The organism is Nisaea denitrificans DSM 18348, from assembly GCF_000426505.1.
GTDB lineage: Bacteria > Pseudomonadota > Alphaproteobacteria > Thalassobaculales > Thalassobaculaceae > Nisaea > Nisaea denitrificans.
The window spans coordinates 631,817-746,288 of sequence record NZ_AUFM01000011.1 but is presented as its reverse complement, the minus strand read 5'-3'; the positions used below and the strand labels follow the sequence as shown (position 1 = coordinate 746,288).

At 59.1% G+C, this 114,472-nt stretch carries 112 protein-coding genes and 6 tRNA genes (2 of these 118 cut by a window edge); 26 read left to right on the top strand and 92 right to left on the bottom strand.

What is annotated here, in order from left to right; genetic code table 11:
- A protein-coding gene (locus K328_RS0104370; RefSeq protein ID WP_028464925.1) for a TIGR04372 family glycosyltransferase crosses the window boundary here: on the bottom strand, positions 1–894 show its 5' portion. The gene continues 366 nt to the left of window position 1, outside the view; the window shows 894 of its 1,260 coding nt (coding positions 1–894); it begins with the start codon at positions 892–894; the stop codon falls past the left edge of the window.
- Positions 895–1,033: 139 nt separating this feature from the next.
- On the opposite strand from K328_RS0104370, the gene K328_RS0104365 reads away from it, so the two are divergent.
- The gene (locus K328_RS0104365; RefSeq protein ID WP_028464924.1) at positions 1,034–1,648 is read left to right on the top strand and encodes a flavin reductase family protein; all 615 of its coding nucleotides are present in this window, start codon (positions 1,034–1,036) and stop codon (positions 1,646–1,648) included.
- A 12-nt stretch (positions 1,649–1,660) separates the two neighbouring features.
- Here K328_RS0104365 and K328_RS22545 read toward each other — a convergent pair whose 3' ends face one another.
- The 7 genes from K328_RS22545 to K328_RS0104330 form a co-directional block, all read right to left on the bottom strand.
- Positions 1,661–2,245: an SCO family protein gene (locus K328_RS22545; RefSeq protein ID WP_051284459.1), complete on the bottom strand. Its 585-nt coding sequence runs from the start codon at positions 2,243–2,245 to the stop codon at positions 1,661–1,663.
- A 3-nt stretch (positions 2,246–2,248) separates the two neighbouring features.
- Positions 2,249–2,779, bottom strand: coding sequence for a hypothetical protein (locus tag K328_RS22540; RefSeq protein ID WP_051284457.1), 531 nt, complete (start codon positions 2,777–2,779; stop codon positions 2,249–2,251).
- A gap of 2 nt (positions 2,780–2,781) precedes the next feature.
- Complete coding sequence (locus K328_RS0104350) at positions 2,782–3,216, bottom strand: hypothetical protein (protein ID WP_051284455.1); 435 nt, start codon at positions 3,214–3,216, stop codon at positions 2,782–2,784.
- A gap of 110 nt (positions 3,217–3,326) precedes the next feature.
- The gene (locus tag K328_RS0104345; protein WP_028464922.1) at positions 3,327–4,274 is read right to left on the bottom strand and encodes an N-carbamoyl-D-amino-acid hydrolase; all 948 of its coding nucleotides are present in this window, start codon (positions 4,272–4,274) and stop codon (positions 3,327–3,329) included.
- A 50-nt stretch (positions 4,275–4,324) separates the two neighbouring features.
- Entirely contained in the window at positions 4,325–5,770 is a 1,446-nt protein-coding gene (hydA, locus tag K328_RS22535) for a dihydropyrimidinase (protein ID WP_036553136.1), read from the bottom strand.
- A gap of 11 nt (positions 5,771–5,781) precedes the next feature.
- On the bottom strand, positions 5,782–7,233 hold the full coding sequence (locus tag K328_RS0104335; protein ID WP_028464921.1) for an amidohydrolase family protein: 1,452 nt from the start codon (positions 7,231–7,233) through the stop codon (positions 5,782–5,784).
- 44 nt (positions 7,234–7,277) lie between these two features.
- On the bottom strand, positions 7,278–8,906 hold the full coding sequence (locus tag K328_RS0104330) for an amidohydrolase (protein ID WP_028464920.1): 1,629 nt from the start codon (positions 8,904–8,906) through the stop codon (positions 7,278–7,280).
- A gap of 242 nt (positions 8,907–9,148) precedes the next feature.
- On the opposite strand from K328_RS0104330, the gene K328_RS0104325 reads away from it, so the two are divergent.
- The 3 genes from K328_RS0104325 (at position 9,149) to K328_RS0104315 (ending at position 12,349) form a co-directional block, all read left to right on the top strand.
- On the top strand, positions 9,149–10,378 hold the full coding sequence (locus K328_RS0104325) for an SPOR domain-containing protein (protein WP_028464919.1): 1,230 nt from the start codon (positions 9,149–9,151) through the stop codon (positions 10,376–10,378).
- Positions 10,379–10,486: 108 nt separating this feature from the next.
- The gene (locus tag K328_RS0104320; protein WP_169721167.1) at positions 10,487–11,404 is read left to right on the top strand and encodes a DMT family transporter; all 918 of its coding nucleotides are present in this window, start codon (positions 10,487–10,489) and stop codon (positions 11,402–11,404) included.
- Positions 11,405–11,434: 30 nt separating this feature from the next.
- Entirely contained in the window at positions 11,435–12,349 is a 915-nt protein-coding gene (locus tag K328_RS0104315; RefSeq protein ID WP_028464917.1) for a DMT family transporter, read from the top strand.
- Here K328_RS0104315 and K328_RS0104310 read toward each other — a convergent pair.
- Entirely contained in the window at positions 12,312–13,538 is a 1,227-nt protein-coding gene (locus K328_RS0104310; protein ID WP_028464916.1) for an MFS transporter, read from the bottom strand. The two genes, K328_RS0104315 and K328_RS0104310, sit on opposite strands and share 38 nt — an antisense overlap.
- A gap of 90 nt (positions 13,539–13,628) precedes the next feature.
- Positions 13,629–13,940 (bottom strand): hypothetical protein, encoded by a 312-nt coding sequence (locus K328_RS0104305; RefSeq protein ID WP_028464915.1) that lies wholly within the window; start codon positions 13,938–13,940, stop codon positions 13,629–13,631.
- A 583-nt stretch (positions 13,941–14,523) separates the two neighbouring features.
- Between K328_RS0104305 and K328_RS0104295 the strand changes: the two genes are divergently transcribed.
- The 4 genes from K328_RS0104295 (at position 14,524) to K328_RS0104280 (ending at position 19,086) form a co-directional block, all read left to right on the top strand.
- Complete coding sequence (locus K328_RS0104295) at positions 14,524–15,129, top strand: YfbR-like 5'-deoxynucleotidase (RefSeq protein ID WP_245577398.1); 606 nt, start codon at positions 14,524–14,526, stop codon at positions 15,127–15,129.
- 54 nt (positions 15,130–15,183) lie between these two features.
- The gene (locus K328_RS0104290) at positions 15,184–16,446 is read left to right on the top strand and encodes a hypothetical protein (protein ID WP_156901167.1); all 1,263 of its coding nucleotides are present in this window, start codon (positions 15,184–15,186) and stop codon (positions 16,444–16,446) included.
- A gap of 123 nt (positions 16,447–16,569) precedes the next feature.
- The gene (locus tag K328_RS0104285; RefSeq protein WP_028464911.1) at positions 16,570–17,688 is read left to right on the top strand and encodes a hypothetical protein; all 1,119 of its coding nucleotides are present in this window, start codon (positions 16,570–16,572) and stop codon (positions 17,686–17,688) included.
- Positions 17,689–17,694: 6 nt separating this feature from the next.
- Entirely contained in the window at positions 17,695–19,086 is a 1,392-nt protein-coding gene (locus K328_RS0104280; protein WP_028464910.1) for a hypothetical protein, read from the top strand.
- Between the two features lie 13 nt (positions 19,087–19,099).
- Here K328_RS0104280 and K328_RS0104275 read toward each other — a convergent pair whose 3' ends face one another.
- On the bottom strand, positions 19,100–20,332 hold the full coding sequence (locus tag K328_RS0104275) for an MFS transporter (protein WP_028464909.1): 1,233 nt from the start codon (positions 20,330–20,332) through the stop codon (positions 19,100–19,102).
- 206 nt (positions 20,333–20,538) lie between these two features.
- On the opposite strand from K328_RS0104275, the gene K328_RS0104270 reads away from it, so the two are divergent.
- Positions 20,539–21,480 (top strand): branched-chain amino acid transaminase, encoded by a 942-nt coding sequence (locus K328_RS0104270; RefSeq protein WP_028464908.1) that lies wholly within the window; start codon positions 20,539–20,541, stop codon positions 21,478–21,480.
- 86 nt (positions 21,481–21,566) lie between these two features.
- Positions 21,567–21,651 (top strand) — tRNA-Leu (locus K328_RS0104265).
- Between the two features lie 52 nt (positions 21,652–21,703).
- On the opposite strand, the gene K328_RS0104260 is transcribed toward K328_RS0104265, so the two are convergent.
- Positions 21,704–22,240 carry a hypothetical protein gene (locus K328_RS0104260; RefSeq protein ID WP_156901166.1) on the bottom strand — a complete coding sequence of 179 codons (537 nt, stop codon included), beginning with the start codon at positions 22,238–22,240 and terminating at the stop codon, positions 21,704–21,706.
- Between the two features lie 245 nt (positions 22,241–22,485).
- Between K328_RS0104260 and mazG the strand changes: the two genes are divergently transcribed.
- Positions 22,486–23,322, top strand: a complete 837-nt coding sequence (gene mazG, locus K328_RS0104255; protein ID WP_036553423.1) for a nucleoside triphosphate pyrophosphohydrolase — start codon at positions 22,486–22,488, stop codon at positions 23,320–23,322.
- Positions 23,323–23,514: 192 nt separating this feature from the next.
- Positions 23,515–24,480: an N-acetyl-gamma-glutamyl-phosphate reductase gene (gene argC, locus K328_RS0104250; RefSeq protein ID WP_028464905.1), complete on the top strand. Its 966-nt coding sequence runs from the start codon at positions 23,515–23,517 to the stop codon at positions 24,478–24,480.
- A gap of 13 nt (positions 24,481–24,493) precedes the next feature.
- On the opposite strand, the gene K328_RS0104245 is transcribed toward argC, so the two are convergent.
- From K328_RS0104245 to K328_RS0104195, 11 genes are all read right to left on the bottom strand, one after another.
- Positions 24,494–25,318, bottom strand: coding sequence for an inositol monophosphatase family protein (locus K328_RS0104245; RefSeq protein ID WP_028464904.1), 825 nt, complete (start codon positions 25,316–25,318; stop codon positions 24,494–24,496).
- 106 nt (positions 25,319–25,424) lie between these two features.
- Positions 25,425–26,723, bottom strand: coding sequence for a GTPase HflX (gene hflX, locus K328_RS0104240; RefSeq protein WP_028464903.1), 1,299 nt, complete (start codon positions 26,721–26,723; stop codon positions 25,425–25,427).
- A gap of 21 nt (positions 26,724–26,744) precedes the next feature.
- A complete protein-coding gene (gene hfq, locus K328_RS0104235) occupies positions 26,745–26,999 on the bottom strand; it encodes an RNA chaperone Hfq (protein WP_028464902.1) in 255 nt (84 codons plus the stop codon).
- A gap of 115 nt (positions 27,000–27,114) precedes the next feature.
- Complete coding sequence (locus K328_RS0104230) at positions 27,115–27,759, bottom strand: HAD family hydrolase (RefSeq protein ID WP_036553134.1); 645 nt, start codon at positions 27,757–27,759, stop codon at positions 27,115–27,117.
- Between the two features lie 18 nt (positions 27,760–27,777).
- Positions 27,778–29,154, bottom strand: coding sequence for a Trk system potassium transporter TrkA (trkA, locus tag K328_RS0104225; protein ID WP_028464900.1), 1,377 nt, complete (start codon positions 29,152–29,154; stop codon positions 27,778–27,780).
- A gap of 27 nt (positions 29,155–29,181) precedes the next feature.
- Positions 29,182–30,576 carry a nitrogen assimilation response regulator NtrX gene (gene ntrX / locus K328_RS0104220; protein ID WP_028464899.1) on the bottom strand — a complete coding sequence of 465 codons (1,395 nt, stop codon included), beginning with the start codon at positions 30,574–30,576 and terminating at the stop codon, positions 29,182–29,184.
- A complete protein-coding gene (locus K328_RS22530) occupies positions 30,566–32,890 on the bottom strand; it encodes a sensor histidine kinase NtrY-like (protein ID WP_084608087.1) in 2,325 nt (774 codons plus the stop codon). Before K328_RS22530 ends, ntrX begins: the two co-directional genes overlap by 11 nt.
- A 99-nt stretch (positions 32,891–32,989) precedes the next feature.
- The gene (gene ntrC, locus K328_RS0104210) at positions 32,990–34,432 is read right to left on the bottom strand and encodes a nitrogen regulation protein NR(I) (RefSeq protein WP_028464898.1); all 1,443 of its coding nucleotides are present in this window, start codon (positions 34,430–34,432) and stop codon (positions 32,990–32,992) included.
- Positions 34,433–34,434: 2 nt separating this feature from the next.
- Positions 34,435–35,565 (bottom strand): two-component system sensor histidine kinase NtrB, encoded by a 1,131-nt coding sequence (locus K328_RS22525; protein ID WP_036553133.1) that lies wholly within the window; start codon positions 35,563–35,565, stop codon positions 34,435–34,437.
- Positions 35,562–36,557, bottom strand: coding sequence for a tRNA dihydrouridine synthase DusB (dusB, locus tag K328_RS0104200; protein ID WP_028464897.1), 996 nt, complete (start codon positions 36,555–36,557; stop codon positions 35,562–35,564). Before dusB ends, K328_RS22525 begins: the two co-directional genes overlap by 4 nt.
- Positions 36,558–36,664: 107 nt before the next feature.
- Positions 36,665–37,459, bottom strand: coding sequence for a cytochrome C assembly family protein (locus tag K328_RS0104195; protein WP_051284451.1), 795 nt, complete (start codon positions 37,457–37,459; stop codon positions 36,665–36,667).
- Between the two features lie 62 nt (positions 37,460–37,521).
- Here K328_RS0104195 and K328_RS0104190 point away from each other — a divergent pair, with 62 nt between their 5' ends.
- From K328_RS0104190 to K328_RS0104180, 3 genes are read left to right on the top strand one after another with little or no spacing between them, the layout of a single operon-like run.
- Positions 37,522–38,694 carry a bifunctional 2-C-methyl-D-erythritol 4-phosphate cytidylyltransferase/2-C-methyl-D-erythritol 2,4-cyclodiphosphate synthase gene (locus tag K328_RS0104190; protein WP_028464895.1) on the top strand — a complete coding sequence of 391 codons (1,173 nt, stop codon included), beginning with the start codon at positions 37,522–37,524 and terminating at the stop codon, positions 38,692–38,694.
- Complete coding sequence (locus K328_RS22520; protein ID WP_036553132.1) at positions 38,691–39,167, top strand: phosphatidylglycerophosphatase A family protein; 477 nt, start codon at positions 38,691–38,693, stop codon at positions 39,165–39,167. Before K328_RS0104190 ends, K328_RS22520 begins: the two co-directional genes overlap by 4 nt.
- Before the next feature lie 13 nt (positions 39,168–39,180).
- Positions 39,181–39,681 carry a CinA family protein gene (locus tag K328_RS0104180; RefSeq protein WP_028464894.1) on the top strand — a complete coding sequence of 167 codons (501 nt, stop codon included), beginning with the start codon at positions 39,181–39,183 and terminating at the stop codon, positions 39,679–39,681.
- Here K328_RS0104180 and K328_RS22515 read toward each other — a convergent pair.
- Positions 39,678–40,838 (bottom strand): trans-sulfuration enzyme family protein, encoded by a 1,161-nt coding sequence (locus tag K328_RS22515; protein WP_036553130.1) that lies wholly within the window; start codon positions 40,836–40,838, stop codon positions 39,678–39,680. The two genes, K328_RS0104180 and K328_RS22515, sit on opposite strands and share 4 nt — an antisense overlap.
- 94 nt (positions 40,839–40,932) lie before the next feature.
- Here K328_RS22515 and K328_RS0104170 point away from each other — a divergent pair, with 94 nt between their 5' ends.
- A complete protein-coding gene (locus tag K328_RS0104170; RefSeq protein ID WP_084608086.1) occupies positions 40,933–41,862 on the top strand; it encodes a LysR substrate-binding domain-containing protein in 930 nt (309 codons plus the stop codon).
- Between the two features lie 107 nt (positions 41,863–41,969).
- Here the strand turns inward: K328_RS0104170 and K328_RS0104165 are convergent, their stop codons facing one another.
- From K328_RS0104165 to eno, 9 genes are all read right to left on the bottom strand, one after another.
- Positions 41,970–42,407, bottom strand: a complete 438-nt coding sequence (locus K328_RS0104165) for a type II toxin-antitoxin system RatA family toxin (RefSeq protein WP_028464892.1) — start codon at positions 42,405–42,407, stop codon at positions 41,970–41,972.
- 18 nt (positions 42,408–42,425) lie between these two features.
- Positions 42,426–43,454: a lipoyl synthase gene (gene lipA, locus K328_RS22510; RefSeq protein WP_051284447.1), complete on the bottom strand. Its 1,029-nt coding sequence runs from the start codon at positions 43,452–43,454 to the stop codon at positions 42,426–42,428.
- Positions 43,451–43,714, bottom strand: coding sequence for a hypothetical protein (locus tag K328_RS0104155; RefSeq protein WP_028464891.1), 264 nt, complete (start codon positions 43,712–43,714; stop codon positions 43,451–43,453). The genes lipA and K328_RS0104155 overlap by 4 nt, the downstream gene beginning before the upstream one ends.
- A gap of 47 nt (positions 43,715–43,761) precedes the next feature.
- The gene (gene lpdA, locus K328_RS0104150) at positions 43,762–45,159 is read right to left on the bottom strand and encodes a dihydrolipoyl dehydrogenase (protein ID WP_028464890.1); all 1,398 of its coding nucleotides are present in this window, start codon (positions 45,157–45,159) and stop codon (positions 43,762–43,764) included.
- A 99-nt stretch (positions 45,160–45,258) separates the two neighbouring features.
- Complete coding sequence (locus K328_RS0104145) at positions 45,259–46,572, bottom strand: pyruvate dehydrogenase complex dihydrolipoamide acetyltransferase (protein WP_028464889.1); 1,314 nt, start codon at positions 46,570–46,572, stop codon at positions 45,259–45,261.
- Between the two features lie 12 nt (positions 46,573–46,584).
- Positions 46,585–47,967, bottom strand: a complete 1,383-nt coding sequence (locus tag K328_RS0104140; protein WP_028464888.1) for a pyruvate dehydrogenase complex E1 component subunit beta — start codon at positions 47,965–47,967, stop codon at positions 46,585–46,587.
- Positions 47,968–48,022: 55 nt separating this feature from the next.
- Entirely contained in the window at positions 48,023–49,066 is a 1,044-nt protein-coding gene (gene pdhA / locus K328_RS0104135; protein WP_028464887.1) for a pyruvate dehydrogenase (acetyl-transferring) E1 component subunit alpha, read from the bottom strand.
- Between the two features lie 146 nt (positions 49,067–49,212).
- Entirely contained in the window at positions 49,213–49,629 is a 417-nt protein-coding gene (locus K328_RS22505) for an FtsB family cell division protein (RefSeq protein WP_051284445.1), read from the bottom strand.
- A 166-nt stretch (positions 49,630–49,795) separates the two neighbouring features.
- Positions 49,796–51,079 (bottom strand): phosphopyruvate hydratase, encoded by a 1,284-nt coding sequence (eno, locus tag K328_RS0104125; RefSeq protein ID WP_028464886.1) that lies wholly within the window; start codon positions 51,077–51,079, stop codon positions 49,796–49,798.
- Positions 51,080–51,245: 166 nt separating this feature from the next.
- On the opposite strand from eno, the gene K328_RS0104120 reads away from it, so the two are divergent.
- Positions 51,246–51,719 (top strand): cupin domain-containing protein, encoded by a 474-nt coding sequence (locus K328_RS0104120; RefSeq protein WP_028464885.1) that lies wholly within the window; start codon positions 51,246–51,248, stop codon positions 51,717–51,719.
- Between the two features lie 98 nt (positions 51,720–51,817).
- On the opposite strand, the gene K328_RS0104115 is transcribed toward K328_RS0104120, so the two are convergent.
- The 6 genes from K328_RS0104115 to tpiA form a co-directional block, all read right to left on the bottom strand.
- On the bottom strand, positions 51,818–52,366 hold the full coding sequence (locus tag K328_RS0104115; RefSeq protein WP_028464884.1) for a GNAT family N-acetyltransferase: 549 nt from the start codon (positions 52,364–52,366) through the stop codon (positions 51,818–51,820).
- Between the two features lie 121 nt (positions 52,367–52,487).
- Positions 52,488–53,891 (bottom strand): tetratricopeptide repeat protein, encoded by a 1,404-nt coding sequence (locus tag K328_RS0104110; protein WP_028464883.1) that lies wholly within the window; start codon positions 53,889–53,891, stop codon positions 52,488–52,490.
- 16 nt (positions 53,892–53,907) lie between these two features.
- Positions 53,908–54,750: a 3-deoxy-8-phosphooctulonate synthase gene (kdsA, locus tag K328_RS0104105; protein ID WP_036553128.1), complete on the bottom strand. Its 843-nt coding sequence runs from the start codon at positions 54,748–54,750 to the stop codon at positions 53,908–53,910.
- 34 nt (positions 54,751–54,784) lie between these two features.
- Positions 54,785–56,419, bottom strand: a complete 1,635-nt coding sequence (locus tag K328_RS0104100) for a CTP synthase (protein ID WP_028464881.1) — start codon at positions 56,417–56,419, stop codon at positions 54,785–54,787.
- A gap of 102 nt (positions 56,420–56,521) precedes the next feature.
- Positions 56,522–56,836 (bottom strand): preprotein translocase subunit SecG, encoded by a 315-nt coding sequence (gene secG / locus K328_RS0104095; RefSeq protein WP_028464880.1) that lies wholly within the window; start codon positions 56,834–56,836, stop codon positions 56,522–56,524.
- Between the two features lie 121 nt (positions 56,837–56,957).
- Positions 56,958–57,704, bottom strand: a complete 747-nt coding sequence (gene tpiA / locus K328_RS0104090) for a triose-phosphate isomerase (protein WP_028464879.1) — start codon at positions 57,702–57,704, stop codon at positions 56,958–56,960.
- Positions 57,705–57,879: 175 nt separating this feature from the next.
- Here tpiA and K328_RS0104085 point away from each other — a divergent pair, with 175 nt between their 5' ends.
- Both K328_RS0104085 and trpE read left to right on the top strand, forming a co-directional pair.
- A complete protein-coding gene (locus K328_RS0104085; RefSeq protein WP_028464878.1) occupies positions 57,880–59,799 on the top strand; it encodes a SurA N-terminal domain-containing protein in 1,920 nt (639 codons plus the stop codon).
- Positions 59,799–61,307 (top strand): anthranilate synthase component I, encoded by a 1,509-nt coding sequence (gene trpE / locus K328_RS0104080; RefSeq protein ID WP_028464877.1) that lies wholly within the window; start codon positions 59,799–59,801, stop codon positions 61,305–61,307. Before K328_RS0104085 ends, trpE begins: the two co-directional genes overlap by 1 nt.
- Positions 61,308–61,405: 98 nt before the next feature.
- On the opposite strand, the gene K328_RS0104075 is transcribed toward trpE, so the two are convergent.
- On the bottom strand, positions 61,406–62,611 hold the full coding sequence (locus tag K328_RS0104075) for an MFS transporter (protein ID WP_028464876.1): 1,206 nt from the start codon (positions 62,609–62,611) through the stop codon (positions 61,406–61,408).
- A 146-nt stretch (positions 62,612–62,757) separates the two neighbouring features.
- Between K328_RS0104075 and K328_RS0104070 the strand changes: the two genes are divergently transcribed.
- Positions 62,758–63,048 carry a hypothetical protein gene (locus tag K328_RS0104070; protein ID WP_028464875.1) on the top strand — a complete coding sequence of 97 codons (291 nt, stop codon included), beginning with the start codon at positions 62,758–62,760 and terminating at the stop codon, positions 63,046–63,048.
- Between the two features lie 66 nt (positions 63,049–63,114).
- Positions 63,115–63,603 (top strand): hypothetical protein, encoded by a 489-nt coding sequence (locus K328_RS0104065; RefSeq protein ID WP_028464874.1) that lies wholly within the window; start codon positions 63,115–63,117, stop codon positions 63,601–63,603.
- A 44-nt stretch (positions 63,604–63,647) separates the two neighbouring features.
- On the opposite strand, the gene K328_RS0104060 is transcribed toward K328_RS0104065, so the two are convergent.
- The 7 genes from K328_RS0104060 to K328_RS0104025 all read right to left on the bottom strand — a co-directional run bounded on the left by K328_RS0104060 (position 63,648) and on the right by K328_RS0104025 (position 68,262).
- A tRNA-Pro gene (locus K328_RS0104060) sits at positions 63,648–63,724 on the bottom strand.
- An 86-nt stretch (positions 63,725–63,810) separates the two neighbouring features.
- The gene (locus K328_RS22500; protein ID WP_051284443.1) at positions 63,811–64,326 is read right to left on the bottom strand and encodes a MerR family transcriptional regulator; all 516 of its coding nucleotides are present in this window, start codon (positions 64,324–64,326) and stop codon (positions 63,811–63,813) included.
- A 20-nt stretch (positions 64,327–64,346) separates the two neighbouring features.
- Positions 64,347–64,658 (bottom strand): integration host factor subunit alpha, encoded by a 312-nt coding sequence (locus tag K328_RS0104050; RefSeq protein ID WP_036553124.1) that lies wholly within the window; start codon positions 64,656–64,658, stop codon positions 64,347–64,349.
- Positions 64,659–64,901: 243 nt separating this feature from the next.
- Positions 64,902–65,888 (bottom strand): beta-ketoacyl-ACP synthase III, encoded by a 987-nt coding sequence (locus K328_RS0104040; RefSeq protein ID WP_028464872.1) that lies wholly within the window; start codon positions 65,886–65,888, stop codon positions 64,902–64,904.
- Positions 65,885–66,949, bottom strand: a complete 1,065-nt coding sequence (plsX, locus tag K328_RS0104035; protein WP_028464871.1) for a phosphate acyltransferase PlsX — start codon at positions 66,947–66,949, stop codon at positions 65,885–65,887. The genes K328_RS0104040 and plsX overlap by 4 nt, the downstream gene beginning before the upstream one ends.
- Positions 66,950–67,091: 142 nt before the next feature.
- On the bottom strand, positions 67,092–67,649 hold the full coding sequence (locus K328_RS0104030) for a YceD family protein (RefSeq protein ID WP_028464870.1): 558 nt from the start codon (positions 67,647–67,649) through the stop codon (positions 67,092–67,094).
- A gap of 73 nt (positions 67,650–67,722) precedes the next feature.
- Complete coding sequence (locus K328_RS0104025) at positions 67,723–68,262, bottom strand: ubiquinol-cytochrome C chaperone family protein (RefSeq protein ID WP_028464869.1); 540 nt, start codon at positions 68,260–68,262, stop codon at positions 67,723–67,725.
- Positions 68,263–68,472: 210 nt separating this feature from the next.
- On the opposite strand from K328_RS0104025, the gene K328_RS0104020 reads away from it, so the two are divergent.
- Entirely contained in the window at positions 68,473–68,925 is a 453-nt protein-coding gene (locus K328_RS0104020) for an outer membrane protein assembly factor BamE (protein ID WP_028464868.1), read from the top strand.
- Between the two features lie 60 nt (positions 68,926–68,985).
- On the opposite strand, the gene K328_RS0104015 is transcribed toward K328_RS0104020, so the two are convergent.
- The 12 genes from K328_RS0104015 to rpiB all read right to left on the bottom strand — a co-directional run bounded on the left by K328_RS0104015 (position 68,986) and on the right by rpiB (position 80,312).
- On the bottom strand, positions 68,986–71,082 hold the full coding sequence (locus tag K328_RS0104015; RefSeq protein ID WP_028464867.1) for a sodium-translocating pyrophosphatase: 2,097 nt from the start codon (positions 71,080–71,082) through the stop codon (positions 68,986–68,988).
- 219 nt (positions 71,083–71,301) lie between these two features.
- Entirely contained in the window at positions 71,302–72,501 is a 1,200-nt protein-coding gene (locus K328_RS0104010; RefSeq protein ID WP_028464866.1) for an MFS transporter, read from the bottom strand.
- 93 nt (positions 72,502–72,594) lie between these two features.
- Positions 72,595–73,068, bottom strand: a complete 474-nt coding sequence (locus K328_RS0104005; RefSeq protein ID WP_028464865.1) for a flagellar basal body-associated FliL family protein — start codon at positions 73,066–73,068, stop codon at positions 72,595–72,597.
- 20 nt (positions 73,069–73,088) lie between these two features.
- On the bottom strand, positions 73,089–74,075 hold the full coding sequence (gene thiL / locus K328_RS0104000) for a thiamine-phosphate kinase (RefSeq protein ID WP_028464864.1): 987 nt from the start codon (positions 74,073–74,075) through the stop codon (positions 73,089–73,091).
- 1 nt (position 74,076) lies between these two features.
- Positions 74,077–74,580: a transcription antitermination factor NusB gene (gene nusB / locus K328_RS0103995; RefSeq protein WP_028464863.1), complete on the bottom strand. Its 504-nt coding sequence runs from the start codon at positions 74,578–74,580 to the stop codon at positions 74,077–74,079.
- Between the two features lie 8 nt (positions 74,581–74,588).
- Positions 74,589–75,026, bottom strand: coding sequence for a 6,7-dimethyl-8-ribityllumazine synthase (locus K328_RS0103990; RefSeq protein ID WP_028464862.1), 438 nt, complete (start codon positions 75,024–75,026; stop codon positions 74,589–74,591).
- A complete protein-coding gene (gene ribB / locus K328_RS0103985) occupies positions 75,023–76,192 on the bottom strand; it encodes a 3,4-dihydroxy-2-butanone-4-phosphate synthase (protein WP_051284440.1) in 1,170 nt (389 codons plus the stop codon). Before ribB ends, K328_RS0103990 begins: the two co-directional genes overlap by 4 nt.
- Positions 76,185–76,787, bottom strand: a complete 603-nt coding sequence (locus tag K328_RS0103980; RefSeq protein WP_028464860.1) for a riboflavin synthase — start codon at positions 76,785–76,787, stop codon at positions 76,185–76,187. Before K328_RS0103980 ends, ribB begins: the two co-directional genes overlap by 8 nt.
- A gap of 9 nt (positions 76,788–76,796) precedes the next feature.
- The gene (gene ribD, locus K328_RS0103975) at positions 76,797–77,897 is read right to left on the bottom strand and encodes a bifunctional diaminohydroxyphosphoribosylaminopyrimidine deaminase/5-amino-6-(5-phosphoribosylamino)uracil reductase RibD (RefSeq protein ID WP_028464859.1); all 1,101 of its coding nucleotides are present in this window, start codon (positions 77,895–77,897) and stop codon (positions 76,797–76,799) included.
- A gap of 83 nt (positions 77,898–77,980) precedes the next feature.
- A complete protein-coding gene (gene nrdR, locus K328_RS0103970; protein ID WP_028464858.1) occupies positions 77,981–78,442 on the bottom strand; it encodes a transcriptional regulator NrdR in 462 nt (153 codons plus the stop codon).
- Between the two features lie 56 nt (positions 78,443–78,498).
- The gene (gene glyA / locus K328_RS0103965; RefSeq protein ID WP_028464857.1) at positions 78,499–79,791 is read right to left on the bottom strand and encodes a serine hydroxymethyltransferase; all 1,293 of its coding nucleotides are present in this window, start codon (positions 79,789–79,791) and stop codon (positions 78,499–78,501) included.
- A 71-nt stretch (positions 79,792–79,862) separates the two neighbouring features.
- Positions 79,863–80,312: a ribose 5-phosphate isomerase B gene (gene rpiB, locus K328_RS0103960; protein WP_028464856.1), complete on the bottom strand. Its 450-nt coding sequence runs from the start codon at positions 80,310–80,312 to the stop codon at positions 79,863–79,865.
- Between the two features lie 314 nt (positions 80,313–80,626).
- Between rpiB and K328_RS0103955 the strand changes: the two genes are divergently transcribed.
- The gene (locus tag K328_RS0103955) at positions 80,627–81,079 is read left to right on the top strand and encodes a Ros/MucR family transcriptional regulator (protein ID WP_028464855.1); all 453 of its coding nucleotides are present in this window, start codon (positions 80,627–80,629) and stop codon (positions 81,077–81,079) included.
- A 74-nt stretch (positions 81,080–81,153) separates the two neighbouring features.
- Here K328_RS0103955 and K328_RS0103950 read toward each other — a convergent pair whose 3' ends face one another.
- Positions 81,154–81,384: a DUF6898 family protein gene (locus K328_RS0103950; protein ID WP_028464854.1), complete on the bottom strand. Its 231-nt coding sequence runs from the start codon at positions 81,382–81,384 to the stop codon at positions 81,154–81,156.
- A gap of 132 nt (positions 81,385–81,516) precedes the next feature.
- Between K328_RS0103950 and K328_RS0103945 the strand changes: the two genes are divergently transcribed.
- Complete coding sequence (locus K328_RS0103945; protein ID WP_028464853.1) at positions 81,517–82,740, top strand: acyl-CoA dehydrogenase; 1,224 nt, start codon at positions 81,517–81,519, stop codon at positions 82,738–82,740.
- 53 nt (positions 82,741–82,793) lie between these two features.
- Here K328_RS0103945 and K328_RS25590 read toward each other — a convergent pair whose 3' ends face one another.
- The 21 genes from K328_RS25590 to K328_RS0103840 form a co-directional block, all read right to left on the bottom strand.
- Complete coding sequence (locus K328_RS25590; protein ID WP_051284438.1) at positions 82,794–83,240, bottom strand: hypothetical protein; 447 nt, start codon at positions 83,238–83,240, stop codon at positions 82,794–82,796.
- 320 nt (positions 83,241–83,560) lie between these two features.
- The gene (locus tag K328_RS0103935) at positions 83,561–83,812 is read right to left on the bottom strand and encodes a DUF1467 family protein (RefSeq protein WP_028464852.1); all 252 of its coding nucleotides are present in this window, start codon (positions 83,810–83,812) and stop codon (positions 83,561–83,563) included.
- A gap of 15 nt (positions 83,813–83,827) precedes the next feature.
- Positions 83,828–84,232, bottom strand: coding sequence for a methylmalonyl-CoA epimerase (gene mce / locus K328_RS0103930; RefSeq protein WP_028464851.1), 405 nt, complete (start codon positions 84,230–84,232; stop codon positions 83,828–83,830).
- A 23-nt stretch (positions 84,233–84,255) separates the two neighbouring features.
- Positions 84,256–85,923, bottom strand: a complete 1,668-nt coding sequence (locus K328_RS0103925; protein ID WP_028464850.1) for a ribonuclease J — start codon at positions 85,921–85,923, stop codon at positions 84,256–84,258.
- Positions 85,920–86,723 carry a type III pantothenate kinase gene (locus K328_RS0103920; protein ID WP_028464849.1) on the bottom strand — a complete coding sequence of 268 codons (804 nt, stop codon included), beginning with the start codon at positions 86,721–86,723 and terminating at the stop codon, positions 85,920–85,922. Before K328_RS0103920 ends, K328_RS0103925 begins: the two co-directional genes overlap by 4 nt.
- A complete protein-coding gene (locus tag K328_RS0103915) occupies positions 86,723–87,475 on the bottom strand; it encodes a biotin--[acetyl-CoA-carboxylase] ligase (protein WP_028464848.1) in 753 nt (250 codons plus the stop codon). Before K328_RS0103915 ends, K328_RS0103920 begins: the two co-directional genes overlap by 1 nt.
- Before the next feature lie 56 nt (positions 87,476–87,531).
- A complete protein-coding gene (nuoN, locus tag K328_RS0103910) occupies positions 87,532–88,992 on the bottom strand; it encodes an NADH-quinone oxidoreductase subunit NuoN (RefSeq protein WP_028464847.1) in 1,461 nt (486 codons plus the stop codon).
- A 16-nt stretch (positions 88,993–89,008) separates the two neighbouring features.
- Positions 89,009–90,520, bottom strand: coding sequence for an NADH-quinone oxidoreductase subunit M (locus K328_RS0103905; RefSeq protein ID WP_028464846.1), 1,512 nt, complete (start codon positions 90,518–90,520; stop codon positions 89,009–89,011).
- 4 nt (positions 90,521–90,524) lie between these two features.
- On the bottom strand, positions 90,525–92,456 hold the full coding sequence (gene nuoL / locus K328_RS0103900; protein ID WP_028464845.1) for an NADH-quinone oxidoreductase subunit L: 1,932 nt from the start codon (positions 92,454–92,456) through the stop codon (positions 90,525–90,527).
- A 6-nt stretch (positions 92,457–92,462) separates the two neighbouring features.
- Positions 92,463–92,771 carry an NADH-quinone oxidoreductase subunit NuoK gene (nuoK, locus tag K328_RS0103895; RefSeq protein WP_028464844.1) on the bottom strand — a complete coding sequence of 103 codons (309 nt, stop codon included), beginning with the start codon at positions 92,769–92,771 and terminating at the stop codon, positions 92,463–92,465.
- A 5-nt stretch (positions 92,772–92,776) separates the two neighbouring features.
- Positions 92,777–93,382 carry an NADH-quinone oxidoreductase subunit J gene (locus K328_RS0103890; RefSeq protein ID WP_028464843.1) on the bottom strand — a complete coding sequence of 202 codons (606 nt, stop codon included), beginning with the start codon at positions 93,380–93,382 and terminating at the stop codon, positions 92,777–92,779.
- 97 nt (positions 93,383–93,479) lie between these two features.
- Entirely contained in the window at positions 93,480–93,968 is a 489-nt protein-coding gene (nuoI, locus tag K328_RS22490) for an NADH-quinone oxidoreductase subunit NuoI (protein WP_036553121.1), read from the bottom strand.
- Positions 93,969–94,027: 59 nt separating this feature from the next.
- Entirely contained in the window at positions 94,028–95,050 is a 1,023-nt protein-coding gene (gene nuoH, locus K328_RS0103880; protein WP_028464842.1) for an NADH-quinone oxidoreductase subunit NuoH, read from the bottom strand.
- Positions 95,051–95,064: 14 nt separating this feature from the next.
- Entirely contained in the window at positions 95,065–97,161 is a 2,097-nt protein-coding gene (gene nuoG, locus K328_RS0103875) for an NADH-quinone oxidoreductase subunit NuoG (protein ID WP_028464841.1), read from the bottom strand.
- Between the two features lie 36 nt (positions 97,162–97,197).
- On the bottom strand, positions 97,198–98,493 hold the full coding sequence (gene nuoF / locus K328_RS0103870) for an NADH-quinone oxidoreductase subunit NuoF (RefSeq protein WP_028464840.1): 1,296 nt from the start codon (positions 98,491–98,493) through the stop codon (positions 97,198–97,200).
- Positions 98,493–99,170: an NADH-quinone oxidoreductase subunit NuoE gene (gene nuoE / locus K328_RS22485; protein WP_051284436.1), complete on the bottom strand. Its 678-nt coding sequence runs from the start codon at positions 99,168–99,170 to the stop codon at positions 98,493–98,495. Before nuoE ends, nuoF begins: the two co-directional genes overlap by 1 nt.
- On the bottom strand, positions 99,167–100,345 hold the full coding sequence (locus K328_RS0103860; protein WP_028464839.1) for an NADH-quinone oxidoreductase subunit D: 1,179 nt from the start codon (positions 100,343–100,345) through the stop codon (positions 99,167–99,169). The genes nuoE and K328_RS0103860 overlap by 4 nt, the downstream gene beginning before the upstream one ends.
- On the bottom strand, positions 100,345–100,977 hold the full coding sequence (locus K328_RS0103855; RefSeq protein ID WP_028464838.1) for an NADH-quinone oxidoreductase subunit C: 633 nt from the start codon (positions 100,975–100,977) through the stop codon (positions 100,345–100,347). Before K328_RS0103855 ends, K328_RS0103860 begins: the two co-directional genes overlap by 1 nt.
- Before the next feature lie 40 nt (positions 100,978–101,017).
- Positions 101,018–101,575, bottom strand: a complete 558-nt coding sequence (locus tag K328_RS0103850) for a NuoB/complex I 20 kDa subunit family protein (RefSeq protein ID WP_028464837.1) — start codon at positions 101,573–101,575, stop codon at positions 101,018–101,020.
- The gene (locus K328_RS0103845; protein ID WP_028464836.1) at positions 101,566–101,931 is read right to left on the bottom strand and encodes an NADH-quinone oxidoreductase subunit A; all 366 of its coding nucleotides are present in this window, start codon (positions 101,929–101,931) and stop codon (positions 101,566–101,568) included. The genes K328_RS0103850 and K328_RS0103845 overlap by 10 nt, the downstream gene beginning before the upstream one ends.
- Positions 101,932–102,153: 222 nt before the next feature.
- Positions 102,154–102,230, bottom strand: a tRNA-Asp gene (locus K328_RS0103840).
- A 240-nt stretch (positions 102,231–102,470) separates the two neighbouring features.
- Here K328_RS0103840 and K328_RS0103835 point away from each other — a divergent pair.
- Positions 102,471–102,878: a hypothetical protein gene (locus K328_RS0103835; RefSeq protein WP_028464835.1), complete on the top strand. Its 408-nt coding sequence runs from the start codon at positions 102,471–102,473 to the stop codon at positions 102,876–102,878.
- Between the two features lie 30 nt (positions 102,879–102,908).
- Here K328_RS0103835 and K328_RS0103830 read toward each other — a convergent pair.
- The 9 genes from K328_RS0103830 to K328_RS22480 form a co-directional block, all read right to left on the bottom strand.
- Positions 102,909–102,984 (bottom strand) — tRNA-Val (locus tag K328_RS0103830).
- 85 nt (positions 102,985–103,069) lie between these two features.
- On the bottom strand, positions 103,070–103,342 hold the full coding sequence (locus K328_RS0103825) for an HU family DNA-binding protein (protein WP_028464834.1): 273 nt from the start codon (positions 103,340–103,342) through the stop codon (positions 103,070–103,072).
- 267 nt (positions 103,343–103,609) lie between these two features.
- Positions 103,610–106,009 carry an endopeptidase La gene (gene lon / locus K328_RS0103820; protein ID WP_036553119.1) on the bottom strand — a complete coding sequence of 800 codons (2,400 nt, stop codon included), beginning with the start codon at positions 106,007–106,009 and terminating at the stop codon, positions 103,610–103,612.
- Positions 106,010–106,119: 110 nt separating this feature from the next.
- Positions 106,120–107,397 (bottom strand): ATP-dependent Clp protease ATP-binding subunit ClpX, encoded by a 1,278-nt coding sequence (clpX, locus tag K328_RS0103815; RefSeq protein WP_028464832.1) that lies wholly within the window; start codon positions 107,395–107,397, stop codon positions 106,120–106,122.
- 174 nt (positions 107,398–107,571) lie between these two features.
- Positions 107,572–108,213 carry an ATP-dependent Clp endopeptidase proteolytic subunit ClpP gene (clpP, locus tag K328_RS0103810; protein WP_028464831.1) on the bottom strand — a complete coding sequence of 214 codons (642 nt, stop codon included), beginning with the start codon at positions 108,211–108,213 and terminating at the stop codon, positions 107,572–107,574.
- 71 nt (positions 108,214–108,284) lie between these two features.
- A complete protein-coding gene (tig, locus tag K328_RS0103805; protein WP_028464830.1) occupies positions 108,285–109,772 on the bottom strand; it encodes a trigger factor in 1,488 nt (495 codons plus the stop codon).
- 63 nt (positions 109,773–109,835) lie between these two features.
- A tRNA-Leu gene (locus tag K328_RS0103800) sits at positions 109,836–109,920 on the bottom strand.
- 87 nt (positions 109,921–110,007) lie between these two features.
- The gene (locus K328_RS0103795; RefSeq protein ID WP_036553117.1) at positions 110,008–111,426 is read right to left on the bottom strand and encodes a malonyl-CoA decarboxylase; all 1,419 of its coding nucleotides are present in this window, start codon (positions 111,424–111,426) and stop codon (positions 110,008–110,010) included.
- 31 nt (positions 111,427–111,457) lie between these two features.
- Positions 111,458–112,966: a bifunctional ADP-dependent NAD(P)H-hydrate dehydratase/NAD(P)H-hydrate epimerase gene (locus K328_RS22480; protein WP_036553116.1), complete on the bottom strand. Its 1,509-nt coding sequence runs from the start codon at positions 112,964–112,966 to the stop codon at positions 111,458–111,460.
- A 114-nt stretch (positions 112,967–113,080) separates the two neighbouring features.
- Here K328_RS22480 and K328_RS22475 point away from each other — a divergent pair, with 114 nt between their 5' ends.
- Positions 113,081–113,464, top strand: coding sequence for a DUF423 domain-containing protein (locus tag K328_RS22475; protein ID WP_051284435.1), 384 nt, complete (start codon positions 113,081–113,083; stop codon positions 113,462–113,464).
- Between the two features lie 11 nt (positions 113,465–113,475).
- Here the strand turns inward: K328_RS22475 and K328_RS0103780 are convergent.
- Both K328_RS0103780 and K328_RS0103775 read right to left on the bottom strand, forming a co-directional pair.
- Positions 113,476–113,552, bottom strand: a tRNA-His gene (locus K328_RS0103780).
- Between the two features lie 93 nt (positions 113,553–113,645).
- On the bottom strand, positions 113,646–114,472 hold the 3' portion of the coding sequence (locus K328_RS0103775) for an aminotransferase (protein ID WP_028464828.1). Its footprint extends 337 nt past the window's final position; the window shows 827 of its 1,164 coding nt (coding positions 338–1,164); its start codon lies beyond the right edge, outside the window; it ends in the stop codon at positions 113,646–113,648.

Sequence of the window (114,472 nt, the reverse complement as noted above, 5' to 3'; positions counted from 1 at the left end):
GAACAGCAGCAGATCGTCCTTCATCGGCAGCCGCAAAAGCTCATAGACCAAGTTCACGGTCGCGGCGGGCCGGCCGAAGGCCCGGACAAGCGCTTCCGGCCCGGACGCCTGGTTGAAGGCAAAAGCACAGTGGGCAGACAGGAACACGTCCAACGCCTGGCTGTAGTCAGGATGACGCGGCAGATCGACAACCTGCTCCGGATACCCTTCCAGCGGGACGCCGCCACGATCCCCCAACCGGAAAACCCAATAACCCGCCTCGACAAACCGCTGGATTGCTTCCCTATAGGTGTGAATATCGGCACAACGGAAAACGTGGTGCGCCTTTTCCGGCAGATAGCTCATGTCGCGGGCATGTAGGGTAACGAAACGCGAGCCAGCCGGCATGCCGACATTCTCCAGAAACGCCTCCCCGGTCGCGCGAATGCTATCCGGCAGCTCGAAGTAACGGACATCGCCACCGGTCGTCACATGACGTCCGAAATCGCGGATGACTCGCTGTGGCGAGGCAAGGCAAAGATGAAAGAGCTTCAGATCGTGCACACCGCCATCGAGGAAGCCGAGCATCGGTAGGATCGGATCGGATGTCGGTACATGCACGAATTCTGGCCCTGGGCATTGCAGGATGAAGGGATTATAGCCAGCCCCCTCGCCTTGCCCCGTAATCAGAATGATGCGGTCGTAGTGCGGGCCGAAGAGGGTCTTCAGGAAGAACGGCTCCATTGCCGTATGACCGATCCGGTCGACCTGCGCCAGGATGTAAACCAGCGTCCGCTTGCCTTCTTCCAGATGCGGAATGACCGTATGAAACAACCGCTCCATGGTCTCCTTCTTGCCGAACTCGGCACGAAGGTTTTCCAGCAGGGCTTTGTCATCTTCCGGCGATGAGGTCATCGGTGCTCCTCTCCAGACCTTGCGGTAGCATGATCCGCGACCCTAGGGAATGGCACCCGTGCGACCGCCCGGCGTTGCACGGCCGGGGGCTTTGTGGCATTCCGCTGGAACGAAAAAGTTAAGAACAGGGAACATGTACATGTTTTTCGAGCCCGGCGATCACAAGAACCACGGTTTCACCTTCGACCCGTTCAAGGCGACCATCTCGCCGCGGCCAATCGGCTGGATCTCGACCATTGACGAAAACGGCGTCACGAACCTTGCTCCCTACAGCTTCTTCAATGCTGTGTCCTGGGCCCCGCCCTGCGTGATCTTCTCCAGCGGCTCCCGGCCGGACGGATCGCCGAAGGACAGCGCGCTGAACGCAGCAAAAACCGGCGAGTTCGTCTGCAATATCGTCGGCAAGGCGCAGGCACAGCAGATGAACCAGACCGCCATTCATTTTCCGCATGGCACCGACGAGATGCAGCATGCCGGCCTCGAAGGAATACCGTCGCAGTTCATCAAGCCGCTCCGGGTCAAGGACGCGCCGGTGCATCTCGAGTGCAAGTACCTGAAAACAATCGAGCTACCGTCCGTCAGCGACACCGTGGTCAATCGAATGATACTCGGCGAAGTTGTCGGTATTCATATCGACGAAAAATATGTCGCCGATGGCCGCATCGACGTGACCAAGTACCAGCCGGTCGGCCGCCTCGGTTACATGGATTATTGTGCCGTCGGTGAAGTCTTCGAGATGAACCGCCCGGATTAAGACGGACCGAACTTAGTTCGAAAGATACTTCCTCAGCACTTCCGCCATCCGCTCAGACGTGGTGCCGCGCGGAAACATGCTGAGGAAGCGCCCGTCCGTGCCCATCAGATAGGTCAGCGTTGAATGGTCAACGAGATAGTCGTCGCCGGACATACCGTCGAGCTGGAATTTCCGGCGGTGCACCCTGTAAGCCTTCGCCGCCGCCACCACTTGCGCTTCCGTCCCGGTCAGCCCGATCAGGTTGGGGTGAAAAGCATCGGTGAACTCTCGGAGCGCCTCCGGTGTGTCTCGGCGCGGGTCGACCGAGATCAGCAGTGGCTGTATCCGGCCTGTGCCCTCCCCCAATGAATCCAGTGCTGCTGCCATGATCGTCAGGTCGGTCGGGCAAATGTCCGGGCAATAACTGTAGCCGAAATAGACCAGCATGAACTTGCCCGCATAGACATCCGGCGTAACCTGCTGTCCTTGCTCGTCGGTAAGATGGAACGCGCCACCGAACAAGGTCGGCAAGCGCAAGGATCCAGCCCCCGCCGGCAGGCTTGAAAGCAAAGCAGCGAGGAACAGAAAACCGGCCGAGAAAAACCGAACGAAGATCATCGGTTATTGCACGGGCGGCGGGGGGACGATATCGGGGCGGCCGACCTTACCGAAGGTACCGATCACATCATTGGCCATGCCGTCGCGGCGGAACCAGCGTTTCGCATCCTCAGTCTTGTTACGCTGCTTCCAGTCCTCGGCGAAGGCCGTAGCCCGGATCCACTCCGTGGCGCCCGGCTTGCGCAGGCGTTGCAGCATGTAAATCACCATGGCGGGATGAGAGATGATCAGACCGTCGACCTCAACCCGCTGCCCGCAATAAGGCAACAGATCCAGTGTGGCGCCAGCGAACAGGGTGTTGCTTTTCACCGCCAGTAACAGCGTGCCGTCGTCCCGCACCAATCCGAGCTGCCGCTTGCCGCCGCCGCAGGCTTTGGGGCAATCGCCACGCAGCTCACAGAGCAGATCGACCACTTTTGCCTCGAACTGCGCGACCATCTCGCCATCGATGCCCCATTTCTGAGCCGCGAAGGATGGAGAAGCGGCCGACAGGCAAAGCACCACGGCAACAGCAAGAGAGCGAAACCGCCCCATTCTCACATTCCCCATGGCTGGATACCGAACTTCTCGTGCGTCAGATCGACAATGCCCTTGTCGTCGGCCACCTGGGTCACAAGCAGATATTTCACCCCGTCCCGCTCAATCATATCGCCATCGACGGTGACCCGATGACTCTGGATCCGGATCATCGCCGGGTTGGAGACATTCTGGCTGTCATCCTCGACCCGCAATACGACATAGAGCGTGCCGTCATCAGCCCGGACACTGACAGGAATGCCACCGACCGCACACCAGACCGCGCATTGGAAATGCGCAGAGCCACGGGCATACATGATCTCGGTAACATAGCACCAGGTATCAATCAGCTCGCCCTCGACCCGGATCCGCTTCACGGCATCGGCGCGCGCTTCCGGCAAGAGTGTGCAGACCAGAACCAGGACCACAAGGAAGGGGCGGACGAACCGCGGCATGATAACTCCGGAGCTTGTTTCTCCCCCGCAACGGCGGGCGGACTTTCCATCTATAGCGTTCTCACTATAGCGCCAAATCCGCCTCACCTGCGCTGACGAGGTCGTGAGACCTATTCGGCAGCCTCGGAAAGCTCCGGCGGCAGCTCTACGCCTGTCTGCGCGGTGATGTTGCCGTAATGCTCGATACGCCGGTGTTTGGCGTAATTGAACACCGTTTCCTTGCCCATTTTGGCCAGGTCCAGATCCGCCGAATAGGTGATCAGCTCATCGTCGACGGAGGAGACCTGGCTAACGATCTCGCCCGAGGGCTGGATGATGCAGGACCCGCCGATCAGCATGCAGCCATCTTCCATCCCGGCTTTCGCCACGCCGACCACGAAGGCGGAGTTCATATAGGCATTGGCCTGCATGGTCAGATGATTGTGGAACATGCGGAGATGGTTCGGCTCGAAGGCGGAGGTATTCACGTCCGGCGTGTTGTAGCCGAGCACGATCAGCTCGGCGCCCTTCAGGCTCATCACTCGGTAGGTCTCCGGCCAGCGCCGGTCGTTGCAGATCGCCATGCCGATGATGCCGCCATGCTGGCGCCAGACTCCGAAACCCAGGTCGCCCGGCTCGAAATACCGCTTCTCCAGATGCTGCCACGGCCGGTTGGGGTCGTATTCCGAATGCCCCGGCAGATGCACCTTGCGGTACTTGCCGGTGATCTTGCCGGTCTCGTCCACCAGAATCGCGGTGTTGTAGCGGTGCCCGTCCGGCGTCAGCTCCGCATAGCCGAGATAAAACCCGATCCCCCGCTCCGCGGCCGCCTCGAACAACGGCCGCGTCTCCGCACTCGGCATTTCCCGCTCGTAATGATGATCCATCCGCGAGATGTCTTCCTCGAAATAGCGCGGGAAGAACGTAGTCAGGGCAAGCTCCGGAAAGACGACAAAATTACAGCCACGGTCCCCCGCCTGCTTAAGCAGCTCGATCATACGGTTGACAGCACTGGTCCGGGACTCATCCGGCGCGATGGGGCCTAGCTGAGCGGCGCCAATGGTAACGATGCGGGACACGGGGTTCTCCTGTTCAAGTTGTTCTGGTTTTGGCCGGACTATATCAAATTTTAGCTCGCAACGGGATTGAACGGCGTCGGGAACACCTCGCGCGGCTTGATGTAATCGTAGGGCGCGCGTGCGAGGAACTTGCCGAAGCCAGGCTCGCAGAAATCCTCGCCGTCTTTCCAGACCACGGAGCCGCGGGCAATCGTGGCCGCCGGCCAGCCGGTGACCTGCATGCCTTCATAGGGCGTATAGTCTGTCGCGTGATGCAGGATGTCCTGGCTGATGGTGGTTTTCTTCTCCGCGTCCCAGACCACGATATCGGCGTCGGCACCGATCGAGACCGTGCCTTTCTGCGGATGCAGGCCGAACAGCTTGGCGGCGTTGGTCGAGGTGATGGCGACAAATTCCTGCAGATCGATCCGGCCTTTCACCACGCCCTCATGGAACAGGATCGGCATCCGCGTTTCCAGCCCCGGCACGCCGTTGGCGATGGAGCTGAAAGGCGCATTGTCGCCGGCCCAGAACTTGCCGTCCGGATCGCCGATATTGTAGGGCGCGTGATCCGAAGTGACGTTGCCGATTGTGCCGGACCTCACATAGTCCCAGAGCGCCTCCTGCTCCGCCTTGGTGCGCGGTGCGGGGGAGCAGAGAAATTTCGCACCTTCCCGCGCGTCCCGGTCGAGATCGTCCTCGGTCAGGACAAAATATTGCGGGCAGGTCTCGGCGAAGATCTTCAGGCCGCGCTGCTGGGCCCGGCGGATTTCCTCCGCTGCCTCACCGCAAGTGACATGGAATATCTGGATCGGCTGATCCATCAGCTCGGCCAGCGCGATCATCCGGTAGGTCGCCTCGCGCTCGACCAGCGCCGGCTTGCACCAGGCGTGGTATTTGGTGCCATTATGACCCGCCGCCAGCAGCTTCTCGGTCATGAACATGATGGCGTCGTGGTTCTCGGCATGGACACAGACCAGCGCCTGGTTGCGCCGTGCCACTTCCAGAATGCGCAGGATCTGCCCGTCATCGACCCGGTTGCTGGCATAGGTCATGAACAGCTTGATCGAGCGGTGCCCCTCCCCGATCAGCTTCGGCAAGTCGGTATGGACGACCGCGTCGTTCGGATCGTTGATGACGATGTGGAAGCTGTAATCGATGCAGGCGGATTTCGCCCGCTCGTGATAGGCGGCAACGCCCTCGGCCAGCCCGACGCCTTTCTGTTGCGGAGCAAAACAAACTACAGAGGTGGTGCCGCCACAGGCTGCCGACCGGGTCGCGGTCTCGAAGGTCTCCGCATTCCGGCCGCCAGTGCTGGAGGGCTGGTCGATATGGCAATGGCTGTCGACGCCGCCCGGCATGACCAGCTTGCCGGATGCATCCAGCTCCTTCGTGCCCGCGCCCAGCGTCTCACCCAGGGCAACAATGCGCCCATCGCGGATTCCGACGTCGGCCTTCACCGTATCTGAGGCATTGACGACCGTGCCGCCGCGAATAACCAGATCAAATTCACTCATGGGCCCGTTCCTCAGTTCGCATCCGGATAGCTCAACGGCGACAGCTCCTCGACCGGGCGCTGTGCCCAGTCCCGCTGGCGCACGCTCGACATGGTGATCTTCTGGTATTCGGTCATCTTGGCCGCTGCCTCGGTAACGTCGATGGTGATCACCTCGCCGTCGCGCACCACCTGGGTGCCGTCGACATAGACATGCTTCACCGCCCGGTCACCGGCGGAATAAAGCAGGCTGCGCAGCGGATCGCGCACCGGCTGCATATAGGCATGGTCGAGATCGACCATCACCATGTCTGCCTTGCAGCCGACCTCGAGCCGACCGATATCGGTGCGGCCGAGCGTCTTCGCGGCGCCGATGGTCCCAGCGTCGAAGATCTCTTCCGTCGAAGCGTTGGTAAAGTCCCCGGACATGATCCGGCCGACGATCATCGCCACTTCCATCTCGTGGATGAAATTGTGCGGGAATGTGTCGGTGCCGAGCCCGAGCGGGATACCGGCCTTCACATAGCGGCCGACATTGTTCAGGGCGATACCGCGCCGCCAGAAAACCGTCGGACAATGGGCGACAGAGGTGCCTGATTTCACCAGCAGATTGAAGTCGTCCGCCTGCGGCCAGTGCAGCCAGGGATGGTCGTTCAGGAAAATGCAGTGGCCGATGATGGTGCTTTCGTCGAGCACGCCAATGCTGTCCAGCCACTCAAGCGGAGTCAGGCCGTGACGCTGGGTCATCTCGTTGAACTCGACCACGCTCTGGGCCGCGTGGATCTGCATCTTGATACCGCGCTTCTTGGCTTCCGCGTGGGAGGCCTGGATCAGTTCCGGCGTGCAGGTATCGATCTGGGACGGCCCCATCATGCCGGACATCCGGCCAGACGGATGGCGATCCGCTTCCTCAACAATTTCGATGGCACGCTCCATACCGCGTTCGCCAGCCTCCGGGTCCCAGTCGTAGACGACCGAGTGGCCGTTCTTGGTGGACCAGGCGGCAGAGCGGTACATCGGGCAGAGCACGCCGCGAATGCCGGTTTCGGCAACCTCGTCGACCCAGTTTTCCCGGGCGCCGGACAGATCGGCATAAGTAGTCACGCCGCTTTTCAGCATCTCGTGAATGGCATAACGGCTGGTATAGGGGGCCGCTTCCGGCATGATCCGGAACACAGGCATATACTCGTAAAGCCCGCTCTGCCCCAGTTTCGGGCTGCCCAGCTCCTCGTTCAGGCCCTTGTTACCGGGCTCCGAGGTCGGGTGATTATGGATGCTGATAAAGCCCGGCATGACCATCATGCGGCTGCCGTCGATGGTCTCGTCCGCGGTGCCGGAATAACCCGGACCGACATGGATGAGGATGCCATCCTTGAAGGCGACGTCGGCATTGCGGAAGAAGCGGTGGCCGGCATCGCTGCCATTCTTGTCCTTCTCCCAACCGATCACCCAGGAGGCGTTCTTGATGAGGGTGGTTTTCGACATATCCCTGTTCTCCTTCGCGGGCCTTCCCGGCCCCTTCTTTCGTGTCAGGCGGCTTCCGCCTGCCGGTCAAACATGATTTCACCGCCGACGATGGCAAGGTCCGCCGACGCTTCCAGAATTTCCTCGGGCTCGATGGCAAACAGATCCCGGTCGAACACCGTGATATCGCCGAGCTGGCCCTGCTTCAAAGTGCCCTTGATCTCTTCCTCGAAGGACCCGTAGGCGCCGCAATAGCTGTAACAATGCAGTGCCTCTTCAAGTGTGAGCGTCTCGTTGCCGCCCAGAAGGGTGCCGCGCTTGGTCTTGCGGGTAATCATCGAATAGATGTTCTGGAACGGATTGGTACTGGAAACCGGTGCGTCGGAGCTGGCCGACGGATGAAGACCGGCATCTAGGAAAGATCGGAACGGATAGGCCTTGGCTGACAGCTCCTCGCCCAGCACGTCCACATAGAGATCGCCAAACTCATACATGAAGATGGATTGCGGCGCCGGCAACACGCCGACGCGCTGCATGCGGGCAAGCTGGTCGGCATTGAGGAAGCCGCAATGCTCAATCCGGTGGCGGCGGTTGGCATGAGCCTCGACATCGTTTCCGATTGCCAATTCATAGGCGGTCAGAATCTGCTCGATGGCGCGATCGCCGATGGCGTGGGTCGCAACCTGGTAGCCCCGGTCGTGATAGTCGCGGACATAGTCGAAGAGCTGCTGATCCTCATAGATCATGATGCCGCGATTATCAGGCTCGCCGAGATAGGGATCGAACATCGCCGCCGTCTTGCCGCCGGCGCTGCCGTCGGTGAAGAGCTTCATCGGGCCGACCCGCAGCCACTCGTCCCCGTCACCCGTCATCAGGCCGAGATCCATGGCCCGGTCCGGCCAGCCGCTGGCGCCCGCCAGCATCATCAGATGCATGCGCAGGCCGAAACCGCCCTGGCGGCGGAGCTGCTGATAGGCCAGCCATTCATCATAGCCCTGGCGCAGGCCGACCCCCGGATCGGTAACACTGGTGAAGCCAAGCGAAAGGTTGTGTTGTTGGCCCATGCGGACGCCCTCCGCTAGGGCATCGATACTGTAATCACTGAGAACGGCCGTGATCTTTTCCTGTGCCCGTTCCTGCAGCAGTCCTGTGAGCTTGCCGTTCTGGCTCTCGATATGGCCGCCATCCGGCTGCGCTGTGCTCTCGTCAATCCCCGCGAGCTTCAGCGCCGCACTGTTGGCGACGCCCATATGGCCGCAGGTGCGCTTGACGTAGACCGGGTTGTTCGGTGCAACGATGTCCAGCTCTTCGCGAAACGGGTGACGCTTGGCATCAAGCTCGAAATGGTCGTAACCACGACCGAAGATCCACTCACCCGGCTTCGCCTTGTCGGCGCGCGCCTTGATCTTGGCCAGCATCGCCTGGAGCTGCGTGTCAGTCTTGCAATCGACCTCCGAGAGGCCGAGCCCGACCATCATCAGATGCTGGTGCGCGTCGTTCAGTCCGGGAGCCGCCAGACGACCGTTCAATTCGATCACCCGTGTGTCGGCCCCTACCAGCCCCTCCAGCTCGCTATTACTGCCATGCGCAATCACACGTCCACCCCAGATCGCGACCGATTCGGTGAATCCGGCACCCAAACCGAGAAACACCTTGCCGCCACGCAATACCAGATCAGCTTTCGCCGTTGCCATGTCGCTATTCCTTTTGGTACTGGCCAGCTCGAACCCTGAGGAGATGCGGGGAGCCTGCCGGGAGGGATGCTCAGATTGCGGATGAAGACACGGTCTGTCAACGCCCCGGCCTTGGGTCCCTCTCAATCCTGAAACTGCAACATCATATTGGGGTTCAGTTGACACTAACGCCAAGATATTGGATATTTTTCCAGTTATTGAACCAGGGTTGACTACCCCTTTTCGGCGGCGATTTTATTGCGATGCGGCACCTGATCCGACGCTTTGTTCCTGTAATTCTGGTCGGCGCACTTTCCGCCTGCTCATTCGAAATGCCGGATCTGGATTTATTCAGCGACAGTGACACTCTTCCCGCCAAGGCTCCACTCGCTCAGTTGCCGCCAGCTCCGCAACCGCTGTACCAGCCGGGCGACACCTATGTGTTCAATGACGACGGAAACGTGGTGCAGGAGCAAGTGGTCGGCGTCACGCCGGACCGGGTTACCTGGACCAACGATTCCGGTCTGATCTGGACGACGACGAACGAGCTGGTCACACCGCAACTATCCTGGTCATCCCATCCCGAACTCGGGCGCGGACGTCAGAGCATTATCGGTAATCCGGGCACCCTCTTCCCGCTGCAGGAAGGCAATATCGTCGCCTACGGTATCCGTGGCAGCAGCGAGAAAGTGCCGACTGGCTGGGAAGACGAGGTGCGCTGCGTCGTTGCCGGTCAGGAAGACGTCACGGTGCCGGCCGGGACCTTCACAACCTACCGGATCGACTGCAAACGCAAAAATGTCGATACCAGCCTCTATTATGCCCCGGTGGCGCAGAACTACGTGTTGCGCGAACGGACCTTTACGAACTCCCGCTCTCGCAAGGAGCTGATGTCCGTTTCCCTGGCCGACAACCGGACGGCAGAGATGCCTGTCACCGTTGATCAGCCGGCGAACCTGACCGATATGGTCGCCCCTGCGACGAGCACCCATGCGAGCGTGGCCAAGCCGGACCCCATGATGGCGCCGCCAAAGAATACCGGCGAAATGCGCGAGGAGATGGACGACAGCCGGATGCTGACGCTCATCTCCCGGCTTGAAGCCGTTGTCGGCAAGCTGGAAAGTATGTCCGAAGGCAAGATGATGCCTCCGAAGGCAGAGGCGGAAATGAAATCCGCTTCTAAAACGGACGTTCAAGGCGACCAGAAAACCTCCATGGCAACAGCAAGCCCGGACGGCAAATACGGTATCCATCTGGAATCCTACAGGACCATGCAAGGCGCCCGGCGCGGCTGGTCCGCGCTTGAGAAGCGCTATCCGAATGAGTTGAAGGATCTCAGCTTCATGACCGTCGAGTTTGATGCCGGCGACGGACGCGGCACATTCGTCCGGCTGGTCGGTGCCGCCTTCAAGACCCGGGCCGACGCACTCAAAGCCTGCAGTGCCATGAAAGCCAAGCGCCAGTTCTGCCAGGCCGTCAGGATCGCGCGCTAAGTCTCGCGTATACCCCAGCCGGGCACGCACCGGGAATGATTGCACGGCCTCACTGGACGGGATAAGCATCGAGTGCGCGGTCGGCGTCTCTCCATGCGGGTCCTCTCAATGAAAACTGAAAACAGTCCCGCAGCCGTCGAGAATGACGGGCTCAGCAATCCGGCCCGCGCCATCGGGCTGATCGTCGTCGCGGTATCCATGTTTGCGACGATGGAAGCCATGGCGAAATACACCTCCGAGACAATCCGTGTCGAAATGGTCATCTGGGGCCGGTATTTCTTCCATTTCGCCGGCATGGTTCTGGTGCTCCCGCTGCTCGGCGTCCGCCGCACATTCCACGTTAAAAGCCCGGTCAAGGTCACCATCCGCGGGCTTCTGCTACTCGGCTGCACCATCTGCTTTTTCACCGCGATATCGCTGATACCGCTGACGGACGCCAATTCCATCGCTTTCGTAGCCCCGCTGATCACCGTCGCGCTTTCCGCCTTTGTCCTGCGCGAGAAAGTCGGCATCCGGCGCTGGGCTGCCGTAGGAATTGGTTTTGTCGGCGTTCTGATCGTGCTGAGGCCCGGATTTAACGAAATTCACTGGGCTTATTTCCTGGTCCTTGGCATGGCCACGATGTTCAGCATTTTCGGCCTGATGACACGGTCGCTCAACCGTACCGAAGCCCCGGTCGCCATGCAGTTCCACGCGGCACTGGTCGGTTTTATCGGAACAGGCATACTGATTTTCTTTTATTGGGAGACACCAACTCTCCGCGAGTGGGTTTTTCTGATCGTGATTGGCGCTATAGGCGGCGTCTCTCACCAGATCCTGATCTTCGGCTTCCGGTACGCCAGCGCCTCCTTGCTAGCGCCGTTCCATTACATCGTCATCATCTGGGCGACGATATACGGGTACTTCATTTTCGGCGACGTGCCTGAGGTCTGGACCTTCGCGGGCGCAGCCCTGATCGTGACCGCCGGGCTTTATGTCTGGATCCGCGAACGGCAAATCAAACCCACGCCGCCCGCACAACATTAAACGACACGCGCACGGAAGACGGAAAAGACCATGTCAGGTGCTCAGCATCACCGCCCTGCTCTCGGAATCTGCCTGATCGTCGCCGGGTTCACCGTGTTTTCCTGCATGGATACCCTGGTGAAGCAGAGCGCCGAGACATTTCCGATCGAGCACATCACCTTCGTCCGCTATGCCGCGCATTTGGCATTGCTGGTGGTTCTTATTCCGTTTTTCGGCATCCGGACCTTCCTCGGAGGCCGGAAGCTGGGATTCCTCACCATTCGCGGATGCTTCCTGTTTATTTCGACCATCCTGTTCTTCGGCGCTATCGCCAGCCTGCCGCTCGCGGAAGCCGCAGCCATCAGTTTCATGGCACCGGTGCTGACTGTCGGGCTCTCCGCACTGATCCTGAAAGAAAGCGTCGGCATCCGGCGCTGGAGCGCGGTTGCGGCTGGCTTCGTCGGCGTGCTGATCATTCTGAGGCCCGGCCTGCAAGAGCTGACCACGGCACATCTCATGGTGCTCGGTACGGCATTCGGTTTCTCGGCCTTCTCTCTGATGACCCGGCATGCCGGGAAAGAGACACCGGCCCTCGCCACACTGTTTCTCACAGCCGTTACCGGCGTTATCGGCTCCGCCACGCTGTTGCCCTTCGCCGGCACATGGCCAGCCGTCTCCGGCTCAAGCTGGGGGATCCTGGTCCTGATCGGCCTTCTCGCCCTTCTGGCCGAGTTTTGCCTGGTGCATGGCTACCGCTGCGCCGCCGCGTCCCTGCTGGCACCGTTCCAGTATATCCAGATGCTCTGGGCCACCCTGCTGGGCTGGGTCGTATTCGACAGCCTGCCCGATGTCTGGACCAGCGTCGGCGCCGCCCTGATTATCGGCGCCGGTCTTTATATCTGGTTGAGGGAAACCCGGATCCGGCAGGTCACGCCGAGCGAGGTCCCCGCCAGCGAGCCGACGTGAACACGGTGAACATAGACAGGAACATGAACCCGGCGATGGCATAGAACACAAGTGCCGGCTGATCATTGTCGAGAATGAAACCGAAGATCATCGGCGCAATGATCCCGCCGATGCTGAAACCGGTGGTGACGAAGCCGAAAACCTTGCCGTACTGCCCGTCGGGCGTGACCGAGCGCACGATCATGTCCCGCGACGGCATGATCATACCGTGCAAAATGCCCTGCAATGTCAGCGATGCCAGCAGCAGCGGCTCGGGCATGTCGACAAGGGCGACAATGGAAATCATCACCGCCGTCGCCAGGAAGCAGAAAGCGGCGATCACATTGTGATTGGAAGTCTTGTCCGCCAGATAACCGCCAAAGAGAATCCCGATGGTGGTACCGACCAGATACCCCGTCAGCGCTCCGGTTGCGACCGGAAGGACCGTACCGTGTAACAGGTTGAGCGCGGAAACCAGGAAGTTGTTGAGTCCGCCAGAGCCAAGCGCTGTCATGATGTAGAAACCGAGACACATCAGGATCGGGAACGAGAACAGCAGCGCCCGGCTGGAAGAATCGGCCGGTTTAGCCTGCTCTGCAGCCGGTTTCTGCTTATTTTGCAAACTGCCGGCGAACACCAACAGAACAGCGGCGGTTGCAAGACCGGCAAGGCCAACCCCGACAAGGGCCATACGCCAACCGACGACATCGCTCAAAAATATGATCAGCGGCGGTGCGACAGCGAAACCGGCGAAACCGGCAAAGGTATGCAGGCTGAAGGCCCGCCCCATGCGCGGCCCTGAAACAGAGGCCGACAGGATCGCGTAATCAGCCGGGTGATAGACACCGTTGGCAACGCCAGCGATCGCCATCATTGCAAGCAAGCCCCAGAAACCATCCCCGAACCCGATCATCATAAAGGCAAGAGATTCAGCCGCGAGGCCGCCGATCAGAATCCAGCGGGCTCCGAACTTATCCACCAGATAGCCGAACGGAAGCTGCGTGCTCGCCGTGGCGCCGCTGAACACGGTCATGATCAGCCCAAGCTCAAGAAAGCTGACGCTAAACTCCTCGCGGAGCGTCAGAAACAGCGGCGGCAGAAGAAGAATAAAGAGATGACTGAAAAAATGCGCTACGCCGATCAGGCCAATCACCTTGAAGTCGGCGAGAGATCCGCCTTCCGGCGGCGCGGCGTGCGTTTCGGCGGTCATTTAAAGTTCCAGGCGGAAAGACTGATGAGTATCTGCAAACTGGAACTGACGGGACGAGAGGTCAAGCGCGCCCTCTCGTCCGAAACGGATTTACTGTTGTGCCAACCACCAGCGGGCAATCCGCTTCCCGGAATCGTCCGTGCTTTCGAACTCATTGTCTTCCAGCAAACGGACCCGCAGGCACCGCTCTTTTGCACCGCCATAGGGCGACAGACAATAATGCTCCTTTGTCGGACGGACCGTTCCGGTCTCGTGCACTTCAGGGAAGCCGTTCTGGGCAGGCACCTTCAACGAGTAGACCTTGCCCTTCTCCACCCTGAGGTAAAAGGCACGGTTACCGTTGCTCAACCAACCGGAAATCATGCGGCCCGATGCCAAGGCGAGAAACCCCGGTCCCGTCATGGCCCTTGGATCGTAGGCACGCGCTACATCCGAGAAAACGGAAGCACACGTGACCATCACGACAGCAGCACAAGCGATTTTAGTAAAGGGCTTCAAATGCACAGTAAAATCTCCATTTTTATTGTGCTACTTTCTTTAGAACGCAACAATACCAGAACAAAATGCAAAAGCTGAACACATTCCTTCAAAATATTGATTCTTATGCATTTTAATTAATCTGAATTTAAAAAATGCCACATGCATCCGCAATATTCAGCCGATTTTCTTTCATCTGGGCGCTGGCATCCATGATCTGGATTGTACCGCTCACCATTTTCTTCGTGAACCGATGGGATCGGGATCTGGCACCGATTGACCGCACGTATTTACTCCGTGCGCAAACATGCAAAGCCAATTATCGAGAGCAGGACGCACAGGACCGCTGCCTTCTGATCATGGAGCTAGAGCATTTTCAGTCCCGCAGCATCATGACCGCTAACCGGGTGCTTGCCAGTGCCGGCCCGCCCTTGATCGGACTGGGTCTTCTCGTCTATCTGAGACGCCGTCGGTCGCGAGGCCGGACAGCGGGAAAGGGACGGCCTTCGTGAAATCCACTAAATCTACACCGCCCGCACGGGCATGGCAGCGCATGCTCAGCGGACGCAGGCTCGATCTTCTCGACCCGTCCCCTCTTGATGTTGAAATCGAGGACATCGCCCACGGTCTCTCCCGGGTCGCACGCTGGAACGGACAAACAGAAGGCCGCTGGCCCTATTCCGTTGCCGAACATTCCGTCCTGGTAGAAATCCTTGTGCACCGGCTCTACCCGGATCTCGGACTGAAATGGCGCCTCGCGGCGCTGCTGCACGATGCGGCGGAGTATGTGATCGGCGACATGATCACACCGTTCAAGACAATCATCGGATCGGATTATAAAAGCGTCGAGCGGCGACTTGAAGAAGCGGTCCATCTCCGCTTCGGACTGCCGGCCGCCCTTCCCGCCGACATCGTCAAGAAAATCAAACGTGCCGATAAAATCGCGGCATACCTCGAAGCTACACAGCTCGCAGGGTTTTCTCTGCCGGAAGCAAACAAGATTTTCGGAAAACCGAAAACCGGGCTCGATGTCGTGATTGAACCGATCTCGCCGACAGCCGCAAAACAATCCTACATCAAGCGGTTCCGCATTCTGGGCGGCCCGACTACCTAGACATCGATCGGGAAAGCTTCAGCTCATCTGACAGCGTCCGGCGCTGGATTAAGAATGCACGTTCCGGCACAATCGAAGCGAGTGGACGAAGTCACTGAAGACTCTCGGTTCTCTCAGGAGCACGCGACGCTAATGCAGGATCAGAAAACCGAAAAACCGCAAAAAAAGCGCAAGCTTTCACCGATTCTGGATCAGATTATCTATGGCCCGCCGAGCGTCACCTGGAATATCCATGAATTGACCCGGAAGCGGGAAATTGGTGATCCGTTTTTCAAGATCCCGAGCCTCAACCGCATCATTATTTTCAAATATCCGAACTTCAAGGTCGAGGTGTCAGATGCCGCGTCGACCAATTTTGCGAACAAAAGCACCTCACTGTCAGATGACCGGCCTGTCGAAACCGCGCTCTACATCCCGAATGACGAAGAACTGCCGCATGAAGGCGGTTATGCGGTCTATCTTCGTCAGAAAGATGCGGCAAAGCTTCTGCAGCGCTATGTCGGCATCGCCGAGGATGGCATGACCGAAGCGATGCGGCGGGATCTCTCATTCCTGGAAATGATCGATGATCTTCCGTCCCTAGACCCGTTCCTGCTGAAAACAGCATTCGAGCGCCACAAGGCGGTCTGCAATCCCGCCTATCTGATGATGAAAGATGGCGAAGAAGACAAGATCAAATCGGTGATCCGGAACAAAGTCCGACCGATCGTCAATAAAGCGCTCGGCGCCGATGTAAACGAAACGACGAAAACTCAGCGCTTCATTGATGCCATCTGGGATCCTACCATTCCGGAAGCCGCCCTTTTCATCCAGGCTTTCAAGATCGACAGCAAAGAGGTCGCGAATGTGTTCAGTGCCTGGAAGGGCGTTTCATTTTACCAGTACCAGTTTGAAATCAACAAACCCCTGATTGCGGACGTTATCCGGTGGCTAAAATCGGAGAACTCCACGCCCCTCGACCATCGCGAGCACCGCGCCTTCCTTCCACAACAGAAAATGTTCAAACAACAGGTATTGAAAAAAACGCTCAACCTACTCGCCAATATTAACCAGATATTTAAAGATTTCGACGTATGTTATGAAAAATTTATCAATGATGGAGATCCTGTTCCCTTTCGAAACTTCCTGATCACATCGCACTATCGATACTGGCTACTCGGCTATTGCTGCACAGCACTGATGCACACGCGGAACATCTTCGAGCGGTGCCTATCTGAAGGTACTCGCGGTGTCCTCAGGTTTGAGCAACTGAACGACATGCTGACGAACATTGATTCTACGGTGAGTAGCAAGTCACAAGGAGCTAACGACTTATAGAGTCTTGGTTTTATTCAAGAAACAAAGAAATTCCATTGAAAACAGCCCCTATATCCGCCACAAGTATCAAGCGCACAATCTTGGGTGCGGTCAGTGGGGCTGAGTACGGAGCCAAAAGCAGGCATGACTAACGGCTCGACAACAGCGACCCATTTCTGGCCCACCAGTTTCGCAGAGCGCGGCGTTGCCGTGCCCTTCACGACCCCCAGCGTCGCGATGGCACGGGTACGCAACGACGAGCGCGGACGGCTGGAGCTTGTGATTTCGGGACTGTCGGGCGGACGCGGCGTTTATGTTATCGGTTGGAGCGCCGTCCCTCAAACCTTCAAGCTGACGGTTTTTGACAGGGTCCTGCACGAATATATCCAGGCAATTGAAACCGTCACGCCGGATACGGTGCGGGAAGCAGTGCTGCACGCCACAGCGACCGGGCTGGCTGGAGAAGACGCCGCCGAAGCGGCTATTCAATCGAGCAGCAAAATCACGGAAGATCAGATCCGGATCAGCCTCGCCCTGACGCAGCATCTGGTGAAAACCTTTCTTGAGGCAGAATTGGAAATCGGCCTTGCTGAACTTGCCACCTCCGCTGGCCAACAGAAAGTTCAGAACCTGCTCGGCCGGATTGCCCGCAAGGAAAACATCGCCCCTGAGACACTCTCCCGCGTTCTGACTGAATGGGGTGATCTACTCGAAGCGCTCGGTGTCCTGGATCATCGACCGCGCGGCCGGTATCGACGGACCTTGGACGAAGCGTCGCACTTCCTTTCATCTTTTGCAGATTGGATGCGCACCGGAGAGATTGGCGATGATCACCCGGCCGCACTCATTTCCGACGTCCTCACCGAAACTCTCCACAACTGGAAGAACGCGTTCCAGGAAGCGGATGTCTATGCACACGATCCGCGGTCCACTCTCAAAAATTGGCAAAACGCCAAAGGCGTTCTGGAGTCATTGAGCGTGCGTATTCCCTGGCTGGAAGACGGATGGGCCGTCATCTTCGCAATGTGGGAAAATGCGTTGCGTGGAGATCACGATCAACGTCTTCAAACCGTCGCTACAATCCTTTCCGGATTACCGCTTGTACCTCGTGATGAGGTAGCGCCGGATCGCCGCCCGCAATGGATGGAGTTTGCCAAACGGCTGAGCCTGCTCGCCGCGCGGAACGAACAGAGGAGCCAAAACGATATCGGTCTCGAAAATATGCTGCGTCAGGAGCAGGTCCTGGCCCGGAGCCTTGGTTAACCGCGCATGAGTACTAATTCGAACGATATCCCCCTGGGCAATCTCGAGAGCCAGCTCTTCAAGATTCCTGAAGAGGATTTGACCGAACTGGTAGCAAAGCTGGAGCGCCGTGCCCTGGATCCCAGCAAGGCGCCAGGCGTTGGGAAAATCCTGGACCAGCTGCGTCCCAGGCTTGCCATTCTGAAGCCGCAGCGGCAGGCGACGCTGGTTCGTTTCTTCACCGAACCTTTTGCCGATCTGCTCTACACGACGGGCGAGCCGCGCAAACCGGTTGGCCGAATTCCACGCACGGCCATTGTCCCCTGCTACAAACTTCTGCAGAAACATTCCGAGCCATCCCGCATCGAGCGTTACCAGCAGGATCTCGACACGATAGAGCCGGATAACGACGAAGCCTTGATGACTCTCGGTACCGGTTTCTGGCGTTATGCATCGGGGCAGCTGCGCCGGGTGATCGATGAGGCGGAAAAGGACAAGCTAGCCAAACAGGCACTGATCGAAAGTCTCGGCGATCCGTTCCTCTATTCTGCCCTCAAGGAGATCGTGGGCGTGCTGGAAGTCGCAGTCCCGGTCATGGAGTTACGCAAGGCCTTGCCATCAACCGGCATGAGCCATGTCACCAACGCCAACCTCGAGGATATCTGCGTCGCATTAAACACCGTCCATCAGAAAAGGCCGGCCAACGCGGAATTCGTTGTGTTCGTCATTCTCGCCCGCCTCAGAAACCCGGCGATGATCGTGGAGATCATGCAGCGCGTTGAAGAAGCAGGCACCCTGGCCGATGTGTCCGCAGTGACCAATGTCGCGAACGAGGCGATCGTCAGCCAGACAGAAGAGAAAATCCGGACACTCGGGGAAAAGATCCAGTCGTCGACAAGCTGCAAGAGCATGGCTCTACAGGCCGAAGCCTACGTGAAAGAGGTTGTTGGTGCTGCCAGTGCTATCGGTAACACCGGGTCCCGCATGCAAAGTCGGCAGGTGGCACGAACAAAGACAGAGATGGCCGATCTTGTTCGTCGCGAAATGCTGGAAGCGCAGGACAACCTTACATCCGCCAACATGAACAGTCTCGGCGGCAGCTCCAGCGCAAGAGATCAAATCGTCGCCCAGAAGGGTGTGGAAGACCGGATCATCTCGCTTCGGATCGCCAGCAGGTTTGCGAACGAACTGGACCTTGAGCGAGACGTGAACCGGCGTCTGGCCGAACTTGAGGAAAGCGTCGCCGAACAGTCAAAGAAACTGCTCGGAGACCTCAAAAAGCGGGATTATGAAGTTCTCTCCCCGGAAGAAGCCGAGCGCCAGCTGTTCACCCAGGTCAGGCTCACCGAGCTGTTGCTCGGCCCGGAAATCGCGAACCGGCTCCGCCTCGATGGTGAACAGCTGTTACGCGATTACTAGAGCGGAATCGTCTCTACTCCGCCGGAGCCGGCGCCCGCTCAATGGCTTCTTCGCGGATAGGCCAGTGGATGAAACCGGCAAAGAGTGCGAGGCCAATCGACACATACCAGATCAAATCGTAGGACCCGGTGGTGTCGAATACGATGCCTCCCAGCCAGACCCCAAGGAACGAGCCGATCTGGTGGCTGAAGAAGACGATGCCGAACAGCATGCTCATATAGCGCATGCCGAAGATCTGGCCGACCAGTCCGGAGGTCAGCGGCACGGTGCTCAGCCAAAGCAGTCCCATTGCTGAGGCGAAGACGTAAATTACCAGCTCGCTTGGCGGCACCAGCAACAGGAACGCGATCACCACGGCCCGGCCGAGATAGAGCAGGTTCAAGAGGTACTTCTTCGAGAACTTGCCGCCCAGAACACCGGCGCTGTAGGACCCGATCACATTGAACAACCCGACCAGCGCCAGCGCACCGGCACCGACCGTGACGGGCAGTCCGAGATCAGTCACATAGGCTGGCAGGTGCACCGCAATAAAAGCGACCTGAAAACCGCAGACAAAGAACCCGCTCGTCAGCAGCCAGAAACTTTTATAGCCGAACGCCTCCTGCAGCGCCTGACCAAGGCTCTGACCGGACGGAAGCGGGTTCGCCTTGGTGCCCCTCAGCGGCCAGAAAGCAATGGCCAGCGGCACCATCACCAACGAGCCAAGCCCCATGAACAACGCCGCGTCCTGCCAGCCGAAGCTGGCAACAAGACTGCCCGCGACCGGCACCAGCAAAAACTGCCCGAGCGAACCGGATGCACCGGTGACCCCGAGCGCCCAGGACCGCCGCTCCGGCGGGAAGAGCTGACCGACCGCGCCCAGAATAATACCGAAGGAAGTACCCGCGAGACCGGCGCCGACCAGCATGCCGGCACTCAGATGCAGCATCGACGGCGTCGCGGAAAAGGCAATCAGCACCGTGCCGGCCGCATAGACGATAGCACCGCCGCAGATCGCCCGGAACGGACCGTAACGATCCGCAATGGCCCCCGCGAAAGGCTGGGTCGCCCCCCAGATCAGGTTCTGTAACGCCAGCGAAAAGGCAAAGACCTCACGGCCAACGCCAAGCTCCGCCGTAATCGGCGGCAGGAACACACCGAATCCGGAACGGATGCCGAAGGAAAGCGCGCCGATGATCCCGCCGCAGAGCAGCGCGATATAGGCAAGCCGCATATTGTAATCCTGGCTTTCGCTGGCAGCTGACATTCGCCTATTCCCTTTTATCGGAGGAGCCGTGGGCGCTTGTGACAGCCCGAACAACGCTCTAGGCTCGAAATATGGCACCGGCCGATTACAACAACAAACGCCGGATTGTCACCAGAACAATTCACGGGGGCTGACTACCAATAGGCGTGCGGCGCCTCTTGGCAGACCCGCTTCCCGCCTCAAGTTCAAGATGGAAGGAACCGGCTATGTCGACGCCGAAATATGCTGTCATCGACGGTGAAATCGTGGCCTGGGAAAACGCCACCGTGCATGTCGCCTCGGCGGCTTTCAAATTCGGCACCACGGTCTTCGAGGGCCTGCGCGCCTACTGGAACGCGGAGCACGAGGATTTCTATCTGTTCCGCATGGCCGAACATATGGACCGGTTGGACTTCTCCCAGCGCTTCATGCGGTTCGAAGACGCCATCCCGGCTGATCTGGTTGCCGAGAAAACGCTGGAGCTGATCCGGGCCAACGACTTCAAGGGCACCAACCTGCACATCATGACCTCCTGCTATGTCGCCGGCATGGGCGGCCCGGGGGCCTGCGGGCCCGTTGGCCTCGCTATCACCGCGCTGGAGCGGCCCCGTTCGGCCAACGTGCTGAACGGCGTAAACGTGCAGGTCAGCTCCTGGATGAGGGTGCCCGACAACGCCATGCCGATGCGGGTGAAGTGCAACGCCAACTACAATAACGGCCGGCTTGCCACCGTGCAGGCGACGGTCGACGGCTACGATACCGCGCTCTTCCTGAACAGCCGCGGCAAGGTCTCCGAAGGCCCCGGCATGTGCTTCTTCATGGTCCGGGGTAACCAGGTCATCACCCCGCATACCTCCAGCGACGTCCTGGAAAGCATTACCCGCGAGACCGCCCTGCAACTCGCCCGCGAGGCCGGCTACGAGACCGTCGAGCGGGACGTCGACCGCAGCGAAATTGCGGCCGCCGACGAGGCCTTCTTCTGCGGCACCGCTTGGGAAGTAACCCCGATTCTTTCGATCGACCGCCTGCCCGTGGGCAGCGGCGCCATCGGCCCGATCACCAAGGGGCTGCAGCAGACCTATTTCGATGTCTGCGAAGGCAAGACTGAAAGCCATCCTGAATGGCGGCTTCCGGTCTACGCCGAGCGCGCCTCCAAGGCGGCGGAGTAATCGCCCTCACCTCGCCGCCGCGCCCGGAACGCCTTGGCGCGGCGGAACACTTCCTGTAAGTCAGTGCCCGCGACCTGATGCCCGCTGGCCCCGTGGCGGAACTGGTAGACGCACGCGACTTAAAATCGCGAGTCTTAGGACGTGAGGGTTCGAGTCCCTCCGGGGCCACCAGCATTTGTCGAGATGGACTCCTGCAATCCGGAAACGGTTCCGGCTCGTTGCCTCAATTGGCGACACGCCGCAGGATGTAACGCGGCCCATCGCAACTCGTTACCAGAATATCGCCGCCGAAATAATCAAAGCCTTTGCCGTCCAGCCGGTCGCCGGCGATGCAAAAGAAGACCGAATCTTCCTCGGCAATGACCGGCCGATTGTCCTCGGCACAACTCAGCTCCACCTGCAGCCGATCAGGGTAGAAATCCGGCGCTTTGCGAAGGCCTGTGGCCTTTAGGTCATTGGAAAACAGCCAGCGCTCACCGAAATGGCCTGTTCTGTTGTCTATCAACTCCGCCTCATAGCGGTCTATCCGGCACCGATAGCCGAAGATATCGAGATGGGAATTGGCGATCTCGATACGGCGACCGACAAAGCGGTCCGCCTCCTCGGGGCCGACAGCGCTGATGCCGGAAAAATCGACTTCCTCGATCTCCCAGCTCCCCTGGATCTGACGCGGTAAGAACCCGAATTCAGGCTCGTTCTGCGCCTGGACCGTCAGGACGGCCGGCCAGAACATAAACAGGCCTGCGAGAGCGAGTCTCATCAGAGCGGGCCTGAGATTCAGGCAATAAGCTATATTCATCCGGCGCATAGAGCGTTTCGTCTCCCAGAATTGTTTCGAAGAATCGTCCAGGATAAGGCCGCTCATGCTTCATGCCATCGCGCATTCGTCCCGGGCATGATCGCCAGCCCTCCGGAGCACCATCCGAAAGCCGATTCCAACTTTGTCCTCGCAAAACCGCCCTGTACTGTGTCGCCATCATGACAGCACAGATCAAGAAATCAGCGATGAAACAGATTCCGTCACCCAACCTGCCGCCGATTGAGCGGCTCCGGCAAGTCATGGCAAGCCTGCGCGATCCGGATGGCGGGTGTCCCTGGGATATCGAACAGAGTTTCGAGACGATAGCACCCTACACGATCGAGGAAGCCTATGAGGTGGCCGACGCGATCACCGAGGGAGACATGCCTCATCTGGAGGAAGAGCTCGGCGATCTTCTGCTTCAGGTCATGTATCACACCCAGATTGGCCAAGAGGCCGGGCATTTCGACTTCGACAGCGTGGCCCACGCCATTACGGAAAAGATGATCCGGCGGCACCCGCATGTTTTCGGTCCGGACAATGTTGCCGATGCCGAAACACAGACCCTGAACTGGGAGGCTCAGAAAGCCCAGGAGCGGGCGCGCAAGGCGGCGGAAAGCGACGTCAGGCAGAGCGCCCTCGACGGTGTATCATCAGCCTTCCCTGCCCTGATGCGCGCCGTGAAACTGCAGAAACGCGCCGGCCGCGTCGGGTTCGACTGGCCGGAGGTGGATCAGGTCTTCCACAAGCTGGAAGAAGAGATCGCGGAAGTCCGGGCCGAGCTTAAGGGCGATGCGAAAGAGCGTGATCCGGAGAGGATCGAGGACGAGATAGGCGATCTGCTATTCGTGTGCGTCAATCTCGCACGCAAACTCGACATTGACCCGGAGAGCGCGCTCCGGCGCTGCAACCGGAAATTCGAAACTCGATTTCGTGCCGTTGAGTCCATGCTTGAGGAAGAGACAGGGCGCTTCCCGGAACAGGCCGAACTCGACGAGCTAGAAGCACTCTGGCAACGCGCGAAACGGTTCGACAAAACGTGACCAGTATCGAGTGAGGATGACGATCCGTTGAAAGCCGAGGGTCATCACTGGAGCGATACGCCAGCCCCCATCGCGCCTCACGAAAGTGAATAACAACCGGATTAAAATCATGCCGGTTGCCAAGCCTTCACGCCTTTCAATATTCTACGGACGTAAGCGCGGCAACTGGGCCACGCATTGAGGAGATCCGCCATGGCGGTAAGCATTTTCATCGACGGTGAAGCCGGGACCACAGGCCTGCAGATCCGCGAACGACTGACGGGACGGGACGATGTCTCCCTGATCAGCTTGGGCGCGGAAGAACGCAAGGATACCGAAGCCCGACGCCGTGCGCTGAACGAAGCGGATCTCTCCATCCTCTGCCTGCCGGATGCGGCAGCCATTGAGGCTGTGTCTCTGATCGAAAACCCGGATGCCAAGGTCATTGACGCCTCGACTGCGCACCGCGTCGATAATGACTGGGTCTACGGGTTTCCCGAACTGAGCGCCGGACAGGAAGAGGCTGTGCGCCATGCGCGCTTTGTCAGCAATCCAGGTTGCTATCCGACCGGAGCCATCGGCCTGATCCGTCCGCTGGTGGAGAATTCCCTTCTGCCGGCCGACTATCCGGTCACGGTCAATGCCATCTCAGGCTATTCCGGCGGCGGCAAAGCGCTGATCCAGTCCATGGAAGACACAGCCGCTGCGGATCATGTTTCCGCTAACGTGTTCGCCTACGGGCTCAACCTGCAGCACAAGCACCTGCCGGAAATGCAGCAATATTCGATGCTGGAGCACGCTCCGATATTCCAGCCGAGCGTTGGGCGCTACTACAAGGGGATGGCTGTGTACGTACCGCTGCATCTCTGGGCTCTCAAGGGCGGCGTCGGCGCGGCCCGCATCCATCAGTGTCTCAGCGATCACTATAGTGGGCATCTCTTCACGGAAGTCGCGCCGCTGGACGAGTCCGCCTCGCTTCCCCGCCTTGATCCGGAAGAGCAGAACGATACCAACACGATCCGCTTCTACGTTTTCGCAAACGAGAAGAACGGACAATGCGTGCTGGCGGCGACGCTCGACAATCTCGGCAAGGGAGCTTCGGGCGCGGCGGTTCAGAACATGAACCTGATGCTGGGTCTGGAAGAAGGTCTCGGGCTTTCCTACGGGCGCGCGGCCTGAGCCTCTCCTCCCGTTACGGCCAGAGCTTTTCCCTGAGGTCGTCCCAGGACGCTTCGTCAGGAGCCATCAGCAATCCACCATCGAGCTGGTCCGGATAATAGGGACGCTTGTTGAAGCGGGCGTGAAAACCGCCCGCTTCCTGGTGCATGAGCGAGCCTGCCACATGATCCCACGGCATGTTCTTCGGATGCATGGCAAAATGCGCCTCGCCGGTCAGCAAACTTAGATATTCGTGACCGGCACAGCCAAAGCGGAAGTGATCTCCCACTTCGGTTTTCGCCCGCTCCTTCATCTCCTCTTTCAGAGGCGACGGCAGAAATCGGAAATTGAGGGCGCCACGCATCTTGCTTGTCGGGCTTGGAGCAAGAACAGAAAGGCGCTCTTCCTTGCCGTCATATCCACACATCCAAGCCCCCTCACCGCGAACGGCGAAAGCGCAACGCTCACCAAGCGGATCGAGGATAAACCCCAGCACCGGCTGACGCTTGTGCACCAGGCCGACCATGACGCAAAACTTGGAGTTACCCTTGGTGAAGTTCCTGGTCCCATCCACTGGGTCTATAATCCAGGCCGGAGCGTCCGCAGTGAGGTTATCCAGGACCGCGGTATCGGCTGCTACCGCTTCTTCACCGACCACGCTTGAGCCGGGCAGAAGATCCCGAAGTATCGGCGTCATCCGCCGCTCGGACTCAATATCGGCGATGGTCACCAGATCTTCAGGTCCGGTCTTCTCCTGAATATCTCCAGATTCGAGGGACTTGAAGCGAGGAAGAATAACGGCTTCGGCCGTTTCGCGCATAATGTCGATGACAGCAGCGGGATCTGGAAAACTGATCATACGATCCTTTGATATAGTGCATCCGAATGATGCGGGACAGGTCTACAGGGTTACCCCCGAAGACCTCTTTCTCATAGTGACAATATACACTTAAAGCATATCCTGTTTAGACACTGAACCTTGCATCGAAACGTTCCGCGTCCACGGGTGCCAGAAGTACCTTCACATGAATATCGGTTTCCCGATCCTCGCGCTCGATTACCCGACCGTGCTCGTATAGCCATGCAAGCGCGGCCCCATCGGCGAAATCCAGATCAAAGGTCCGGGTGACGTCATTCGCACCGAGCATCTCGTCAAGCAAGGCGAGAACGTTTTCGCAACCAGCACCTGTAAGCGCGGAAACGGCGATCCGTCTGCCTTTTTCGGTAGTAATATCGATGCTGGCCGGATCGTCCATCAGGTCGATCTTGTTGAGAACCTCGATCATCTGGTCTTCGAGTTTCTGCTCATCAAGCCCCAGATCCCGTAGGACAGACAGCACATCATCCTTCTGTGCATCGCTATCCGGGTGAGAGAAATCCCGGACATGCAGCAGAATATCCGCCTCGAGAACTTCCTCCAGCGTGGCGCGGAAAGCGGCGACCAGATGTGTCGGCAGGTCAGAAATAAACCCGACCGTATCGGAGAGAATGATTGTCCGCCCCGACGGCAGCTCCACCCGGCGCATGGTCGGGTCCAGCGTGGCGAAGAGCAGATCCTTGGCAAACACTTCGGATTCGGTCAGCCGATTGAAAAGTGTCGATTTTCCGGCGTTGGTATAGCCGACAAGCGCGACGATCGGATACGGCACCTTGCGCCGTGATTCGCGATGCAGTTCCCGCGTCCGCTTCACATCCTCCAGCTCATTTCGAATCCGGGAGATACGATCGAGGATCAGGCGTCTGTCAATTTCGAGCTGACTTTCGCCAGGCCCGCCGACGAAGCCAAAGCCGCCGCGCTGGCGCTCAAGGTGCGTCCAGGATCGGACCAGCCGGCTGCGCTGGAAGGTCAGAGCCGCCAGCTCAACCTGAAGACGGCCTTCATGGGTTCGAGCCCTTGCACCGAAAATCTCGAGAATCAGAGCCGTCCGGTCAATGACCTTACATTCGAGCTCTTTTTCAAGGTTACGCTGCTGAACCGGAGAAAGCGAAGCGTCGACGATAACAACATCGACCTCCAGCCCCTTGACCGTCCCGGCCAACCGTTCCACGGCCCCGCCGCCGAGGAACGTCGCGGGCCGGACTCTGGACAGCGAAACGGTCTCGGCATGCACCACGTCGAGGTCGATGGCAGCCGTAAGCCCTACAGCTTCAGCAAGACGCCCCTCAGGGTCTCGCATGGCTGCGGGCTCACCCGCTCTCTGCTTTTCGAAAGGGTGGACGACGAGAGCCCGACCGCTGCTCGCGTCCGGCGTGCTATTCCCCATGCACGCCCCGGTCTTTCAGGATCAAGAGGCTTCTTCTTCTTCTCGCGACGGTTCAAACAACTGAACAGGCTGAGACGGCATGATGGTCGAGATCGCGTGCTTGTAGACCAACTGCGAGTGAGCATCACGTCGCAAAAGCAGGGAGAAATTGTCAAACCACGTGACGATGCCCTGCAGTTTCACGCCGTTGATGAGAAAAATCGTAACCGCAGTCTTGTTCTTCCGGATCGCGTTAAGGAACACTTCCTGAACGTTTTGATTCTTTTCGTTGGCCATTGCACGGACCTTTTGTTCGTTTCGTTTCAGCGCGTACCAAAAAAGCCTGGGCACCGCCCTCATCTCGCAAATGCGAAATGAGCACCTCCTTTATATAACTATTTTTCCCTGTGACTCAATCGGTCAGCGTCCGCCGCATTGCGTGACAATCAGCAAAATGAAATGCGGGAGGCCATTTTAGCAAATCCGCCTCGGAAATCGGGTCGTCCCCGACAAGAACAGGGACACAGCCACTGGCCAGGCCGCACTGCAAATCCACCAGTGAGTCACCGACGAACCACACCCCGTCGCCCGGCTCATGTCCCGATTCCGCGAGCACAAGATCGACCGGATCACGGGCGGGCTTGTCCTGCGGCGCATCCGTGGCACCAACAATCCGATGAAAATACTCCGCCCAGCCGAGGCTTTCCGCTTCAGCCCGGAGAAAATCCCCGTTCTTGTTACTCACCACCCCGAGCAGAATCGAGTGGGCCCGAAGCTCCATCAGCAGTTCTTCCGCGCCAGGCAACGCACGCAGTCCTTCAAGATGCCGTTCCTCGAATGTGGCATAAAAAATGTCGCGGGCTTTTTCCCAATCGGGACCGAAAATCTTAGGGAAATTCTCTCGCATCGAGCGCTTGGCTCGCGCACGCATTTCCGCCTCCGTCCAAGCTTTCAGCTCAAACGCAGTCAGCGCCGCATTCATGGCGACCGTCACGCCCGGCCAGTTATCGACGAGCGTGCTGTCCCAATCGAAAAGGATCGCGCCTGGTTTCAACATGCCGGTCACGCCATGGGCCTAGAAGAAGTCCAGCCGGACGGCAAACAGCTTCTCTACCTTTTTAACAACCTCGTAGGTAGCGAACAGGATCACCCGGTCCTTGGCTTGGATCACCGTATCACCGCGCGGTACCAGCACCGTGTCCTCGCGATAAATCGCTCCGATGATGACACCCGACGGCAGCTTCGCATCGCGCAGAGGGTGACCGACGAGCGACGATGTTTCCAAGGCCTCGGCTTCGATCACCTCGCCGAAATCGGCGCGCAGGGAATAGACACCGCGAATTCTGCCGCGGCGGACATGCTGCAAGATTGTCGAGACCGTGATCGCCCGCGGGTTCACCACAGCATCAACACCAAGGGTCGAGATCAGCGACGCGTAGGTGCCCTTGTTGATAAGGGCCACGGTCCGGTCCGCCCCGGCCCTCTTGGCCAAAAGAGAGCCGATGATGTTCACTTCATCGTCGTTGGAGACGGCAACGAAGGTTTCCGTCTTGGAGACGTTTGCCTCCTCGAGAACTTCCGTATCCAGCGCGTCCCCGTTCAGCACCATGGTATGTTCCAGGGTCTGCGCGACGAGCTTGGCTCGCTCCCGATCATATTCGATGATCTTGACGCTGACGCCGGAATGTTTGGATTCGATCTCTTCGGCGAGCATCAGGCCGATATTGCCTCCGCCGGCAATGATAACGCTTCGGCCTTCTTCCTCTTCATGGCCGAAGGCTGCCATGGCGCGGGACAGATGATCGACATCGCAGACGAAATATACATCGTCGCCTGGCAGCATGTGATCGTCCGGTTTCGGCACGATGCCCCGGTCATCCCTGATAATGCCGACAACAACAATACTGAGATCGGAAAACAGGCTGGTGAGCTGGCGCAACGGCGTGTTGACGATCGGGCATTCCTCGTCACACCGCACGCCGACGACCCTGACCATCCCATCGGCCATTGGCAGCACATCGAACGCACCCGGCACTTGAAGCCGCCGCCCGATTGCCTTCGCCACCTCGCGCTCCGGCGAAATGATGTGGTCGATCGGCATGTTCTCGCGGCTGAACAGATCCGCCCAGATCGGCTGCAAATAGTCCTGCTGGCGTATCCGCGCGATCCGTGACGGCACATTGAAAAGAGAGTGCGCGATCTGGCAAGCCACCATATTGACCTCGTCGGAATAGGTGACCGCGATCAGCATGTCAGCGTCCCGGGTCCCCGCTCCCTCGAGAATGGACGGCAGCGATGCCAACCCGTGCACACCACGTACGTCGAGGGTTTCCGTGATTTTTCGAACCAGGGCAGCGTCCTGGTCGATGACCGTCACGTCATTATTCTCGCCCGCGAGGTGCTGAGCGATGCTGGTGCCGACTTGGCCGGCCCCGCAGATGACGACTTTCATGCCGTGATCCCGTCCTGAAGAGGGTGTTTACGCAGAGCGTTCGGCGCTGACGCCGAGCGACTTCAATTTACGATGCAGAGCAGATCGCTCCATACCGACAAAACTGGCTGTCCGGGAGATATTCCCTCCGAACCGGTTTACTTGGGCCAGCAGATATTCCCGCTCAAACATTTCGCGGGCCTCACGCAGTGGCATCCCCATGATTTCGACCCCCTTGTCGAAATTGAGGCTGATCGGTGCGGAAGACCCGATTTCCGGCGGCAGCATATCAGCCTTCACCGGCTCACTCGCCGCCCCCGGCGCCATAATCAGCAACCAGTCTATCACGTTGCGGAGTTGACGCACATTGCCCGGCCAGTCGTAGGATTGCAGCGCGGCGATAGCATCTTCGCCAAGAATTCGGTGCGACATGCCGGAACTGCGCGCGGAGCGCTCGATGAAATGATTGCAGAGCAGCGGGATATCTTCGCGGCGCTCGGAAAGTGCCGGCACAACGATCGGCACCACATTAAGACGGTAATAAAGATCTTCACGGAAACGGCCTGTCGAAATCTCTTGCTGGAGATCCCTGTTGGTCGAGGCGACCACCCGGACATCGACCGAAATCTCCCGCTCTCCACCAACGCGCCGGAAACGTTGCTCCTGCAGAACCCGGACAATCTTGCCCTGGGTCTCTTTCGGCATGTCCGCTACTTCGTCAAGGAATAGCGTGCCTTTGTGGGCCTGCTCCAGCATGCCCACAGTGCGGCCCGTATCATCTGCGTCACCGTCCCGACGTTCCGCTCCGAAAAGCTCTATCTCAAGCCGTTCCGGGCTTAGTGTCGCGCAGTTCAGCACCGTAAACGGTCCGTTCGCACGGGTCGAATTCGTATGGATCATGCGGGCGACGACTTCCTTGCCGACACCCGCCGGTCCGGTGATCAGCACCCGGCTGTTCGTCGGAGCCACCTTCTCCACGGCCTGCGCTACCTGGGCAACCCCCGCGGACTCCCCAACCAGCCTGTCATCCGTATCGGACCGGGCCCGGAGCTCCGCGTTCTCACGCCGGAGCTGCACCGCCTCCAGCCCCCTGCCGACCTGCAGCAAGAGACGCTCGGTCTCGAAAGGTTTTTCGATGAAATCGTAGGCACCGATCTTGATTGCAGAAACCGCAGTCTCGATGGTGCCGTGACCACTGATCATGATCACCGGGACATCCGGATGTTCCGCGCTCAACCGCTCCAGAATCCGGAGACCGTCAAGCGTGCTGTTCTCCAGCCAGATATCGAGAATAACGAGGTCAGGGCGGCGGGTATCGACAGCTTCCAGAGCCTCGTCGCTATTGCGCGCCTGTCGCGTGTCGTAGCCTTCATCCTCAAGGATGCCGGCGAGCAGAGACCGGATATCGGCCTCATCATCTACGATGAGAATATCATACGCCATGACGGCTCAGCCCAGAGTCATTTTCGTGCGAGTCCGATGTCGCCTCATCCAGAGGTACCTCGATGTTCGATCCGAAGACCAGACGGACCCTTGTCCCCCCGCCTTCGCGATCCATAAGTAAAATCGAGCCTCCATGATCTTCCATGATTCTCTTCACAATTGCCAGTCCAAGCCCTGTGCCTTTTTCCCGGGTGGTAATATAGGGCTCCGTAAGACGGTCACGGTCTACCTCCGGGAGCCCTCGCCCAGTATCCTCAACATCTATGACAATCCGTCGATCCTCATGGGTTATTGCAACAGAGATCCGCTGCCCCGATGGCCGCTTCCCGTCGGCTCCGACCGGATTGACTGCATCGATTGCGTCAATCGCGTTCTGCAACAAGTTCGTCAGAACCTGTCTGATCTGCCGCTGATCGCATTCCAGCTCAACCGCTTCCTGATCTCCGTCGAAATCAAATGCGATGCCGGACTGCGCCGATTTCTGAAGAACCACTTGTTCGCGAATCAGCTGGATCAGGTTTTCTTTCCGCATCACCGGGGCGGGCATCCGCGCAAAGGCCGAGAATTCATCGACCATGCGTCCGATATCGCCAACTTGTCGAACGATCGTGCTTGTACATTCAACAAAAGTCTCAGGATCGTCGCTTATCTGATTCAAATATTTACGTTTAAGGCGTTCCGCAGATAGCTGAATCGGGGTCAGCGGATTTTTGATTTCGTGCGCTATCCGGCGCGCGACATCCGCCCAGGCAGCCATCCGCTGCGCCGACAGAAGCGCTGAAATATCATCGAAAGTCAGAACGTAACCCGAGACTCGGCCGTCCGCGATCTCCGCCTTGATCCGCGCCAAAAGCGTGATCTTGCCAGCTTCCCTGTCTAGCTCGATCTGCTTTTCCGATTGCCGATAGGGGTTGTGCCGAGCCTGCTCCAGCAGTTCGGTCATTTCCGGGATCTGTTCGGACAGCATCCGTCCGACGAGGGATTCGATCGTCACGCCAAGCAGACTCGCTGCCGACTTATTCGGCAAATTGATCCGGGCATCCGCGTCGAGGCCAATCACACCAGCGGACACGCCGCCAAGTACGGCCTCGGTGAACCGGCGCCGCGCATCAACCTGACGGTTCGCACTCATCAGCTCACTGCGCTGCATTTCCAGCTGCCGTGTCATTCGGTTAAAGGCCCTGGCGAGAAGTCCCATTTCGTCGGCTTCGACCGGCCCGGTCACCCGGGCAGTCAGATCGCCTGAACTGATCCGCTCGGCGGCGCCGATCAGGTCACTGATTGGCTGCACCAACCAGGTGGCAAGATTGAGGCCGATCCAGACTGCGGCCAGCAACAGCAGCAGAGCCACCATGGCGAAGATCATGATGAAGGAAACCTGGATATCCAGCCGGCGCCCCTCCAGTTCGGTAAATTGCTCGACGGCTTCCTTCGTCCGCTCGATATAGGTGAGGATCTCAGAATCCACGAAACGGCCAACAAACAGATAGGCGTCCACGAACCTGTCGAGCCGGACAAAAGCGCGAATCCGATCATCCGCATCGGTGGTCAGAACGACCACATCGCCGAGCCTGGCCTTGGTCATCGCCTCTTCTGGAAGCGGTTCATAATCGAACGAAAGCGCGAGGTTCGTCCGGGCAAGGACCCTTCCCGTGCTGTCAAAGGCAACCGCTTCCGTCAGATTACGAAGAGCAGCCTGCGCTCGCAGAACCTGGGAGAAGCGAGCCGAATTGTTGACCAGAAACGGCGCTTCCCGATTGATATCGTTCGCCATCGCCAGAACATCGCCGCGGATCACCTGCCGGTGTTCCTCCAGATAGCGCTCCGCTACGGCGACAGAGCCCGTGACAGCCGTCGAGACACGCTCGCTGAACCAGGAGCGGATACCGAAATCGAACATCACCAGGGAGAAAACCGAAACCAGGATCGTCGGGGCTACGGTCAGCACGGAGAACATGGCCACGAGGCGAACATGCAACCGCGATCCCGCGAGCCCCCGACGACGCTCTACCCAGAGACGCGCCAACCGGTAGGCGACAAGAACGCCGAGCAATAGAAGCAGGGAAAAATCGAGGTACAGGATTCCCAGGACAACATCAGGGTCCGGCCCGGCGGGCCCGGCACGGGTAAAAGCCGCATATGTTCCCAGCCCGGCCATGATGGCGAGCGCCGCCAGAACATAGGCAGCCTTGCGCTCGAACCCGACCCTCTGGGCCCAGATACGGAACCGTCGCGTATAGCTTCCGAGTCGGTTTTCAGATTGCGGCGGGACCACATCTGAAGAATGGGCGTCTGTACCTGCTTCCGCCGGCATGTCTCACCTAATAAAGGACAGATCGCGAAATTACTTCTAGCCTAACCGGCCTTCGCACGCACGCTTCCGATCAGCTCTCCTTAACCCGCGCGCTGGACTTTAACGCGCACCGCGGACAACGGGTATTCCAAGGTCCCGGATCTTCTTTCGCAGAGTATTGCGGTTGAGACCAAGCATTGAGGCGGCTTTCAGCTGATTTCCCTTGGTCGCATCGAGAGACAGCATGATCAGAGGGCGTTCAACCTCCCGCAGGATACGGTCGTGCAGACCGGCCGGCGGCAAATTGTCGCCATGAGCTGCGAAATAGGCCCGCAAGTGTCGTTCGACCGCATCGGAAAGATTCTCGCTTTTGTCGGAGGCTTCCTCGTCCGCAGCCGCAGGACTGTCCAGCAGTTCTTCTTCAATGGCCGCAGAGCCAATCACCTCTTCCGAATAGAGGGCGACCAGACGCTTCACCAGATTTTCCAGCTCGCGAATGTTACCCGGCCAGTTATAGGCCGTCAGGCGCTGCATGGCGGCGCCGTCGATGCTTTTTTCCGGCAGCCCTTCCTTCTGGGCCAGCGCCAGGAAATGCCGGACGAGATCGGGAATATCTTCCTTGCGCTCACGCAGCGGGGGCAGGCGGATGGGAACAACGTTAAGTCTGTAAAACAGATCCTCGCGGAACATGCCCTGACGGATGAGCTGCCGCAAATCACGGTGCGTAGCGGCCACGATGCGGACATCCACCTGGATTGCCGAGCGACCGCCAACGCTGGTGTATTCACCCTCTTGCAGAACGCGCAACAGTCGGGTCTGCGCCTCGATCGGCATATCGCCGATTTCATCCAGGAAAAGAGTCCCGCCACGAGCCTGCTCAAAACGGCCGCTGGACCGGGCAGTCGCACCGGTAAAGGCGCCCTTCTCGTGCCCGAACAGCTCGCTTTCTATCAGCTCCCGCGGGATCGCCGCCATGTTTACGGCAACGAACGGACCGTCACGGCGCTTGCCGTAATCATGCAGCGCGCGAGCGACCAGCTCCTTGCCGGTTCCCGACTCGCCGGCGATCATTACAGTCAGGTCCGTTGCCATCAAGCGGGCCAGAACCCGGTAAATTTCCTGCATGGCCGAGGAACGGCCGATCAGTGGCAACTCCTCTTCGGAAATCTCCGCCTGCTTCGGCACGCGACTCTCTGAGCGCGCCATCAATGCCTTGCGCACGACCTGCACCAGTTCGGCCAGATCGAAGGGTTTCGGCAGATATTCAAACGCCCCGCGCTCGCTCGCCTTGACCGCGGTCAGCAAGGTGTTCTGGGCGCTCATGACGATCACACGCAAATCCGGGCGAACCTTGCGGATGCGGGTCAGAAGATCGAGACCATTCTCGTCCGGCATTACCACATCGGTGATCACCAGATCCCCTTCTCCACGCTCGACCCACTGCCATAGCGTGGCCGCATTGCCCGTCGAGCGAACATCCATGCCAATCCGGGTCAGGGCCTGGGTCAATACAGTACGGATCGCCTGATCATCATCGGCGATCAGGATAGAAGCATTGTCCATTGTCATGCCCGTATAGAGGCCTGTGAAATATCGGCGATAGGAAGCGAGATTCTGAACTCAGTGCGCCTCGGCACAGAATCTACCTCGATCACGCCGCCATGATCCGCGACCGCCTTGGCCACGAAGGCAAGTCCGAGCCCGGACCCGTTGCGTTTTGATGTCACGAAAGGATCGAAGATCGTCGCCTTCATATCCTCGGGAATGCCGGGTCCATTGTCCCGGATCGTCACTTGAAGCGGAAGATTCACCCTCTGCGAAGAGCCCGGCACGGAAATCCGCATGCCATGGCGGTAGGCGGTCGACAGATGAATTTCTCCGTCCCCATCCATGTCATCAAGGGCTTCCGACGCATTCTTCAGCAGATTGAGGAAGATCTGAACCAGGATATCCCGGTTGCCCAGAACCGGCGGCAAGGATGGATCATACCGCTCATGGTACTTCACCCGGCTGCCAAAGCCGGTTTCCGCAATACGCTGGCAGTGATCCAGCACTTCGTGAATATTGACCGGACTGCGCTCGATCGGACGGTCGTCAGAGAACACCTCCATACGGTCGACCAGGCTGCAAATCCTGTCCGTCTCGTCGCAAATCAGCTTGGTCAACGGCAGGTCGGCCTCGACCGCGTTCTGTTCCAACAACTGCGCGGCGCCCTTGATACCGGACAGCGGGTTCTTCACCTCATGCGCCAGCATCGCTGCCATGGCCGTCACGGAACGGGCCGCACCCTTGAAATTGAACTGCCGATAGAGCTGATTGGCGATGGAGCGCATCTGCAGTGACACGATGACAGCCCCAGCCCGGTCGGTTACCGGGGAGACCTGCACGCTGACGATGTGCGAGCCTATACGTGGGCCTTCGAGGATCAGGTCGTAGTCGAACAGAACCGAGGATTGCCGCCGGGACTGACCGATCATGCTGAAAACCGGGCTGTCGAATGGCATCAGATCCGAAAGCTTCGTGCCTTGCAGAACCGAGGCGCTGCCCTGCAGGAAATGCTCGGCCGCCATGTTCACATAGACGATGCGGTCGCTCTCATCGAGACCGATCACCGGCGTCGGGACCGCGTGCAGTACGCTGGCCGGATCAAGCGTTACAGACGCCGACATTGCAGCCGTTTCAACGGTCATGCTCATGCTGCCCGCCGTTCTTGTTCGGCCCCGTCACGGAAGAAGCCCAAAATCGCATCCTCGACGACCTGACGGTCCATGGTGTTGTTGACTGTCTTCCGGAAATCGGCCGATCCGGGAATGCCGTTGGCATACCAGCCGATATGTTTCCGGGCCATCCTGAGGCCAAGCGCGGCACCATAGTGCGACAACATATCATCGACATGGCGGCGCATTATCTGCCCGCGTTCCACAAAGGAAGGATCCGCCGGAACCGGTCGGCCGGCTATGTGTGCCGCCACCTGGGCGGGGAACCAAGGCTGGCCATAGGCACCGCGTCCGATCATCACCCCATCCGCGCCCGACTGAGCCAGGCATGTATCGACGTCATCCAGCGTCGTGATATCGCCATTGGCCACAACGGGCAGAGAGACCGCGCTCTTGACCTCACGGATAAAGCCCCAGTCCGCATGTCCGTTATACATCTGGCATCGGGTCCGGCCGTGGACTGTCAAAAGTTGGATGCCGGCCTCTTCCGCAATCCGGGCAAGACGCGGCGCGTTCCGGTCGCTGTCATCCCAGCCCGTGCGCATTTTCAGTGTTACCGGAACCGGCACGGCCTTGACGACCGCCTCCATGATTTGGCCCGCCAGAGTCTCGTCACGCATCAACGCAGAGCCGGCGAGCTTGTTGACCACCTTTTTTGCTGGGCATCCCATATTGATATCGATGATCTCGGCTCCGCGATCGACATTGATTTTTGCCGCTTCCGCCATGACCTCCGGATCCCAGCCCGCAAGCTGCACCGCCAGCGGGCGCTCTGCATCCATGTCATCCGGGATTTTGAACATTTCCTCGCGCACATCGCGCAGAACGGCAGCGCTGGCAATCATCTCGGAAACCACCAGCCCACAGCCGAATTCCCGCACCAGGCGGCGGAACGGCCTATCCGTCACCCCGGACATGGGAGCGAGGAACACCGGGCTGTCGAGAGCCGTTGAGCCGATCTTGATGGTCATAAACTATGCACCCGTGCTTCATTGCCCACGAATTAAGCAACTGCACGCAAAATTGTCAAAATGGTATTTTTTGTATGTCGATAAAATGACGCTCGAACCGGCTTTGATTAACTCAAGACTTCCGCCACGAACTTGACGCCGGGATAGGCCAGTGTCAGCAGAAGATAGGCAATGAGCACCAGACGCGACACTGTGCGGCCGCGCATGCCGAACCGGCTGTTTACGAGCCAGAGAACGGCCAGAATGGCGAGTGTAACAAGCGACAATACAGTCTTGTGGTCAAACTCCAGCACGTGACCTGTGAGATAGTTCTGTAGCGCCGCCCCGGTTGCCAGACCGCAGAGCAGAACGATCACCGCAGCCCCTAGAAGCTGACTTTGCAGCTTTTCGGAATCCGCAACGGAAGGCAGGGCTGGCGCGATCCCCGACGCGCTCCGCTTCAGCTTGAGAGCACGTTCCTTGACAAAAATCGCCAGTCCCGTGATCGCCGCCAGCGTCAGCAGGGCATAGGTGGCCAATGCCACGGCGATATGAGCAGAAAACCAGGTGCCCGGCAGCCCTTCGTTCAGCACGACATGCGGCGCCGCACCGGCGATTGTCGCGATAAGCGTCAGCAGGAAAAGATACGGCACCAGCAGAACGGTCAGCCCGCGCGCTTCCGGCCGGAGCCAGCAGAGCGGCAGATAAATCAGCAGGCTGGCGCAAACAGCCAGCCAGAGCGCCATTGCAAGATCCGAGCGCCATGCCGTGCCGACAGACACGACCACGAATAGCAATGGTCCGGCGGCAGCCACGGAAAGCAGGCACCAGAAAAGACCGCCTGTCCGCTGCGGCGAGCGAAGCGAGAACAGACCGACCGGAACCAGGGCCAGCAAGGCCGACATATTCAAGAGCAAAGACATTGGCATAACCTCACTATATCATGCGCGGCGCTCCGAAGTGCCAGAGCAAATTGAGGTGATTTGTGCCCCGGTCAAAGACCGCTCTCCTGATCGTCGCCGCTGGGCGTGGTACCCGGCTCGGCAGCGAAACTCCCAAGCAGTACCTGAAGGTCGGCGGAATGCCTGTCCTACGCCATGCAGTGCTGCGCTTCCGCGCGCATCCGGCGATCGGAACCATCCGCATGGTTATCGACCCGAATCATCGTGATCTCTACGAACAAGCCGTGGCAGGATTTGACCTTCCGCCGCCGGTCGAGGGTGGAGCAGAGCGCAGCCAATCTGTCTTGAACGGTCTCCGCGCGTTGACCGATGAGGCACCGGACCTGGTGCTTATCCACGATGCCGCTCGGCCATTCGTTCAGACTGCCGTGATAGACAGGGTTCTGGAAGCACTAGTGCAGGCGCCCGGCGCCATCCCGGCCCTGCCCGTGCCTGACACACTGAAACAGGCGGCGGGGCTCGATGCGCCGATTACTGGCACGTTGGACCGAAGCACCCTCTTCCGTGCGCAGACACCGCAGGGTTTCCATTACCAGCCCCTGCTCCATGCCCACGAGGCAGCGTCATCCCATACGACGGATGACGCCGCGCTCCTTGAAGCGCGCGGCCTGGAAGTGCGTCTTGTCGAAGGCGCCGAATCCCTTTTCAAGATCACCACGGAGGCCGACCTGATGCGGGCCGAAAGCATGATGGCGTCACAGATGGAGCCGCGCGTTGGCACGGGGTTCGACGTTCACCGGCTCGGACCCGGCGATGCCATCACACTCTGCGGCATCTCAATCGCACATGACCGCACGCTGATCGGCCATTCCGACGCCGATGTCGGTCTGCACGCCATCACAGACGCCCTACTCGGCGCCATTGCTGATGGCGATATAGGCAGCCATTTCCCGCCGAGCGATCCGCAATGGAAAGGCGCGGCCTCAGACCAGTTCCTCATGCATGCCCGCGATCTCGTGCTGAAAAAGGGCGGACGCATCACCCATATCGACGTCACCCTGATCTGCGAGCAGCCCAAAATCGGCCCGCATCGTCCGGCCATGCGCCGAAGGATCGCAGAAATCGTGGAGCTGCCGGAAAACAGGATCAGCGTCAAAGCGACCACATCGGAAAAACTCGGCTTTACCGGGCGTGGCGAAGGTATAGCCGCGCAGGCCGCGGCAACGGTGCTGCTGCCGGCGGAGATCGACCAATGACCTTGGCTCGGCCGCTCCCCCTGTTTCACCCGGTACGGCTTGCAGCGACTTTCTTCTGGAGCGGGCATGCGCCTTTCGCGCCGGGTACCTGGGGCTCCCTCGCGGCCCTTCCCTTCGCCTGGCTCTTCCTCTGGCTCGGCGGCTGGCAACTACTGCTGGCGGCGTCCGTCGTCGTGACACTCGTCGGATTCTGGTCTGCCGGTCGCTATGCCGAGTCCCTTGGGTATGAAGATCCCGGTTCCGTCGTTATCGACGAAGTGGCCGGGCAATGGATCGCACTGCTGCCAGCCGCTCTCGATCCGGTCAGCTTCGCCATCGGATTCGCCGCCTTTCGAATCCTCGACATCACGAAACCCTTTCCCGCCGGCTGGGCTGACAAGAATCTGACTGGCTCGCCCGGTATCATGTTGGACGACCTGTTCGCCGGGATTTACGCGGCACTGGTCGTTCTCGCCGCCCAGCATTTCCTCTGATCGGGGCCCGCATATGGATAATTTCGACGAAGAGATCTGCAACCTGTCGACATCGGTTCTGGAACGCTGCCGGACTCTCGGCTGGAAAGCGGCGACCGCGGAAAGCTGTACAGGCGGCCTGATCGTCGGTGCGCTGACCGAGATTGCCGGATCGTCCGATGTCGTGGACAGGGGCTTCGTCACCTATTCGAACGAAGCCAAAATGCAAATGCTGGGCGTTCCTGCCGAAACCTTGGCGGCGCATGGCGCCGTTTCGGAACAGACCGCTCGCGCCATGGCATTGGGGGCTCTTGCCAATTCGGAAGCAACAGTGACCGTCGCCGTTACCGGCGTTGCCGGCCCCGGTGGCGGGTCCGCTGAAAAGCCTGTCGGACTCGTGCATTTCGGCGTCGCGACCCCCGATAGCATCGTTGCAGAACATCGGATCTTCGAGGGTGACAGGGGCGCCGTCCGGCATCAGACGGTGCTGCATGCCCTCAAGATGGTGCTGGCGCGTGCGGAAGCGGCCAGCTAGGCCAATACCGACAGGAATACCTCGATATCGGCATCCAGATCTTCCGGAGCTTCCAGACCGACGCTGAAGCGCAGGAACAGGTCCTCTCCGGTGAGTTTTCCGACGCTGCGGCTGTGCCCGATGGACATCGGTGCGACCAAGCTGCGCGTTCCGCCCCAAGACGCGCCGATGGCGAAGGTCGTCATTGCTCCGAGCGCGTCATCCAGCTTATCCGATGCGCCATCGGCCAAAATCACGGTGAACACACCGGCCGCGCCTGTGAAATCCCGCCGCCAGAGGGCGTGTCCCGGGCTGCTTTCCAGCGGCGGCCAGAGGATATCAGCAACGGCCGAATGATCTTGCAGGCGCTCGATGAGCCGCTTCGCACCTTCGGCTGCATGATTGAAACGCAATGCCATGGTTTCCATGCCGCGCATGACCAGAGCCGCATCATCCGGCGAGACACCAATCCCAATGCGCCCCATGTAGTCCCGCACATCCAGCGCGACCTCATCGCTGGCGAAGGACATCGCCCCCATCAGCAGATCCGAATGGCCCGACGCATATTTCGTCAGCGCCTCAGTCACGATATCCACGCCGAGAGCGATCGGCTTGCAGCCCAATGACGTTGCCCAGGTATTGTCGCACCCAACCAATGCCCCGGCTTTGTGAGCTATCTCGGCAATCGCCGGAAGATCCTGTACCTCCAGCGTCGTGGAGCCGGGCGACTCGCACCAGACCAACCGCGTTTCAGGCCGGATACGCCCGGCCAAATCGTCAAGCGAGGTTGGATCGAAATATTCAGGCTCGATCCCCGACCGTTTCATATCCACATCCGCGAGAGAGCGCATGGCGGGATAGGAGGTATCCGCGATCAACACATGATCGCCCGCCGACAAGAGGGCCATCGCCGCAACCGCGTTCGCAGCCTGACCCGACGGCACCAGAAGCGTTCTCGCCGCCCCGGCAAGCCCGTTCAGCTTCGCCTCAAGCTGCCGCGTGGTCGGAGTGCCATAGAGCCCGTAGGAATACCCATCCGGGCCACGCTCGCTACGCGCCGCATAGTCAGCCGCGTCCTTGAAAACGATTGTCGAGGCACGATGGACCGCTGGGGCCAAGGATCGGTACCCGGCCTCGTTGACCTCGGGTGTCACAACGCATCTTGTCTGGTATTTCATCGGAAACTCCATCTGCCGCTAACCAGACGGTAGACGGAGTCTATCTATCAAAAAAATACATATTTAAGGCGAGTTAATATACTTTGGTTATGTAATGCTTAAAAATCCTTTGAATTTAAGGCAGGTGGAGATCTTTCACGCTGTCATGGTCAACGGAACGACCCAACGCGCCGCCGAGGTGCTGCATATCTCACAGCCCGGTATCAGCAAGGCGATCCAGGAGCTGGAACGGCAGCTCGGCTTCGCGCTTTTTCACCGGACCCGGCGGCGTCTGGTGCCTACGGCGGAAGCCCATTTCTATTTCCGCGAGGTAGAGGAATCCTTCGCCGCCCTCTCCCGCTTGAGAAGCGCTGCCGCCCGTATCCGTGATTTCGGCTCCGGCGAAATCCGCATTGCGACCCTTTCGGCCCTCAGCACGAATATAGTGCCCCGCGCGCTGGTCCGGTTTCGCAAACGCCATCCGGACGTATCGATCACACTGCAGACGCACATGTCCTCGACCGTGAAGGAACTCGTGGCCGCCGGTCAGTTCGACCTGGGGCTCGCTGCTGACGAAATCGACGTTTCCGGCGTTGAAGCACAGACTCTCTCCACGTTTCGCGGTGCCATCGCACTGCCGGATAGCCACCCCCTGTGCCGCAAGGCCCGCCTTGAGCCGCGAGATCTTAACGACCAGGACTTCATCGCATTGTCGCCTGAGGATACGACGCGTCAGGATCTGGAGCGGGTACTGGACAATGCCGGAAGCCGGGTCAAGACCGTGCTTGAAACGCCTTTTGCCAATACGATCTGCGCCATGGTTCAGGCGGGCATGGGGATCGGCTTCATCAACCCGATCTGTGCCGAGCCGTTTCTGGGCAAAGGCGTTGCCTTGCGGCCCTTCTTACCATCGCTGGAATTCCGAACCCTGCTTGTGCGGCCTCCAGCCGTTCCGCCGTCACAGATCGTCCGGGACTGTATTGACGCCTTCAGGGAAGAGATTCTCGCGACCAGTGAGAACAGCGCACTTGATGACGATAACTGATCGCGCAGCAAGTGATCGTAACGGGAGCGAAATGAGAAACCCGCTTTTCAGTTAAGTAACTATTATTTTAGTTTAATTAATTGTTTCAGCCGCCTGCATACTCACCCTCACTTAGGCCCATACAACTCGTGCGCCCGGGCTTCGAACGCCCCCACCATCCGGCGGACAGCTTCGTTGAAGAAAACCTCGATGATCTTCTGCAGCATTTTCGAGCGGAATTCGAAATCCACATAAAAGTCGATCATGCAGCCTTCGGGATGCGGTTCGAAGACCCAGTGGTTGTTGAGATACTTGAACGGACCGTCGGTATATTCGACATCGATCCGGTTCTGCTCAGGACTGAGGGTCACCGTCGAGGTGAAACGCTCCCGGATCAGCTTGTAGCCGATCACCAGATCCGCGACGATCCGGCTGCCGTCGCGCTTGCGTATCCGCGCACCAACGCACCACGGAAGAAATTCCGGGTAACGCTGAATGTCGGCGATGAGGTCATACAGTTGCTCCGGGGTAAAAGGAACAACCCGCTGTTCTGCATGGGTAGGCATCGATGGGCTTATATCACGTCATTTGGACGCGGATACTGCCATTTCAGCAAGATCTGTCAGCGACAAATCGGCACGCACCCTCCCCTGGTCGCCGATAAGGCGCCGGTCACGCTCCGCACGCATCCGGGCGAAATCCTCGTCCGCATGATAAGAGGAGCGTGTGAGCGGAGATGACGCCACCATCAGGAAGCCCTTCCCGTAAGCCGATTTCTTGTAGGCCTCGAACTCGTCCGGTGTGGCGAAACGGTCGACCACCGCATGTTTCGGGGTCGGCTGCAGATACTGGCCGAGGGTGATGAAATCGACATCGGCAGAGCGCATGTCATCCATCACCTGATACATCTCTTCCTTCGTTTCGCCCAAACCAACCATAAGGCCGGACTTGGTAAAGATCGTCGGGTCAAGCTCCTTCGCCCGATCGAGGATCTTCAAGGAATGGAAATAACGGGCACCGGGACGGATCGAGGGATAGAGCCTCGGCACGGTTTCCAGATTGTGATTGAAAACGTCCGGGCGGGCATCGACGACGATCTCCAGTGCGCCATCCTTGCGCATGAAGTCCGGCGTCAGCACTTCGATGGTGGTCTCCGGCGACATCTGGCGGATCTTGCGAATCACCTGGGCGAAATGCCCTGCCCCGCCATCGTCCAGATCGTCCCGGTCGACCGAGGTGATGACCACATGGCGCAGGCCGAGCTTGGCAACGGCTTCCGCCACCTCGTCCGGCTCATGCGGGTCAAGCTTGTCCGGCCGCCCCGTGGCAACGTTGCAGAAGGCGCAGGCGCGGGTGCAGACCGAGCCAAGGATCATCATCGTCGCGTGCTTCTTGGACCAGCACTCGCCGATATTCGGGCAGGCCGCTTCCTCGCACACGGTGACCAGCTTGTGGTCGCGCATGAGCTGCCGGGTCTCGAGATAGACCTTCGAGGTCGGCGCCTTGACCCTGATCCAGGACGGCTTCCGCTTGACCTCGTTATCGGGGCGATGCGCTTTTTCCGGATGGCGGGCGGCGCCGATACGAGGCGCTTTTACTTGGCTTTCGCTCATTGCAGCTCTCTTTCCCGCGACCAGAGCACCTGCTCGATCGTGACGCGGTCGAAATAGTCGTCAGCGGAGATGACCTCTTCGGCGATCTCGATGACCGCGTCCGCCTTCTTCCGGTGCTTTCCGCTGTCCGGACCGTCGAGCGGAAAGTTTACCTTGATGACAAGCTCCTGCGAAATATCACCCTCGTTTTCCGCACTGCTCCGCACCAGAATAGCCGTTACGCCTTCCAGTGACTTGATCCGTTTCAGATCCAGATCCATCAAGTCATACCCGCATTGTGCAAGACCGATACGCGGCCGCAATCATTCTAGAAGTGGACCGCACGCCCATAAGCGTCAAGGACCGACTCGTGCATCATCTCGCTCAGGGTCGGATGCGGGAACACCGTATGCATCAGATCGACCTCTGTTGTCTCCAGCGTTTTGGCCACGCTGTAGCCCTGGATCAGCTCGGTCACTTCCGCGCCGATCATATGCGCACCGAGCAACTCCCCGGTCTTGGCATCGAACACGGTTTTCACAAGACCTTCCGGCTCACCAAGGGCAATCGCCTTGCCGTTGCCCATGAACGGGAAACGGCCGACTTTCAGCTCATACCCTGCCGCTTTCGCGGCCGCCTCGGTCAGACCGACACTGGCGACCTGAGGCTGGCAATAGGTGCAGCCCGGAATGCGTTTCACGTCGAGCGGATGCACATCTTTCAGACCGGCGATCTTCTCGATGCAAATAACCCCTTCGTGGCTCGCCTTGTGGGCCAGCCAGGGTGCTCCAGCGATATCGCCGATGGCATAGACGCCCGGCTCACCGGTGCGGCACCACTCGTCGATCACAACATGGGTGCGGTCGACCTTCACCTTCGTGCCTTCAAGGCCGAGATCCTCGACATTGCCGACGATACCGACAGCGGAGATCACCCGGTCGAAAGTCTGCTCGGTGGATTTGCCACCCATCTCGATGGTCGCCACGACTTCCTTGGCGCCGCGCTTGAGGCCTTTCACCGTGGCCCCGGTCATGATCTTCATGCCTTTCTTCTCGAAGGCCTTGTGAGCCAGGCCTGAGATCTCGGCATCCTCTACCGGGAGCACTCGATCCATCACCTCAACGACTGTAACGTCAGCCCCGAGACTATTGAAGAAGCTGGCAAATTCAATTCCAATAGCACCGGACCCGATAACCAGAAGCCGCTTCGGCATGGTGTCCGCGACCAGCGCGTGCTTGTAGTTCCAGACCAGCTTTCCGTCCGCTTCGAGGCCCGGCAGATCGCGGGCACGGGCGCCGGTGGCGAGGATGATGTGCTTGGCTGAAAGGGTCTGCTTCTTGCCCTTCTCGTCGATCTCGACCTTACCGGGGCCGGCGAGCTTGGCCGCCGCCATGAAGACCGTGACCTTGTTCTTCTTCAGCAGGTGCCCGACGCCCTGATTGAGCTGCTTGGCAACCCCGCGGGAGCGCTGGACCACCTTGTCGAGGTCGAAGCCGATATTCCCGGCACTGAGGCCGAAGCTCTCGGCATGCTTCATGTGATCGAAGATTTCGGCAGAGCGCAGCAGCGCTTTGGTCGGAATACAGCCCCAGTTGAGGCAGATACCGCCAAGATGCTCGCGCTCGACCAGCGCCGTTTTCATGCCGAGCTGGGCAGCACGGATTGCGGACACGTAACCGCCCGGCCCGCCGCCGATGACTAGGATATCGAACTGGGTGTCAGCCATAACTTCCTCCGGATCGAAGCCGGTGCCCCTTGGACCTGTCCGGCTCCGGATATTGGAAACGCCTGAGATGGAACGGGCGGCTATCCGCCGCCCGAGTCCTCAGAGCAGCATGGTCAGCGGATCTTCGATCAGCTTCTTGAAGGCGGCCAGGAACTCGGCCCCGACCGCACCGTCGACAACCCGGTGGTCGACCGAGAGCGTACAGCTCATGACCGTGGCAACGGCCAGCGCGCCGTCCTTGACGACCGGACGCTGTTCTCCGGCACCGATGGCCAGGATCGCGCCTTGTGGCGGGTTGATCACGGCACAGAAATCCTTGATCCCGAACATGCCGAGATTGGAAATCGAGAAGGTGCCGCCCTGGTATTCCTCGGGCATCAGCTTGCCGTCACGGGCACGGGACGCGAGGTCCTTCATTTCCCGGGCAATATCGAGTGCACCCTTGTTCTGCGCATCTCGGATAACCGGGGTGATCAGACCGCCCTCGATAGCAACTGCGACCGAAATATCGACAGACTTGAAGATCCGGATCGCCTCGTCGGTCCAGCTCGCATTGGCAGCCGGTACTTTCTTCAGAGCCTGCGCGGACGCCTTGATGACTAGGTCGTTCACCGAGACCTTTTCGCCGTCGAGCTTGGCGTTGAGTTCCTTGCGCACGTTCAACAGAGCATCGATCTCGCAATCGACAGTCAGATAGAAGTGCGGGGCGAACTGCTTGGACTCGGTCAGGCGCTTGGCGATGACCTTGCGCATGTTGGTGTTCGGAATTTCGTCGAAGGCCGGCAGCCCCGGAACGTCCGGGCTCGGAGCGGAACCGATAGACGGTGCCGGAGCCGGCGCGGCCGCAACAGCTGCCGGAGCAGCCTTGCCGATCCCACCTGCGATGGCCTCCTCGATATCGTGCTTCACGATCCGGCCATTCGGGCCAGAGCCCGCGATCTGACCAAGGTCGAGCCCGGCCTGCTCTGCCATACGGCGGGCCAGCGGGCTGGCGAAGACACGGTCACCGGACGCGGCAGCAGCAGGGGCCGGAGCGGGTTTCGGTGCCGGAGCGGCGGGCGCCGGAGCCGCTGCGGTCGGAGCTGGAGCCGGTTCGGGCTTGGCTTCCGCTTTCGGAGCGGGACCGCCGCTACCGGCGACGGCGTCCATATCGACGTTGCCCGCGTCTTCACCCTCTTCAAGGATCACGGCGATAGGAGCGTTGACCGCAACGTTGTCGGTGCCGGCGGCAACGATGATTTTGCCGAGAACGCCTTCGTCGACAGCCTCGACTTCCATGGTTGCCTTGTCGGTTTCGATCTCAGCGATCACGTCACCGGCGGAAATCTTGTCGCCCTCGGCCACCAGCCAGGTGGCAAGCTTGCCCTCTGTCATTGTCGGCGACAGGGCTGGCATCAGAACGGATATGGCCATTTCGTCTCTCCCTTAACCGCGATAACAGACGGATTTTACCGCCTCGACGATGTTCTCCACCTGCGGCAGAGCCAGTTGTTCAAGATTGGCCGCGTACGGCATCGGAACATCTTCACCCGCGACACGCGCTACCGGTGCATCGAGATGATCAAAAGCCTGATCCATCACCTGCGCGGCAATCTCGGCACCAATGCCACAAGCAGCCCAGCCTTCCTCGCAGGTCACGAGACGGTTGGTCCTCTGCACCGAAGCGACAATTGTTGCTGTATCGAGCGGGCGAATGGTGCGCAGGTCGATGACCTCGGCGCTGATGCCCTGCTCCGCCAGCTTCTCGGCAGCCTGCAGTGCCTTGCCGACCATGATGGAGAAGGCCGTGATGGTCACGTCCGTGCCTTCGCGGACGATCTTGGCCTTGCCGATCGGAACCGTGAAATCCTCGCTCACCGGCACGTCGAAGGACTGGCCGTAGAGCACTTCATTCTCAAGGAAGATCACCGGGTTCGGGTCGCGGATGGCGGATTTCAGAAGCCCTTTGGCGTCAGCCGCCGAATAGGGAGAGACCACTTTCAGGCCCGGGCAATGCGCGTACCAGCTGGCATAGCACTGGGAGTGCTGCGCGCCAACACGTGCGGCGGCGCCGTTCGGGCCGCGGAACACCATGTGGCACCCCATCTGGCCGCCGGACATGTAGCGCGTCTTCGCTGCCGAGTTGATGATGTGGTCGATGGCCTGCATGGCGAAGTTGAATGTCATGAACTCGACAACAGGCTTCAGGCCGCCAAAGGCCGCACCGACGGCAAGCCCCGCAAAACCATGCTCGGTGATCGGTGTGTCGATCACCCGCTTGTCACCGAATTCCTGTAGCAGGCCCTGGGTCACCTTGTAGGCACCCTGATATTCCGCGACCTCTTCGCCCATGACGAAAACCTTGTCGTCACTACGCATTTCCTCGGCCATGGCATCGCGCAATGCCTCGCGGATGGTCTGGGTCTTCACTTCGTCGAAATATTTGTCTTCGTCGCTTGCCGGCACCACAGCGACGGGAGCAACCGGTGCTGCAGCTGCGGGGGCAGGCTCGGCGGCGGGTGCTTCGGCGGCGGCAGGAGCCGGCGCCGGCGCGGCGGGCGCGCTGTCGACGGCGCTTGCGTCTTCGCCCTCTTCCAGCAACACGGCAATCGGTGTGTTCACCGCCACGGCATCGGTCCCGGCGGCAACCAGGATCTTGCCGATGACGCCTTCGTCCACGGCTTCCACTTCCATGGTCGCCTTGTCGGTTTCGATTTCGGCAATCACGTCACCAGCGGCAACGCTATCCCCTTCCTTGACCATCCAGGTGGCAAGCTTTCCCTCGGTCATGGTCGGCGACAGGGCCGGCATCAGGATTTGTACGCTCATTCGCTTTTCCTCCCGCGGCGCCGCGCAGAACCCTGCGCGGGCAGCGCGCGCTTACTCAGGCTTCGACCAGGATGTCCGTGAAGAGTTCGGAAGGATCCGGCTCCGGGCTCGACTGGGCAAAATCGGCGGCGTCGGTGACGATCGCCTTGATTTCGCGGTCAATGCCTTTCAGCTCTTCTTCCGCGACCCCTATTTCCAGCAGCGTTGCCCGCAACTGATCGATCGGATCGTGCTCCTGACGCATCTTGTTGACCTCGTCCTTGGTCCGGTATTTCGCCGGATCGGACATGGAATGGCCGCGATAGCGATAGGTCTTCATTTCGAGGATGTACGGACCCTTGCCAGAACGGCAGTGCTTGACAGCCTTCTCCGCCGCTTCCTGCACGGCGACAACGTCCATGCCGTCCACTTCCGCACCCGGAATGCCGTAGGCCGCGCCGCGCTGATAGAGCGAAACACCGGCTGCCGCCCGGGTCACCGATGTACCCATGGCGTATTTGTTGTTCTCGATAATGAAGATAACCGGCAGCTTCCAGAGCGCGGCCATATTGAAGGTCTCGTAGACCTGGCCCTGGTTCAAAGCGCCATCGCCGAGATAGGTCAGGCTGACCTGGTCTGTGCCGTTATATTTGTTTGCGAAGGCGAGACCCGCTCCGATTGGCACCTGCGCCCCGACGATGCCATGGCCGCCGTAAAAGTCCTTCTCACGGCTGAACATGTGCATCGAGCCGCCCTTGCCCTTGGAATACCCTCCAATCCGGCCGGTAAGCTCGGCCATGACGCCGCGCGCATCCATGCCGCAGGCCAGCATGTGCCCGTGGTCACGATAGCTTGTCAGCACCTTGTCACCCTTGCCGATGGCGGATTGCATACCGACAACAACAGCTTCCTGGCCAATATAGAGATGGCAGAAGCCGCCGATGAGCCCCATCCCGTACATCTGCCCCGCCTTTTCCTCGAACCGGCGGATCAGCAGCATGTCGCGATAAAACGGCAGCAGTTCCGCAGCATTGTTCTTGGGTGGCTTGGCAGCTCGGGATTTACGAGTCCGTGTGGGTGTGCTGCGGCCTGCGCCGGCAGCTGACTTCGCTTGAGCCATCTCTCTCCCTTTCGAGCGGAGCAAGGCGTCGGTGAACACTGACACCTCATAAAATACAGAAAGAGAAGTAATGCAATTTACCTAGATTTTCAATAGAGTTAACTTATTGAAAATAAACAGATATCCTATATTTAACCAGTTTGTGGTTAATTAGCGTCGGAAGCCGTTGAAATTGCGCGCACTTTCGGAAATTGCTGCGCTGCATCAATGGTTTGCTGCATTGCACCAATTGATTTTGGAGCCCCGGTGGCCGACATTCCGGAAATCACGAAATCGTCCTGATCGAGGTAGTTCAACACCCTGCGCGCCTGCTCTGTCAGCAGGTCCTGATCAATGCTGTCCGGATGCAGCATGGCGACCTTCTTTTCCAGCGCCTCGCGCTTGCCTTTCAGCACAGCGAGCTTCGCTTCCGCGACCTCAATCTTACTGTCGAGCGCACGCCAGGCATGGATACCGCGATCGCCCTCAACGGAATGGAAAACGAAATAGCCAAGGAGCAGGCAGCCGATTACCGGGCCAACCACATGCCGTGCGCGCCGCTTGATCTCGAATGCGAGGGTCATGACCTGTCTCCAATGATCCAGAGTGAATCACTCGCGAATCGGACGGTCAACGTGAACGTAATGAGAACCTGCGATTTAAGGTTCTCAATCAGAACAACATGTTGCCAAAAGGACTCACCCGGAGGCGATCAAGTCGCCCCCGGATTGAATTGTCACGCGGAAATTATCAGGCGCGCTGGCCGAGGGCTGCGCGGCCTGCATAGCGGGCCGCGCGGCCAAGGTCTTCCTCGATCCGGATCAGCTGGTTGTACTTCGCCATCCGGTCGGAACGGGAGAGCGAGCCAGTTTTGATCTGACCAGCATTCACGGCAACGGCAAGATCCGCGATGGTTGAGTCCTCGGTCTCGCCGGAGCGGTGAGACATGACCGTGGTGTAACCCGCCTTATGCGCCGTCTCGCAGGTCTCCAGGGTTTCGCTCAGGGTGCCGATCTGATTCACCTTCACCAGAATGGAGTTGGCCGCCCCCATGGCAATACCCTCGCGCAACCGCGCCGGGTTGGTAACGAACAGATCATCTCCGACGATCTGGACCTTGCCGCCGATACGATCTGTCAGGGCCTTGAAGCCGTCCCAGTCATCCTCGGACAACGCGTCCTCGATGGAAACGATCGGGAAACGGGCGCAGAGATCCTCATAGAGATCGATCATGCCGCCAGCATCCAGCGTCTTGCCCTGCCCGGCCAGCACATACTTGCCGTCCTTGAAGAATTCCGTCGAGGCAGGATCGAGCGCGATGGCAACGTCGTCACCCGGCTTGTAGCCCGCCGCTTCGATTGCGGACATGACGAAACCGAGAGCTTCTTCCTCGCTCTTCAGGTTCGGCGCGAAACCACCTTCGTCCCCGACATTGGTGCTGTGCCCAGCCTCGGAAAGCTTCTTCTTCAACGCGTGGAACACTTCCGCACCGACGCGCACACTATCAGCCAGCGTCTCGGCGGAGACCGGCATGATCATGAATTCCTGGAAGTCGATCGGATTATCCGCATGGGCGCCGCCATTGATGATGTTCATCATCGGCGTCGGCAGCAGATGGGCGAAAGCTCCGCCGATATAGCGGTAGAGCGGCATCTCGTGATCGGCGGCAGCGGCCTTGGCAACGGCAAGGCTAACGCCCAGCATCGCATTGGCGCCCAGACGCTCTTTCTTGTCCGTACCATCCAGATCGATCATTGTCCGGTCGATCTCGATCTGCTCGCTCGCATCCATGTCGTAGAGCGCGTCGAAGATCTCGCCATTCACCGCATCAACGGCCTGCAGCACGCCCTTGCCGCCATAGCGCCCGGCATCCTGATCGCGCAGCTCCAGAGCCTCATAGGCCCCGGTCGAGGCGCCGGAAGGCACGGCGGCGCGGCCCATGGCACCGGTCTCAAGGGTCACATCGACCTCGACGGTCGGGTTACCGCGACTGTCGAGAATCTCACGTCCGGTGATATCGACGATGGCGCTCATGGGTTCGTTCTCCAGAAAGACGATGATCGGATCTGAAATCGCCGGAAAACCCGGCGGGAAGAGGCATACTCGGCGCGGCGAAAGGTTGCAATGCCGTCGCGGTGATTTTGTGTGAGAACAAGTCTCTTCTATGATCCTGTTAACCAATAAGGCAGGAGAGAGAATAATGAACAAACCGACGAAACCGGCTTTCGATCCGATGGATGTCCCGGCACGGATCGGCAGCAGCTATCCTCCACAGTTTCAGGATGGCAGCGAGAAGCGCGAGAAGCGCCAACTCGGGGAATTCGGCGGGCTGGTCAATTTCGGTGTCAACCTGACAACCGTACCCCCGGGACAGGAGTCCGCCCTGCGTCATTGGCACACCATGCAGGACGAGTTCGTCTTCATCGTCTCCGGCGAGCTGACTCTGATCACCGATGCGGGCGAGCAGGTTCTGACGCCCGGCATGTGCGCCGCTTTCCCGAAGAACAGACCCGACGCGCATTGTCTGGTGAACCGAACCGATGCGCCGGCCAGCTATCTCGAGATCGGAGACCGGACACCCGGCGATCAGGTGGCTTACCCGGGGCTCGATCTCCGCGTCGACTGGGTCGACGGCGACCATCAGTTCCAGAAAAAAGATGGCACGCCCTATTGAGGAGTTACGGCGCTTAAGGCCCGGCGGTGCAGTTTGAAGGCTCGCAAAGAGCGACTTTCAGAGAACCGCCGCCCGGACAATATGCCAGCGAGCCGTTTCTATCTGGTTCTGGCGTACATCCGGCAGTCTCTCGGCTCCGAAGCGTTATTCGCTAACGGTGAGTAACGCTTCAATATCCCCTCAAATAGCATACCGCTTTTTTCCATGACGCATGCGGATGCCGCATTATCGACGTCACAAAAGGATGACACCCTGAAGACACCCTCTTTCGATAACAATAGATCGGAGAGACAGATCAGAGCTTCTGTCATGTACCCCATGTTCCAGAAACTCCTGGCAAGAACATACCCCATGTTCGCACCGTGGTTGTTCATCCGCGCATGGATCATTCCGATGGGAGCATCCCGCTTCGCTTTAAGTGTAATAACGTAGGGGTAACCCGTACCTGATGACCATTCTGCAAGACACGCACTCAAATAGTCCCGTGTCTGCCGGGGATTATCATGCGCCTTCCAAGTTAGAAACGTCGTGACTTCCGGATCGGCAGAATAGGTCGCAAAAATCTCTTCTGCATGCTCAAGACGCGGCTTTCGCAACGTCAGCCGCTCTGTTTCGATTTCTGTTGGGAGTAAATTAGTGGCTTCCATTCTTTCCCCCTCAATTCGTCATCCCGATGAAAATCGGGATCCATGGGATGGCGCGCGCCGCCCTATGATCCGCGGATCCCGGATCGGGGTTAGGGATAACGATCCAGAAAAGTGACTGTCGTCAGGCTTGTGCGAGCAGCTCGTCCGCGCGGGCCTTGGCGCCCGTCGCCTCGGGAGCATCCCCCAGCGCGTCCCCATAGCGTTGCCAGCTCCAGGCGCTGTTCGGCTTGCGTGTGGTGCGTTCGGCAAGCAGGGCGCGGGCGATCCGGGGATCGTTGCCCTTCAGGCTGGCATCGACGAGCATTTCCTCGAATACATCACGCTGGGCGTGGCTGCCGCCGATCAGGCGGATGTCGTAGCGCACCGGCCAGATCAGCGAGACGGCGCGGGACGGGTTGCCTGTGCGGATGGCGGTCATGGCGTCGGCCAGGGCGAGGCCGACCTTTTTCGTGACCTTCGCCTGGGTCTCGTCGCGGGTGCCTTCCCCGTCCGCGTAGGCGCGCAGCTTTTCGACCAACTCACCCGCCTCTTCCATCCGGCCAGCGCCGAGAAGTGCCATCAGGTAATGCAGGCTGACGAAAACCAACTCGTGGTCATCCAGGTGGTTTTTGGCGAGCTCCCCCAGCGCGGACCAGCGCTCCGGCCCGACCTTGATGCCGTAAAGCTCCAGGCGCCAGAGCAGAGCCGCCGCGTTCACCACGTCGAGATACTGGTCTGCCTCAAGGTCGCTCGCGACCTGGCTGTCATAGAGCTCCAGCACGGTGTCGAATTCATACCGCTCGAGGTGGAACAGCGTGCGGTGCCACCAGACATGGAAGCGGAAATTGTGGACGGAACTCCAGTGCGGCTCCAGCCCCTGGATCCAGTCGATCCCTTCCCGGTGCCGGCCTTCCATTTCCATCACATGAGCGACGGCATGGACGCTCCAGGCATCCTTGGGGTCGATATCGACAGCTTCGCGGGCCATCCTCTCGCCACGGCGGTAATCGCCGGACTCTTCGAGACCGAAGCCGTACATGCCGATCAGGTTGCCGTAGAGCGGCTGTGATTTATCCCAGGACGGCAAGACCCGGGCAACGCTGTCCCGCATTTTGGTGCCGTCTCCGGCATAGAAATGCGCGAAGTGAGCGAGCCTGAGGGCGAGGATGTCCGTCGGGTGATCGAGCAGGACACCTTCCCAGGCGTCAGCCGCGCCGTCGATATTGCCGGCACACCAGGCATCCAGGGCGGTAAGGTGGCCCTGCTCCCGGTCGGTGATGGCAATCGTGGAAGAGAGGTCTTTCGCGGTACCGAGCGCCTTGTCCGCCCGCAACGCCATCGCCTTGGTCCCGAAGAGCTTCATGAAATAGCCCTTGGTCACATGTGCGAGAGGCATGTCCGGATCGGCCGTGAGGGCTGCTTTCAGACGGTCTCCGGTGTCGCGGGTAAAGCGGACATAGCCGTCGACGGTATTGCCGAAAGCCGCGGCGGCTTCTTCGGAAGAGGCTGTGACTGAAAGTCCGAGACCATCCGAGAAAACCGGCATTTTCCGCTCCTGAGGCTTATTCGAGAGAGATGGGGTTCGCTTTCGCGAGAGTATCGAATGCCTTCAGAGTTTCCAGCAGAGCACGCATTTCCGCAAGGGGAACCATGTTCGGCCCGTCGCTTGGCGCGCTCATCGGGTCCTCATGGGTCTCGATGAAAACACCCGCAATCCCGAGGGAAATCGCGGCCCGCGCCAAAACGGGCACGAATTCACGCTGGCCGCCGGACGTACCGCCCTGCCCGCCTGGCTGTTGCACCGAATGAGTCGCGTCGAAGATGATCGGATAACCGGTCTTGGCCATGGTCGGCAGGCCGCGCATATCGCTGACCAGCGTGTTGTAGCCAAAGCTGGTGCCGCGATCCGTCAGCAGGATGTTCTCGTTACCGGCGCTGGCGACCTTCGCCGCGACATTGGGCATGTCCCAGGGCGCAAGAAACTGGCCCTTCTTCACATTCACTGCCTTGCCTGTCGCCGCGGCGGCCAGCAGCAAGTCAGTCTGACGGCACAGGAAAGCTGGGATCTGCAAGATATCGACATGCTCGGCGGCAATGGCGCAATGGGATGGCTCATGCACATCAGTCAGCACCGGGCAGCCGAATTTCTCCCGCACCTCGGCCAGGATCGGCAGGCCTTTTTCCATGCCGATACCGCGATCGGAGCCCGCACTGGTCCGGTTCGCCTTGTCGTAAGAGGATTTGTAGACAAAGCCGATGCCGAGCTCATTACAGAGGCCAGTGAGCGCCTCAGCCATCTCCATCGTATGCGCCCGGCTCTCCATGGCGCAGGGACCGGCGATCAGCGCAAAGGGCTTGTCGTTCGCGAAACTGACGGATCCGACAGAGACGGTCTTCGCAGTCATGGGGTTCTCCAGAGACGCCGCACGGCGCCCACCCCTAAACGAGGCGGGACTGAGTGACGGCGGCTTCGATAAAGCTTGTGAAAAGCGGATGCGGATCGAACGGCTTCGACTTCAGTTCCGGGTGGAACTGCACGCCGATGAACCAGGGATGCCCCGGCAGCTCGACGATTTCCGGCAGCTCGCCATCCGGCGACAGGCCCGAGAACAGCAACCCGGCCGCCTCCAGTGCCGCCTTGTGATTGATGTTCACCTCATAGCGATGCCGGTGGCGCTCGCTGATCATCTCGGAGCCGTAAATCTCGCGCACCTTGGAATCCGCGACCAGGCGACAATCATAGGCGCCAAGCCGCATGGTACCGCCGAGATCGCCGTCGGCCGCGCGCTGCTCTGTCTCGTTGCCGCGCACCCATTCGGTCAGCAGGCCGACAACCGGAAGCTCGCACGGGCCGAACTCGGTCGAACCCGCGCCTTCCATTCCGGCCAGCGCACGAGCGGCTTCGATCACCGCCATCTGCATGCCGAAACAGATCCCGAAATAGGGAATTTTGTGCTCTCGGGCGAAAGTGACTGCCTTGACCTTGCCCTCGGCGCCGCGCTCACCAAATCCGCCGGGCACCAGGATGCCGTGGACATCCTCAAGCCGGTGAATGGTGTCGTCGCGCTCGAAGATCTCGCTATCGATCCAGTCCAGCTCCACCTTGACCTTGTTGGCGATACCGCCATGGGTCAGGGATTCCGCAAGTGACTTATAGCTGTCCAGCAGGCTGGTATATTTACCGACGACGGCGATCTTCACCGTGCCTTCCGGATTACGGACGATCTGAGTGATATCGGTCCAACGGCTCAGATCCGGTTCCGGCTCGCCCTCTTCCAGCAATCCGAAATGGCGGCAAACCTCAACGTCGAACCCGTCGTTATGATAGGCGACCGGCACGTGATAGATCGAATCGACGTCGAGCGCCGGGATCACGGCTTCCGGACGGATGTTGCAGAACAGAGCGATCTTGCGGCGTTGCTCGACCGGGATCTCATGCTCGGAACGGCACAGCAGGATATCCGGCTGGATACCCACGCTCTGCAGTTCCTTGACCGAGTGCTGGGTCGGCTTGGTCTTCAACTCACCGGCCGAAGCAATCCAAGGCACCAGCGTCAGGTGCACGAACAGGGAGCGTTCACGGCCAAGCTCGTTGCCGAGCTGACGGATGGCTTCCAGAAATGGCAGGCTCTCAATGTCACCGACCGTGCCGCCGATCTCGCAAAGCACGAAATCCTCGTCGCCGAGATTCGACTTGCAGAATTCCTTGATGGCGTCGGTAACGTGCGGAATGACCTGGATGGTGGCGCCGAGATAATCGCCGCGCCGCTCTCGCGAGATCACGTCCATATAGATCTGGCCAGTGGACACGCTGTCATTCTTGGTCGCTGAGACCCCGGTGAAGCGTTCGTAATGGCCGAGATCGAGATCGGTTTCCGCGCCGTCGTCGGTGACGAAGACTTCGCCGTGCTGATACGGGCTCATGGTGCCCGGATCCACGTTCAGGTAAGGGTCAAGCTTGCGCAGCCGGACCTTATAGCCGCGGGCTTGCAGGAGCGAGCCGAGAGCCGCCGAGGCGAGACCTTTGCCGAGGGAGGAAACCACGCCGCCGGTGATGAAAATAAAGCGAGACATGGAGCTGCGTTATATCCGAATTGATGAAACTGACATAGACAAAACGCGCCCGTTCGCCCGCCCGTTTTCGAGCGGGGCGCGGAACACGCCGGAAACTAAGAGTTATTCAGAGACTGGAGCTGCAGGACCAGTCGGAGCCGCGGGCTCGGAAGTCACCGGAACCTGGTCGGCGATCGAGCCACGATTGTTCGTTTCAGCGAGAATCGCGAGCAGGATGCTGGTCCCGAAGAAGCAGGCAGCGAGAATTGCCGTGCTGCGGGTCAGCAGGTTGGCCGTACCGCGCGCGGACATGAAACCGCCACCAGCACCGCCGCCGCCACCGATGCCTAGCCCGCCGCCTTCGCTCCGCTGCAGCAGAACGACAATGACAAGGGCCAAAGCGATCATCAGATGAACGACAAGCAGGACTTCGATCATGGTTCTTTCCAGGCTCTCTTTCGACGCTGCGACATAGACGCGCCCCGAAAGGCATAATCATTGAAGCCGCGTTTTAGCTTCCCCGCCCGCGCTTGGCTAGGGCGAATTCTGTTTCGCTGCTTTACGCTGCAGCCGCGGCGATGGCGAGAAAATCCTCCGCCTTGAGGCTGGCGCCGCCGACAAGGGCACCGTCGACATCCTCAAGCCCCAGGATTTCCAAGGCATTTCCCGGTTTCACGGAGCCGCCATAGAGCAGACGAAGCTTGTCAGAGCCGCCTAGAACACTTCCGGCCACCTTCCGCATATGGGCATGCATGGCGGCTATGTCATTCACGGTCGGCGTCCGGCCGGTGCCGATGGCCCAGACAGGCTCGTAAGCAATCACGATCGTGTCTTCGCTGGCCGATTCGGGAACCGACCCGCGAATCTGACTTCCGACGACCGCTTCGGCTTCGCCCGCATCGCGCTGTGCTTCGGTCTCTCCGACACAGATGATCGGGGTCAGCCCCGCAGCCAACGCTGCCGCAGCTTTCGCTTTAACGATTTCATCGCTTTCGGCGTGATCAGCCCGCCGCTCGGAATGACCGACAATTACATAGGTCGCGCCTAGATCCTTGATCATTGCAGCCGCGATATCGCCGGTATGGGCGCCGCTCTCGTTCATATGGCAATCCTGCCCGCCGACAGAAACCGAACTGCCCGACAGCTTTGCCGCTACCGGCGCGATAAGGGTCGCCGGAGGGCAGACCAGCAGATCAGCCTCAGCCCCCGGCGTCACGCCTGAGGCCAAGGCAGCCGCCAAAGCCTCGCCATCGGCACGCAGCATATTCATCTTCCAGTTTCCGGCGATCAGGGCACGGCGCGTCATCTCAGTCTCTTCCCTTGGACTTGAACGAATGGCAAGTCCGGCTTAGCACAGAAGGCTCGTCTGAGGGAGGCTGGAAATCATCGCAGAATTGCGAGTTGCAGCGAGGATTGCCCCGCTTCTATTATGCGCCTCCCCGCAGGGGCCCGTGAAACCCGAAAAGGCCGCGACGTTACTCATGCTTCAACTGATCCGATCCCGCGTCACATCGATCTTCGTCAAGGCGCTGTTTGTTCTGCTGATTGCATCCTTCGCTGTCTGGGGCATCGGGGATATCTTCCTCGGCTCGCCGACCGGCAAGGCTGCGATCGAAGTTGGCAGTGTCGAAATCACCACAGCCGAGGTGCTGGACGAGTTCGAGCGCGTACGGCGCACGACCGGCCTGCAGATGACCGCCCAGGAAGCTGCCGAGATTGGCCTCCTCGAACAGGTCATGGACGATCTTGCTAACCGCGCCCTGTTCATCGCTGAAAGCAATGACCTCGGTCTTGCCGTCGGTGAGGACCTGGTCCGTCAGCGTATCGGCGAAATGCCGGCCTTCAAGGACCAGACTGGCCAGTTCAATCCGGATCTCTTCCGTCAGGTACTTTACCGCGCTCAACTGAGTGAGGACGGGTTCCTGCGTTTGCTGCGTGAGGAAATCATGCGCGACCAGATCGTCAACGCAGTGACCGCCGGTGTCGAAGCGCCGAAGGTCGTGACCGATCTGCTTTACCGCTACCGAAACGAGCGCCGCGTGGCCAAACTGGTTACTCTCGATGTGAAAAGCCTGCCTGAGCCGGCAGCACCGACCGACAGCGCGCTCGACAGTTTCTATAACGAGAACAAGGAAAGGTACCGGGCTCCGGAATATCGCTCCGCGACCGTCCTTTCCCTCACTCCTGAGGCATTGGCTGCCGATATAGAAGTATCGGAAGATCGCCTGAAGGAAGCCTATGAAGTCCGCCTGGACGAGTTCCGCACCGACGCGCGGCGCACGGTCGATCAAATCTTCCTCGCCGATAAAGAGACAGCAGACAAAGCCTCTGCCGCTCTTAACGAGGGGCAGAGCTTCGAGGCAGTCGCCAAGGACATCGCAGATTTGCCCGCCGGCGCGCTGTCGCTCGGGACGATCACCCGCGCTGATCTTGATGGGACAGCCCTCGCCGATTCGATCTTCGGCGCCGAGCTGAATGTACCGACGGCACCGGTCGAGAGCGATCTGGGTTGGCATATATTCCGCGTGACGGATATCGCCGAGGAGAGCACACAGCCCTTCGCCGAAGTGAAAGACCGTCTCAAAAAAGATCTCGCGCAGAACGACGCTCTGGACCGTATTTTCGAGATCGCCAACCAGATCGAAGATTCATTGGCCGGCGGAGATACCATCGAGGAAGCCGCGAAAGCGGTCGATGTCGATGTGCAGACTTTTGCCGCGCTCGACGATCAGGGTCGGGATGCCGACGGTAATCAGGTCGATGGAATTGCTCGCGATCCATCCTTCCGCACGTCGCTTTTCGCAACGCCGCTGAACGATCAGAGCCAGCTTGAGGAAACACGTAACGGCGGATATTTCATCCTGCGCATTGACGGCATTTCCGAATCCGCCATCCGCCCGATGGACGCCGTGAAAGAGCAGGTAAAGCTCAATTACATGGAAGAGCAGCGGGCCGCCGCGAACCTCGTACGGGCGCAGGAGCTGGTGAAGGCATCCGCCTCCGGCGGCCTGATCGCAGCTGCCGAGCAGGCTGGATACGATGTTGTCACAACCGAGCCGTTTTCCCGCACGGGCGACGGTCTTCCGGAAGGTGCACCGGCTGATGTCGCGGAAATCGCATTTGGCCTGAAGGTCGGCGATATCGGCATGTCCGAAGATCTGACCCAAGTCTATATCACCGAGCTTTCCGCGATCCAGGACGCCGAACTGAGCGACGAGGCCGAGGGTCCGCTTGGCCAGCAGCTGAAAGCCGGGATTGCATCGGATGCCGTTGAGAGTCTCATCGCAGCGCTGCGCAAGACCCACGACGTGTCCATCAACCCTGCCCTGCCCCTCAGCGTCATCGAGGGTGTGGGCCTGAGTGGCGGAGCTTCCCCGCAGCAAAGCGGCGGGCTGTTCTAATGCAAGTTTCACCGGAACTCGTCCCGTTCTCCAAGACTTATGCGGACGGGGCGCCTCAGGTCGTCTGGACCACGCTTGTGGCGGACCTGGAGACTCCGGTGTCGGCCATGATGAAACTGGCCGAACGTCGGGCGAACTCGTTCCTGCTGGAATCCGTCGAAGGCGGCAGCGTGCGCGGCAGGTTTTCGATCATCGGTCTGCGGCCCGACGTTATCTGGAGGTTCAAGAAGGACCAGGCGGAAATCAACCGGCAGGCCCGGATTGATCCGCACGCCTTTGAGCCATGCGCTGAAGACCCTTTGACCTCATTCCGCAGCCTGCTCGCGGAATCGGAATTCGAGCTGCCCGAGAACCTGCCGCCTATGGCCTCAGGCCTGTTCGGATATATGGGGTATGACGCCGTTCGCCTGGCGGAACGCATCCCTGACAAGAACCCCGACGATCTTGGCGTTCCCGACGGATTGTTCCTCCGCCCGACGATCATCTGCATCTTTGACCGGCTCGAGGATGTCGTCACCATTGTGACGCCCGTGCGGCCGAGCGAGGGTATGTCTGCGGAAGCGGCCTACGACGCCGCGCGCGCGCTGCTGGCGGACGTGCTGCAGGATTTCGACCGGAACCTGCCCTTAACCCGCCAAGGCGTCGGCGAAGCGACGCCGTTGCCCGAGCCAACCTCGAATACGACGCACGAGGAATTCCACCAGATGGTGGAGAAGGCCAAGGACTATATCGCCGCCGGCGACGCGTTTCAGGTGGTGCCTTCGCAGCGTTTCTCCGTACCGTTCAAGCTGCCGCCACTGGCGCTTTACCGCTCTCTCCGCCGGCTCAACCCGTCACCATTCCTGTTCTATTTCGATTTCGGCGATTTCTCGATCGTCGGCTCCAGTCCGGAAATTCTGGTCCGCGTGCGGGACGGCGACGTCACGCTGCGCCCCCTCGCCGGCACACGCAAGCGCGGTGCCTCGGCCGAGGAAGACAAGGCACTGGCCCAGGAACTGTTGTCCGATCCGAAGGAGCGGGCCGAACATCTGATGCTGCTGGACCTCGGACGGAACGATGTCGGGAGGGTCTCCAAGATCGGCACGGTCAAGGTCATCGAGCAGTTCGTGATCGAGTATTATTCCCACGTCATGCATATCGCTTCCCATGTCGACGGCAAACTGCGGGAGGATCTGGATGCGCTCGACGCTCTCTGGGGCGGCTTCCCGGCCGGAACAGTCTCCGGCGCGCCCAAGGTGCGGGCAATGGAGATCATCGACGAACTTGAGAAGTCACGGCGCGGCGTCTATGCGGGCGCGGTCGGCTATTTCAGCGCCAACGGCTCGATGGATACCTGTATCGCCCTGCGAACCGCCGTGGTGAAGGACGGCACCATGTACGTCCAGGCTGGCGGCGGTGTTGTCGCGGACAGTGATCCGGAAGGCGAGTATCAGGAATCAGTGAACAAGGCCCGGGCCCTGTTCCGAGCCGCCGAAGAGGCCGTAAAGTTCGCAGCTCGCGCAAGCTGACAAACTGTTTCACATTCACATCGTGACCGCAAAGAGCGTCATGAAACGTTAAAAATTCAATATGAAACAGTCAGTTAAAGACTCTTTCTAAAACTGCCCTATTCCGCCGGCTCAGCGGCCAGCTCCGGTGCGTTCGGCGCGTCTTCCGTCGGCAGCAACGCTGCCGCGGCAAGCGCTGTCACAGCCAGGGCACCCAGGATCAAGAACAGCCACTGGAAATCACCGGTTACGCTGTAGACCCAGGCGAGCAACGGCACCGCGCCCGCGGAAACACCAAGTGTCAGCAGGAACTTCACACCGAACGCCGTGCCTCTCCACGCGGGCGGCGTGAAGCGGGCGAACAGGGCGTTCTCCGTCGGAACAGCGATCGTATTCGACAGCACCATGCAGACCGCGACCGGGAACAACAGCCAGCCGTGCAGCGATGCCACGATCACCAGCAGAGGGACCTGCAGAACCCAGGCAGTCACATAAACCCGCTTCTTGTTGAACTTGTCGGCCAGCCATCCGCCGGCAATCTGCGCCCCGCCCGAGCAGAAATAGATAGCCGAGACCAGCAGACCGATCCCCACAAGCCCCCCTCCCGAGCCCAAGCGGTCCTCGAACAGCTTCGGCAGGGCAAAGGACGTTGCCTGGTAGATCAGGCCCGAGCAGCACACCGTAACGGCCAGAGCCAGCGCGCCGCGCCGCATATCCTTACGGGTAGTCTCGGAAGCCATGGGCGCATCTTTGCGCGTATCGCGCTCGATCCATCCCTTCCAGACACCGACAGTCAGAAACAGGCCCGTCAGGACGCAGATAATCCCCGGGATGATGAAGGCCAGTCGCCATGACCCGAGATCCGCGAGCAGAGCGGCAATTAGCGGAGCGGATCCCACACCCAGACTGCCGAAAACACCGTTGATTCCGAGTGCCTTGCCGCGATTGGTCACGTGCCGCACAACCCAGGCAATGCCAACCGGATGATAAATCGCCGCAAAAAAGCCAATCGCCGTCAGGCCGGCCGCTATCTGGAATAGAGATGTCGCAAATCCCGTGAGGATCGACATGGAGCCCGTGCCTAGAAAAAACACCACCATCATTCCCGTCGCGCTCCAGCGGTCCCCGAGATATCCGGCCGGAATTGCGCAGAGTCCGAACAGCAGGTTTCCGAGGAACATAAGCCCGATAAGCTCATGATAGGGCGCATTGAAAACCGGCTGCAGCGCAATCACCGCCGTCGGATAGAGCAGCATGAAGAAATGCGAATAGAAGTGCCCGATGCTGGAAAAGCCGAGCGACAGGCGATCCGAGAGAGGACTCATGTGACGGTTCCACAAAAGCATGAACTCCCAATCGTCGCAGTAAGCCGATAGCGTCACAACTCTTCTTTGTGCATTTGACTCATTCCAGCAGGCATTTACGATACCGCCTGACTTGCCCGAGCGTCGGGCGGCCGGGAACCATTGCAATGCCTTCAAAGTCCGACACATCGCCCTCTCGTAAAGAATCGACTTCCAGCAAAGTCAGGCGCCCGACAAAGGCCCAGATCTCCTGGCTCGCGCGCGGTCTTGGTGAACCAGGCGGAAAACTGCCGCTCTTCACCACGGAAGGGCAGCGGGTCAATGATCGCATGGTAAAGTCCTGTCTGGATCACGGCTGGGCCGAGCCTTGGTTCGAAAACCCGCTGAAACCAAACTGGCTGGTCTGTAAAATTACAGATCAGGGTCGCGCCGTTCTTGACGGAAAGAACCCTGGCTAGGCGTCATCAAGTGCGACGCACGAAGCGAAAAGCACTATCCACGCACAGCTACAGAGAGGGAGCGGAATGACACTTGAGGAATATCTGAGCACCATCATCGGCAGCAAACCCGATCAATGGCGCGCCTCGAACGTTCCGACCTTCATGCACCGCATCGTTCCGTCCAGCACGCCGGGCTCGGACTTTGAACTTCAGGAACACAATATGCTGCTGAATTTCACGGAAGATGTCAGGTTTTCAATGGCCTGGGGCTTGGTCGCAAACAAAAACTACAATGAACCCTGGCTCGACAAGCTGGCGAACAAACGAGGCGACACCGTCATCCTCGACTTCCTGTTCAATGGCGCGCTGGTCTATCGGGAAAAGCTGATCGCCGTCGACAACTGGCGCTGCATTCTACCGCAGCCCCTGAACGCGGACACGCCGCCCTACAAGGTTCCGGAGCGGCGCATGCAGATCGCCAAGCTGGTGCACAGCCTGGTTGGCCCGGACACCAGTTTCGGCGCCTATTTCAAGCGTGTCGGCATGGTTCCAGCAGACATACCGTGGCCATAAGGCTGATAGCCGCCCACGGATCCATTCCGAATTTTACAGAGATTTGGTCGGAGCGGCGGGATTCGAACCCACGACCCCTTCACCCCCAGTGAAGTGCGCTACCAGGCTGCGCTACGCTCCGACCGATCTGGAGGGGTTTCTCTAGCCCGTCGGACACCCGGACGCAAGGGCCTTCGCATCCTCCGAGTTCAACACGCCTGTCAGTGCTTAGCGGCGCACCTTGTCGAGGGCTTTCTTCAGGGATTGCAGCTCACCAAGGGCCGTGCGGACCTCCTGTAATGCGTCCGTGCCAATCGGAGCGGATTCTGCCCCGGAGGCCTCTTGAATGGCGGCTTCGAGCGGCAAGGTAGGTTCCATGTCCTCACTCGCACGTGCGGCGGACGGCCCCGGAATTTCCGGATCGTACTCGCCACCTTCATCATGCCTGAGGGCCGCACGGGCGCCACCATCCTTGAGCAGTTTCTGAACGCCCTTGATTGTGTAGCCGTCTTGATACAGCAACGTGCGAATGCGCCGCAGGAGATCGACATCTTCCGGTCGATAATACCGGCGTCCGCCGCCGCGCTTCAGCGGCCGCACCTGCGAGAACTTGGTTTCCCAGAAGCGGAGGACGTGCGGAGGCACTTCCAGATCGTCGGCGACTTCGCTGATCGTACGAAAAGCGGAGGCCGACTTGCCGTTTCTACGAGTCCCAGTGCTTTGATGGTCGGTCTGCATAGCCATAAGGCGTCATGCCTCCGTACTCACCCGGCGTCTCCGCCAAGCCCTTCGTTGATCCGATTCTTGAGGACGTGAGACGGCCTGAAGACCAGGACTTTACGCGGCAGGATAGGAACTTCCTCACCGGTCTTTGGATTTCGACCGATGCGCTCCCCCTTCTGGCGAACCAGAAAGCTACCAAATGATGAGATCTTGACCACCTCGTCGCGAGACAAGGATTGCGCGATTTCCTCGAGCACAGATTCAACCAGTTCGGCAGACTCATTACGAGAAAGACCGACTTCCTGGTACACTGCCTCGCTCAGTTGAGCCCGTGTAACTGTCTTACCAGTCATTGCCACCCCCATCCTAGAGCGCCCAAAGTATCGTGGAAATCTGAGACAGTCAATTAATCTACTTATTACAGGAATTTGGAGCGGTTTTCTTAACTAATGTCGAACCACACGAAGCCCAAAATCATACTGCAAGAAAGCGTTTTCGAATCGGGCTCTATCACGCTGATTTGACAGTGAATTACGGCATCAACCGCACCGTTCGAAAAGACAATTCCCGATAGATTATCGACCGCCATGCGGTATTCAGGGAGTGCCGATTCGGACCAGCCCCGCGCCCCATACGAGCCCCCCGCCGATCGCTTCAAACAGCACGAGATCGCCATTTTTCACGCGACCGTCGGCGACGGCTTCCGTCAAAGCGAGCGGAACGGAGGCTGCGGAGGTATTGGCGTGCCGGGCGATCGTCGAGACAACCTTCTCTTCCGGCAATTTCATTTTCTGCGCCATGCTCTTGATAATACGGCTGTTCGCCTGGTGCGGAATCAACCAGTCGACGGCTGAGGAATCCAGACCGTTGGCCGACAGTGCCTCATCAATCACGCCAGACAGCTTCGATACGGCATGCCGGAACACTTCCTGCCCTGCCATGCGAACATGACCAACCGTCTGGCTCGACGACGGTCCGCCATCGACATAGAGAACGTCCCGGTGTCGGCCATCTGAGTGCAGATGCGTCGACATCACGCCAAAGTCACTTTCCGCCTCATCACCGTCTGCCGCGCGCAATACAATGGCGCCGGCGCCGTCTCCGAAAAGAACGCAGGTTGTGCGGTCCTCCCAATCGAGAATACGGCTGAATGTTTCGGCACCGATGACGAGCACCGCGCGCGCCTGTCCGCTCTTGATGAAGTTGTCGGCAGTCGCCAGCGCATAGATAAATCCTGCACACACCGCTTGAATATCGAAGGCCGCGCCATGCTCCATACCGAGCTTGGCCTGCACCTTCGTAGCAGTGGACGGGAAGGTATCGTCCGGTGTTGTCGTGGCGACAATGATCAGATCGATATCGGCGACGCTCATCCCTGCGCGCTCAAGCGCGCCCCGCGCCGCGTTCACCGCGAGATCGGAAGTGGCTTCACCCTCCGCCGCAATATGGCGCTGCTTGATCCCTGTCCGCTTCGTGATCCACTCATCAGAGGTATCAACGGTCTTGGAGAGTTCGTCATTGGTCATGATCCGCTGCGGCAAATAGGAGCCGCAGCCGACAAGCAGAGACTTTTTCAGGGTCATGAAGCTACCGATGTCTGGCGTGTCAGGGCCGCGCTTTCGGGGTTTCCATAAAGCGCGATCTCTTCTTTTACTTTGTCCAGGAAGTCATAACGGCACATATCGGCAGCCACGCAAACAGCATTGGCGAAACCGAACTCATCGGTGCCGCCATGGCTCTTTACGCTGATGCCATTCAGGCCGAGAAACACAGCCCCGTTGTAACGCCTGGGATCAAGCCGCTTACGCATCTGGTCCAGCGCACCGCGGCACAGCAGGTAACCGATCCGTGCGGACCAGGAGGAGCGGAACGCATCGCGCAGGAACTGCGTGATCATCCGCGAGGTACCCTCAGCGGTCTTCAGCGCGATGTTTCCGGAAAACCCGTCCGTGACGATCACATCGACTGTTCCGGCCGTAATGTCATCGCCTTCAACGAAACCGATATATTCGAAATTCTCGGACTTGATCTCTCGCAGTTTGGCCGCCGCACCGCGCACCGCCTCACTGCCCTTCTGCTCCTCACTGCCGACATTCAGCAGGCCGACAGTCGGCTTGTTGAGGCCGAGAACCATGCGGGAGAAAATCTCTCCCATCAAAGCAAACTGGAACAGGTTCTCCGCGTCGCAATCGACATTGGCACCGAGATCCAGCATGCAGGTTTCGCCCCGTTTGGTCGGGAAGAAACTGGCGATCGCAGGCCGCTCGATCCCCGGACACATGCGGAGTACGAATTTAGACATGGCCATCAGCGCGCCTGTATTTCCGGCAGACACGACCCCATTCGCCGCACCGTCGGCGACCTGGTTGATGGCAATGCGCATGCTTGAGTCGCGCCCGGACCGGAGCGCCACGGAAGGCTTTTCCGAGGCCGCCACTTCCTTGTCTGTATGGATCAGCGTGTAGTTGCTGTTGCGAAGCCGCTTGGTCTTTTCGATCAGCGGACGCACCTTGGCTTCATCGCCGACCAGAATCAACTTGAGGTCGGGCAACCGCTCGAGGGCGATATCCGCTCCACGAACAACAATGTCAGGCGCGTTATCGCCGCCCATCGCGTCCAGGGCGAGTGTTGGACCGTCTACCATATGTTCGACATCATCCGGGCTGAAAACGCAGCCGACACGGCGCGTTTCGAAACCTCTCGGCAAATAACCTTCCACATAGACGCACCACGGGAAGGCAGGTGATCGAGGGTCATATGCAAAGGTTCACAAGAATTCAATATTTTTAGTCCCCATTTCGCAATCGATTCCGCATTTCCGACAGAACCGAGAACGGGTTTGGCACTGCTTCTTCGATGTCTTCGTCTGCCCAGACGACACCATCCGGAGCATCTTCTTCCCCCGGCTTTCTCGGATGTTCATCGAGCAGCAGGGCTAAATTCTGAGAGAGTACTTCACCGAGGTCAAACCCGCCGTCCTCGATTAAACCCATATTTTCATCATCCGGCGTTAGCTCAATTTCCGTATCCGTTTTCGGAGCCGCCTCGCTACTCAGGATTTCCGAGAAGGAATCCTCGATAACGGTCTCGAACGGCTCGAGAGAAACCACGGACAGGTAAGCAAGACGCGCCATGATCGTTCCATCAATGCGAACCGCCCGGTCACGCCCAAGACGCTCGATGCGGGCCTTGGCCTTAAGCTCGGCTATGCCCGGCAGCCTGAAACGCTGGGCAAGAGCCTGGCACTCTTCCGGCGAAGCTTCGATATCGACATAGGTGACCCGTTTTTTCAGGTCCTTGATCCGGACCGGGCGCGAAAGTTCGATGTTCTGCGTATTTTCCATGGGACGCGCACAATATGCTTCGGGGCGCTCACCCTCAAGAACTACAAGAGGGTAACAGTCTCGGAACAGCTATTTAGGCCGCTGCGAAGGCTAGATTACCGGAAACGACTTCCGCTAGGGGGATCGTATCGAGATGCGCGGCCTGCCGCACCACATATCCGGCCATCGGCATACTAAACGGCTCAGCCTCCGGAGATCCTCGATACAGGTTCCGCTGCAGCGCATCGGCAAGCTGCTGGCCGTCATCGCCCTCTACAGCTTCCAGCCCCAACCTGTAGGCATCGAGGCGGCCATAGAACGCCTTCCCCATCTGCTTCACTTTTTTGCCGACAGACATATCACTGACGCCGATTTCCCGCAGCGACTGGTCAAGATCGACGAACAAGGTATCGAACAAAGCCTGTGAAAAGCGCTCCGATTCGGCCCGGTCCGTCTGCAGACGGAGTAAAACGAGAGCCGTATGCAGAACGAGCAAATCGAACCGCCCGTCCAGAGTATCCGGTACGCCATACCGGGTATAGAAATCAGGCTGCCGCGCCTGCCGAATAACGGTCTGATAGGTTTCCCTGGCCGCTTCGGCGACTTCATCGCGTTTAAAAAACTTGCTGAACACGCGGAATTTTCCAAATCCGGTTTGTATTGGCCGCAAAATGGCTGTGTAGGCCTTCGCCGTCAACGTTGGCTAAGAGGAATGTTGACCTTGGGCTCGGCGGTGCCCAAATTGTCGCCAGAAAGCCGGGCAGCGCAGCCGTCCCAACCGATAGCGCATATTTCACGGCAGCGCGAGACCCCAGGCAATGACGAGATGTAACGGAGACAGTGAGTGAGCCGCATTCCGTTCTGGCGCACCGGACTCGCCTTTCCCCTGGTTGCCCTGCTGCTTCTGGCATGCACCCCGAGGGTCGAGATTCACGGTAATCTGGTCGATATCGACAATCTCGCGGCGATAGAGCCCGGCAAGAGCGACAAGGGGCGTGTCCTTGCCCTGCTCGGCTCCCCTTCGACCGAGAGTGAGTACGGCCAGGAAACCTGGATGTATATCGCCAGGCATACCGAGCAAACGGCTTTCTTCGCCGAGGAAGTCATCGATCAACGGGTGATCTATATCGCCTTCGATGAAACCGGTGTCGTCGATAGTATCGGCCGGCTCAACAAGGAAGACGGCAAGCAGATCGAATATGTAAACCGGCAGACAGAAACTGCGGGACAGCGCATTTCCTTCCTGCAGCAGCTCTTTGGCAATGTCGGGCGCTTCAACCAGGACGTGAATCAGTAGCCAAAACGTCAAAGGCCCCGCCAAAGCGGGGCCTTTTCGTCGTATGTCGGTTCAGAAGCCTCAGGCGGCAAGCGCCGCAAGCAGCAGCAGTGCCACAATATTGGCAATCTTGATCATCGGGTTCACGGCAGGACCGGCAGTGTCCTTGTAAGGATCACCGACAGTATCGCCCGTCACGGCAGCCTTGTGAGCTTCCGAGCCCTTGCCGCCATGATTGCCGTCCTCGATATACTTCTTCGCATTGTCCCAGGCACCGCCACCGGCGGTCATGGAGATGGCGACGAAGATCCCGGTAACGATGGTTCCCAGCAGCATGGCGCCAACCGCAGTAAAGGCAGCGCCCTGCCCGCCGATCGCACTGAACACGAAGTAGACCACGACCGGAGCCAGTACGGGCAGCAGCGACGGGATAATCATTTCCCTGATCGCAGCTTTCGTCAGCATGTCGACCGCCCGGCCATATTCAGGCTTTTCCGTGCCCTTCATAATCCCCGGATGCTCGCGGAACTGACGCCGTACTTCTTCAACCACGGCTCCCCCAGCCCGGCCAACAGCCTGCATGCCAAGCGCACCGAACAGGTACGGCAGCAGACCGCCGATGAAGAGGCCAACCACGACATAGGGATCCTGCAACTCGAACTTGACGTTCAGTTCGGGGAAATAGTGCGCCAGATCCTCGGTGAAGGCCGCAAACAACACCAGGGCTGCAAGACCGGCGGAGCCGATCGCGTAGCCCTTGGTCACTGCCTTGGTAGTATTGCCGACTGCGTCCAGCGCATCCGTGATCTCGCGCACCTCAGGTGGCAAGTCCGCCATCTCCGCGATACCGCCGGCATTGTCCGTCACCGGACCGTAGGCATCGAGCGCAACGACCATGCCTGCAAGCGCCAGCATCGTGGTTGCCGCAATGCCAATGCCGAAGACACCGGCCAGCATATGTGCCGCAATGATACCGCCGGAGATAATCAGAGCCGGAAGTGCCGTGGCCTCCATGGAAACCGCAAGTCCCTGGATCACATTGGTACCATGACCCGTTTCCGAGGATTTCGCGATTGATCGCACCGGACGGTATTCAGTCGAGGTGTAATACTCAGTTACCCAAACAATGAGACCAGTGACGACAAGACCAACGATCGCGCAACCGAAGAGCGTTTTTCCGGTTACCTCCAGGCCGTTCTTCATGACCATCGCCGCGTCCCAACCAAGCGTCTGGCTGATCACGCCGCCAATCAGGACCGCCGACAGAACGGCGCTGACGATAAAGCCCTTATAAAGCGCCTTCATGACCTTCTTGTCGGGTCCAAGCGTGACGAAGAAAGCACCGACCACGGATGCCAGAATGCAGACCGCGCCGATCAAGAGCGGAAAGGTCAGCATCAGGCTCATAGCCTCGCCGGTGAAGAAGATTGCCGCCAGCAGCATGGTCGCCACAACGGTCACCGCGTAGGTCTCGAACAGATCCGCCGCCATGCCCGCACAGTCGCCGACATTGTCGCCAACATTATCAGCGATCACGGCCGGGTTCCGGGGATCGTCCTCGGGGATACCAGCCTCGACCTTACCGACCAGGTCAGCGCCGACATCGGCTCCCTTGGTGAAGATACCGCCGCCAAGGCGGGCGAAGATGGAAATCAGCGAGGCGCCAAAACTGAGAGCGACAAGTGCTTCCAGAATATGCCTGAGGCCTGCGTCCGTTCCTGCATCATAGAAATTGAGCAGGACCGCATAATAACCGGCAACGCCGAGCAGCCCGAGGCCGACAACAAGCATTCCGGTAATCGCGCCGGACTTGAAAGCGATGTTAAGAGCCGGAGCCATACCAACGGTCGCGGCCTGTGTTGTCCGGACATTGGCACGTACGGAGACATGCATGCCGATGTAACCAGCGGCGCCGGACAGGATCGCTCCGATGATGAAGCCGATCGCTACGGTCATGCCAAGCGTCAGCCCGAGAATGACCGCGACAACGATTCCAACGATGCCGATGGTTGTATATTGCCGGTTAAGATACGCCGCCGCGCCTTCCTGGATCGCGCCTGCAATTTCCTGCATCCGTGCGGACCCGGCATCAGCGGCCAGTACCGACCGGATAGCCCAAAGTCCATAGAGCAAGGCTGCCACCCCGCAAAGGACGACAAACGCCAAAGTTCCGCTCATATCGGAAACCCTTCTTTCCTCTTGTGCACATTTCCTCCCAGCAAGGCCCGGTCTTTACGCCGGGCTCCCGCTGGCACATCAAATCGAAGGGTGAAAAAGGCAGACAGCGGAAAGTATTTCGCCGGTCCCCGCCCCACCTATCGAAGAGGTTGAAACCGTAGCAAAAAATCTAAGGCTGTAAAGCGAGTCTAACTGAATACGCAATTACATTTACGGTGTTTACGCGCTGGCCCTTTGGCGCCAGAGAGCAAACGCGATCACTGAAGACGCCACTCCAAGCAGTGGAAGTACGCCGTAGTTCACAGCGTTCCAGCCAAAAGCGTTCAGCAAGGCACCTGATGCGAAGGATGAGGCTGTAACCGTTCCAAATACTAGGAAATCGTTCAATCCCTGTACCTTCGCCCGTTCTTCAGGCGAGTGACATTCCGCCAGCAATGACGTGCCGCCCACAAACATGAAGTTCCAGCCAATACCGAGCATTACGAGACCGAGCCAGAACCGCTCGATTTCGATACCGCTGATGTTCACGGCAACCGCGCCCGTCAGGATGATGGCTCCCGTCAGCATGACCTGACGAACACCGAATCGCTGGATTAGGGAGCCCGTGAAGAAGGACGGCGCATACATCGCCAGAACGTGCCATTGAATCACAAAGGCCGCGTCGCGAAACTCATAGCCGCACCCCATGATCGCAAGCGGCGTCGCCGTCATGACAAAGCTCATGACGCCGTACCCGATCATCGCGCCGATCGCAGCGACCAGAAATGTCGGCTGGCGAATGATGACGGAAAGCGGGCGGACGTGAACACCTTCGCGGGGCTTGGTCGCCGGTGGGATGCGGACAAAATAGAGAAATGCGAAGGACAGTGCCTGGACACAGGCGACGATGATGAAACAACCGGCATAGATCACCGGCGTGAACAGGTCATAGGACCATTTCGAAAGCTCCGGTCCGACCAGCGCAGCAAAGACTCCGCCGGCCAGAACCAAAGAGATCGCCTTGCTGCGGAACTCCGGACTGGCGGTATCCGCGGCGGCATGCCGGTAGAATACGGCAAAGCCCTGAAAACACCCGATCATCATCGATCCGGCAGTGAAGATCAGGAAGCTCTTCTCGAAGATGCCGTGAAATGCTGTCAACGCCCCCACGATGCCGATTGCGATACCAAGGGCAAACCCCGAGCGGCGGCCGATACGGCGCATCAGGAAAGACGCCGGCAGAGTCGTCAGCATTGTCGCGCTGAATTGCAGCGCCAGTGGCACCGTGGACCAGGCCGGGTCGGACGCAAGCTGTTGGCCGACGAGAGCCGTCACGGTCATGTTGACCGACATACCGGTCATGGCAAGTGCCTGGCAGATCGCCAACAGCACTACATTGCGAACCGTTGGGTCGCGATCCTCGATAGCCGAGCTGGTCATGGTTTTCGCAATTCAAAGAAACGGGGACCGTCTGGTAGCACGGCGTCGGCAAAGCGACCAGATATGAGGGAACGCGCTGACGAGCGCTCGTCCCTACAACGGCCGCTCGAAAACGTTCTGGAACAAGAGCTCTACAACGACCCCCTCGCCCACAATCTCCTCGATTTTCGCCAGGAGACGCTGTTTCAGGAAGCCTCTGTCATTGACCCCTGGCTTGATCTCAAGCGAGGAAAGCGCATGCACATATTTCAGGATCGCATCAATGATCCGCACTTTCTTCAGGTTTACCAACTCGAAGTCCGCACCGGGGCGCACCTCGATCAGCAGATGCAAAACCAGGAAGCGGTCGACCTGACCATCGCGGAAAATCGGAATGCTTAACGGCTCAAGGTCGACCAATACGGTCACAGGCGGACGCTCTTCAACCTTTTCCCCTTCGGGCGGGACTTCCTGGCCGAGCATTTCCAGCACCATCGGCGGAAGTAATCCCGGGGCAAACATGGAGATGCCGAATACGCCGCCGCCGGCGAGCACGAGCAATAAAACAAGGATGACAACGATTTTCATGGCTTCATTTAACCCGCGCGTCAGGCATGGGTATAGCCCCGCCGGTCCAGCGCCATGCTTTTTCCCGCCGCATCCAGCAAATCGACACGGCTGCCGGAGCGCATCTTGCCTATCCGGGTCAAAGGAAGACCAGCCTGACCGGCAAGACAGGAAACGACGTCGCGCGCGCTTTCAGGGGCAGTGAAGAGCAGTTCGTAATCGTCCCCGCCACTCACTAAATCCTCGGCACGCACGGCCCCGGCTCGCACGAGTCTCTGCCCCAGATCCGAGAAAGGGACGAGCGGAAGCTCAACCTCTGCACCACCCCCGGAAACCTCGCAAATATGCCCCAGGTCCTGGAGCAATCCATCGGACACATCGAGCCCCGCGCTGGCCACGTCAAGCAGCAGCTGACCAAGCTGCGGCCGCGGCTGCGGGAGCAGATACCGATCAGCCAGTGTCGTGCGTTCGGCCTCCGAGAGGTCAAAATCCGCGCCCTGAAGAACAGCCAGTCCAAGGAAGGAATCCCCGATGGTGCCGGACACATAGATATCGTCGCCCGGCTGCGCCCCGGCGCGCGTCAAAGCCCGATCCGCCGGAACCCAACCGAATGCCGTTACAGAAATGGACAATGGTCCAGGCGTGGAGACGCTGTCCCCTCCAAGTAACCTGATGCCGTATTCCGCGTGATCCTCGGCCTGCCCACGGGCAAACCGCTCGATCCACGCCTCCGCATCCACCATGCCGCGTGGCAAAGCCAAAGTGATCGTGTAGCCGTAAGGCTCAGCCCCCATCGCCGCGAGATCAGAAATATTCACCCTGAGAGCTTTACGCGCGACGCGATCGGCCGGATCGTCTGCCAGAAAATGAACACCAGCAACCAGCGCATCGGCTGTGACGGCCATGCGCTTGCCGGGCGGAGGTGTTACCAGGGCGGCATCGTCGGTCAGGCCCAGCGCATCGCTCTGGCCTTCGACGAGGGGGGAGAAAAAACGCGCAATACGCTCGAACTCGCCGAGCCCCGACATGTTATTCGCTTTCGGAGCCGGACGGAGCGGGCCCCTTTTCATTCTCACGAATGGTGCGGGCGATCCGGTCCAGAACGCCATTGATGAAGCCCGGCTCCTTCTCCGCGAAGAAACCGTGCGCTACATCGACATATTCCGAGATCACGACCGCCGCCGGAACGTCACCATGCGTCAGAAGCTCATGCGCGCCGCACTCGAGGATATTCCGGACGATGGTCTCAAGCCGATCAATCGACCAGTCCTCGGACAACGCCCCTGAAATAAGCCCGTCGACCGTCTCCAGATCCGACGTAACCCCGGCAGTGAGCCGTTCGTAGAAGACAGGGTCCGCAGGGCCGAAACTCTCGTTCTCGTCGCCGCCGGCAAGGCGCAGTTCCTTGAACTCCGCGATCACACGCGGCGCCGGAATACCGGTAATCGCCATTTGATAGAGACTCTGAACCGCAGCGAGACGTGCCGCGGTGCGGCGCTGGCGTTCTGGGAGACGATCTTTGGAAACTGTCATGTTTTTGCTCACTCGACACCGAAGCGGCGCTTCAGCGCCACTAGTGCGAGGGCGGCTTGCACCGCATCCTTGCCTTTGTTTTTCTTGTCTATTGCCGCGCGGGCCCATGCCTGATCACGGTTCTCCACGGTCAGGATACCATTGCCGATGGAAAGCCCTTCCCAAAGAGCCAGATCCTGCAATCCACGGGCACTCTCACCGCAGACGTAATCGTAGTGACTGGTCTCGCCGCGAATGACGCAGCCGAGCGCAACATAGCCGGCATAGGGCTCTCCGTCCGTGCGCTGCGAAGCAATGGCGATGGCCGCCGGAATTTCCAACGCGCCCGGCACCTCGATCCGGTCGTATTCCACACTGGCTTCCTCAAGTGCCGCGATGGCACCTTTCACCAACTCGTTCGCGATATCCTCGTAGAATCGCGCTTCGACAATCAGAATGCGGCTCATTCGCCGGCTCCTTCGTCCCCGGTTTTAACGCCGCGCCGCTCGACCATGCTCAAACCGTAGCCTTCCAGGCCAACGATATTGCGGTCGTGGTTGCTCAGCAAAATCATCTCGCGCACGCCAAGATCCAGCAGGATCTGCGCGCCGACACCGTAATCCCGCAGCTCGTTCTCGGTTTTCTTGCCATCGACCTCAGCGCGGAGCTTGCGGCGCACACGGTCGGAAAGCGCGGTCGCGGACGGCTCGCGGATCAGGACAACGACCCCGGACCCCTCTTCGCCGATCTGGCGCATGGCGTTTTGCAACTCGCCGCCGGCACGTTTCCCGGTCCTGTCGCCCAGAACATCTTCCATGATGCTCAGCGCGTGCATGCGGACCAGCACCGGATCGCCTTTTGTGATATCGCCCTTAACCAAGGCTATATGTTCGGCATAGGTGATCTTGTTGACGTAGACGATCATCCGCCAGTCGCCGCCATACTCACTGTCGAGCGTGGTTTCGACCGAGCGCTGCACCACAGATTCGGTGCGGCGGCGATATTCGATCAGGTCGGCGATCGTCCCCACCTTGAGGCCATGATACTGCGCGAACTGAACCAGGTCCGGTAGCCGCGCCATCGTGCCGTCGTCGTTCATGATCTCGCAAATCACCCCAGACGGGTTAAGCCCGGCCATCCGCGCGATATCGACCACTGCTTCTGTGTGCCCGGCACGCACCAAGGTGCCGCCATCACGGGCCATCAGGGGAAACACATGCCCCGGCGTCACGATATCGTCCCGCGCCGATTTGGAATCGATGGCAACCTGAACAGTCCGAGCCCGGTCATGCGCCGAGATACCGGTCGTCACCCCTTCCCGCGCCTCAATAGAGACGGTGAAGGCGGTTTCATGTCGCGTGCCGTTATTGGAGGACATCAGTGGCAGGCCGAGCTTCTCGATCCGCTCCCGCTCCATGGAGAGGCAAATCAAGCCGCGGCCATATTTGGCCATGAAATTGATCGCTTCCGGCGTGGCCATCTGGGCGGGGATGCAGAGGTCGCCCTCGTTCTCGCGATCCTCGTCATCGACAAGGATGAACATGCGCCCCTGGCGCGCCTCCTCGACCACCTCCTCGATGGAGGAGAGAGCGGTGCGATAAAGCTCGCCGAGCGGTTCAGCCGTTTCAGTCATTCCGTGGTTCCCGGACGTCCAACAGGCGCGCAACATAGCGGGCAAGCATGTCGACTTCCATGTTCAATTCGTCGCCCGGCTTGCGATCACTCAACGTGGTCTCGTTCCAGGTGTGATCGATAATGTTCACGCCGAAGGTGTCGGCGGAAACTTCGTTTACTGTCAGAGAGATACCGTCAAGCGTCACCGACCCCTTGGGCGCCACAAAAGCGGCCAGAGAACGGTCGGGCCTGAGTGTCAGTCGGCGGCTGTCGCCTTCAGGAACGATAGAGAGGATCTCCGCGAGCCCGTCGACATGCCCGCTGACGATATGTCCGCCGAGCTCGTTCCCGACCTTGAGAGCCCGCTCCAGATTGATCCGTGCGCCCTCTTTCCAACCGCCGAGATTGGTCTTGGAGAGAGTCTCAGCCGAGACATCGGCAGCGAACCAGCCGTCCCCCTTGTCGACAACGGTAAGGCAGCAGCCGGAGCATGCAATGGAGGCGCCCAGCGCAACGCTGTCCATATCGAAGGTAGCCGACACGGTCATACGCGTGTCGCCGCCCTTTTCGATACGGCGGACCGTACCGATATGCGTGATGATTCCTGTGAACATGGCCGTAACCTAGTTTCGACGGCGGTAGGTTTCCACCAGATCTTCACCCACGGGCCGGACATAACGCCGTTCGAAACGCGGCATGAATTCAAGAAGCTCGAGACCGAGATCCCGAACAGCGCTCAATCCGTCGCCGCCGATGATGGCCGGCGCGCGAAACCAGACCAATTCGTCAACGCGTTCCTCGCGCACGAATGTGCTGGCAAGCTCACCGCCTGATTCCACCATCAACCGTGTTACACCCCGCTCTGCAAGCAGGGAGAGGACAGCATCGAGATCAAGCCGGCCGTCCTTGACCGCCATCCCGCCAGCCACATCAACACCAGCAGCCGACAAGGCCTGCGCTTTCGGGTCGTCCGCCGCAATCGCGGTGATAACCGTCGTCGGGATATCACGGGCGGTCTCAACGACAATCTGGTCCGTTGTCAGTCTCAGTCCCCCGTCAAGGATCACACGGTCCGGTGAGCGTGCCATCAACCCCGGCAGACGGCATGTCAGCGCCGGGTCGTCTGCCAGCACGGTCCCTATTCCGGTCATGATAGCATCGTGACTGGCCCTGATCTGGTGCGACACAGCGCGGGCTCCGGTACCGGTGATCCACTGGCTTCGCCCGTTCGCCAGCGCCACCTTGCCGTCGAGAGACGTCGCCAGCTTCAGGGTTACGAAAGGACGTTTCTTACGGATACGAGTGAGAAAGCCCTGATTAAGTTCCTCTGCTTCCTTCTCCAGAAGGCCGGAGGCAACCTCAATCCCAGCCTCGGTCAGCCTGGTGTGGCCGGTGCCGTCAACTCGAGGGTCAGGATCGCGCAGGGCATAGACCACCTTTGCCACGCCGGCTGCAATCAGTGCATCCGTGCAAGGCGGGGATACACCATGATGCGCACATGGCTCCAGGGAGACATAAACCGTCGCCCCCCTTGCCGCTTCCCCCGCATCGGCAAGGGCCACCGGTTCAGCATGCGGGCGCCCGCCTGGCTGCGTCCAGCCGCGACCGACAATCCTGCCGTCCCGGACGATGACGCACCCGACAGACGGGTTCGGCGCAACCTGCCCGAGACCGCGCCTGGCCAGCGCCAGTGCGTGACGCATGAAGGAAATATCTTGGTCCATTGTTCCACGCTCCCGTCAAGGCTCCGGCCCGAGGACTGAACCCTCGGGCAGAACCCAGACGCCGGGCGGCGAGGACCTTTAGTCTAGTCGTCGCCGTCGTGACTGATTTCTTCGACGAATTCCTCGAAGTCTTTGGCTTCGCGGAAGTTCTTGTAGACCGACGCAAACCGGACATAGGCAACCTGATCCAAATTGGCCAGGGATTCCATGACCATCTGCCCGATCACTTCGGACGGAATCTCCGCCTCGCCCATGCTTTCTAGTCGCCGGACGATGCTGGTCACCATCCTCTCGATGCGTTCCGGGTCGACCGGGCGCTTGCGCATCGAAATCTGCACGGACCGGACCAGTTTGTCCCGATCGAAGGGTGCCCTCTTGCCCGTCTTCTTGACTACGGTCAGCTCACGGAGCTGAACCCGTTCAAAGGTCGTGAAACGCGCACCGCAGGCCGGGCAGAACCGGCGCCGCCGGATAGCCGCATGGTCTTCCGTTGGACGGGAGTCCTTCACCTGGGTATCGGTGTGGCCGCAAAACGGACAACGCATGGTCTTCCCCCTTCAATCAGTCAACTGGCAGCGGCCGCCCCGGGCCGCGACCGGGATTAGTAGATCGGGAACCTGTCACACAACAACCGGACATCTTCCCTGACCTTCTCTTCGATCAGCGAGCTATCGTCCGGATTCTGCGCAACGGCATCAAGCACGTCGCCGATCAGGTTTCCGATTTCCTGGAACTCCGCCACACCAAAGCCGCGCGTGGTCCCAGCCGGCGTGCCAAGACGCACTCCGGACGTGATCATCGGCTTTTCCGGATCGAACGGAACGCCGTTTTTGTTACAGGTGATACCGGCCCGCTCGAGAGCAGCCTCCGCCACCTTGCCGGTCAGGCCCTTCGGGCGCAGATCGACGAGAAGAACGTGAGTGTCCGTGCCGCCGGAAACGATATCCAGACCGCGCGCTTTCAGCACTTCGCCAAGAGCCTTCGCATTCTCGACGACCTGATGGGAATAGGTCTTGAATTCCGGTGTCAGCGCTTCGGCGAAGGACACCGCCTTGGCGGCAATCACATGCATCAACGGGCCGCCCTGAAGACCAGGAAATACCGCCGAGTTGATCTTCTTGCCGAGATCCGGGTCGTTCGAGAGGATCATGCCGCCGCGTGGTCCGCGCAGGGTCTTGTGCGTCGTAGTCGTGACCACATGCGCATGGGGCAGCGGGCTCGGATGCGCACCGCCAGCAACCAGGCCCGCGAAATGCGCCATGTCGACATGGAAATAGGCGCCGACAGAATCGGCGATCTCGCGGAAGCGCTTGAAATCAATCTGACGCGGATAGGCAGAACCACCCGCAATGATCATCTTCGGCTTGTGTTCCTCGGCAAGCGCCTTGACCTGATCAAAGTCGATCTGCGCGTCTTCCTTGCGAACACCGTACTGGACGGCCTTGAACCATTTACCGGAAAGATTCGGCGGCGCGCCATGGGTCAGGTGACCGCCGGCTGCAAGTGACAGCCCCATGACGGTATCGCCGGGCTCGAGCAGCGCCAGCATAACCGCCTGATTCGCCTGGGCGCCGGAATGCGGCTGCACGTTGGCGAAGCTGCAATCGAACAGCTTGCAAGCCCGCTCGATGGCCAGAGCCTCGGCCTTGTCGACGAATTCACAGCCGCCGTAATAGCGCCGGCCGGGATACCCCTCGGCATATTTATTGGTGAGGACAGAGCCTTGAGCTTCCAGCACCGCACGGGAGACGATGTTCTCGGAGGCGATCAGCTCGATCTGGTCTTTCTGCCGCTCAAGTTCTTCTTTGATCGCGCCATAAAGTGCCGGATCGCTTTCGGACAGGGGCGTCGCAAAGAAAGGGTTATCGGTTGTGCTCGTTTCAAAGGCGGACATGACAGCTCCAGTTCGTATCCCGCAATGCAACGTGGCCTACTCGCTCAGACATCGCAGTGCAAGGACGTGATTTACATGCTCTCGGCAAATCCGAGTTTGTCGACGCGACGTTGATGCCGGCCGCCTTCGAATTCTGTTGCAAGAAAGACATCAACACAGTCTTTCGCGACTTCTTCGCCGATAAGGCGCGCACCAAGCGCAAGGACATTGGCGTCATTGTGCAGACGACAGAGCCGTGCCGAGGTAATGTCATGACAAAGGCCCGCGCGTATCCAGTCATGCCGGTTCGCAGCGATGCTTATGCCAATCCCTGTGCCGCACACAACGATCCCACGGGGCGCCTTCCCCTCCTTCAGGGCATGCGCGACCGCGGCACCGAAATCGGGGTAATCGACCGACGCCGCCCCGTTCGTGCCAACATCTACGATCCGCCACCCTTTTTCTTCAAGGTGAGCTACCAATACTTGTTTCAGAGAATATCCGGCATGATCCGAACCGATCACGATCACGTTATCTGTCATTACCTGTCAGGCTCGTTGTTCCAGCAAGAGAAGAGCCTACTATATACACGGCACGGAGGCCCGCGAACCACTATTTGCGCTCCCGACCCTTACGCGACGCGCTAAAGAATACGGTCTCGCGCCACAAACTATTCACTGCAATATCTTGACCGCATATTCCAGAAAGAAGCTATTTTCAAAAATCGCAGGAATTCATTGTATTTGTATTCAGGGTTTGAGAAACGGAACGCCGCATTAATTCTTGACAACTATTTCGCCCGGGACAATGTTCCGAGGACACCCTAATCAATATAATGTAAATATCGGATCTAGAAATGACCGACGAAACCCGTGAAGACAATCTGGACTCTTCTGAACTACTCCGTATGACCACGGATGTTGTATCCGCTTATCTCGGAAATAACACTGTGGCAGCGTCGCAGATTTCGGAGGTCATCAGTACGGTTCACGAAGCGCTGACGCGCCTCAATACTGAGGTTAGCGAGCCGGAAGTCGAGCCGGCAAAACCGGCAGTGCCAATCCGCCGCTCGATTACGCCGGAATTCATCATCTGCCTTGAAGACGGCAAGCGTCTCAAAATGCTGAAGCGTCACCTCCGGACGACCTACAACATGACCCCGGAAGAGTATCGCGCCAAATGGGGCCTGCCGGCAGACTATCCGATGGTCGCGCCGAATTACGCTGCGCAGCGGTCTGAGTTCGCCAAGAAGATTGGTCTTGGACGCAACGCCGTCAAACGCGGTGGTCGCAAGCGGAAAGCTGTCTGATCACAAACACCCTGTTATTGAAGAAGCGCCGGTATCGTCCGGCGCTTTTTCTTTTCAAGCCTGCCGGTTAAAAATCAGACTACGGTCCCACGGCCACGCGACTGTGGTTGCGGTTGCGATTTTTTTTCGAGAACGTACTTCAACTTGCGCAGCACCGCGTGCTTCAGGCCAGCCTCGCCACTGGCAGGATTACCGACGATCGAAACCTCAACCATGCTGACGGGATCGAAGGCACTGACCTTCACATAACTCCCGGATGGCAGAAACTCGATTATCACCCTTTGCTCGTTCAGCTTTCGCGCCATCTTTCTTCCCGGCGATAAACCGTTCTTGCTGGTATTGCGGAACGGCAACAGTGCCCCAACGGAAATTTGAAGCTACAACTGCTTCGGCGTATATACCTCTGCAACAAATTCAGCAACTTTGGGAGTCTCCCCATGTCCGTCCAACCCGTTGTCGATGCCGCGAAGTCGGCGAAAGCCTCGCGACCGCAATTCGACTGGGAAGATCCCCTCCTCCTCGAGCAGGAACTGACCGAGGAAGAGCGGATGATCCGCGATGCCGCGCGCGCTTATTGTCAGGACAAACTGATGCCGCGGGTTCAGGAGGCCTTCCGGGATGAAGTCTTCCATCGCGAGATCATGAGCGAGATGGGAGAGCTGGGCTTTCTCGGCTGCACCATCGATGGCTATGGCTGCGCCGGTGTGAACCATGTCTGCTACGGCCTGATCGCCCGTGAAGTCGAGCGGGTCGACAGTGGTTACCGCTCAGCCATGAGCGTCCAGTCCAGCCTGGTCATGCACCCGATCTATGCTTACGGCAGCGAAGAGCAGAAGCAGAAGTACCTGCCGAAGCTGGCAACCGGCGAATGGGTCGGCTGTTTCGGCCTGACCGAACCGGACCACGGCTCCGACCCGGGAAGCATGGTCACTCGCGCGAAGAGCGTCCAGGGCGGCTATCTGCTGAATGGCGCGAAGATGTGGATCACCAACTCGCCGATCGCCGACGTCTTTGTCGTCTGGGCAAAGACCGATGACGGCCAGATCCGCGGCTTCGTCCTTGAAAAAGGCATGAAGGGCCTGACCGCGCCCAAGATTGAGGGCAAGTTCTCCCTGCGCGCTTCCGTCACCGGCGAGATCGTCATGGATAATGTCGAGATCCCGGAAGAGAACATGCTGCCGAACGTATCTGGCCTGAAGGGGCCTTTCGGTTGCCTGAACAAGGCCCGCTTCGGCATTTCCTGGGGCGCCATTGGTGCCGCCGAGTTCTGCTGGCATCAGGCCCGTCAGTACACGATGGACCGCAAGCAGTTCGGCCGCCCGCTCGCCGCCAACCAGCTTATCCAGAAGAAGCTAGCCGACATGCAGACCGAGATCACACTCGGCTTGCATGGCGCTCTGCGTCTCGGACGGATGATGGACAGCGGCCACGGTGCGCCGGAAGCAATCTCTCTGATGAAGCGGAACAATTGCGGCAAGTCTCTGGACATCGCCCGCGTTGCCCGCGACATGCATGGCGGCAATGGCGTCTCGGACGAATATCATGTGATCCGGCACGTCGTGAACCTGGAAGCAGTGAACACTTACGAAGGCACCCACGATGTGCATGCCCTGATCCTGGGCCGCGCACAGACCGGGCTTCAGGCCTTCACCGGTGCCTGACGCGACACACTAAAACGAATACCGGCGGCGGCGCCCCCAGGGCGCCGCCGTTTTTATTTCTTCATATTTGCGCAGGCCGCGGAAATTGCTGCCATCTGCGGGTCGGTGAGCTGCTGGCCATTGAATTCAAGCCGGCCCGACATGATGTCGTATTCTATCGCTCCAATACCGGCTTCCCCGGCCACACCTTCCGGCAAAGAGAAAAGATCGGCCACATCAAGTGTGAGCGGGATGATAATCTTTGTCGGCGCCTCAATGATGGCTGAGCCGGGCAAATCCGCCGATACAACCGGCCGTCCAGCGGCATCAATCCCCGGCTTGTACTCAACATCGGCAGAAGGCTGATGGGCAATGAGCCGCGCGCAATCCTCTTTCGAAATCTCGATACCTTTCGTCTCATCGGCCCGAGCATTTCCTAAAACCGCACCCGCAAGGAAAAGGCTTCCGGTAATCAGAAACGGAGCCGACAACTTCAACTTTGCGTAAAAGCACATGATCATGTCTCAATTCGCTCCCCAGACGACGTTTGATAACAAAAATTAGATGAGAATCGATATCATTTGACCTAGGCGCAAAAAAATTAGTGACGCCTTCACCAACATGTCATATGGTCCCCATCAATAAAAAAAAAGAATAAGTCCGAGCCGCGAATTTGGCCCGAGTTTAGGGAGGAAGCGAACCACAGCGTTAAAACGCTGCGGTCGAATCATAAAAAAAAATTCGCCGGCAAGATCTTCCAGATCTTGCCGTTTTTCTTGGTGCCACCTTTTCTTTATCAGACTTGGTTCCGTGTTAGCCACAGCCTCTCCCGGCCCGGCCATTACCAATTCTGAATAGCATCCCGGAACGAGAACAGATCGGCTGCAATGATGTAGTTGATCAAGGTTGTGGCAAGGAGTGCCACAATCGTGGCTCCCAATGCTTTCTTCCAGAGATGCGGCCGCTTGGGTGCACTTGGAGCATGGCCCTCCTCGGGCTCTTCCACAACGCGCACGCCAATCGGCAGCGCCATCAGGAAGAACCACCACCAGAGCAGCAGAAAGACGACAACGATAGAAACCCAGTCATTCATGCACGTGCGCTCCGCCTAAGCCTGCTCGAGCTCGACCAGCGTCCCGGCAAAGTCCTTCGGGTGCAGAAACAGAACCGGTTTGCCATGCGCCCCGTTCTTCGGCTCGCCGTCCCCGAGTACCCTTGCGCCCTCGGCCTTCAGGCGATCGCGAGCAGCAATGATGTCGTCAACCTCGTAGCAAACATGATGCATACCGCCGGACGGGTTCTTTTCAAGGAAAGCCGTAATCGGTGAAGAATCCCCGAGCGGATAAAGCAGCTCGATCTTGGTGTTGGGGAGCTCGATGAAGACGACGGTCACGCCATGCTCGGGCAGATCTTCGGGAGCACTGACGCTGGCACCGAGCGCACCTCGATAGGTGGCACATGCCGCATCCAGATTCGGCACGGCGATGGCAACATGGTTCAAGCGACCGATCATCGATTTCTTCCCTTTATTCTTCGTCAGACACGCAGCACATGGACCGTCGTTACAGGGCGCTTTCCATATTCGGCACGAACGACGCGGCGAACAGCCCGGCGCACCGCTTCTCCAACCTCTTCGTCCTTGGTCCGCGCCTTCTTGCCGAGTGCGCCGACCGTCTCCCATATGAGATCTGTCGCAGTGTCACTCAATGCGTCAATTTCGCCTTCATCGGCAATGCCGTTGAAGGTCAGCACCGGATCACTGTGCAACTGACCCTTTCCGTTCATCAGCACGGTTACCGAGACCGCTCCGTTGAACAGCATTTTTTTGCGATCACCGATCACGCTCGATTCAAGCGGAATGATCCGGCCACCATCCAAGGTCAGCATGCCGGTCGGCACCCAGCCAATAACCTCGACGTTACCTTCTTCAAGGCGGATCAGGCTACCATTGCCCGGCACGATGGCTTCAGGCACCTGGCATTCCCGTGCGAGCCGGGCATGTGCCTCCAGATGGCGCGGACTGCCATGGACCGGCACGGCGATTTTCGGGCGGATATACTGGTACATCTCGACCAGTTCCTCACGAGCCGGATGCCCAGAAACATGGACATGATGGTCCCGCTCGGTCACCACCTCGATGCCTCGCGCCACCAGCCGGCTCTGCACCCGGCCAATCGCTGTTTCGTTCCCGGGAATCTCCCGGGACGAGAAGATAACGACGTCACCGCGCTCAAGCGTGATTTCCTGGTGTGCGTTCTCGGCTATTCGGGCAAGAGCGGCCCGCGACTCTCCCTGAGATCCGGTGCAGATCAAGACCAGCTTGTCGCGCGGAATGAAGCCTGCGTCCTTCTCCGACAGAAATTCGGGAATATCGCGGAGATACCCATTCTGCAGTGACGCCTCATACATACGCCAGAGAGAGCGGCCAACCAGCGCAACATTACGGCCGGCAGCCGCAGCCGCGGCCGAGATATTCGCAAGCCGGCCGACATTCGACGCAAAACAGGTGATGGCAATGCGCTGATCATGCTGCCGGAACAACTCGGCAAGTGACTCGGTCAGGCTGGCTTCGGAACCAGATCTGCCCTCATCGAGGACATTCGTCGAATCACCGATCAAAGCGAGCACGCCTTCATCGCCGAGTTCGCGAAGGGCTTCGATATCGCTCGTCCGTCCGATCACCGGGTCCGGATCGAATTTCCAGTCACCCGTATGCATTACCGTACCGCCGCCACAGCGGATCGCCAGCCCGTTAGCCTCCGGAATGGAGTGAGTGAGCGTGATCAATTGCAGCTCGAACGGGCCAAGAACGAAGTTGGCGGAGATATCCACCTCGATCAGCTCGACCTGTTCAAGAATTCCCACCTCGGAAAGCTTCCGGCGTATCAGTGTCGCCGTGAAGGGGGTCGCATAAATTGGGCAGCGCAAACGCGGCCACAGATGAGGAATAGCCCCGATGTGATCCTCATGGCCGTGGGTGATAACCAGCCCGACCAGATCCTTCCGGCGCTGTTCGATGAACTCCGGGTCCGGCAGCAGTACATCGATGCCGGGCATCGTGTCGTCGCCAAAGGAGATCCCGAGATCCACCATCAGCCACTTGCCGCCATAATGGTAGAGGTTGAGGTTCATCCCGATTTCGTCACTGCCGCCAAGCGGCAGGAAAATGAAATCCTCGTCCTTGATCTTCGGCACGCCGCTCATCGAGTTTTATTCCGCTCATGGATCAGCAACAGGCCGCGTAGTGTGATCGCCTCGTCCACATGTTCAATAACCGGCGTGCAGTCGGCGAAGATCGCCGCAAGTCCGCCCGTGCCAATAACCGTCATATCCGTTCCGTACTCTGCTTTGATGCGGGAAACCAAGCCTTCGATCAGACCGATATATCCCCAAAAGATTCCCGAGTGCATGGCACTCACTGTCGACTTTCCGATAACGCGCACGGGACTGTTGGTCCCCTCGTCCGGCATCTCCGGCGGACGGATTGCAATGCGCGGCAGCTGTGCCGCTGCGTTGTAAAGCGCATCAAGGGAAAGATTGATTCCCGGCGCAATGATCCCTCCGGCATAACCGCCATCAGGTTCAACAACGTCAAAAGTCGTTGCTGTGCCGAAATCGATGACGATCAGCGCGCCCTCATAGGCCGCATGTGCGGCAATGGCGTTCACCAGACGATCCGCCCCGACTTCAGTCGGCCGCTCGATCCGGATATCGATCCCGAGATCCACACCTTTTCGGCCAACAACCATGGGCTCGATCTTGAAGTATTTCCGGCACAGGGTTTCCAGATTGAAAACCACCTCCGGCACAACCGTCGCCATAATCACTTCGCCGATATCGCTCCGGTCGATCCCTTCGAGCGCCATCAGCTGGGTCAGCCAGACAGCATATTCATCCGCCGTGCGGGCAACATTGGTCGACGCTCTCCAGGAGCCGCGTTTCTCATCTCCGGAAAACACCGCGAATACCGTGTTCGTATTGCCACAATCTATCGTCAGCAGCATCAGCCGCCCTCCGCAAGCCGAACATCGCCGGCAGAAATCCTGTGCTTCTCGCCGCCATCACCTACGACAATCATCGAGCCGTCAGCCTCTATCCCGTCATAGCGGCCAACGATCTTCTGTTCACCATTCTCGACAGAAACCCTCTGGCCGATCCAGCGCGACCGTTCCGACCATGCAGCCCGGATAGGCGCAAACCCATCGGAACACCAAAGCATATAGCGCGCGGACAGAGCCTTCAGATAGAGATCGAGCAATCCCTCGACCGTGAGTGGCGCGGCAAGATGATCCCCAAGTGCCGTTGTCGGATACCGGGCGCCATCCGGAGCATGGGCGAGATTGATGCCGACCCCCAGCAGAGCGACAACATGGTCTCCGCGCACACGCGTCTCAGTCAGGATGCCGGAAATCTTGGCGCCGCCCAGCAACACGTCATTCGGCCATTTCAGCACCTGGTCCGCATCGGGCAACAAGCCGGAGACGGTATCGTGAACAGCAAGCGACGCGACGAAAGAGAGCTCCTGCAGACGGCCGAGCGGCAACCCCGGGTCGAGGATCGCCGTCGTGTAGAGATTTCCTTCCGGGGACACCCATGCCCGGCCGAGCCTACCGCGCCCGGAACTCTGGCTCCGGGCCCAGATCAATGTCCGGTCCAGAGCCCCGTTTTGCGCCAAGCTGTCGGCTTCGTCATTCGTGCTGGATACGGAATCGTAACCCAGAATCCTGAAGCCGTGGCTCTGGCGCTCGTGGTTCAAATATTCAGGTCCTTCAGGGCCCCGCCAGACACTCAGTCAAGCGCGGGCCACTTGCCTCACCCGGCGAACAGGGCTGATGCGGCCGCTTTGGCGCTGCTGACCAGCGGTGCGGGGACGATGAAGAACAACAGCGTCACCGCAGCCATCACCGTCATGATGATTTTCAGATCCCCCGGGATCGCGGTGTCCAGCGGCTCTTCCGCCTCGTCGAAATACATGATCTTGACGATGCGCAGATAATAGAAAGCACCAATCACGCTGGCGATAACGCCGAGAATCGCGAGAGCGAAGAGGCCTGCATTGACCGCAGCCATGAACACAAACCACTTTCCGAAGAAACCGGCGAGCGGCGGGATACCAGCCATCGAGAACATGAAGATCATGATCATCGCGGCCATGCCCGGATGCGTCTTGGAGAGCCCGGCCAGATCGTGAATGCCCTCGACCGGACGACCCTGCCGACGCATCGAGAGGATGCAGGCAAAGGTTCCGACATTCATGAAGAGATAGAGAGCGAGATAGACCAGAATTCCGCTGACCCCTGCCTCGTTTGCAGCAGCAAGCCCGACCAGCGCATAGCCCATATGGCCGATGGAACTGTAGGCCATCAGGCGCTTGATATTCGTCTGGACGATCGCCGCGATCGCACCGATTGCCATGGAGAGGACCGCGATCAGGGCAATGATCTGCTGCCACTCGCCGACCAGAGCGCCGAACGGCTCCAGCAGAACCCGCAGGAACAGCGCCAGCGCCGCGACCTTCGGTGCAACCGCGAACAGAGCGGTGACCGGTGTCGGCGCACCTTCATAGACATCCGGGGTCCACATATGAAACGGAACGGCGGAAACCTTGAAGGCGAGGCCACAGATCACGAACACGAGGCCGATGATCAAACCGACCGACGGCTGCTGACCGTCCAGACCGGAGAATACGTTCGCCAGACCTTCGAACTCGGTCGTCCCAGCGAAACCGTAAACCATCGAGGAGCCGTAAAGCAGCATCCCTGAGGACAGCGCACCCAAGACAAAGTATTTCAGGCCGGCTTCGGTGGATTTCAGCGTGTCCCGACGGATCGAGGCAATGACGTAAAGCGCCAGGCTCTGGGTCTCGAGACCGACATAGAGCGCGATCAGGTCGTTGGCCGACACCATCATCAGCATGCCGAGCGTCGAGAGCACGATCAGAACCGGATATTCAAAGCGCTCGAAACTGTCCTGCCGGAAAGTGCTCCGGGACATAATGATGGAAAGGATTGAGCCGGCAAGGATCAGAATCTTGGCAAACTGCGCAAACGGTCCGGCCTTGAACATACCGAAGAAGGCCAATGTCGTGTCGCCGCCGTGGCTCATCACCAGGCCACCTGCCACCAGAAGCACTGCGACAGCGAGCCAGGAGGTCGCCTCCTGTGCCTTGCCGCCTCTGAACACGCCGAACATGAGCAGCACCATGGCGGCCGCTGCGAGGAAAATTTCCGCGGCCGCCGGGCTCATCACGGGAAGCGTTGTGATCGCGTCCATGGGTCTCACTCCTGCCCTAGCGGGCGGCCACGGCCACGCCGGCATCGCCGAGCGCAACCTTGTAGTTGCTGATCAGGTGATCGACAGACACCGACATGATGTCGAGGAAGGTCGACGGATAAATGCCCATCCAGAAGACGAGGATGATGAGCGGTGCGAAAATCGCGATCTCTCGGGGCGACAGGTCAAGGATCTGCTTCAAAGCCTCCTTGTCCATCACACCGAAGATAACCCGGCGATAAAGATAGAGCATGTAGGCGGCACCCAGGATCAGGCCCGTTGCGGCAAAAGCCGCAAGCCAGGTACTCGCCTCGAAGGCGCCCATCAGGATTAGGAACTCACCGACGAAACCGCTGGTGGCCGGCAGGCCGACGGAAGCCATGGTGAAGATCATGAAGACCAGCGCATAGCGCGGCATACGCTCCACCAGACCGCCATAAGCCGCGATCTCGCGGGTGTGCATCCGGTCATAGACCACGCCGACGCAAAGGAAGAGCGCGCCGGAGACAACGCCGTGGCTCAACATCTGGAAGATAGAGCCTTCGACGCCCTGGGTGTTCAGCGTGAACATCCCGATGGTGACAAAGCCCATATGCGCAACCGAAGAATACGCAATCAGTTTCTTCATATCCTGCTGCACCAAGGCGACGAGCGACGTGTAGATCACCGCTACGACACTGAGCACGAAGACCAGCGGCGCGAAATACTCGGTCGCTTCCGGGAACATCGGAATGGAGAATCGAAGGAAGCCGTAACCGCCCATCTTCAGCAGCACGCCGGCAAGGATCACGGACCCCGCCGTCGGCGCCTCAACGTGAGCATCGGGCAACCATGTATGGACCGGCCACATCGGCACCTTGACCGCAAAGGAGGCAAAGAACGCGAGCCAGAGCCAAGTCTGCAATTCCGTAGAGAAACCGGCGGCCATCAGTTCCGGGATGTCCGTCGTGCCGGTTTGCAGATACATGGTCAGGATGGCGATCAGCATCAGCACGGAGCCGAGCAGCGTGTAGAGGAAAAACTTGAACGCCGCATAGACCCGGCGGGCACCGCCCCAGATTCCAATGATCAGGAACATCGGGATCAGCACACCTTCGAAGAAGATGTAGAAGACCAGAATATCCAGCGCACAGAACATGCCGACCATCAGGGTCTCAAGGACCAGGAAGGCGATCATGTATTCCTTCACCCGCTTCTGCACAGCCTCCCAGCTTGAAAGAATGCAGATCGGTGTGAGCAGCGTGGACAGCAGCACGAACCACATGGAGATGCCGTCGACACCCATGTGATAGCCGATGCCCCAATCCGGCAGCCAGTCGCGCTTTTCGACGAACTGGAAGTCAGCCGTGGTCGGGTCGAACCCGGCCCAGATCAGCAGCGATACCACGAAGGTAATCAGCGAGGTCCAGAGCGCCACGTAGCGGGCATTCTTGGCAACCTGCTCTTCTTCACCGCGGGTCAGCGCAATGAAGAGTGCCCCCGCCAGCGGCAGGAAGGTTACCAGAGAGAGGAGAGGCCAATCGCTCATGGTCTTACTTCCCGCTCATCAGCATGTACCAGGAGATGATCGCAACCACGCCGATCATCATCGCAAAGGCATAATGGTAGACATATCCGGACTGCATCTTGCCTGCGCGGACCGCCGCAAGTTTGGTAATCAGGCTGACGCCGTCGGGGCCGAAGCCGTCGATGATCGCGCCGTCGCCGCTTTTCCAGAAGATACGGCCGAGCTTCATGGCCGGACGGATGAAGATGTAGTCGTACAGCTCGTCGAAGTACCACTTGTTCAGCAGGAACAGGTAGATCGGCCGGAAGGTCGAGGCGACCTTCGCCGGCAAACCAGGCACGAACATATACATGACATAGGCAAGGCCGATACCGGCGACCGTGACGACGATCGGAAGCAGTTTCACCCAGGTCGGTACGTGGTGTGCGCCTTCGATCGTATCGTTGCCTTCGGCGACGAAGATCGCGGCCCCCCAGAATTGCTCGCGCAGGTCTCCGCCGAAATACTGGTAGCCAAGCCAACCGGCAAACACTGCGCCGGTCGCAAGAACGATCAGCGGCACTGTCATGACCGGCGGGGATTCATGGATATGGCTCATGACTTCCTTGCTGGCGCGGGGAGCGCCGTGGAAGGTCATGATCAGGAGACGCCAGCTATAGAACGCTGTCATGAAGGCCGCCCCGACACCGAGCCAGAAGGCGTAATCGCCGACACCGGTGTGACGCGCATACGCCACTTCGATGATCAGATCCTTCGAGAAGAAACCGGAGAATGGCGGCAGGCCGACCAGAGCCCAGCTACCGATCCACATCATGATGTAGGTGAGTTTGATGTGTCTCCAGATGCCGCCCATGTTGCGCATGTCCTGCTCGTCCGACATGGCGTGGATCACCGAGCCGGCGCCGAGGAACAGCAGTGCCTTGAAGAAGGCGTGCGTCATCAGGTGAAAGATAGCGGCGGAATAGGCCGAAACACCGCAGGCGAAGAACATGTAGCCGAGCTGGCTACAGGTCGAATAGGCGATCACCCGCTTGATGTCGTTCTGGCAGAGACCGACAGTCGCCGCGAAGAAGGCCGTCGTTGCCCCGACAATTGTGATCACCATGAGCGTATCGGGCGAGAATTCCATCATCGGCGACAGGCGCGCGACCATGAACACACCGGCCGTCACCATGGTTGCCGCGTGAATAAGCGCGGAGACCGGCGTCGGGCCTTCCATGGCGTCCGGAAGCCAGGTGTGCAGGCCGAGCTGGGCCGACTTACCCATGGCACCAATGAACAACAGCATGCAAAGGATGGTCAGGGCGTGCCACTCTGTACCAAGGAACTCAAGCGTCATGCCCGCTTTTTCCGGCGCGGCGGCAAAGATATCGTCCAGCACGACCGTATCGAACAGCAGGTATGTGCCGAAGATACCCAAGGCAAAACCGAAATCGCCGACCCTGTTGACGATGAAGGCCTTCATCGCCGCAGCGTTGGCGGATGGCTTATGGAACCAGAAACCGATCAACAGATAGGAGGCGAGACCGACGCCTTCCCAGCCGAAGAACATCTGCACCAGATTGTCCGCCGTCACCAGCATCAGCATGGCGAAGGTGAAGAGGCTGAGATAGGCCATGAAACGCGGCTTTGAGGCGTCGTGGCTCATGTATCCGATGGAATAGACATGAACCATGGTCGACACGCCTGTGACCACGATCAGCATGACCGCCGTCAGGGTATCGAACTTGAGCGCCCAGGAGGCTTCCATCGATCCGGAAGAAATCCAGGTGAACAGCTCTACCGTGACCGGGTTACCGCCGAGCGCGACATCGAAGAATGCGATGATCGAGAGCCCCAGCGCACCGAACATGCCGGCACAGGTGACAAGCTGCGCCGGACGGTCTCCGATGGCGCGGTTTCCGAAGCCCGCGATGAGACTGCCGAGCAGCGGCAGGAAGACGATTGCGGCGTACATCCGGCCTTACCCTTTCATCAGGTTGATGTCTTCGACCGCGATGCTTCCGCGATTGCGGAAATACACCACGAGGATGGCAAGGCCGATGGCGGCCTCCGCCGCGGCGACCGTCAGCACGAAGAGTGCGAAGATCTGTCCGACGAGATCGTTCAGGAAGACAGAGAAGGTCACCAGGTTGATGTTCACCGCGAGCAGCATGAGCTCAATCGACATCATGATGATGATCACGTTCTTCCGGTTCAGGAAGATCCCGAACATACCGAGTGTGAAGAGGACGGCGGCAACCGTCAGGTAATGCGCCAGGCCGATTTCCAGCATGATCAGACCCCTTCCCCGCTCTGCACTTTAACGACTTCAACCGTCTCTTCCGTGGTCCGGGAAAGCTGTGCCGAGATACGCTGGCGCTTGACCCCCGGCCGGCTCCGAAGCGTGAGCACGATGGCACCGATCATGGCGATCAGCAGGATCAGACCAGCCGACTGGAAGAGATAGACATAGCGGGTATAAAGCAGCGCGCCGAGCGCGTGAGTATTGGTCACAGCCGTAGGATCAGGCGCCGGGGCCGCCGTGATCAGATCAGGTGCGATCACCCAACTTGTCACCACGAAGAACAGTTCGGCGAAGATCACCACCCCGATCAACAGGCCAATCGGCAGGTACTTCATGAAGCCCTGACGCAGCTCGACGAAATTGATGTCCAGCATCATGACGACGAACAGGAACAGCACCGCGACCGCACCGACATAGACCACCACCAGAATCATGGCGATGAATTCGGCTCCGATCAGGACGAACAGTCCTGCCGCATTGAAGAAAGCCAGGATCAGGAACAGAACCGAATGAACCGGGTTCCGCGACGAGACCACCATGACGCCCGAGGCAATGGTGATCGCGGCAAAGACATAAAATATGAGTGCCTGGATCATCCGCGCCCCCGCTCCGCCGGAAGTCCGGCAGGCATTTTGTGAGTCATCTCAGCCATTCTATCGGCTTTCTTCATGTTCCCTCGCCCCCAAGCAGCCCTTAACGGTACGGCGCTTCGACGGTCAGATTATGCGCGATCTCGCGCTCCCAGCGGTCCCCGTTCGCGAGCAACTTGTCCTTGTTGTAGAACAGCTCCTCGCGGGTTTCCGTGGCGAATTCAAAGTTCGGTCCTTCGACGATCGCATCGACCGGGCAGGCTTCCTGACAGAAGCCGCAATAGATGCATTTCGTCATATCAATATCGTAGCGGGTCGTCCGCCGGCTGCCGTCGTCGCGCGGCTCGGCCTCGATGGTGATGGCCTGTGCCGGACAGATCGCCTCGCAGAGTTTGCAGGCAATGCAGCGTTCTTCCCCGTTCGGGTAGCGGCGCAAGGCGTGCTCTCCGCGGAAGCGACTGCTGATCGGCCCCTTTTCATAAGGGTAATTGATGGTCACCTTCGGCTTGAAAAAATACTTCAGCGTGAGATACATGCCCGAAAGCAGTTCCCACAGCAGCAGGCCGCGCGCGCTTTGTTGCAACGTGCTCATGGCTCAGCCTCTCTCCATCGTGCGCGTTTCAGTCGCGTCTGACATCATTCGATCCGTCCTCATCCCAACACCGGCGCCGGTACCCAGTCGAAGGCCACCAGCACACCAGCGGTCAGCACGACCCAGAGCAGCGAGAACGGCAGGAACACTTTCCAGCCCAGACGCATCAGCTGATCGTAGCGGTAGCGCGGGAATGTCGCCCGGACCCAAAGGAAGAAGAACAGCACAAAGGCAATCTTGGCGAAGAACCAGATCGGCCCCGGTATCCAGTTGAACGGTGCGATATCGAACAACGGCAACCAGCCGCCCATGAACAGGATCACAGTGATCCCGCTCATCAGGATCATGTTCGCGTATTCACCAAGGAAGAACAGGGCGAAGGTCATTGAGGAATATTCGACGAAATACCCAGCAACCAGCTCCGACTCGCCTTCCGGAAGGTCGAACGGCGCCCGGTTCGTTTCGGCCAGTGCCGAGACGAAGAAAATCACGAACATCGGCAGCAGCGGAATGGCGAACCAGACCGTCTTCTGCGCTTCGACAATAGCGGTCAGGTTCAGCGAGCCGACACAGAGCAGAACGGTAATCATCACGAAGCCGATGGACACTTCGTAGGAGACCATCTGCGCCGCCGAGCGAAGCGCGCCGAGGAAGGCGTATTTCGAGTTCGACGCCCAGCCAGCCATGATCACGCCATAGACGCCGAGCGAGGAAATCGCGAACAGATACAGCACGCCGACATTGATATCGGACAGCACCATGCCTGCATCGAACGGGATCACCGCCCAGGCGATCATGGCAAGGGTGAAGGTCAACATCGGCGCCATGGCGAACATGATCTTGTTCGCGCCCGCCGGCATGATGGTTTCCTTGGCGAACAGCTTTACACCGTCGGCGAGCGGCTGCAGCAGACCGAACGGACCGACAACATTCGGCCCCTTCCGCATCTGCATGGCACCAATCACCTTGCGTTCGAAATAGGTGAGATAGGCCACGGCCACCAGCAGCGGCACCACAATGGCGAGGATCTGCGCCAGAATGATCGCTGTCGGGATCACGTAGGTTTCGAGGATCGCATCCATACCCACTTAACTCCTCACCCCTCGGTCCCGGTCTTGTCCTGCTTGGGCAGGACAAAGACTTCCGTGCATTCGGCCATCGTCTGGGAGGCCCGGCTGATTGGATCGGTCATGTAGAAATTCTCGACCGTGGTTCCAAAACCTGTCTCGGACATTGCTCCTTCGGCGCCGAACGGCCCCCAGGCAGCCTTCGGCGCGATATCGATCTCGGTAAAGACCTCGTTAGACTTCCGAAGAGCGGCCCGAAGCTGCTCCAAGCTGTCATAGGGCAGTGTCGCACCGAGATGCGCCGAAAGAGCCCGGACAATGGTCCAGTCCTCGCGGGCCTCGCCCGGCGGGAAGCTGGCCCGCAGTCCCATCTGCACCCGGCCTTCTGTGTTCACGTAGAGGCCATCTTTTTCCGTGTAGGCAGCGCCTGGCAGGATCACGTCCGCACGGTGTGCGCCACGGTCACCATGGTGGCCTTGATAGATCACGAAGGCATCGCCGAGACGTTGTGTATCGATCTCGTCCGCACCAAGCAGGTAAACCGCCTTGATCTTGCCCTTGGAAGCGCCGTCGAGCATGCCCGCGACATCCGCGCCACCATTGCCCGGCAGGAAGCCGATATCGAGGCCGCCAACGCGGGATGCCGCCGTGTGCAGCACACTGAAACCGTTCCAGGCAGGAACCTCGTTGCCTTCCTCGTCCTTCGAGGCGGGCACGAGCATGCCGGTGCTTTCCGCGATCTTGCGGGCCATCGCCAGAACCGCCGCCCCGTCTTCGCGGGTCAGCGCGCCCATGCCGAGGATGAGCATCGGCTTTTTGGCGTCCTTTAGTACGGAGGCAAAATCGTTCTTGCCATCGGCAAGCTCGGTCAGGGTCTGAGCACCGGCGCCCAGATGATCGTATTTGTAAGTCAGATCGACCGGCGCGCCGATCACACCGACCTTGAGACCGCCCGTGAGCCAGCGCTTGCGGATGCGGGAATTCAAGACGGCAGCATCCCAGCGCGGATTAGCGCCGACGATCAGGATGGCGTCGGCTTCCTCGATCCCGGCAATCGTCGCATTGAAAAGATAACCGGCCCGGGTCGTCGCATCGAGCTTTGCACCGTCCTGACGGCAGTCCAGGTTCGGTGAACCCAACGCAGTCATCAGGCCCTTCAGGGCAAACATGGACTCAACGTCGACCGTATCGCCGGCAACAGCGGCAATTTCGGCGCCCTTGAGCCCCTTCATCTTCGCTGCAATGGCGGCGAAAGCGTCATCCCAGGAAACCGGCTGCAGTTTGCCGTCCTTGCGGAGATACGGCTTGTCCAGCCGCTGGCGCTTCAGACCGTCACAGGCATAACGGGTCTTGTCGGAGATCCACTCTTCGTTGACCTCTTCATGCAGGCGCGGCAGCACACGAAGCACTTCGGAGCCCCGCGTATCGACCCGGATGTTCGAGCCAAGCGCATCCATCACATCGATGGTCTCGGTCTTGCGCAGCTCCCACGGGCGCGCCACGAACGCGTAAGGCTTGGAGGTCAGCGCGCCGACCGGGCAAAGGTCGATCACATTGGCCGAGAGCTCGCTGTCGAGCGCCTTTTCCAGATAGGTCGTGATTTCCGCATTCTCACCGCGGCCGAGCAGGCCCATATCGGTGACACCGGCCACTTCGGTCGAGAACCGGACGCAGCGTGTGCAATGGATGCAGCGGGTCATGATCGTGTTGACCAGCGGGCCCATATACTTGTCTTCAACCGCGCGCTTGTTCTCGTCATAGCGGCTGGAATGATGGCCGAAGGCCATCGCCTGATCCTGCAGGTCGCATTCGCCGCCCTGATCGCAGATCGGGCAATCCAGCGGGTGGTTGATGAGGAGGAACTCCATCACCCCTTCCCGCGCCTTCTTCACCAGATCCGTATCCGTGCGGATCACCATGCCTTCGCCGGCCGGCATCGCGCAGGAAGCAACAGGCTTCGGTGAGCGTTCCATTTCCACGAGGCACATGCGGCAGTTACCCGCAATCGACAGGCGTTCGTGATAACAGAAGCGCGGCACCTCGGCGCCAGCCTCTTCGCAAGCCTGCAACACGGAGGCGCCAGCCGGAACCTCGACCTCCGTACCGTTGACTGTCAATTTAGGCATTGCGATCTCCCCGCAAGCACGTTCCCGTCGGGCACATCATTCCGCTGCCTCCAATACCGGCTGGCCGGCCTTGCGAGCTTCAATCCGGCGTTCAACTTCCGGCCGGAAGTGCCGGAGAAGACCCTGGATCGGCCATGCAGCAGCATCGCCCAGCGCACAGATCGTATGACCTTCGATCTGCTTGGTAACTTCATAAAGCGCGTCGATTTCCTCGACCTCTGCCTCGCCCCGGCAGAGCCGGTCCATGACCCGGTACATCCAGCCGGTGCCTTCACGGCACGGCGTGCACTGGCCACAGCTCTCATGCTTGTAGAAGTATGAAAGGCGCGCAATGGCCCGGACGATGTCTGTCTGCTTGTTCATCACGATGACGGCGGCGGTACCGAGACCGGCGCCTACTTCGCGGAGCGAATCGAAATCCATCAGCACGTCGTCGCAAACCGACTTCGGCATCATCGGCACGGAGGAGCCACCTGGGATCACGGCCAGCAGGTTGTCCCAGCCGCCGATCACACCGCCGCAATGCTTCTCAAGAAGCTCACGGAGCGGAATGCCCATTTCTTCTTCGACATTGCACGGATTTTCAACATGGCCCGAGATGCAAAACAGCTTGGTGCCGGAATTCTTCGGTCGGCCAAGATCCGCAAACCACTGATAGCCGCGCCGCAGGATTTCCGGAACAACCGCAATGCTTTCAACATTGTTGACCGTTGTAGGGCTGCCATAAAGGCCGACACCAGCCGGGAACGGCGGCTTCAGCCGCGGCTGGCCCTTCTTGCCTTCGAGGCTCTCCAGAAGAGCGGTTTCCTCGCCACAGATATAGGCGCCGGCACCGCGATGCAGGATGACGTCGAAATCGTAGCCGGAACCGCAGGCGTTCTTGCCGATCAGACCCGCTTCGTAGGCCTGGTCGATCGCTGCCTGAAGGCGCATCGCCTCATTATAGAACTCGCCACGGATATAGATGAAAGCCGCAGTCGCCCGCATGGCGTAACCGCCGATCAGGCAGCCTTCGACCAGCTTGTGCGGATCATTCCGGATAATTTCACGGTCCTTGCAGGTGCCCGGCTCGGACTCATCGGCGTTGACCACGAGATAATGCGGCTTGTCCTTCACCTCTTTCGGCATGAAGGACCATTTCACACCGGTCGGGAAGCCCGCCCCGCCGCGTCCGCGCAATCCGGAATTCTTCACGTCTTCGACGATATCTTCCGGGCTGCGTGAAAGAATCTCTTTTGTGGTGCTCCAGTCGCCGCGCTTGCGGGCGCCTTCAAGGCCCCAGTCGAACCAGCCGTAGAGGTTTGTGAAGATGCGGTCCTCGTCCCTCAACATCACTTGTCTCCCGCATTAGCATCAGTAGACTGGGCGGCGCTGATCTGAGCGTCATACGTCCGGGCACCCTCATTGTCCCTGTAGGACATCAGGGTCTGCGCACCGGCCTCCGGCTCGGAATGGTTCCGGCCGCTGAGCGAGCCCGGCTCCGGCACCTCACCCTTCTTCAGGGCGTCGAGCAGCTTGGCTGTGTTCTCGTAATTGGCGTCTTCATAGAAATCGTCGTTTACCTGCAGAATCGGCGCATTGGCGCAGGCGCCAAGGCATTCCACCTCAAGCAGGGTAAACATGCCGTCTTCGCTGGTCTGATGGTTGTCGAGACCGAGCTTGTCCTTGATGCACTTCATCACCTGATCGGAACCGCGCAGCCAGCACGGCGTCGTGGTGCAGGCCTGCAGGAAATATTTCCCGACCGGCTTCAGGTTGTACATCGTGTAGAAGGTCGCCACTTCCAGAACCCGGATGCGCGGCATTGTCAGTTTCTCGGAGATCACGTCGATCGCGGCCAGCGGAATCCAGTTGTCGTGCTGGCGCTGGGCCAGATCGAGCAACGGCATCACCGCGCTGGCCTGACGGCCTTCCGGATATTTGGCAATGATCGCATCCGCCTTCGCCATATTCTCGGGCGTGAAGGCAAAGCTCTCGGGCTGGTTCTCGGCGATGTCGATACCGCTCACCGGTCAATCTCCCCGAACACAATATCAAGCGAGCCAATGATGGCGACGGTGTCGGCCAGCATGTGCCCTTTGGACAAGAAATCCATGGCGGACAGGAACGAAAATCCGGGAGCCCGGATCTTACAGCGATAGGGTTTGTTCGTGCCGTCGGAGACCAGGAACACTGCGAATTCGCCTTTCGGCGCTTCCACGGCTGTGTAGGTCTCGCCAGCCGGCACGTGATAACCCTCAGTATAAAGCTTGAAGTGGTGGATCAGTGCTTCCATCGAGTGCTTCATTTCGCCGCGGCTCGGCGGAGCAACCTTCCGGTCTTCGGTTTTCACCGGGCCGTCCGGCATTTTCTCAACGCACTGCCGAATGATCTTCAGGCTTTCCCGGACTTCCTTGATACGCACCAGATAGCGCGCGTAGCAGTCACCGGTCTTGCCGATCGGAATATCGAAATCGAGCTCGCTATAAACATCATAAGGCTGCGATTTCCGCAGATCCCACGGCATGCCCGAAGCCCGGATGCACGGACCGCTGAAGCCGAGCGCCTGCGCCTCTTCAGCCGTGACGATGCCGATATCCACGGTCCGCTGCTTGAAGATCCGGTTTTCCGTCAGCAGGCTCTCGATATCGTCCATCAGGGCCGGGAAAGTCTCGGTCCAGGCCATGATGTCGTCCAGCAGGCCAGCCGGAATATCCATGGCCACGCCGCCCGGGCGGAAATAAGCCGCGTGCAGACGCGCGCCGCAGGCCCGCTCATAAAACTCCATAAGCTTTTCGCGCTCTTCGAAGCCCCAGAGCAGCGGCGTCATGGCGCCAACGTCGATCGCGAAGGTCGTGATGTTCAGCAGGTGGTTCAGGATGCGCGAGATTTCGGCATAGAGCACCCGGATGTACTGACCGCGTTTCGGCACTTCGATGCCGAGCAGTTTCTCGACCGCCAGCGCATAGGCATGTTCCTGAGACATCGGCGCGACATAGTCGAGTCGGTCGAAATACGGCACTGCCTGCAGATAGGTTTTGTATTCGATCAGTTTCTCGGTGCCACGATGCAGAAGACCGATATGCGGATCAGCCCGTTCGACGATCTCGCCATCCATCTCCAGCACCAGGCGCAGCACACCGTGCGCGGCAGGGTGCTGCGGGCCGAAATTCAGCGTAAGCGGCTTGATATGCGCTTCAGCCATCAGGAAGCCCCCTCTTCGGACTGCTCATCCGCCTTCTCGTCACCCGGCAGGAGCGAACGCGCGCCTTCCCAAGGGCTGAGGAAATCAAAACTGCGGAAATCCTGAACCAGCTTCACCGGCTCGTAGACCACCCGCTTCTGCTCGTCGTCATAACGCACTTCGACATGACCAGTCAGCGGGAAGTCCTTGCGCAGCGGATGACCTTCGAAACCATAATCCGTCAGTAGCCGGCGCAGGTCCGGATGATCGGAGAAGAAGACTCCGTACATGTCCCACGCCTCGCGCTCGAACCACTCGGCCGACGGGAACACGCCACTGACCGAAGGGACTGGTGTCACCTCGTCGGTCGCGACCTTGACCCGTATCCGGTTGTTCTGTTGCACGCTCAGAAGATTGTAGACAACGTCGAATCGCTGTTCACGCTCCGGATAATCGGTACCGCAGAGATCGACGAGGCACCGGAACTGGCACTGCGCATCATCCCGAAGGAAGGTAAGCACCTTCAGGATATATTGCGGCCGGGTGCGGATCACGAGTTCGTCGAGAATAAAACCGGTCTCGACAAGCTCGGTGTCGAGCTGGCCGGACAGATAGTCCGCCAGCTCTCTCTGCATTTGTGTCGGTGCTGCCATGCTGTCGTCTGCCTCTGCCTGGCGTTGGTCCGGACCCGTATTAGCGGGCGATCGTCGAAGTGCGTTTGATCTTCTTCTGAAGCTGTAGAAGCCCGTAAAGAAGCGCCTCTGCCGTCGGCGGGCAGCCAGGCACATAGACATCAACCGGCACGACACGGTCGCAGCCGCGGACCACTGAATAGGAATAGTGATAGTAGCCGCCGCCATTGGCACAGGAGCCCATGGAGAGCACCCAGCGCGGCTCGGCCATCTGGTCGTAAACCTTGCGCAGGGCCGGGGCCATCTTGTTGGTCAGCGTACCAGCAACAATCATCACGTCGGACTGCCGCGGGCTCGGCCGGAACACCATGCCGAACCGGTCAAGGTCATATCGGCTGGCGGCCGAATGCATCATCTCGACGGCACAACAGGCAAGACCAAAGGTCATCGGCCAGAGCGAGCCGCCGCGGGCCCAATTGAAGAGCTTATCAGCCTGAGCGACGACAAAGCCCTTTTCATTCAGCTCGTCGCCGACAGCCTTCAGGATAGCGTCCTGATCGGCACCTGGCGGAAGCGGGCGAAGATCCTGCGAAGCCTGCATAACGGGTCTCACTCCCATTCCAACGCCCCTTTGCGCCATTCGTAGACGAATCCGATCGTCAATACGCTGAGGAAGATGATCATCGACCAGAAGCCAAAGAGCCCAATCCCGCCGAGCGAGATCGCCCAAGGAAACAGGAAGGCCACTTCCAGGTCAAAGATGATGAAAAGGATGGCAACAAGATAGAACCGGACGTCAAACTGGCCTCTGGAATCGTTGAACGCTTCGAAGCCACACTCGTAGGCCGAAACCTTTTCCGAATCAGGCCGCTGCTTCACGACCAACAGAGATCCGATCACCATTGCGAGGCAGAGCCCGATCGCAACAGCGAGGAAAATCAGAATAGGCAAATATTCCCGGAGGATATCGCTCATATCGTCAGCTCTCTCTCATGCCCGGCGCATTGAAGTGATCCTAGGATACACCCACGCCTTGTTACCGGGCGCACTATAGTTCCATAGCGCGTCCAAGAAAAGCCTGTGTCGCCACAGAAAGACCGAAAGAATTCTTTAAATTCCGGCGCTTGAACGCATCTTACGGCCTCGGTCGATGACCGGGCCGTATACAATTTCAGAATTGATTTAACTAAAGATAAATGGCGGGAGTGACGGGACTCGAACCCGCGGCCTCCGGCGTGACAGGCCGGCGCTCTAACCAACTGAGCTACACCCCCGTTTTCTGGGCCGCGGTGCCGTCCGTTTGGCGGCGCCCCCGACGAGGAGGCGCTTATTTACGTGGGCCCCCATGGAGTGTCAAGCACGATGGATTGGAAAAATGACACTTTTTTGGGTCGACCGCGCGTAACCGCCGGAATAGTCCGGTTTTCCGCAGAAAATTCTTTGTTTTCCCCGACCGACATCCAAGCTTAAGTTACAAAAACAAGACCAACGGACCAGAACAGGATCCCTGCCCGATGATGACCGAACGCGATTATGGCCGACTCACGAAGCTCATCGCCATGCTGGCCAGCGAGAACGACGGAGAGGTGCTGAACGCGGTCGATGCCATAAGCAACATCCTGAACCAGTACGGGCTGGTCTGGAACGATCTCCTGCTGCCCAGGAAGTTCCTGAAGGTACGCGATACCCAGAGCGACGACCTCACTGCCGAGCCCGCGAGCAGCGCGCCGCCGGACCCTACACAGGCCTCGCCCAAGCAGATGTTTGAGATTTTGTTGGCCAGCCCGCGAGTCTCTGTGGAGACCAAACGGGACATTCGCGACTATTCGAAAGAAATTTCGGAGAATCGAGTGAGCCCCAAAACCAGGGCCGACCTGCATGCGATGTATCGTTATGCCATCGTACAAGGGCGATACATCTAGCGTTCGGGCAGATCTAGCGTCTGGAGCGGATGGTGGGCGCTGACGGGATCGAACCGCCGACCCTCTCGGTGTAAACGAGATGCTCTGCCAGCTGAGCTAAGCGCCCGTTCCGCATCGGGGACAAGCCCCAACGAAAACGCCGCCCCTTCTAACAGGGACGGCGTCACGCGAAAAGAGAGAAATGCGTAGCGTCAGTTCAAAGCGTCTTTCAGACCCTTGCCAGCCTTGAATTTCGGCTGTTTCGACGCGGCAATTTGAATTTTTTCACCAGTCCGCGGATTGCGGCCCTCGCTGGCGGCGCGGGATGCGACGCTGAAGGTACCGAAACCGACCAGCCTGACCTCGTCACCGGATTTCAGCGCGGAGGTAATGGAGTCGAGGACAGCGTCGACAGCGGAAGCCGCATCAGCTTTGGTTATATCAGCGGAATCGGCAACGGCCGCGACGAGCTCATTTTTATTCACGTTATAGCCCCCCTATCAATTGATGGAATCACCCAGAAATTGGCCGGATTACCGGCCCAATTGGTGAGTTAGTTTAAATCGCGGAAAACACGGGCGTCAATCGAACAACCGGCAGATTTCCGCAGGATTGCGGGGATTATCAATATTGCTCAATTTTATTCCGGTAATTTTCGAATAATTTATAGTGATAAAAATGAGAAAACCCCGACTCGAAAGCCGGGGTTAAGCTCAATTCTTTGTTTTCTGCCTGTCGATTGGCAGAACAACCTAATGTGTTGTCAGAGACTTCTCTTTTTTGCCATCAGCTGCAGCCACAGGCTCGATAACAATCTCTTCCGGATCAATCGGCACCAAAGGTTTTGTCAGCGCCGTGGCAAGAACCTCGTCAACTGAAGCGACCGGAATGATCTCCAGGCCTTCCTTGACGTTATCCGGGATCTCCGCGAGGTCTTTCTCGTTGTCCTTCGGGATCAATACGACCTTGAGACCGCCACGAAGCGCCGCCAGGAGCTTTTCCTTGAGCCCCCCAATCGGCAGGACACGCCCGCGCAATGTGACCTCTCCAGTCATGGCGACATCCCGGCGCACCGGAATACCGGTCAGGACCGATACAATCGAGGTCACCATGCCGACACCTGCGGACGGGCCATCCTTCGGCGTCGCGCCTTCCGGCACATGCACGTGGATATCCCGGTTCTCAAGGCTCTTCAGAGGAATCCCGAACATGAAAGCGCGTGATTTCACAAAGCTTTCAGCCGCCTGGATCGATTCGCGCATGACATCGCCGAGCTTGCCGGTCGAAATCACCTTGCCCTTGCCAGGTACGGTCACCGATTCGATAGAGAGCAACTCGCCGCCGACCTCTGTCCAGGCAAGACCCGTGGTAACACCGACCAGATCGTTTTCCTCGACCTCGCCGTAGCGGTACTTCCGGACGCCCGCGTACTTTTCCAAATTCTCGGGGGTCACTTCGACCGACTTCACCCCGTCCATGAGGATTTCCTTGACCGCCTTGCGCGCCAGATTGGCTAGCTCGCGCTCAAGATTGCGGACGCCGGCCTCACGAGTGTAGTAGCGGACCAGATCAAGCAGACCTTTGTCTGTGATCGACCATTCGCCTTTTTTGAGACCGTGCTGCTCGATCTGCTTGTTGATCAGATGGCGTTTGCAGATCTCCACCTTCTCGTCCTCGGTGTAGCCGGAGATACGGATGATCTCCATCCGATCGAGAAGCGGTTGCGGCATACGCAGCGTGTTCGCGGTCGTAACGAACATCACGTCCGAAAGATCGTAATCGACTTCCAGATAATGGTCCTGGAAGGTCGTGTTCTGCTCCGGGTCGAGCACTTCGAGCAATGCCGAAGACGGGTCGCCCCGATAATCATTACCGAGCTTGTCGATTTCATCGAGCAGGAACAGCGGGTTTGAAAACTTTGCCTTCTTCATCCCCTGAATGACCTTGCCCGGAAGCGAGCCGATATAGGTCCGGCGATGTCCGCGCACTTCGGCCTCGTCACGCACACCGCCGAGCGACATGCGGACAAAGTTACGACCCGTGGATTCAGCGATGGATTTACCGAGCGAAGTCTTTCCGACACCCGGAGGACCAACGAGGCAGAGAATCGGTCCCTTCACCTTGCCAGTGCGCTGCTGCACGGCGAGATACTCAAGGATCCGCTCCTTGACCTTCTCAAGCCCATAATGATCCCGATCGAGAACCGACTGGGCATGCTTGATGTCTTTCTTGACCCGCGAGCGCTTCTTCCACGGAATAGCAAGCAGCCAGTCCAGATAGTTGCGGACAACGGTCGCTTCCGCGGACATCTGGCTCATGTTGCGCAGCTTCTTCAGCTCCGCATCTGCCTTCTCACGCGCTTCCTTGCTGAGCTTCGTCTTCCGAATCCGCTCTTCAAGCTCGACCAGTTCATCGCGGCTGTCGTCGGTTTCGCCGAGCTCCTTCTGAATGGCCTTCATCTGCTCATTCAGATAATACTCGCGCTGGGTCTTCTCCATCTGCCGCTTGACGCGGTTCCGGATGCGTTTCTCAACCTGCAGAACACCGATCTCGCCTTCCATGAAGCCGTAGACCCGCTCAAGACGCTCAATGACCGTCTCGCTTTCAAGCAGTTCCTGCTTCTCGGCAATCTTCAGAGCCAAATGGGACGCGATGGTATCCGTCAGTTTGGCCGGATCTTCGATCTGGTTGACCGAAACCAGAACCTCGGGCGGAATCTTCTTGTTCAGCTTGATATATTGCTCGAACTGGCTGACGACGGCCCTGGACAGCGCTTCCTGCTCCGGATCGTCGCTTTCCTCGTCGACAATCGGCTCAGCAAAGGCTTCGAAGAAATCTTCGTTGTCCTTGAACTCAGTGATCCGCGCACGCTGAATGCCTTCAACCAGCACCTTTACCGTGCCGTCGGGCAATTTAAGAAGCTGCAAGACGGTACCAACGGTGCCGACAGTATAAATGTCGGCCGGTGAAGGATCGTCATCCGCAGCATTTTTCTGCGTAACCAGAAGGATCTGCTTGTCGTCCTTCATGACGTCTTCGAGGGCACGCACAGATTTATCGCGGCCCACGAAGAGCGGAACAATCATGTGCGGAAAGACGACGATGTCGCGCAACGGAAGGACGGGGAAACTTGAGGTACCTGTCTCTTGCATCAGTCTTTCAACTCGCTCCCCTCTACAAAACGATTGCCGGGATGGGGAGAGCGCCCGGCGAACCGTTATTTAAATGGCACTCTCCCAACACCGTTCAAGTCGGGAGTGAATTATGCGCTGGAGCCAACGTCCTCGCGGCGCTCTCCGTGCACCATGATCGGCGGAGCGCCATTCTCGACCGTCTCGCCGTTGATGATGATTTCCTCAACATCTTCCATGCCCGGCAAATCAAACATCGGATCGAGCAGAATGCCTTCCATGATGGACCGCAGACCACGCGCGCCGGTCTTCCGTTCGATGGCCTTGTCGGCGATTGCCTTCAGGGCCTCCTCGCGGAACTCCAGATTGACGTTCTCCATCTCGAACAGCCGCTGGTACTGCTTGACCAGAGCGTTCTTGGGTTTCGTCAGAATCTCGACCAGTGCTTCGTTATCAAGGTCTTCCAGCGTCGCGACGACCGGCAGGCGGCCAACGAATTCCGGGATAAGACCGAATTTCAGCAGATCCTCAGGCTCGACTTCGCGCAGCACCTCACCGGTGCGACGATCGTCCGGATCCTTCACGTCGGCCCCGAAACCGATGGAGGAGCCCTGTGAGCGGTTCGAGATGATTTTCTCGAGACCGGCAAAGGCACCGCCACAGATGAACAGGATGTTCGTCGTGTCGACCTGGAGGAATTCCTGCTGTGGATGTTTACGCCCGCCCTGCGGCGGCACGGAGGCAACGGTGCCTTCCATGATCTTAAGCAGGGCCTGCTGCACGCCCTCACCCGACACATCGCGGGTAATTGACGGATTGTCGGATTTCCGGCTGATCTTATCGACCTCGTCGATATAGACGATGCCACGCTGCGCCCGCTCGACATTGTAGTCGGCCGCCTGCAACAGCTTCAGAATGATGTTCTCGACATCCTCGCCGACATAACCGGCCTCGGTCAGAGTCGTCGCGTCCGCCATGGTGAAGGGAACATCGATGATCCGGGCCAGGGTCTGGGCCAGCAGCGTCTTGCCGCAACCGGTCGGACCAACCAGCAGGATGTTGGATTTCGCCAACTCTACATCGTTGTTCTTGCTGGAGTGCGACAGACGTTTGTAGTGGTTATGCACCGCTACAGACAGAATCCGCTTCGCGTAGGGCTGACCGATTACATAATCGTCCAGCACATCCATGATGTCGCGGGGGGTCGGAACCCCGTCGCGCGACTTCACAAGCGTTGTCTTGTGCTCTTCACGGATGATGTCCATGCAGAGTTCGACGCACTCGTCGCAGATAAAGACCGTCGGGCCCGCGATCAGTTTGCGGACCTCGTGCTGACTCTTGCCGCAGAACGAGCAGTACAAGGTGTTCTTCGAATCACCACCGTTCGTGCTTCCGCCGGATTTGCTCATCTTATCCACATTCGTTACGGGACGGCTGAATGGTCATGTTAGCCAAAGGCGCCGAAGCCGCACAACGTGAAAAAATCACGTCATGCCAGACAACGGCTGTAGAACCCGGTGCGGCCATGCCGCAGAACACCCCCGTCAGCCATCTCGGGCGGGGCCATTCTCGTTCCCGGTCAATCAGCTCTTGGCGTCGTCTTCCTTGGCATCGAGAGGCCGTTTATCAACGACTTCGTCGATCAAGCCGAACTTTTTGGCTTCCTCAGGCACCATGAAATTATCGCGTTCCATACCCGATTCAATATCTTCGACCTTGCGGCCGGTATGTTTCACGTAGATTTCGTTCAGGCGCGCACGTGTCTTGAGGATTTCGCGGGCATGAATCTCGATATCGCTGGCCTGCCCCTGGAATCCGCCGGACGGCTGATGGATCATTATTTTCGCATTCGGCAGGCAATAACGCTTACCGGCAGCACCCGCAGTAAGCAGCAGAGAGCCCATGGAAGCCGCCTGCCCGATGCAGACAGTCGAGACGTCCGGCCGGATGTATTCCATCGTGTCGTACATCGCCAAGCCTGAGGTTACGACCCCGCCCGGAGAGTTGATGTACATGGAGATGTCTTTTTTCGGATTCTCAGCTTCCAGATACAGAAGCTGAGCGCAGACGACGCTGGAGATCGCGTCGTTGATTGGGCCGACAACAAAGATGATCCGCTCTTTCAGCAAGCGGGAATAGATATCGTAGGCCCGCTCCCCGCGGTTGGTCTGTTCGACCACCATGGGGACCAAGGAGTTCATATAGATCTCTGCGGGATCATGCATTGTGTCGGCCTTCATCGGGTTACGTCGCAATCGGTTGGTAATCAGCATATGGGACGTTCAGCCCCTGATGACTACCCTTCCGCAGCGTCGTCTGTTTTTTTCGTTTTCGCAGCAGGCTTTTTCGCCGGTGCTTTCTTTTTCGCAGCCGGCTCTTTGGCCGCAGCCTTCTTCGCCGGCTTTTCCTCAGAGGCCGAATCGTCTTCGTCTTCCTTGAAGAGATCTTCCGCAGCAACCGTCTTGTCGGTCACCTTGGCCATCTCGACAATGAAGTCGACAATCTTGTCCTCAAGCAGCGGCGCCCGGATGTTGGCCTGAGCCTGGGCGTTCTGCTGGTAGAACTGCACGACCTGCTGTTCCTGACCCGGATATTTGGTGGCTTCCTGATAGATCGCCCGAGCGACTTCCTCGTCACCGATCGAAATGTTGTTCAGGCGGCCGACTTCCTGCAGCAGGAGACCGAGACGAACCCGGCGTTCGGCGATGCCGCGATATTCAGCCTTTTCTTCGTCGCTGAGCGACTCGTCAGCAGCATGCGCGTGGTCGTGGTCGTGGTCGTGATCATGGTCGTGGTCGTGATCATGGTCGTGGTCGTGCTGCTGCGGCTTCACAGCCTGACAGATCGCGTCATATTCAGCCTGCACCATGCCTTCCGGCACTTCGAAGGAATGCTGCTTCTCAAGCGTATCGAGCAGAGTCCGCTTCAGTTTGGTCCGGGCGGCGCCGACATATTCCTGCGACAGCTGGCCCTTGATCGCTTCCTTCAGGGTGTCGAGATCGTCCATGCCGAACAGCTTGGCGAACTCGTCATCAATCTTCGGGTCGGTGGTCTCGCGGATCTCGATGACTTCGGTCTCGAAGATCGCTTCCTTACCCGCCAGGGTGGCCTGGCCGTAATCTTCCGGGAAGGTAACCTTCACGTCGAGCTTGTCTTCAGCATTCACACCGATCAGCTGGTCTTCAAAGCCCGGGATAAAGGTGCCCGAGCCGAGTTCCAGATGATGGCCTTCGGCAGTACCGCCATCAAATGCGACGCCGTCGACCATGCCCTTGAAGTTGATGACAACGGTGTCACCGGACTTGGACTTCCGCTTGCGCTTGATCGGCTCGGAGCTCTTGTGCTGGGTCGCGAGCTTGCCGATAGCCTCATCCAGATCAGCATCGCTCGGCTCTGCGGTCAGACGCTCGATCTCAAGGGTCGAGAAATCGATCGGAGTGATTTCCGGCATGATGTCGACCACCATGCTGAATTCGAGATCGCCACCTTCGTCGAATTTGGTGATCTCGATCTGCGGCTGCGTTGCTGCCCGGAGATCGCGCTCGTCGAGAGTCTTCTGAGACGTCTCGTTGACGGTCTTCTCCAGCACTTCGCCCATCACGGAAGGGCCGTAACGCTTCTTCAGGAGCGCGACGGGAACCTTACCCGGGCGGAAGCCCGGCATGTTGATGGTCGGGGCTAGCTGCGTCAGACGCGCATCAACCTCGCCGTTAATCGTCTCGGCGGGAATCACGACCTGGAATTCGCGCTTCAGGCCTTCGGAGGAAGTTTCAGTAACCTGCATTGGTTTTCGCTCAATCTGCTTCGTCTGCGTTCGCCCACGATACTCGCGCCATGGCCTGTCCGATGGTGCGGGTGAAGGGACTTGAACCCCCACGGCTTTCGCCACCAGAACCTAAATCTGGCGTGTCTACCAATTCCACCACACCCGCGAGCCTTCTTGGCGTCCATGGAGGCGCCATGTCGTATAGGACCGGCATGGCTATCCGAACCGGCCCGGCACGTCAACAGTTATGGCTTCAGTCGCGGAGTAACGGTTTCACTGAGGAAGAGACCGCGATTTTCCCGGAGGAGGAATAGGCTCCGCTATTACTCTCGATGTCGCTCACCCGATACAGATAATTGATCATCATCCCATGGGCTTGGGAGAGGCCTTTTGGGGATGTGTCCCCAAGCCAGTTAAGCCGCTCCATGCGGGCACCGTTCGATAGATGGAAATGTGCAACCGGGTCCTTGGCCTTGCCATCCGGACGGCGCTCCCCGTGGAGATAATGTGCCGCCATACGGCTCACCGGCATCTTCAAGGCAGCCGCCAACGGCTCATCCTGATACCAGTCCGGGCGTCCCAAGGCGGATTTCAGCCGCTCACCATCGCTCTTGCCATCCACAAGCGGGGAAAGGGCCTTACGCTCCGCGTTGGTCAACTCGAAGGCGTCTTCATCCAGTATCTGCGCCGACCATTTACCAAATCCCGGAATCGGTGACAGGGTCGCAAATTTCTTCAAATTCGGCACGTCGTGCTTCAGCAGCTCGACGACCCTCTTGATCAGGAAGTTGCCGAAACTGATGCCGACAAGCCCCTTTTGCGCATTGGATATCGAGTAGAAGATCGCCGTGGTGGCTGCCGAGACATCGCCCATCGGCGCATTTGCATCGAGAATGTCGTGCACATTGGCCGCCATCTCAGGCACCAGCGCGACTTCCACAAAAATCAACGGCTCGTGCGGCATCGCCGGGTGAAAGTATGCGAAACATCGCCGATCGGAATCGAGTCGGTTTTTCAGATCGTCCCATGAACGGATCTCGTGCACCGCTTCATAGGCGATCAGTTTTTCGAGAATCGCCGCCGGGCTTTCCCATGTGATCAGTTTCAGCTCCAGAAGGCCGACATCGAACCAAGCGCTCAGCATCTCTCGCAGGTCGTCCGAGAGCGCCTTGATCGCCGGCTCGGCACGAGCGTAATCGAGCATCACCACCCGCATGTCGACGAGAAACTTCACGCCTTCCGGCAGTGTCGTGAAACGCTTGAGCAGTCCGCGCCAGCGCGGTTCAAGAGCGCGGCGCAAGATGGCTTCCGCTTTCTCCCGACCCTTATCGTCCTTGGCAGCCTTAACGCCGTCGATGGCCGTATCGACGGCGGTACGGTCGACACCGTAATTCTCCGCCAGAAGCTTGAGGAAACGGAGCTGTCCGGTTGGCTCAAGCGCCAGATACATCCTGCCGAGATCTGCCGCGCGGGCCCGTGCGGAAACCTCGTCCGCGCGCACCGTCAGGCAATCTTCCATCTGCTGGCGCACGCGCTCCAGATCCTCATCGGGAAGATCCGGGCGTGGCAAGCCGGAGAACATGTGACGCGTTGAATCCGAAAGCCCTGACCATGCATGGCGCAGGTTGGTCAGGGTCCGGTCGATGAAACTAGTCGCTTGATCGTTTGGCATTTTCAAAAGATGGCCCAGCTGCGCGCTACCTTCAACGCTCTCTTGGTGAAGAATTTGAGGAAATCTCCGACCATCGGAGATCTTCGGCGAATATCCGCGGAAAAATTTCTGGCAAATCTTCAGCGATCAGGCCCGGCCCGAACCGGCTGGCCGCCGCTCCATTGAGCCAAACCGCGGCTGCAGCCGCTTCGAAAGCGGGCATGCCTTGTGTCAACAACCCAAGGATCGTGCCTGCGAGTACATCACCGGTTCCCCCCGTCGCCAACCACGGCGGCGCATTGCCATTGATCGCCGACCGGCCGTCCGGCGCGGCAATCACCGTGTCAGGCCCTTTCAAAACAACGACGGCGCCAACCAGCTCAGCAGCCGCGCGCGCCATCTCCAGCTTGCTACCGGAAAAATCAGGAAACAGGCGGGCAAACTCACCTTGATGCGGAGTCAACACGGCAGGTGCCTGGATCATGCTGGAGAGAGCCTCTGCCTCTCCAGCGAAAACCGTAAGCGCATCCGCATCAAGCACAATAGTCCGCTCCGCCCGGAGCGCTGCCTCAGCAATTGACCGCGTATGTTCTGAAACACCATGCCCCGGCCCCACCAGGACAGCATTCTTGCGGGCGTCCTCCAACAGGCTGCTGAATGCCGCAACATCATCGGCCGGCGCCGTAATAACGCCCGGCGCGTCGGCGGAAAACAGCGGACACAAGCTCGAGGGCGCCACAACAGTCAACAGTCCGGCCCCGGCCCGGCGTGCAGCCCGCGCGGCAAGACGCCCGGCCCCCGTCATTTCTCCCCCGCTTATAACAGCGTGGCCGCGGGTATATTTATGGCTCGAAGCATGCGGCCGGGGCAGGACCAAAGCCCACAGCTCCCGCGCGTTCTCGAAAGTGGCGGGAACGATCTCGCGCAGCACGTCCGCCCTGATCCCGATATCGGTAACGACGAGTTCCCCCGACAGGGCGCGTCCCGGATAAAGCATATGCCCCGGCTTCTTGCGGAAGAACGTAACTGTCATCACAGCCGGGAGAGCGACCCCACGCACGGCGCCGGTGTTCCCATCGACGCCGCTCGGCATATCGACAGCAACAGACGTCAGAGCTCCGTCGCACACCATCGACTCGGCACGCGCCAGGAAATCGAACGCAACACCGCCAATATCGCGCGCCAGTCCGGCGCCAAAAAGCGCATCGACCAGCAACTCAACCCCATCAAGCAGGTCAGGCGTCAACGCGGCAACCTGGCCATCCCACTTTGCAGCAGCAAGCGCAGCGTCACCCCGTAGGTCCTCACGCTTCCCCAACAGCGTCAGCTCGACGTCCCAGCCCCGCTCCCGCAGCAATCGTGCGACGACAAAACCGTCACCTCCATTGTTCCCGGGACCACAGACGACGAGTGTCCTGCGCGGCGTAAACCGGGCAGCAATAGCATCAGAGACGGTCCCGCCGGCGGTTTCCATCAACTCAATACCGGGCGTACCGCCGCGAATGGTTATCCGGTCCGCCTCACCCATTTCCTCGACACTGAGCAGCGTCAGATCGTCCACATGCCTCTCCAGCCCTTGAGTTGGGCGGAGGATAGGACGAGAGTGCCGGTCATGGAATGCGGTAAATCCGCGCTGGTCCAGTCACCACGCTCACAACAAGCTCAGGAAATCCCGATGACAGCCCTGAACCGTGCCCTCTGGATCGCCCTCGGCCTCGCCGGTCTCGTTGCCGTCGGCATTGGTGCTTACGGCGCACATGCGGCCGGGTTCGACAGCGTCGCCCATGATCGGTTTGCCAGCGCCCTGCTCTATCATCTGGTTCATTTATCGGGGATAGCCGCCGCATTACTGCTCAACGGGCGTAAAGCCTCACCATTGCCCACGGCAAGCGCCTGCCTGTTCCTGCTCGGGATGCTGCTTTTCTCGGGATCGCTCTATGCCAGCGCATTCAGCGGAGGCGCCACGCCGACGGCGCTCGCCCCGTATGGGGGCATGTCCTTCATGCTCGGATGGCTCACTCTCGGTGTTGCCGGAGCCCGTTCGGTAGAAGGTACTTAGAAAAGAGGGAGTGGGGCGAGTGATGGGTCTTGAACCCACGACCTCCAGATCCACAATCTGGCGCTCTAACCAGCTGAGCTACACCCGCCACAAGTCCGCTCGCTTAATCGCGAGGGCCGTTTACCTACTGTAACATAGCAGGCTCGTCAACCGGTTTACCGCGTCGTAATGCCGGTTCTTTTCAGCCGCCGAAATGCGCGGCCAACCGGCCGACCGCCTCATCAAGAATGGCGTCCTGTTTGGCGAAGCAAAAACGGATGAAATTCTTTGACGCCTCGCCGGAGTAAAAGCCGCTGACCGGCAGGGCCGTGACCCCGGCTTCGGTCGTGATATGGCGGCAGAACGCGGCGTCGTCTCCGTCAAAGCCAAGTCCGGAAATATCGACGAACTGAAAATAAGTGCCTTCGCACTGAACGCAATCGAACCCGTTGATCCCGCTCAACCCATCGGCAAGACGATCCCGCTTGCCTTGCATCGTATCCCGCAGCCCGTTGAAATAGCTGTCATCCTGACCAAGACCAAAGGCAACAGCGCGCTGCAGGTTCGGCGCCGTCGTGAAGACCAGAAACTGATGTGCCTTGGAAATAGGCTGCAGCAGCTCCGCCGGTGCGGTCACATAACCGACCTTCCAGCCGGTCACTGAAAAGGTCTTGCCTGCGGACCCGATCCGGACGGAGCGCTCACGCATTCCCGGCAATGTCATCAGCGGATGGTGCCGGCGGCCGTCGAAGGCCATGTGCTCGTAAACCTCGTCACAAACGGCATAGCAATCGTGCTCGATTACGGTCTCGGCAATCGCTTTCAGCTCGGTCTCGGCAAACACTTTTGAGGCGGGGTTCATCGGCGAATTCAGAACCACTAGCTTGGTTTTCTCGCTGAAAGCAGCCTTGAAAGCCGCGATATCAAGCTTCCATTCCGGCGGGCGGAGGGTCACCACCTTCGGAATGCCCCCTGCCCGCTTGATGATCGGCAGGTAGCAATCGTATGTCGGCTCGATCAGCACGACCT

Coding starts and splice junctions, on each gene's coding strand:
- K328_RS0104365 (WP_028464924.1), top strand. CDS start 1,034: ATGTTTTTCGAGCCCGGCGATCACAAGAACCACGGTTTCACCTTCGAC.
- K328_RS22545 (WP_051284459.1), bottom strand. CDS start 2,245: ATGATCTTCGTTCGGTTTTTCTCGGCCGGTTTTCTGTTCCTCGCTGCT.
- K328_RS22540 (WP_051284457.1), bottom strand. CDS start 2,779: ATGGGGCGGTTTCGCTCTCTTGCTGTTGCCGTGGTGCTTTGCCTGTCG.
- K328_RS0104350 (WP_051284455.1), bottom strand. CDS start 3,216: ATGCCGCGGTTCGTCCGCCCCTTCCTTGTGGTCCTGGTTCTGGTCTGC.
- hydA (WP_036553136.1), bottom strand. CDS start 5,770: ATGAGTGAATTTGATCTGGTTATTCGCGGCGGCACGGTCGTCAATGCC.
- K328_RS0104335 (WP_028464921.1), bottom strand. CDS start 7,233: ATGTCGAAAACCACCCTCATCAAGAACGCCTCCTGGGTGATCGGTTGG.
- K328_RS0104330 (WP_028464920.1), bottom strand. CDS start 8,906: ATGGCAACGGCGAAAGCTGATCTGGTATTGCGTGGCGGCAAGGTGTTT.
- K328_RS0104325 (WP_028464919.1), top strand. CDS start 9,149: ATGCGGCACCTGATCCGACGCTTTGTTCCTGTAATTCTGGTCGGCGCA.
- K328_RS0104320 (WP_169721167.1), top strand. CDS start 10,487: ATGAAAACTGAAAACAGTCCCGCAGCCGTCGAGAATGACGGGCTCAGC.
- K328_RS0104315 (WP_028464917.1), top strand. CDS start 11,435: ATGTCAGGTGCTCAGCATCACCGCCCTGCTCTCGGAATCTGCCTGATC.
- K328_RS0104310 (WP_028464916.1), bottom strand. CDS start 13,538: ATGACCGCCGAAACGCACGCCGCGCCGCCGGAAGGCGGATCTCTCGCC.
- K328_RS0104305 (WP_028464915.1), bottom strand. CDS start 13,940: ATGACGGGACCGGGGTTTCTCGCCTTGGCATCGGGCCGCATGATTTCC.
- K328_RS0104290 (WP_156901167.1), top strand. CDS start 15,184: ATGCACGTTCCGGCACAATCGAAGCGAGTGGACGAAGTCACTGAAGAC.
- K328_RS0104285 (WP_028464911.1), top strand. CDS start 16,570: ATGACTAACGGCTCGACAACAGCGACCCATTTCTGGCCCACCAGTTTC.
- K328_RS0104280 (WP_028464910.1), top strand. CDS start 17,695: ATGAGTACTAATTCGAACGATATCCCCCTGGGCAATCTCGAGAGCCAG.
- K328_RS0104275 (WP_028464909.1), bottom strand. CDS start 20,332: ATGTCAGCTGCCAGCGAAAGCCAGGATTACAATATGCGGCTTGCCTAT.
- K328_RS0104270 (WP_028464908.1), top strand. CDS start 20,539: ATGTCGACGCCGAAATATGCTGTCATCGACGGTGAAATCGTGGCCTGG.
- K328_RS0104260 (WP_156901166.1), bottom strand. CDS start 22,240: ATGAGACTCGCTCTCGCAGGCCTGTTTATGTTCTGGCCGGCCGTCCTG.
- mazG (WP_036553423.1), top strand. CDS start 22,486: ATGAAACAGATTCCGTCACCCAACCTGCCGCCGATTGAGCGGCTCCGG.
- argC (WP_028464905.1), top strand. CDS start 23,515: ATGGCGGTAAGCATTTTCATCGACGGTGAAGCCGGGACCACAGGCCTG.
- K328_RS0104245 (WP_028464904.1), bottom strand. CDS start 25,318: ATGATCAGTTTTCCAGATCCCGCTGCTGTCATCGACATTATGCGCGAA.
- hflX (WP_028464903.1), bottom strand. CDS start 26,723: ATGGGGAATAGCACGCCGGACGCGAGCAGCGGTCGGGCTCTCGTCGTC.
- hfq (WP_028464902.1), bottom strand. CDS start 26,999: ATGGCCAACGAAAAGAATCAAAACGTTCAGGAAGTGTTCCTTAACGCG.
- K328_RS0104230 (WP_036553134.1), bottom strand. CDS start 27,759: ATGTTGAAACCAGGCGCGATCCTTTTCGATTGGGACAGCACGCTCGTC.
- trkA (WP_028464900.1), bottom strand. CDS start 29,154: ATGAAAGTCGTCATCTGCGGGGCCGGCCAAGTCGGCACCAGCATCGCT.
- ntrX (WP_028464899.1), bottom strand. CDS start 30,576: ATGGCGTATGATATTCTCATCGTAGATGATGAGGCCGATATCCGGTCT.
- K328_RS22530 (WP_084608087.1), bottom strand. CDS start 32,890: ATGCCGGCGGAAGCAGGTACAGACGCCCATTCTTCAGATGTGGTCCCG.
- ntrC (WP_028464898.1), bottom strand. CDS start 34,432: ATGGACAATGCTTCTATCCTGATCGCCGATGATGATCAGGCGATCCGT.
- K328_RS22525 (WP_036553133.1), bottom strand. CDS start 35,565: ATGAGCATGACCGTTGAAACGGCTGCAATGTCGGCGTCTGTAACGCTT.
- dusB (WP_028464897.1), bottom strand. CDS start 36,557: ATGACCATCAAGATCGGCTCAACGGCTCTCGACAGCCCGGTGTTCCTC.
- K328_RS0104195 (WP_051284451.1), bottom strand. CDS start 37,459: ATGTCTTTGCTCTTGAATATGTCGGCCTTGCTGGCCCTGGTTCCGGTC.
- K328_RS22520 (WP_036553132.1), top strand. CDS start 38,691: ATGACCTTGGCTCGGCCGCTCCCCCTGTTTCACCCGGTACGGCTTGCA.
- K328_RS0104180 (WP_028464894.1), top strand. CDS start 39,181: ATGGATAATTTCGACGAAGAGATCTGCAACCTGTCGACATCGGTTCTG.
- K328_RS22515 (WP_036553130.1), bottom strand. CDS start 40,838: ATGAAATACCAGACAAGATGCGTTGTGACACCCGAGGTCAACGAGGCC.
- K328_RS0104170 (WP_084608086.1), top strand. CDS start 40,933: ATGCTTAAAAATCCTTTGAATTTAAGGCAGGTGGAGATCTTTCACGCT.
- K328_RS0104165 (WP_028464892.1), bottom strand. CDS start 42,407: ATGCCTACCCATGCAGAACAGCGGGTTGTTCCTTTTACCCCGGAGCAA.
- lipA (WP_051284447.1), bottom strand. CDS start 43,454: ATGAGCGAAAGCCAAGTAAAAGCGCCTCGTATCGGCGCCGCCCGCCAT.
- K328_RS0104155 (WP_028464891.1), bottom strand. CDS start 43,714: ATGGATCTGGATCTGAAACGGATCAAGTCACTGGAAGGCGTAACGGCT.
- lpdA (WP_028464890.1), bottom strand. CDS start 45,159: ATGGCTGACACCCAGTTCGATATCCTAGTCATCGGCGGCGGGCCGGGC.
- K328_RS0104145 (WP_028464889.1), bottom strand. CDS start 46,572: ATGGCCATATCCGTTCTGATGCCAGCCCTGTCGCCGACAATGACAGAG.
- K328_RS0104140 (WP_028464888.1), bottom strand. CDS start 47,967: ATGAGCGTACAAATCCTGATGCCGGCCCTGTCGCCGACCATGACCGAG.
- pdhA (WP_028464887.1), bottom strand. CDS start 49,066: ATGGCTCAAGCGAAGTCAGCTGCCGGCGCAGGCCGCAGCACACCCACA.
- K328_RS22505 (WP_051284445.1), bottom strand. CDS start 49,629: ATGACCCTCGCATTCGAGATCAAGCGGCGCGCACGGCATGTGGTTGGC.
- eno (WP_028464886.1), bottom strand. CDS start 51,079: ATGAGCGCCATCGTCGATATCACCGGACGTGAGATTCTCGACAGTCGC.
- K328_RS0104120 (WP_028464885.1), top strand. CDS start 51,246: ATGAACAAACCGACGAAACCGGCTTTCGATCCGATGGATGTCCCGGCA.
- K328_RS0104115 (WP_028464884.1), bottom strand. CDS start 52,366: ATGGAAGCCACTAATTTACTCCCAACAGAAATCGAAACAGAGCGGCTG.
- K328_RS0104110 (WP_028464883.1), bottom strand. CDS start 53,891: ATGCCGGTTTTCTCGGATGGTCTCGGACTTTCAGTCACAGCCTCTTCC.
- kdsA (WP_036553128.1), bottom strand. CDS start 54,750: ATGACTGCGAAGACCGTCTCTGTCGGATCCGTCAGTTTCGCGAACGAC.
- K328_RS0104100 (WP_028464881.1), bottom strand. CDS start 56,419: ATGTCTCGCTTTATTTTCATCACCGGCGGCGTGGTTTCCTCCCTCGGC.
- secG (WP_028464880.1), bottom strand. CDS start 56,836: ATGATCGAAGTCCTGCTTGTCGTTCATCTGATGATCGCTTTGGCCCTT.
- tpiA (WP_028464879.1), bottom strand. CDS start 57,704: ATGACGCGCCGTGCCCTGATCGCCGGAAACTGGAAGATGAATATGCTG.
- K328_RS0104085 (WP_028464878.1), top strand. CDS start 57,880: ATGCTTCAACTGATCCGATCCCGCGTCACATCGATCTTCGTCAAGGCG.
- trpE (WP_028464877.1), top strand. CDS start 59,799: ATGCAAGTTTCACCGGAACTCGTCCCGTTCTCCAAGACTTATGCGGAC.
- K328_RS0104075 (WP_028464876.1), bottom strand. CDS start 62,611: ATGAGTCCTCTCTCGGATCGCCTGTCGCTCGGCTTTTCCAGCATCGGG.
- K328_RS0104070 (WP_028464875.1), top strand. CDS start 62,758: ATGCCTTCAAAGTCCGACACATCGCCCTCTCGTAAAGAATCGACTTCC.
- K328_RS0104065 (WP_028464874.1), top strand. CDS start 63,115: ATGACACTTGAGGAATATCTGAGCACCATCATCGGCAGCAAACCCGAT.
- K328_RS22500 (WP_051284443.1), bottom strand. CDS start 64,326: ATGGCTATGCAGACCGACCATCAAAGCACTGGGACTCGTAGAAACGGC.
- K328_RS0104050 (WP_036553124.1), bottom strand. CDS start 64,658: ATGACTGGTAAGACAGTTACACGGGCTCAACTGAGCGAGGCAGTGTAC.
- K328_RS0104040 (WP_028464872.1), bottom strand. CDS start 65,888: ATGACCCTGAAAAAGTCTCTGCTTGTCGGCTGCGGCTCCTATTTGCCG.
- plsX (WP_028464871.1), bottom strand. CDS start 66,949: ATGGTAGACGGTCCAACACTCGCCCTGGACGCGATGGGCGGCGATAAC.
- K328_RS0104030 (WP_028464870.1), bottom strand. CDS start 67,649: ATGGAAAATACGCAGAACATCGAACTTTCGCGCCCGGTCCGGATCAAG.
- K328_RS0104015 (WP_028464867.1), bottom strand. CDS start 71,082: ATGAGCGGAACTTTGGCGTTTGTCGTCCTTTGCGGGGTGGCAGCCTTG.
- K328_RS0104010 (WP_028464866.1), bottom strand. CDS start 72,501: ATGACCAGCTCGGCTATCGAGGATCGCGACCCAACGGTTCGCAATGTA.
- K328_RS0104005 (WP_028464865.1), bottom strand. CDS start 73,068: ATGAAAATCGTTGTCATCCTTGTTTTATTGCTCGTGCTCGCCGGCGGC.
- thiL (WP_028464864.1), bottom strand. CDS start 74,075: ATGTCGGGGCTCGGCGAGTTCGAGCGTATTGCGCGTTTTTTCTCCCCC.
- nusB (WP_028464863.1), bottom strand. CDS start 74,580: ATGACAGTTTCCAAAGATCGTCTCCCAGAACGCCAGCGCCGCACCGCG.
- K328_RS0103990 (WP_028464862.1), bottom strand. CDS start 75,026: ATGAGCCGCATTCTGATTGTCGAAGCGCGATTCTACGAGGATATCGCG.
- ribB (WP_051284440.1), bottom strand. CDS start 76,192: ATGACTGAAACGGCTGAACCGCTCGGCGAGCTTTATCGCACCGCTCTC.
- K328_RS0103980 (WP_028464860.1), bottom strand. CDS start 76,787: ATGTTCACAGGAATCATCACGCATATCGGTACGGTCCGCCGTATCGAA.
- ribD (WP_028464859.1), bottom strand. CDS start 77,897: ATGGACCAAGATATTTCCTTCATGCGTCACGCACTGGCGCTGGCCAGG.
- nrdR (WP_028464858.1), bottom strand. CDS start 78,442: ATGCGTTGTCCGTTTTGCGGCCACACCGATACCCAGGTGAAGGACTCC.
- glyA (WP_028464857.1), bottom strand. CDS start 79,791: ATGTCCGCCTTTGAAACGAGCACAACCGATAACCCTTTCTTTGCGACG.
- rpiB (WP_028464856.1), bottom strand. CDS start 80,312: ATGACAGATAACGTGATCGTGATCGGTTCGGATCATGCCGGATATTCT.
- K328_RS0103955 (WP_028464855.1), top strand. CDS start 80,627: ATGACCGACGAAACCCGTGAAGACAATCTGGACTCTTCTGAACTACTC.
- K328_RS0103950 (WP_028464854.1), bottom strand. CDS start 81,384: ATGGCGCGAAAGCTGAACGAGCAAAGGGTGATAATCGAGTTTCTGCCA.
- K328_RS0103945 (WP_028464853.1), top strand. CDS start 81,517: ATGTCCGTCCAACCCGTTGTCGATGCCGCGAAGTCGGCGAAAGCCTCG.
- K328_RS25590 (WP_051284438.1), bottom strand. CDS start 83,240: ATGATCATGTGCTTTTACGCAAAGTTGAAGTTGTCGGCTCCGTTTCTG.
- K328_RS0103935 (WP_028464852.1), bottom strand. CDS start 83,812: ATGAATGACTGGGTTTCTATCGTTGTCGTCTTTCTGCTGCTCTGGTGG.
- mce (WP_028464851.1), bottom strand. CDS start 84,232: ATGATCGGTCGCTTGAACCATGTTGCCATCGCCGTGCCGAATCTGGAT.
- K328_RS0103925 (WP_028464850.1), bottom strand. CDS start 85,923: ATGAGCGGCGTGCCGAAGATCAAGGACGAGGATTTCATTTTCCTGCCG.
- K328_RS0103920 (WP_028464849.1), bottom strand. CDS start 86,723: ATGCTGCTGACGATAGATTGTGGCAATACGAACACGGTATTCGCGGTG.
- nuoN (WP_028464847.1), bottom strand. CDS start 88,992: ATGGACGCGATCACAACGCTTCCCGTGATGAGCCCGGCGGCCGCGGAA.
- K328_RS0103905 (WP_028464846.1), bottom strand. CDS start 90,520: ATGAGCGATTGGCCTCTCCTCTCTCTGGTAACCTTCCTGCCGCTGGCG.
- nuoL (WP_028464845.1), bottom strand. CDS start 92,456: ATGTACGCCGCAATCGTCTTCCTGCCGCTGCTCGGCAGTCTCATCGCG.
- K328_RS0103890 (WP_028464843.1), bottom strand. CDS start 93,382: ATGATCCAGGCACTCATATTTTATGTCTTTGCCGCGATCACCATTGCC.
- nuoI (WP_036553121.1), bottom strand. CDS start 93,968: ATGAGCACGTTGCAACAAAGCGCGCGCGGCCTGCTGCTGTGGGAACTG.
- nuoH (WP_028464842.1), bottom strand. CDS start 95,050: ATGGATGCGATCCTCGAAACCTACGTGATCCCGACAGCGATCATTCTG.
- nuoG (WP_028464841.1), bottom strand. CDS start 97,161: ATGCCTAAATTGACAGTCAACGGTACGGAGGTCGAGGTTCCGGCTGGC.
- nuoF (WP_028464840.1), bottom strand. CDS start 98,493: ATGTTGAGGGACGAGGACCGCATCTTCACAAACCTCTACGGCTGGTTC.
- K328_RS0103860 (WP_028464839.1), bottom strand. CDS start 100,345: ATGGCTGAAGCGCATATCAAGCCGCTTACGCTGAATTTCGGCCCGCAG.
- K328_RS0103855 (WP_028464838.1), bottom strand. CDS start 100,977: ATGGCAGCACCGACACAAATGCAGAGAGAGCTGGCGGACTATCTGTCC.
- K328_RS0103850 (WP_028464837.1), bottom strand. CDS start 101,575: ATGGGAGTGAGACCCGTTATGCAGGCTTCGCAGGATCTTCGCCCGCTT.
- K328_RS0103845 (WP_028464836.1), bottom strand. CDS start 101,931: ATGAGCGATATCCTCCGGGAATATTTGCCTATTCTGATTTTCCTCGCT.
- K328_RS0103835 (WP_028464835.1), top strand. CDS start 102,471: ATGATGACCGAACGCGATTATGGCCGACTCACGAAGCTCATCGCCATG.
- lon (WP_036553119.1), bottom strand. CDS start 106,009: ATGCAAGAGACAGGTACCTCAAGTTTCCCCGTCCTTCCGTTGCGCGAC.
- clpX (WP_028464832.1), bottom strand. CDS start 107,397: ATGAGCAAATCCGGCGGAAGCACGAACGGTGGTGATTCGAAGAACACC.
- clpP (WP_028464831.1), bottom strand. CDS start 108,213: ATGCATGATCCCGCAGAGATCTATATGAACTCCTTGGTCCCCATGGTG.
- tig (WP_028464830.1), bottom strand. CDS start 109,772: ATGCAGGTTACTGAAACTTCCTCCGAAGGCCTGAAGCGCGAATTCCAG.
- K328_RS0103795 (WP_036553117.1), bottom strand. CDS start 111,426: ATGCCAAACGATCAAGCGACTAGTTTCATCGACCGGACCCTGACCAAC.
- K328_RS22475 (WP_051284435.1), top strand. CDS start 113,081: ATGACAGCCCTGAACCGTGCCCTCTGGATCGCCCTCGGCCTCGCCGGT.